This is a genomic window from Paraburkholderia domus (assembly GCF_905220705.1).
Taxonomy (GTDB): Bacteria; Pseudomonadota; Gammaproteobacteria; order Burkholderiales; family Burkholderiaceae; genus Paraburkholderia; species Paraburkholderia domus.
On the sequence record NZ_CAJNAT010000031.1, the window covers coordinates 1 to 84449 of the forward strand.

General features: G+C 62.4%; 69 protein-coding genes and 1 riboswitch. Of the genes, 32 read left to right on the forward strand and 37 right to left on the reverse strand.

Translation table 11 applies throughout. The annotated features are described in order from the left end of the window. Window positions 1–477 precede the first annotated feature (477 nt). Entirely contained in the window at window positions 478–1845 is a 1368-nt protein-coding gene (ltrA, locus tag KHO31_RS32495) for a group II intron reverse transcriptase/maturase (protein WP_211625208.1), read from the forward strand. A gap of 211 nt (window positions 1846–2056) precedes the next feature. On the opposite strand, the gene KHO31_RS32500 is transcribed toward ltrA, so the two are convergent. After that, entirely contained in the window at window positions 2057–2380 is a 324-nt protein-coding gene (locus KHO31_RS32500) for a hypothetical protein (protein ID WP_201075225.1), read from the reverse strand. 266 nt (window positions 2381–2646) lie between these two features. Between KHO31_RS32500 and KHO31_RS32505 the strand changes: the two genes are divergently transcribed. The 3 genes from KHO31_RS32505 to KHO31_RS32515 all read left to right on the forward strand — a co-directional run bounded on the left by KHO31_RS32505 (window position 2647) and on the right by KHO31_RS32515 (window position 4321). Further along, window positions 2647–3366 carry a YdcF family protein gene (locus KHO31_RS32505; RefSeq protein WP_236061233.1) on the forward strand — a complete coding sequence of 240 codons (720 nt, stop codon included), beginning with the start codon at window positions 2647–2649 and terminating at the stop codon, window positions 3364–3366. A 245-nt stretch (window positions 3367–3611) separates the two neighbouring features. After that, entirely contained in the window at window positions 3612–3851 is a 240-nt protein-coding gene (locus tag KHO31_RS32510) for a hypothetical protein (protein WP_201075235.1), read from the forward strand. A gap of 212 nt (window positions 3852–4063) precedes the next feature. Next, a complete protein-coding gene (locus tag KHO31_RS32515; RefSeq protein ID WP_007182306.1) occupies window positions 4064–4321 on the forward strand; it encodes a hypothetical protein in 258 nt (85 codons plus the stop codon). A gap of 100 nt (window positions 4322–4421) precedes the next feature. Here KHO31_RS32515 and KHO31_RS32520 read toward each other — a convergent pair whose 3' ends face one another. Beyond that, the gene (locus tag KHO31_RS32520; RefSeq protein WP_201075237.1) at window positions 4422–4712 is read right to left on the reverse strand and encodes a putative quinol monooxygenase; all 291 of its coding nucleotides are present in this window, start codon (window positions 4710–4712) and stop codon (window positions 4422–4424) included. A 561-nt stretch (window positions 4713–5273) separates the two neighbouring features. Between KHO31_RS32520 and KHO31_RS32525 the strand changes: the two genes are divergently transcribed. Then, window positions 5274–6569 carry an EAL domain-containing protein gene (locus KHO31_RS32525; protein ID WP_201075640.1) on the forward strand — a complete coding sequence of 432 codons (1296 nt, stop codon included), beginning with the start codon at window positions 5274–5276 and terminating at the stop codon, window positions 6567–6569. 16 nt (window positions 6570–6585) lie between these two features. Here the strand turns inward: KHO31_RS32525 and arfB are convergent, their stop codons facing one another. Next, entirely contained in the window at window positions 6586–6990 is a 405-nt protein-coding gene (arfB, locus tag KHO31_RS32530) for an alternative ribosome rescue aminoacyl-tRNA hydrolase ArfB (protein WP_201075239.1), read from the reverse strand. A gap of 151 nt (window positions 6991–7141) precedes the next feature. Here arfB and KHO31_RS32535 point away from each other — a divergent pair, with 151 nt between their 5' ends. After that, window positions 7142–7783: a VC0807 family protein gene (locus tag KHO31_RS32535; protein ID WP_201075241.1), complete on the forward strand. Its 642-nt coding sequence runs from the start codon at window positions 7142–7144 to the stop codon at window positions 7781–7783. Window positions 7784–7810: 27 nt separating this feature from the next. Here the strand turns inward: KHO31_RS32535 and KHO31_RS32540 are convergent, their stop codons facing one another. Genes KHO31_RS32540 through recC form a run of 3 tightly spaced genes read right to left on the reverse strand, consistent with a single transcriptional unit; the run spans window position 7811 to window position 17279 of the window. Continuing rightward, complete coding sequence (locus KHO31_RS32540) at window positions 7811–10192, reverse strand: AAA family ATPase (RefSeq protein WP_201085831.1); 2382 nt, start codon at window positions 10190–10192, stop codon at window positions 7811–7813. Then, window positions 10189–13881 carry an exodeoxyribonuclease V subunit beta gene (gene recB / locus KHO31_RS32545; protein ID WP_201075245.1) on the reverse strand — a complete coding sequence of 1231 codons (3693 nt, stop codon included), beginning with the start codon at window positions 13879–13881 and terminating at the stop codon, window positions 10189–10191. The genes KHO31_RS32540 and recB overlap by 4 nt, the downstream gene beginning before the upstream one ends. Continuing rightward, the gene (gene recC / locus KHO31_RS32550) at window positions 13878–17279 is read right to left on the reverse strand and encodes an exodeoxyribonuclease V subunit gamma (RefSeq protein WP_201075247.1); all 3402 of its coding nucleotides are present in this window, start codon (window positions 17277–17279) and stop codon (window positions 13878–13880) included. Before recC ends, recB begins: the two co-directional genes overlap by 4 nt. A gap of 222 nt (window positions 17280–17501) precedes the next feature. Here recC and KHO31_RS32555 point away from each other — a divergent pair, with 222 nt between their 5' ends. Continuing rightward, window positions 17502–19988 carry an FUSC family protein gene (locus KHO31_RS32555; RefSeq protein WP_201075249.1) on the forward strand — a complete coding sequence of 829 codons (2487 nt, stop codon included), beginning with the start codon at window positions 17502–17504 and terminating at the stop codon, window positions 19986–19988. Window positions 19989–20003: 15 nt separating this feature from the next. Here KHO31_RS32555 and KHO31_RS32560 read toward each other — a convergent pair whose 3' ends face one another. Both KHO31_RS32560 and KHO31_RS32565 read right to left on the reverse strand, forming a co-directional pair. Continuing rightward, on the reverse strand, window positions 20004–20213 hold the full coding sequence (locus KHO31_RS32560; protein WP_201075250.1) for a hypothetical protein: 210 nt from the start codon (window positions 20211–20213) through the stop codon (window positions 20004–20006). A gap of 86 nt (window positions 20214–20299) precedes the next feature. Beyond that, window positions 20300–20782 carry an Lrp/AsnC family transcriptional regulator gene (locus tag KHO31_RS32565; RefSeq protein WP_201075251.1) on the reverse strand — a complete coding sequence of 161 codons (483 nt, stop codon included), beginning with the start codon at window positions 20780–20782 and terminating at the stop codon, window positions 20300–20302. 225 nt (window positions 20783–21007) lie between these two features. On the opposite strand from KHO31_RS32565, the gene KHO31_RS32570 reads away from it, so the two are divergent. After that, the gene (locus tag KHO31_RS32570) at window positions 21008–21565 is read left to right on the forward strand and encodes a cysteine dioxygenase family protein (protein WP_236061241.1); all 558 of its coding nucleotides are present in this window, start codon (window positions 21008–21010) and stop codon (window positions 21563–21565) included. 29 nt (window positions 21566–21594) lie between these two features. On the opposite strand, the gene KHO31_RS32575 is transcribed toward KHO31_RS32570, so the two are convergent. From KHO31_RS32575 to KHO31_RS32590, 4 genes are all read right to left on the reverse strand, one after another. Further along, window positions 21595–24189, reverse strand: a complete 2595-nt coding sequence (locus KHO31_RS32575) for a mechanosensitive ion channel family protein (RefSeq protein ID WP_201075252.1) — start codon at window positions 24187–24189, stop codon at window positions 21595–21597. Between the two features lie 191 nt (window positions 24190–24380). Then, window positions 24381–25028: an NAD(P)-dependent oxidoreductase gene (locus KHO31_RS32580; protein ID WP_201075253.1), complete on the reverse strand. Its 648-nt coding sequence runs from the start codon at window positions 25026–25028 to the stop codon at window positions 24381–24383. A 145-nt stretch (window positions 25029–25173) separates the two neighbouring features. Continuing rightward, window positions 25174–25629: an Rrf2 family transcriptional regulator gene (locus KHO31_RS32585; RefSeq protein WP_201075255.1), complete on the reverse strand. Its 456-nt coding sequence runs from the start codon at window positions 25627–25629 to the stop codon at window positions 25174–25176. A gap of 87 nt (window positions 25630–25716) precedes the next feature. Then, entirely contained in the window at window positions 25717–26190 is a 474-nt protein-coding gene (locus tag KHO31_RS32590; protein WP_201075257.1) for a hypothetical protein, read from the reverse strand. Between the two features lie 301 nt (window positions 26191–26491). On the opposite strand from KHO31_RS32590, the gene KHO31_RS32595 reads away from it, so the two are divergent. Both KHO31_RS32595 and KHO31_RS32600 read left to right on the forward strand, forming a co-directional pair. Then, window positions 26492–27073 carry a DJ-1/PfpI family protein gene (locus tag KHO31_RS32595; RefSeq protein ID WP_074284543.1) on the forward strand — a complete coding sequence of 194 codons (582 nt, stop codon included), beginning with the start codon at window positions 26492–26494 and terminating at the stop codon, window positions 27071–27073. A 128-nt stretch (window positions 27074–27201) separates the two neighbouring features. Beyond that, window positions 27202–27528, forward strand: a complete 327-nt coding sequence (locus tag KHO31_RS32600) for a hypothetical protein (protein WP_201075259.1) — start codon at window positions 27202–27204, stop codon at window positions 27526–27528. Here the strand turns inward: KHO31_RS32600 and KHO31_RS32605 are convergent. Continuing rightward, complete coding sequence (locus tag KHO31_RS32605; RefSeq protein ID WP_201075261.1) at window positions 27515–29269, reverse strand: sensor histidine kinase; 1755 nt, start codon at window positions 29267–29269, stop codon at window positions 27515–27517. The two genes, KHO31_RS32600 and KHO31_RS32605, sit on opposite strands and share 14 nt — an antisense overlap. Before the next feature lie 410 nt (window positions 29270–29679). On the opposite strand from KHO31_RS32605, the gene KHO31_RS32610 reads away from it, so the two are divergent. Continuing rightward, window positions 29680–30882 (forward strand): ammonium transporter, encoded by a 1203-nt coding sequence (locus tag KHO31_RS32610; RefSeq protein WP_201075262.1) that lies wholly within the window; start codon window positions 29680–29682, stop codon window positions 30880–30882. Window positions 30883–30903: 21 nt separating this feature from the next. Here KHO31_RS32610 and KHO31_RS32615 read toward each other — a convergent pair whose 3' ends face one another. After that, complete coding sequence (locus KHO31_RS32615; RefSeq protein ID WP_321207345.1) at window positions 30904–31251, reverse strand: DUF190 domain-containing protein; 348 nt, start codon at window positions 31249–31251, stop codon at window positions 30904–30906. A 145-nt stretch (window positions 31252–31396) separates the two neighbouring features. After that, a riboswitch (Fluoride riboswitch) is annotated at window positions 31397–31458 on the forward strand. A 79-nt stretch (window positions 31459–31537) separates the two neighbouring features. Between KHO31_RS32615 and crcB the strand changes: the two genes are divergently transcribed. After that, a complete protein-coding gene (gene crcB / locus KHO31_RS32620; RefSeq protein WP_201075263.1) occupies window positions 31538–31918 on the forward strand; it encodes a fluoride efflux transporter CrcB in 381 nt (126 codons plus the stop codon). Window positions 31919–31970: 52 nt separating this feature from the next. Here the strand turns inward: crcB and serC are convergent, their stop codons facing one another. The 6 genes from serC to KHO31_RS32650 form a co-directional block, all read right to left on the reverse strand. After that, window positions 31971–33065: a 3-phosphoserine/phosphohydroxythreonine transaminase gene (gene serC, locus KHO31_RS32625; RefSeq protein WP_201075264.1), complete on the reverse strand. Its 1095-nt coding sequence runs from the start codon at window positions 33063–33065 to the stop codon at window positions 31971–31973. A 102-nt stretch (window positions 33066–33167) separates the two neighbouring features. Beyond that, on the reverse strand, window positions 33168–34571 hold the full coding sequence (locus KHO31_RS32630; protein ID WP_201075265.1) for a tetratricopeptide repeat protein: 1404 nt from the start codon (window positions 34569–34571) through the stop codon (window positions 33168–33170). Between the two features lie 256 nt (window positions 34572–34827). Beyond that, on the reverse strand, window positions 34828–35298 hold the full coding sequence (locus KHO31_RS32635; protein WP_201075266.1) for a universal stress protein: 471 nt from the start codon (window positions 35296–35298) through the stop codon (window positions 34828–34830). Between the two features lie 183 nt (window positions 35299–35481). Beyond that, window positions 35482–36987, reverse strand: a complete 1506-nt coding sequence (gene glnA / locus KHO31_RS32640) for a type I glutamate--ammonia ligase (protein ID WP_211625210.1) — start codon at window positions 36985–36987, stop codon at window positions 35482–35484. Window positions 36988–37072: 85 nt separating this feature from the next. Continuing rightward, window positions 37073–37282, reverse strand: a complete 210-nt coding sequence (locus tag KHO31_RS32645; RefSeq protein WP_201075269.1) for a hypothetical protein — start codon at window positions 37280–37282, stop codon at window positions 37073–37075. A gap of 62 nt (window positions 37283–37344) precedes the next feature. After that, complete coding sequence (locus KHO31_RS32650; RefSeq protein WP_201075271.1) at window positions 37345–37638, reverse strand: GYD domain-containing protein; 294 nt, start codon at window positions 37636–37638, stop codon at window positions 37345–37347. A 299-nt stretch (window positions 37639–37937) separates the two neighbouring features. Between KHO31_RS32650 and KHO31_RS32655 the strand changes: the two genes are divergently transcribed. From KHO31_RS32655 to KHO31_RS32710, 12 genes are all read left to right on the forward strand, one after another. Then, on the forward strand, window positions 37938–38462 hold the full coding sequence (locus KHO31_RS32655) for a GlcG/HbpS family heme-binding protein (RefSeq protein ID WP_201085833.1): 525 nt from the start codon (window positions 37938–37940) through the stop codon (window positions 38460–38462). A 163-nt stretch (window positions 38463–38625) separates the two neighbouring features. Then, on the forward strand, window positions 38626–39090 hold the full coding sequence (locus KHO31_RS32660; protein WP_201075273.1) for a cupin domain-containing protein: 465 nt from the start codon (window positions 38626–38628) through the stop codon (window positions 39088–39090). Window positions 39091–39650: 560 nt separating this feature from the next. Further along, the gene (locus tag KHO31_RS32665) at window positions 39651–40430 is read left to right on the forward strand and encodes a GntR family transcriptional regulator (RefSeq protein ID WP_211620905.1); all 780 of its coding nucleotides are present in this window, start codon (window positions 39651–39653) and stop codon (window positions 40428–40430) included. After that, on the forward strand, window positions 40427–42160 hold the full coding sequence (locus KHO31_RS32670) for a fumarate reductase/succinate dehydrogenase flavoprotein subunit (RefSeq protein ID WP_211620902.1): 1734 nt from the start codon (window positions 40427–40429) through the stop codon (window positions 42158–42160). Before KHO31_RS32665 ends, KHO31_RS32670 begins: the two co-directional genes overlap by 4 nt. Before the next feature lie 9 nt (window positions 42161–42169). Continuing rightward, window positions 42170–42415, forward strand: a complete 246-nt coding sequence (locus tag KHO31_RS32675; protein WP_211620900.1) for a 4Fe-4S dicluster domain-containing protein — start codon at window positions 42170–42172, stop codon at window positions 42413–42415. A 53-nt stretch (window positions 42416–42468) separates the two neighbouring features. Then, window positions 42469–43899: an ABC transporter substrate-binding protein gene (locus KHO31_RS32680; RefSeq protein WP_211620897.1), complete on the forward strand. Its 1431-nt coding sequence runs from the start codon at window positions 42469–42471 to the stop codon at window positions 43897–43899. 40 nt (window positions 43900–43939) lie between these two features. Beyond that, window positions 43940–44794: an ABC transporter permease gene (locus KHO31_RS32685; protein ID WP_211620895.1), complete on the forward strand. Its 855-nt coding sequence runs from the start codon at window positions 43940–43942 to the stop codon at window positions 44792–44794. Continuing rightward, window positions 44791–45579: an ABC transporter ATP-binding protein gene (locus KHO31_RS32690; RefSeq protein ID WP_211625212.1), complete on the forward strand. Its 789-nt coding sequence runs from the start codon at window positions 44791–44793 to the stop codon at window positions 45577–45579. The genes KHO31_RS32685 and KHO31_RS32690 overlap by 4 nt, the downstream gene beginning before the upstream one ends. A 64-nt stretch (window positions 45580–45643) precedes the next feature. After that, window positions 45644–46639 (forward strand): HEAT repeat domain-containing protein, encoded by a 996-nt coding sequence (locus KHO31_RS32695; RefSeq protein ID WP_211620889.1) that lies wholly within the window; start codon window positions 45644–45646, stop codon window positions 46637–46639. Continuing rightward, window positions 46639–46917, forward strand: a complete 279-nt coding sequence (locus KHO31_RS32700; RefSeq protein WP_211620886.1) for a DUF971 domain-containing protein — start codon at window positions 46639–46641, stop codon at window positions 46915–46917. The genes KHO31_RS32695 and KHO31_RS32700 overlap by 1 nt, the downstream gene beginning before the upstream one ends. A 40-nt stretch (window positions 46918–46957) precedes the next feature. After that, window positions 46958–47869 (forward strand): GGDEF domain-containing protein, encoded by a 912-nt coding sequence (locus KHO31_RS32705; RefSeq protein WP_236071629.1) that lies wholly within the window; start codon window positions 46958–46960, stop codon window positions 47867–47869. A gap of 132 nt (window positions 47870–48001) precedes the next feature. Next, on the forward strand, window positions 48002–49168 hold the full coding sequence (locus KHO31_RS32710; RefSeq protein ID WP_201075274.1) for a patatin-like phospholipase family protein: 1167 nt from the start codon (window positions 48002–48004) through the stop codon (window positions 49166–49168). A 56-nt stretch (window positions 49169–49224) separates the two neighbouring features. Here the strand turns inward: KHO31_RS32710 and katG are convergent, their stop codons facing one another. Further along, window positions 49225–51477, reverse strand: a complete 2253-nt coding sequence (katG, locus tag KHO31_RS32715; protein ID WP_201122324.1) for a catalase/peroxidase HPI — start codon at window positions 51475–51477, stop codon at window positions 49225–49227. A gap of 344 nt (window positions 51478–51821) precedes the next feature. Beyond that, the gene (locus KHO31_RS32720; RefSeq protein WP_201108761.1) at window positions 51822–52028 is read right to left on the reverse strand and encodes a hypothetical protein; all 207 of its coding nucleotides are present in this window, start codon (window positions 52026–52028) and stop codon (window positions 51822–51824) included. 367 nt (window positions 52029–52395) lie between these two features. On the opposite strand from KHO31_RS32720, the gene KHO31_RS32725 reads away from it, so the two are divergent. From KHO31_RS32725 to KHO31_RS32745, 5 genes are all read left to right on the forward strand, one after another. Next, window positions 52396–52716, forward strand: a complete 321-nt coding sequence (locus KHO31_RS32725) for a DUF4148 domain-containing protein (RefSeq protein WP_201075288.1) — start codon at window positions 52396–52398, stop codon at window positions 52714–52716. Window positions 52717–53257: 541 nt separating this feature from the next. Then, window positions 53258–54094: an IclR family transcriptional regulator gene (locus tag KHO31_RS32730; RefSeq protein ID WP_201075289.1), complete on the forward strand. Its 837-nt coding sequence runs from the start codon at window positions 53258–53260 to the stop codon at window positions 54092–54094. 377 nt (window positions 54095–54471) lie between these two features. Beyond that, on the forward strand, window positions 54472–55878 hold the full coding sequence (locus KHO31_RS32735) for an MdtA/MuxA family multidrug efflux RND transporter periplasmic adaptor subunit (protein WP_201075290.1): 1407 nt from the start codon (window positions 54472–54474) through the stop codon (window positions 55876–55878). 18 nt (window positions 55879–55896) lie between these two features. Next, a complete protein-coding gene (locus tag KHO31_RS32740; protein ID WP_201075291.1) occupies window positions 55897–59019 on the forward strand; it encodes an MdtB/MuxB family multidrug efflux RND transporter permease subunit in 3123 nt (1040 codons plus the stop codon). A gap of 3 nt (window positions 59020–59022) precedes the next feature. Then, on the forward strand, window positions 59023–62343 hold the full coding sequence (locus KHO31_RS32745) for an efflux RND transporter permease subunit (RefSeq protein ID WP_211625217.1): 3321 nt from the start codon (window positions 59023–59025) through the stop codon (window positions 62341–62343). Between the two features lie 808 nt (window positions 62344–63151). Here KHO31_RS32745 and KHO31_RS32750 read toward each other — a convergent pair. From KHO31_RS32750 to KHO31_RS32760, 3 genes are all read right to left on the reverse strand, one after another. Next, window positions 63152–63616, reverse strand: a complete 465-nt coding sequence (locus tag KHO31_RS32750; RefSeq protein WP_201075647.1) for a hypothetical protein — start codon at window positions 63614–63616, stop codon at window positions 63152–63154. A 101-nt stretch (window positions 63617–63717) separates the two neighbouring features. Next, window positions 63718–64281, reverse strand: a complete 564-nt coding sequence (locus tag KHO31_RS32755) for a peroxiredoxin (RefSeq protein WP_201075294.1) — start codon at window positions 64279–64281, stop codon at window positions 63718–63720. A gap of 139 nt (window positions 64282–64420) precedes the next feature. Continuing rightward, entirely contained in the window at window positions 64421–65755 is a 1335-nt protein-coding gene (locus tag KHO31_RS32760; RefSeq protein ID WP_201075296.1) for an EAL and HDOD domain-containing protein, read from the reverse strand. Between the two features lie 297 nt (window positions 65756–66052). On the opposite strand from KHO31_RS32760, the gene KHO31_RS32765 reads away from it, so the two are divergent. Then, window positions 66053–67867 (forward strand): putative bifunctional diguanylate cyclase/phosphodiesterase, encoded by a 1815-nt coding sequence (locus tag KHO31_RS32765; protein WP_201075298.1) that lies wholly within the window; start codon window positions 66053–66055, stop codon window positions 67865–67867. Between the two features lie 91 nt (window positions 67868–67958). Next, entirely contained in the window at window positions 67959–69416 is a 1458-nt protein-coding gene (locus KHO31_RS32770; protein WP_201075300.1) for an HDOD domain-containing protein, read from the forward strand. Between the two features lie 134 nt (window positions 69417–69550). Here the strand turns inward: KHO31_RS32770 and KHO31_RS32775 are convergent, their stop codons facing one another. Next, a complete protein-coding gene (locus KHO31_RS32775; protein WP_201075302.1) occupies window positions 69551–70933 on the reverse strand; it encodes an EAL and HDOD domain-containing protein in 1383 nt (460 codons plus the stop codon). A gap of 268 nt (window positions 70934–71201) precedes the next feature. Between KHO31_RS32775 and KHO31_RS32780 the strand changes: the two genes are divergently transcribed. After that, entirely contained in the window at window positions 71202–71960 is a 759-nt protein-coding gene (locus tag KHO31_RS32780; RefSeq protein ID WP_201075304.1) for an acetoacetate decarboxylase, read from the forward strand. A 153-nt stretch (window positions 71961–72113) separates the two neighbouring features. Here KHO31_RS32780 and KHO31_RS32785 read toward each other — a convergent pair whose 3' ends face one another. The 11 genes from KHO31_RS32785 to KHO31_RS32835 all read right to left on the reverse strand — a co-directional run bounded on the left by KHO31_RS32785 (window position 72114) and on the right by KHO31_RS32835 (window position 83923). Further along, window positions 72114–72908 (reverse strand): ABC transporter substrate-binding protein, encoded by a 795-nt coding sequence (locus tag KHO31_RS32785; RefSeq protein WP_201075306.1) that lies wholly within the window; start codon window positions 72906–72908, stop codon window positions 72114–72116. 272 nt (window positions 72909–73180) lie between these two features. After that, complete coding sequence (gene astE, locus KHO31_RS32790; RefSeq protein WP_201075308.1) at window positions 73181–74239, reverse strand: succinylglutamate desuccinylase; 1059 nt, start codon at window positions 74237–74239, stop codon at window positions 73181–73183. Further along, entirely contained in the window at window positions 74223–75563 is a 1341-nt protein-coding gene (astB, locus tag KHO31_RS32795; RefSeq protein ID WP_211625219.1) for an N-succinylarginine dihydrolase, read from the reverse strand. The genes astE and astB overlap by 17 nt, the downstream gene beginning before the upstream one ends. 9 nt (window positions 75564–75572) lie before the next feature. Next, the gene (gene astD / locus KHO31_RS32800; protein ID WP_201108283.1) at window positions 75573–77036 is read right to left on the reverse strand and encodes a succinylglutamate-semialdehyde dehydrogenase; all 1464 of its coding nucleotides are present in this window, start codon (window positions 77034–77036) and stop codon (window positions 75573–75575) included. 2 nt (window positions 77037–77038) lie between these two features. Continuing rightward, a complete protein-coding gene (gene astA / locus KHO31_RS32805; RefSeq protein WP_201075311.1) occupies window positions 77039–78076 on the reverse strand; it encodes an arginine N-succinyltransferase in 1038 nt (345 codons plus the stop codon). Next, window positions 78073–79131, reverse strand: coding sequence for an arginine/ornithine succinyltransferase subunit alpha (gene aruF / locus KHO31_RS32810; RefSeq protein WP_201085863.1), 1059 nt, complete (start codon window positions 79129–79131; stop codon window positions 78073–78075). Before aruF ends, astA begins: the two co-directional genes overlap by 4 nt. Window positions 79132–79186: 55 nt before the next feature. Then, the gene (locus tag KHO31_RS32815; RefSeq protein WP_201075312.1) at window positions 79187–80422 is read right to left on the reverse strand and encodes an aspartate aminotransferase family protein; all 1236 of its coding nucleotides are present in this window, start codon (window positions 80420–80422) and stop codon (window positions 79187–79189) included. A 144-nt stretch (window positions 80423–80566) separates the two neighbouring features. Next, window positions 80567–81616 (reverse strand): GlxA family transcriptional regulator, encoded by a 1050-nt coding sequence (locus KHO31_RS32820; RefSeq protein WP_201085839.1) that lies wholly within the window; start codon window positions 81614–81616, stop codon window positions 80567–80569. A 28-nt stretch (window positions 81617–81644) separates the two neighbouring features. Beyond that, entirely contained in the window at window positions 81645–82436 is a 792-nt protein-coding gene (locus KHO31_RS32825) for an ABC transporter ATP-binding protein (protein WP_054043063.1), read from the reverse strand. A gap of 79 nt (window positions 82437–82515) precedes the next feature. Further along, entirely contained in the window at window positions 82516–83229 is a 714-nt protein-coding gene (locus tag KHO31_RS32830) for an ABC transporter permease (RefSeq protein ID WP_201075315.1), read from the reverse strand. Window positions 83230–83233: 4 nt separating this feature from the next. Continuing rightward, window positions 83234–83923 (reverse strand): ABC transporter permease, encoded by a 690-nt coding sequence (locus KHO31_RS32835; protein ID WP_201075317.1) that lies wholly within the window; start codon window positions 83921–83923, stop codon window positions 83234–83236. Between the last annotated feature and the right edge of the window lie 526 nt (window positions 83924–84449).

An 84449-nucleotide genomic window follows, 5' to 3' on the forward strand; every position in this document is an offset into this window, starting at 1 on the left:
CACCCGTCGTGAACGTCTGATCCGTGCGCATGATGCTCTCTCCTTTGAACAGGACTCGACACGCTGATTTTACGTATCAGTTCGTCGACGTCCCCTGCTCATAGGATCTGTCCAGCCTGATGGTGGTGAAGGACTAGCGAAACGCAAGGGCGTCGTCGCGAGGCGGGGTCTGAAGGAAGCGCGTAGCAAAGCCACGACCTGACGAACAGAAACCAGATATGAGGCCTACCCGGCCGGACGAGCGAGCCAATGATCGTGAAGTCCACAACCATCAAGGACCGGGGTGGTAGATCTGGCAGGTGTGTGGTGAAGGCGGTTGAGCTTACCTCGGGAGGCCTGCGCGGCGTCCTGGAATCAGGACTGAACGGACCGCAAGGGACGTTGACCACCGTGCAGGAGTCAGCAGCGGGCATAGTAGGGCGGCGACGCCCGAAGGCCCAAACGGAGAGGAGCGGCAAGTAAGCCGGAGAACTCGACATGGGAACGCAGCAGAAAACGCATCGCGTCCTTGATGCCGGAGGTAGGGGTGAAGCCCCGAGGACTGGCGATCGAGGGGCTGAACCTATGGCGGCGAACCCCGAAACTGAAAGCCCGTCGGCTTGTGACCGACTGATGGAAGAAGTCTGCGAACGGGAGAACCTGAAGCAGGCGTTGAAACGTGTGAAAGCAAACAAAGGCGCACCGGGCGTGGACGGCATGACGGTTCAGGCATTACCGGTGTACCTGCGTGAGCACTGGCCGACGATACGGTCCATGATGCTGGAAGGCACGTACAAGCCACAACCTGTCAGACGGGTCGAGATACCCAAGCCGGATGGAGGTGGCGTGCGCAAGCTCGGCATCCCGTGCGCGCTTGATCGATTCATTCAGCAGGCGGTATTGCAGGTGCTGCAAAAGCGGTGGGACCCGACGTTCTCGGATTCCAGTTATGGTTTCCGTCCGGGACGCTCGGCGCATCAGGCCGTGGCAAAGGCGCAAAGCTACATCCAGTCGGGGTATCGATGGGTTGTAGATTTGGACCTCGAGAAATTCTTCGATCGCGTGAGCCACGATATCCTGATGAGCCGGGTGGCAAAGCGTGTCAGCGACAGGCGAGTCCTGAAGCTGATCCGCTCCTTCCTGACGGCGGGCGTGCTGGAAAACGGGCTGGTTGGCGCAACGGACGAAGGGACGCCCCAGGGCGGCCCGCTGTCACCGTTGTTATCCAATCTGATGCTCGATGATCTTGACCGGGAGCTTGAGCGACGCGGACTGCGCTTCGTGAGGTACGCCGACGACTGTAATGTCTACGTACGCAGCGAACGCGCAGGCCAGCGGGTGATGGCGGGGCTGAAAGCCTTCCTCACCGGCAGGTTGAAGCTGAAGGTCAATGAGTCGAAGAGTGCGGTCGCGCGGCCACACACACGCAAATTCCTTGGGTTCACCTTCTCGGGGCAGGTACAGGCCAAACGGCGCATTGCGTCCACGGCCCAGACCCGTTTCAAGGAGCGGATCCGAGAATTGACCCAACGCACGCGAGGGGTCAGCGTCGACCAGATGATCGGCGCGCTGAACCGTTATCTGACTGGATGGCGCGGCTACTTCGGATTCTGCGAAACGCCGAGTGTCCTTCAGCGTCTGGATGAATGGGTGCGCCGCCGGATCCGCTGCTTCTTCTGGAAGCAGTGGCGACGCGGGAGCACCCGCTTCCGGGAGTTGCTGGCGCGCGGAGTCGATCGGAATCTTGCCGCCCAGACGGCTGGGTCCCCGCACAACGCCTGGCGGCTGAGTAACAGCCCTGCGATGCAACGGGCGCTGACCAATCGGTTTCTGCGATCTCTCGGTCTTCCATCGTTGAATGTCTAGCCGGTCAACCGATCCGAACCGCCGTGTACGGACCCGTACGCACGGTGGTGTGGGAGGGGTCGGGCCGTGAGGCCTGCCCCTATCCCGATCATCAACGGGCGGGCGGCACGCACTGTCCCCAGGCGCATAAGCTGAGCAATAAGCAAAGCAATAAAATCACCGCCAGCCGCGTAAAGCGGCCGGAAAAACAGCGCCTGCCTGCCCGCCGTCCCTAAGGCCGGGCTTCGAGAGCGGCTGTGGGCCGCGATTCAGCTGTCGCGACGACGTAGTCGTTCATTCGCTGTACGGTCCAGCTCAACAGGCGTTCGTCGTGCGCGAGCCTCGCGAACTCGGCCCTGCCCCGCTCTGTGAGCACGGCGATATCGACAGGCGCATGAAAACCGGGAGCCGGCGCGACGGTGCGCTGCCGAACAGTGTCCATCAGGCCCAGCGCGCGAAGATATTGGAATACACCCGGTCGTCTGGCCCATGGGACCTGGCGATATTGCGCCCGCCGCAGCGCTTCAAGTACCGCTTCGTTGGAATACGTGGTCATCTCACTTCTTTCTTAAAGTGCAGCTATGACACATCTATGCCCAACACGTCACCGCGCCACCAGTGACGCGCATAGCACCCGCCCTTGGCTGGAAGCTGGCCGCAGATCATGCAGTCAAATTCCGCCAGGTGCTGCCTGGTCTCGTTTTCGGAACCCCCGTCTGAACGGCATGTTAGCGTTCTGTCTACGGGCCGACGATGCAACCGCTGCGGCGCGATAGCAAGCCCATAGATTTGTCCCGAAAGTCATACGTTACCCCATTTAAATTGATTCTATTCACTTTATTAGCGCTTTTTTTTGCAGCAATCGTGCTATGGAAAAGGGCCCGCCGGCCCCTCGCCATTGGCACGATCGCCGTGTTCTGGCTGCTCGCCGCCGGCTGGCTCACCGCTCCATTGCTGGAATTGGTGCAGCCGCACCGGCAAACCGACGTGCCCGCCAGCTTTGCACCGCGCACTGCGATCATCATGCTCGGCGGCGGCACCATCTACGACGACGATAACGTGCTCGTGCCACCGCACGACGTGCTCGCGCGCATTGCAGTGAGCGCGGAAAACTATGCGGCCTGCAAGCGTACGGCGGCCACCTGTCAGGTGATCGTGAGCGGTGGCAATCCGCAGCGGCATAGCGCAACCGAAGCGGACACCTATCTGCCCTACCTGTTGCGCAAACAGGTGCCGCGCGCGGACATCGTGCTGGAAAACAGCAGCCGCACGACTTACGAAAACGCCCGCAACGTCTCCGCTATTCTCGACCGGTCACGTTACGATTCCTTGATACTCGTCACCTCCGCGTACCAGATGCCGCGCGCTTTGCTCGACTTCCATCGATTCGGCCTCGCACCGCAGCCGATGATCTCGAGCGCGCGGCGCGCACATCTCGGTGTACTGCCGCGCTATGACAATCTGGTGAACGCGGAAATTGCGCTGCACGAACTGATTGGAATTGCCCAATTTCACGTCTATCGTGCAATTGGATGGTTCTGAATCTCACACGCCGTGACGAGCCAATTTATTTAGAGATACGAATATTCTTTATGTCGGCAAAGCACTATCGAATTTGACGGGAAATCGTCATCGACAGCAATTGTGGATCGAACGTAACAAGATGTAACGATTTGTCATTGCCGTTACAAAACGTCCGCTGGAGCGGATATTGCTGGCTAGAATGCATTGTCTTTCCGATTGGACAGGCAAATACTCGGGTCCATAACCACTCTGCGGAGGTAACGATGAAGAAAGTGTCCCTGGCGATCCTGGTTTCCCTCAGTGCCGTAACGGGCGCGGCCTATGCGCAGGACAACGGCGTCATGATGAGCACCGATCCGGCCAAGGCCGCCGACGTCGAGCAGCGCGCGCAAGAATTGCAAAGCCGCCAGCAAGCAATGGAAAGCGCACCTATGCCGGAGAAGCATCACAAGATGGCCCCGCATCATAAGAAGGCCGCCAAGCCGATGGCCGCCAGTTCGTAAGCGCAGCGACAGCATCACCCGCGGCCGCGCCGCGAAGGTGAAAAGCCGAAGCCGGCACCGCCGGCTTCGGCTTTTTTGTTGTCTAATGGACTGGCTACAGGCCCGCTGCGCCCGGCTGACGTTATGCTAAAGTCGCGCACCGACCGGCGCCCGGCGACCGTCGCCCGGCCGGAATCCCCCTAACCTGTGCGCACCTTGGTGCGGAGGACAGCATGAGCAACATCCAGCTAGATATCGAATGGACTGAAGCAGCATCTCGCAAAATCGAAAAACTGATGCCGCGCGGCGGTCAGGAAGCGTTCCTCGCGCTGCCCCCCGTCGAGTGCCTGCCGATGGAAGGCGACGTGCTGTTTCTTGGCCCGGACGGCAAGCAGCAACCGTTCATCGTCGCGGAGCGCCAGTATCACCACGATGGCGACGCCGACTGGACCATCATCCTGATCCTCGACGTCCCGCAAGCCACGCACTAAAGACAAACGGCGAGCGCCGCACAGGCCGGATCCGGCCTGGCAGCTCACTCGCCGCTGTTCGACCCTCGCTGTTCGCCCCCGCTGTTCGCCCCCTACGCGCTCACGCGATCTTCGACACGACGCGAATTTCCGCGTGTTCGACCCAGTCCGCCACGGTTTTCTTATAAGCCGCAATGTGTGCGGATCCGGCATGCGCCGCCAACGCTTCCTGGCTTTCCCAACGCTCGACAAACACGAACCGGCGCGGCTCCTGTACGTCGCGATGCAGATCGTATTGAAGCGCACCCTGCTCTTTACGCGTCGGCCCGACGATGCCTTCGAGCGCTTCGCGCAGTTGCTCTTCATGGCCCGGCTTTGCCACCGAAATTGCGACCACCGCGATTTCCGCCATGCTTGTCCTCCGATTGTTCACAAAAAGCAGCAGCATACCCGTCGGCCGCCGAACCTGCAGGCGCTCACGCACACCGGCCAGGCTCACGCGGCGATGGCCTGCTTAGCCTGACAAATGGCCCCGCGTGCAGAAAACGTCTGAGCACCGTCCTTGCCTGGAGTTTGGCGGGCGGCCACTCACCGCCCTGCTACCCTCGGCTTCATACGCGCGATTGATTGCGTTTGAAACGATCGGTTCCGCACGAAGCAAACACGCGCGAAGCCGGCGCCGGACGCCCTCAACACTGGCTCCGGCTACCGTGTCACACCGGTCTGGCGGGTACTCGGCCACGTCCCGCGTCTGTGATAACCCGCACATTCATGCGAAGTGCGAACTGCTAGACTGGTTTTGACTAATCCCGCCGGAGCCCAGCATGGCTGGCATTGCTCTCCGCGTTTCCGGGTTTTGCCCGCCTTCCCCCGCCGGCGCCTGGGCTGGGCATTCGCTGCGCGCTGAATCTGTCTGCGCGCCCCGTCACTCGTTTGCCGCGATGTCACTATGCCCGCACTCATGCCTGCCTTTATGCCGACCGTCAGAGAATTGACCCTCAGCGGCCTGCTCCCGCATCTGGTCCGGGACGAGTCCGGCTGGACCGCGACGTGGCGCGCGCTGACCCTGCACAGCGTCTTCCAGCCGGTGCTGTCCGTCACGCATCAGTCGGTGGTCGGCTATGAGGGCTTGCTGCGCGCATTCGATCCGGTCGGCTTGCCGGTATCGCCGGAAGTGCTTTTCTCCGGCACACGCTCGGCCGCCGACGCACGCGAACTCGACCGCATCGCACGCTGCCTGCATGTAGCGAATTTCATGGAGCAGGGCATCAGTACCGGGTGGCTGTTTCTGAATACGCGCCCGCAGGTGTTCGAAACCGGCTGGCCGCAGCGCGCCTTCATCGACGAGCTCTCGGCGCACTTCGGCCTGTCGCAGGAACGCATCGTCATCGAAGTACTCGAACAACCCGCCGACGATGAATCCGCCGTCGCCAGCATGCTCGCGGCGTCGCAGCCACGCGACTTCCTGATCGCGATCGACGATTTCGGCACCGGTTTTTCGAACTTCGACCGCGTGTGGCGCTTTCGCCCCGACATTGTGAAGCTCGACCGCTCGCTGGTCGCGCGTGCGGGCAAGCGTGAAGGCGACGATTCGATGATCAGCCACCTCATCGCAATGCTCCATCAGTCCGGTACGCTGGTGCTGGCCGAAGGCGTCGAAACTGACGAAGAGTTGATGATCCTGATGCAGGCCGACGTCGATTTCGTGCAGGGTTTCTGGCTCGGCCAGCCGCAGAGTTCGGTGCAGGCTGCTTGCGCCAGGGTGCCGGCGCTGGTCGAGTCGATCTGGACCAAGTTCGCCGCTTATGAACGCGCCCATGCCGGCCACCAGCGGCTCGGCTTCGAAGGGTTTGCCGAAGCCGTGCTCGCCGCCGCCGATACCTTCAAAGCCACCGGCGATCTACGGCAGGCGGCCCAACAGGTGTGGCATTTGCCCGAAGCGCGCCGTGTGTTCATCACCGACGGTCAAGGCGAACAGACTGAAGCGTCGGTCACTGCCGCCGCGGTGCCGCCGCCTCCGTTGCGGCTCGCGCCGCTCTACACCGAGACGCGGAGCAACTGGTCACGGCGTGCATATTTCAAGCATGCGCTTGCCGCGCCAGGGCGCGTCGCCATGATGGGGCCGCACTATTCGCTCGCGGACGGCCAGGACTGCTATACCGCGGCAATCGCATTCGAGCGTGACGGCACACACGTGCTTTGCGTCGACTTTGTGCCAATGACGTCGCCGGCCGATACGCGTTCTGGCGGACGCGGCGGCAAACGCTGAGCCTGACCGCCCCCCTTTAATCGTCCACCCGCCCGCGGCCGGATTTGATCTCACTGCGCTTGGCCTTGCTGTCGAGGCGACGCCGATTCGACGCGCGCGTTGGCCGGGTCGCGACGCGTGGCTTGCGCGTCACGCTGACGCTTTCAATCAGTTCATCGAGCCGCGCCAATGCCGCCGCGCGGTTCATCTCCTGCGTGCGATGCTGCTGCGCCTTGATGATCACCACCCCGTCGCGCGTGAGCCGATGATCGGACAGCGCGAGCAGGCGCATCTTCAGCACTTCCGGTAACGACGAAGCGTGCACGTCGAAACGCAGATGGATGGCGCTCGAAACCTTGTTGACGTTCTGACCGCCCGCCCCTTGCGCGCGCACTGCGGTCAATTCGATTTCGTTCGGCGGGATCGGATAACGGGATGTCATGACTGGATTGAGCTAAGAGACGCAAGTGTACACACGACGCAGCCAATTACGGGCTAAGGACTATCAGGCGGCGCCGCCGATGCGAAAAACTATTTGCATCGACACCTCCGGTTCACCGATACTGCCGTTTTCGCTTACAGCGTAAATTCAAATGAAACTCCGTCCAGGTTTTGTGCTGGAACTGGCCGTCAACTTTCTGCTGCCGTGGCTTGCGTACCGCCTCGCACGGCCGCACATGGGCGAGACTGGCGCGCTAATCGCGTCCGCCGTGCCGCCGATCGTCTGGAGCCTGATCGAGCTGGCACGCTTCCGGCGCGTCGATGCGATCAGCGCGATGGTCGTAGCGGGCATCGCGCTGTCGATTGCGGCGATGGCGCTGGGCGGCAGTCCGCGCATGCTGTTGCTGCGAGAGTCGCTGGTGTCCGGCGCGGTGGGCGTGGTGTTTCTGCTGTCCTTGCCGATGCGCCGTCCGCTGATCTTCTATCTCGCGCGCGCCACCGTCGCCCGTGAAATGGAGGGCGGTGCCGCGCGCTTCGAAACGTTGTGGCGCGAGCGGCCTGCTCTCGTCAGTGCAATGCGGTTCATGACGCTGGTATGGGGCGTCGGCCTGACCGGTGAAACGGCGCTACGCGCATGGATGGCGCTCACCTGGCCGATCGAACGCTTTCTTGTGATCTCGCCGTTCATCGGCTATAGCATTTACGGCGCCCTGATGCTGTGGACGCTGTGGTATCGCAAGGCCATCCGCAGCCGGGCCGAGGCACGCGCACAGCCGGACGGAATCGCGAGCTGAGCACGGCCTGGGCGCCCACGCCGCACACTAAGTGACGCGCCACGCCTCGGCAATTCGCGCGGCCAGGCCCGAGTCACGTTGCGTCGGCGTCGCGATGGCCTGCGCCAGCACGGCGCGCGCGCCGATCACTTCCACCCGCTCACGCGCGCGGGTAATTGCCGTGTACACGAGTTCGCGCGACAACACGCGACTGAACACCGACGGCAGCATCAACACTGCATGCTGGAACTCCGAGCCTTGCGACTTGTGAACCGTGAGCGCGAATGCCGTATCGTGCGGCGGCAGCGCGGCAGGCGACACGGCTCGCAGAGCACCGTCACCCGTACGGAAATACACGCGCAGTGCGCCGCCCGCTCCCGGCAGCGCAATGCCGATGTCGCCGTTGAACAGACCGAGCGCGTAATCGTTGCGCGTGACCATAACGGGGCGTCCGGCGAACCACTGCGCGCCGACTGCCAGCGTCACGCCCGCCGAGCGCCGCACCTGTGCGGCCATCGCGGTATTCACCTGATCGACGCCGCGCGGCCCCGAGCGCGTCGCGCACAGAATTCGAAAACGGTTCAGCGCATCGAAGAGCGGCAATGGGTCCGGCGTATCGGCGGCCAGCGCTTCAGCAAGCGCATCCGCGTACGGTGCAAAACCTGCGGCTAGCCGCACGACGGTGCGATCCGCAAGCGTCGCATGCGTGTCTTCGTGCAGCGCCGCTGCGCAGGGTTCGGCGGGGTCGATCCGCAGGACTTCGAGCGCCGCTCCGGCTGCGCCGTTGCGAATCGCGAGCGATAAGCGGCCGATCGTCGATTCGAGGCCGAATCGATAGTTACGCTCGAGCCAGACGACGCAGTCGGCGAGCGGGTTTTGAGCGGGCGAAAGCGGTGCTGAGCCTGGTCCTGGGCCTGGTCCTGGGCCTGGTCCTGGGCCTGGTCCTAGTGCTGATCCTGACGCCGATCTTGATGCCGGTGCCGCATCTGGAGACGATGGCGACAGTGGCGCTCCGGCAGCCGGCGCGGTAGTGCCCGCGAACAGATCGTCGCCGGGCGGTCCACCGAAGACGCCGCGCGCATCGGCATCGACGAACAAGTCGTCAGGCGGCGCATCGACATCGTCCGGCGCACCCGCATGCGCGAAAAAATCGTCAGGCCCTTGGTCGTTGCCGCCCGGTGCGCCCGGCAATGCCTGCGACAACCGCGCCGCTTCAATGCCAAGCGCTTCAGCGATCCGCTGCAGTCCGTGTTGCGTAAAAGCAGGCCGCGCGCTGAGTTCGGCGAACACCGCACCCGCCTCGACGGCGGCGAGTTGGTCCTTGTCACCGAGCATCACGAGTCGCGTCTGCGGCGCGATGGCATCGAGCAGATGCGCCGCCATCGCCACGTCGATCATCGACGCCTCGTCGATCACGACGACGTCATAAGGCAGCGGATTGTCGCGATGATGCCGGAAGCGCCCGCCCGGCCCGGAACCGAGCAGCCGATGCAAGGTGTACGACGTCTGCGGCAAGCGCGCCGCGAGTTCGGGCGGCAAATCGCCCGCACGTGCGAGCAAGGCTTCCTGCATCCGCTGCGCGGCTTTGCCTGTCGGCGCCGCCAGTGCGATGCGCAGATCGGCTTGCGCATCCAGCAAACAGGCGAGCACGCCGACTACCGTCGTGGTCTTGCCGGTGCCCGGACCACCGCTGACGATGGTCAACCGCCCGGACAGCGCCATGACTGCCGCGACACGTTGCCAGTCGACCTCGTCGTCCTGCGGCGGCCCGAAGTAGCGCAGCAGACGCTCGTGCAGCGTTTGGGCGGTTGTGTCCGCGTATGCACTGGCATCTGCGCTGGCACCCGTGCGTGAAGCCGCGCTGGCGCTAGCCTTTCCACCTTCGCCGGCATCTGTCTGTGTATCTGGAGCGCCACCCGCACCGGAGCCGGCACTCGCGCGAGCATCGGCATCGGCCGCAGCCCGCGCATGCTCACGAGCCCTCACACCCTCCACCTGCCCCCCGCCCGCATGCGCAACCAGCGAGCGTGCGAGACGCCGTTCGTAATCGTAGTAGCGCGCCAGATACAGTCGCCCTTGCCCATCGATTACCAGTGGCCGCAAAGCCGCCGCGCTCGGCGAACCGTCGCTAGCCATGCCACTTGCGAACAGCGCCGCGCGCACGTCCGCGCTCGATGCATCGAAGCGTCGCGCCAGCACCGCAAGTGGCAGGCACACGTGCCCTTCGGCCGTCGCGCGGCTCGCGGCGAAGGCGGCTCGTGCCGCCCACTTCACCGCCTCGCCCGATGCACCGCCGCGCCGCGCCAGCGTGCCGATGCGGCGCGCGAACCCCTCGGCCAGCGCGGTGCTGAAATCGGCTGGCGCCGGTAAATTCACCCCGATGTCATCGAGCTCCGGCGGCGCGGAAGCGTTCCGCTCGAACGTGCTCATGCGACACCTCCGATCATCGCCGCGTCGAGCAACGCCACCAGTTCGAATGCGGGCCGCCGCATGTGCACGCCCGCCGCCCCGTCGGCATCGCGCCACTGCGGACGAACGCCGCGCACGAACAGATAGAGATAGCCGCCGATGTGCGTGTCGTACTCGTAATCGCGCACCCGCGTTTTCAGATAGCGATGCAGCGCCACCGTATAGAGCAGCGCCTGCAGGTGATACGCGTGGCTCGCCATGGCCGCTTCGAGCGGCGCCGCAGCGTAGTCGGCGACGGTGTCGCCCAGATGGTTCGACTTCCAGTCGACGATCCAGAAACGTCCGTCGTGCTCGACGATCATGTCGATAAATCCTTTCACGAAACCGCGCAACACGCCGGATTCCAGCGCCACGTCGGGATAGCCGTGTTCGATCAGCAACTTGCGCAACGCCGGAAAATCGAGCGATGGCGCGGCAAACAGAAATTCGAGTTCGTTCAGACGGCGCTGCGGATCCAGCCTGGCGAGCGCCATGCCGGGCACAAGCTCGGTGGTCACGACGTCCGCAATCAGGTTATGCATCATGTTGGGCAAACGTGCCGCCAGTTCGGGCACAGCCGGCGCTGGGCGCTCGCGCAACGCGCCCCGGATGGCGTCCGGCCACGTATGCGGATCGGTGAAATCCGCGAGTTCGAACATGCGATGCAGACACTCGCCCGCCGCCGCGCCGCGCGGAAACGCGAGAATGTCGTCTTCGCCGTAGGACGGCGCTTGCGGCACCGGCAACGGCATAGGCGCGAGCGCGTCGGCGATTTCATCGTGATCGGGGCGCACTTCTTCCGCTAGCGTATGCGTCTCCTCGGCTTTGCTGCCGGCGGCGATCAAGCCGCTGAAGCTCGCCATGCGCCACTGATCGCGCAACGGCCGCCGATTGGCACGCGCCTGCATCCGCGCGCCGCTGTCCTGAAGACTTTCCAGCGGCACGCGGCGCTCCACTTCCGGCAACGCCTGCAAGACAATCGGGCCGCCCGCCAGCGCGCGCCATCGCTCGGATAAGGCGGATTCGTCGGGTGGATCGGTGAGCCAATCGTCAAAGCTGTGACCACTACCACCCACCAGCCAGTTCAGCACACTGCGGCGTGACTCCTTGGTGGAGCGCGACGAAAGATAGGTACCGGCGACCAGATAGCAGCGATACACCGCGCGCGTCAGCGCCACATAGACGAGCCGTGCGCGCTCCGCCGCCTGTTCGCGTGCCGCATGACGTGACGCGCGTTCGGCCTCTTCGTCATCGCAACCGTAGTGCAGCACCGCGCCGCCCGTGTCGTCGTGATACTCGCGCGCATCGGGCAAACCGGAGGACGGCGGCTCGCGCAGCGCACCGTCGTTCAGAAACGGACAGAAAACGACCGCGTATTCCAGCCCTTTCGATTTGTGGACGGTCACGATCTGCACGAGGTTGCGATCCGACTCGAGCCGCAACTGAGCGTCTTCACCGCCACCTTGCGTGCGTTGCGCGGCGAGCCAGCGCAAAGTCGGCGCGATGCCCGGTTGCGTGGCGGCACGCGCCTGCACGAGTTCGGCCAGATGATTCACGTTCGTCAGACGGCGCTCGCCGTCCGGTCCGGCCACCAACCGTTGTGCGACTCGCAGCTCGCGCATCAGCGTGCGCCACATCAAAGCGAAACCGCGCTCGTGCCATAGCGTGCGATAACGCGAGAAACGTTCGACCCACCCCATCGCATCCGCGGCATGCGCGGGATCGTCGGCCGGTGCCGGCGCGTCGGCGACCTGCTCGAGGCGCCACAGCGCAGTGGCGTCGAGGCCGAGCCAATCGGTGGCGAGCGCAGCGCGCAAACGGCGCAGGTCGCCCGGCGTATCGACCGCGGCCAGCACGCGTTCGATCTGCTCGGCGTCGAGCGTTGCGAACACCGAGGCCTGCGCCAGTTCCACGCTGCCGACGCCCCACGACGCCAGCACACGCTTGATCAGACTGCCCTGCTTATGCGTTTGCACGAGCACAGCGATATTGCCCGGTGCGAGCGGCGCGTCGCCGATCGTCACCGACCCTTCTCGCGCGCCGCGCAGCAGCCGTACGATCTCGGCGGCGCAGGCCTCGCTCGCCGCGCGCTGCGCTTCGCGTTTGGTCAACGCGGCGTCGCCATGCGGCAGAGTCCAGATGCGGAAGTCGCCGGCGCTCGCGTTGGGTTCGGAGAATGGCGGACGACGCCGCTCGCCAGCCCGCACCGGCTGATAGTCGAGACCGTCGAGCACGAAGGCCTGCGGATTGGCTTCGAATAGCCGGTTGCAGGCCTCGACGATCGGCGCGGTCGAACGCTGATTGACCGCGAGCGTGTAGCACGCCGACGCCGCCGCGCGCGCGGCCAGATACGTATGCAGGTCCGCCGCACGGAAACTGTAGATCGCCTGCTTCGGATCGCCGACCAGAAACAACGGGCCGGCCGGCGCGAAGATGCGGCTGAAGATCGCGAACTGCAGCGGATCGGTATCCTGAAACTCGTCGATCAGCGCGGCCGGATAACGCGTACGCAAAGCATCGGCAAGCCAGGGGTTGGCAGCGAGCGCGCGATACAGGTTGGACAGCAGATCGTCGAACGACACCACCCGGCGCGTGCGTTTGCGAGCCACCAGTTCGGCGGGCGCATAGTCGAGCCAGGTTTCTACGAGCGAGAGCCAACGCGCGCGTTGCGCGGCTTCGGCCGCGACCACGGCTGCGGCCAACGCTTCGGCGTGCTCGAAGAACGGGTGCTCAGGCGGTTCGAACTTGACCTTGGTGGCCTTTTTCAACGCCGAAGCCGTCAGCTTCAACGCAGCCTTCGGCGGCGGCGCATGACAATCGCCCTGGGCGAAGTATTCGGTCCACGCGGCGATCGCGGCGCTCACGAGTTCAGGCTTGTGCGAGGTCTTGCTCAGACGGTCCTGCGCGCCTCCAAGCAGACTGACGATCGTGTCGCGCTCCGCCTGCCAGACTGCGAGGGCAGCATCGAAACCCGCCTGCGGATCGGCATTGTTTCCACCTGCATCGACCTTGCCCCAGCGCAGCTGCGCCAACGGCTTCTTCAACCGCCGCGCGAGTTGCTCATCGAGCGACGCGGGACCGGCGCGTTTGGCCACCAGCCATGCAGCGAAAGCAGGATGTGCGTAGGCGACCGGCTCCACTTTCTCGCGCCAGAAATCGGCCGCCATTTCGAAACGTAAGGCAGCGTCGTCGGCTTCCATTTCGAACGCGAACGGCATGGCCGCGGCAAACGGCGCCTCCTGCAAGGCACGTTGACAGAACGCGTGGATGGTGTGAATCGCGGCCTGGTCGAACGTACGCAGCGCGCGGCGCACGACCTTCAACGCGGTCTCACGATCGATGCCACGCTCCGGCGCGAGGGTCGTTTCAAAGAGACGCTGGATGAACGGATCGCCGCCATCGTCGTCTGTATCGATCGCCCGATCCAGTTCCGCGAGCCGCCCGCGAATCCGCTCGTGCAGCTCCGCAGTCGCCGCCTTCGTAAAGGTCACGACAAGAATCTGATCGGCGTTCAGGTTCTTTTCGAGCAGCAGCCGCACGTACAACGCGCAGATGTTCCAGGTCTTGCCGGTTCCCGCCGAGGCCTCGATCTGATTGACGCCCTCGAGCGAACAGGCGAAGACGTCGAGTTCTTCGGCGACCAGCGCGTGATGGTGAACGGCGCCGCTCATGACGCGCTCCGCAGATGCTGCACGAGCGGTTTGAAAACAATCGAGGCAAGACTGCCAAACGGTTCGTCGAGCGTCAGCGGCGTGCCGCGCAGCGCGATGCGCAAGGCGGGGTCGTCGGATTCGCCGCGCACACGATCATTGATCCACACACCCTGCGCCGCGGAATCGCTCTCGCTGACCTTCACCCACGCGCTCTTCGGGAAAAAGCGCAGCGGCAGCATGCGCCCTGCTCTGAACAACGCGGCAAGTGGCGCCAGTTCATCGAGCGGCGCGGCGACCGGCGTGAGCTCGAAGCTCTCGCCGCTGCCATGCCAAACTGTGCGCCGTGGGCCGTTCGGCTGCGCCGCGCAATAGACCAGATGCGCAAGCCACGCCGACAGATAGTCGCGCGCGGTAGGTTTGGCGTAGCGGAAAATCACTTGTCCTGTTTCGGTCAGCAAATTCAAGGTGCCGTGCAATTGCAGCGGTGCTTCGGCCGCTTTGCGTAGCGCTGCGTCGTGAGGGCCGAAAAGCGTATCGGCGATGTCGGCACGATCGGGCCAGCGCGGCACGATATCGAGCACGAACGGCAAACGCGTTACACCCGACGCGACTTCGCGGCGCACGCTGTCGGCGAGCTGGCGCAGCGCGCCGAGTTCGCGCGAGCGCCATACCGCGCCGGTCGCGCCACCCGGCAGTTCGGGACTGGCCGCGGCGACGCGGCGCACGCGCTCGAACATGCTGTCGTCGTCTTCTTCTGTATCGCTATCCAGCAGTACCGGCAGGAGCCGCTCCGCCAAGGCATCGCGGCCGGCCCAATCGAGTTCGAACGGTTCGGTGTCGAGCAATTCGCCCTGTGCATCCGACAACACAATACCCAGGCGATCGCGCAACAATGCACGCGCCGGATGACGCCAGAAGCGCACGAATTCGTCGAATGCAACGGAGTCCGTGTCCTCGGCGGGCAACGGTTGATCGAAGAACGGCGCGGCAGCCGGATGCTGTGGCGCGGCCAGCAAACTGGCCAGTTCCGCGCGGTCCATGTCGTAAGTGAAGAGGCCTCGCTGCGACGAGAAATAGTCCGACGCGAACGCCTGCAGCGGATGATCGACGATGAACGCATGCCGCGCGGCGTCAACTTCCGCGGGACTCGCCCCTTCCCCCGCCGACACCTGCGCGAGGTGATCGAGCAATTCGTCGACCAGTGCGGCCGGCGGCAACGGCGCATTGTCGCGAATGCTGCGGCCCGTATAGGCGATAAACAGCCGGTCGCGCGCAGCCAGCAGCAGATCGAGGAACAGATTGCGTTCGTCGTCGCGGCGCTGCCGGTCACCTGCTTTACCGAACGCGGCCATCAGGTCGAATTCGTCGGCGCGGGCGAGACTCGGCAACACGCCGTCGTCCATGCCGAGCAGGCAGACGATGCGATACGGCAACCCGCGCAAGCTGGTCAGCGAAGAAAACGTCACGCTGCCCCAAGGCACGCCGCCGCGCGCCGGGTCGTCGAGCGCCTCGGTAAGCGCGCCGCGTACCACGGCGGCCGGCAGCACGACGTCCTGAGCGCCCGCTTGCATCGCGTCACCCATCTTGTCGATGGCGTCGCGCACCGCCGCCAGCGAATCCGCAAACTCGACCCCACCGTCGAAACACTGCGCGAGCGTCTCGAGCAGCAGTTGTGTCCATTCGGCAGGTGTCTGCTCGAGCGCACAGCGTTGTGCGAAGGTATCGATATCGTCGACGAAACGCGAGAGACGGCCGAGCAACTCGGCGTCCGAGCCATCGGCGCCTTCGACGGGCAGCCACGCGTCGACTGGCTCGCCGCCGTCCGGCATCGCGTAGCCGAGGTACAGACGGGTCAGCGCATCGGCAAACGTATGACGCGCGACAGGCACGTGTTCGCCCGTCGGTTCAATAGGCACCAGCCCTCGACGCGCACCGGCTGCCGCGAGCCATTCCTGCGCGGCTTCGAGCGCACTGGCATCGATCCCGTAACGCGCGGCGATCGCATCGACCCGCAGCCATTCGATCAGATCCGGCGCACCCACGCTACGCTCAGGCAAGGCCAGCCAATCCAGCAGCAAACGCGCGACCGGGTTAGCCTGCGAGGGCGGCAAGCCGGTGATCCGATACGGAATGCGGCGAGTGTCGCCTGGGGGCGCGGTGCCGAACACCGCATCGATCAATGGCCCGGCGGCTGCAAGATCGGACACGGCAACCAGCACGTCGGACGGCTGCAGATCGTCGAACTCGTCGAACTCGTCGAACCAGCCGAGCAGGCGGTCATGCAGTACTTCGAGCTGCCGCGACAGGCTGTGACACACATGGACTTCAATGCCGTTTTCGATCGGCAATTCGTCTGTGTCCGCGTCTGTTCCTGTTTCAGCCCGCAGATCGAGGATGCCGTTCTGCACGGCGGCGAGCCAGCTCGGTTCCGGATTCTCGGTGAAGTCGCCGGTCTCACCGGATGCGGCGCTCTCGGTCAGCTCATGCAGCATGTGCAGTTGCGCCTGGGTCTGGCGGCCCCACTCTGCGAGAAGCGGATGACCCACTTCCTGATAGTCGAGCTGGCCGGCGGCATCGAGCGCCTCGACTCGGCCCGCACTGACGACGTCGAACCAGAACTCGCGGCACGGGTTCATCACATACAGACGCACATCGACCCAGCGCGAAAGCGCGCGCAGCAAAGCGACGTGCAACGGCGGCATGGTTGGCAGGGCGAACACGCTGACCGCTTCGGGCCACCGCGCGTTCGAGATGGCTTCCAGATCGAGTGTGCCGATTTCTTCGAGAAAGCGATAAGCAGGCGGCAGGGCTGCCGCGGGCGTTCGCGCGTCGCCCGCCACTTCGGCCAGTACGGCGCGCCACAGTGCGGCTTGCCAACGCTCGTCCTCCCGGGCCGCTTCACTTGCGCCGACAAGACGCGGACCGTTGTCGTCCGCGGCGCCGCTCGCGAAGATCGAACCACCCTTCTGCCATTGCAACAACCATTCGGGGCGATAGGTCAGATAGTGGTCGAGCACGGTGGCCACGCGGCGCGCCAGTTCGTAGCGCATCGACGCATCCGCCGCATCGAGATACGTACGCAGACGCGGCGAGGCGTTCCAGGGGAGGCCTTCATCCGCGTCTCCCAGCAGCCGGTAGCAGCGCCAGACGAGCCGGTCCGGCGCGAATGGGGAATGCTTCGGCACTTCGATCACGCCGCCGATTTGCGCCCACAGCCACTGCGCGAGATAACCAAAGTTGACATTCGCGCAGATGCCTTGGCGCGCGGCGATATCGAGCTCGAGCCGGCGCCGCACCGCCGCGCTCGGGACGATCACGGGCTGCGCGGTCCAGGGATCGGACGGCGCTTGCGCCAGGTCGTCGAGCAGCGCGCCGACAAGGGTTTCGTAGCGGTTCGAGTAGAAGAGTTGGAGCATGGATTCCGGGGAAGCATACGGCGCGAGCGGAACGCCCGGGCCGCGACAGACATTGAAGCGACAGCATAACAAACGCGCTCCCAGGGCAGAACCTGGCCGAACGGACGAGGTCAGATCAGGCACAAAATCAGTTAGACTCGACGGCAGTTTGGGTCTGCCCCGGGCCGGCCCGGGTCGACCTTTTCAACCGCGTTTTCTCCGTGAATGGAATCCAGGCAGTCGATGCGCTATTCGGTTGAAATAAAAAAATTCCTCTACAGCCAGTACTTCTATGGCGGCCTGCGCATCGCAGTCGGCGTGTCGTTACCTGCCATATTGTGTCTGATCGTGTTTCACGATCGCGAACTCGGCTTCACGATCGCGACCGGCGCACTCGGCGCATGTGTGGTCGATATGCCGGGCCCGCTCAAGTACAAGCACAACGAGATGCTGGCATGTACGGTGATCGGCTTTCTGTCCGCGCTCGCCACAGGTCTCGCCACTGTCAACTCGGTGGCGCTGTGGTGCACGGTCGTGCCGCTCACGTTCGTGCTCTCATTGATCGTCGTGTATGGCAATCGCTGGCCGCAGATCAGCTTCGCCACGCTGTTCATGATGATCATGACGCTGGAAGAGCATTTCACGCCGATGCAGGCGCTCGTCAATGCGTCGTGGATTCTGGTGGGCGGTCTCTGGTACACGTACTGGTCGACCTTCGTGAGCCGCTGGATGATGCATCGCATCGAACAGCAGGCGCTCGCCGAAAGCGTGTTCGCGTGCGCGGACTATCTGCTCGCGCGCGCCGCCTTCTACGATCTCAATAACGATCTCGACGAGTGCTATCGCAATCTGGTCGACAAACAGATCGCGGCAGTCGATCGTCAGGATGCCGCGCGCGACATCGTGCTGCGCAATCTGCCGAAGCTGAAAACCGGGCGGCTCGAACCGCGCCGGGCGATGCTGTTCAATCTGTTCATCAACACCGTCGATCTGCACGAACTGTTTGTCGGCGCGCATGTCGATTACTCGCTAGTCCGGAGCACGTTCGGCGGCTCCGACCTGCTGGTGTTCTACCGCGATCTGATTCGCAAATCCGCAGCCGATCTCGAAGAGATTGGACTCGCGGTGCTGCAAAACCAGCCGCCGCGTACGCGTGTGAATGTGAAAGCCGAATTGCGCGCCATCGAATTCGAGATCGAACTGATGCGCAAGCAGGACCTGCCTGCCAGGAACCCTGAGGCTTATTCGGCGATATTGTCCACCTTCCGGCGTATCTGGAGCGCCACGCGCCTGATCGACAAGATGCACAAGAGCCTGTCAAGTGATCCGAGCGAAACCGAGACTGAACTGCGCCTCGACAAGGCACTCTCCCGCTTCGTATCGAGCCGCCGCGTGCCGTTCGGGTCGATCTTCTCGAATCTGACCATGGCCTCGCCGAGCTTCCGCCATGCGCTGCGCGTGACGATCGCGGTCGCCGTCGGTTTCTGGCTCGGCCGCCTGCTGCCGCTCACCAACGCATACTGGATCGTGATGACCACCGTCATCATTCTGAAGCCTGGCTATTCGCTGACCAAGCAGCGCAACGGGCAGCGGATCGTCGGTACATTGATCGGCTGTGCGGCGAGCATCGCGCTGATGATCTTCGTCAAGGAACCGCACATCCTGCTGGTCGTGATGTTCGCGTCGATGGTGATGAGCTACAGCCTGTTGCTGTTCAATTACACGGCAAGCGTGGTGTTCACGTCCTCGTATGTGCTGCTCATGTTCCATCTGCTCGCGCCGGGCAGCATGCGCATCATCGGCGAACGCGCGATCGATACCGTGGTGGGCTGCGCGATCGCCATCGCGGCGAGCCACCTGTTCCCCTACTGGGAATACCGGTTGATGGGCAAGCTCGTCAACAACATGATCAATGCGACGCGCCAGTATCTGGAAGCAAGTTGGTGGTGGAGCGGCAAGCCCGCCGCCGCAGTTGTCGCTACGGTGACCGAGGCCGGCGCGTTTGCGCCCGCCGCGGCGATGGCGGATCCGGCCATCGAATTCGGCAACTCGACGCTCGCGGTGGCAGACGCCGGAGCGAATGCGAGCGGCAACGCCGCTCCAAAAGCCGGCGCAAGCGCGGGTGCGGCCTCTGGTGCAAACGCTGGTGCAGGCAGCGCCGGCGCCACCACGGCCGGCAGCGCGAGCGCCAAGCCGGTCAGCGGTGCGTCCCCTGCCGCCGTAGCCGCTGCAACCGCGCTCGATCGCGATTATCGCTACCGGCTCGCGCGCAAGAACGTCCACGTCGCGTTTGCCAATCTGGGCCAGGCATTCCAGCGCATGATGCTCGAGCCGAAGTCCGCGCAGAAGTTCGTGCCCGAATTGAATGACCTGCTGGTCCGCAGCCACGTGCTCGCCTCACAGATCACAGCAGCCGCGCCGTTGCTGCGCACCTCCGCACAGCAGGTCGACGGCGTCTCGCTGCAGCCGTTGCAACGCGCCCTGAGCGTCGTCCGCGACAACCTGACCGAAGCCGAAGCCGGCCGCGCGCCGCCCGCCGATCAGGGCGAGCAGATCAAACTCATGTCGCGTGAGTTGGATGCGATGGTGGTCGAGACGGAGAAATCGCAGGACTACTCGGCAGACGCCGTCCACGACATGAAATTGCTCGCCCATCAGAGTAAGCAGATGCTGGCGGCCTCGGCGCAGATTCGCAAGGATGCGAGCGTCATTCGCCTGCCGGACGAGTGAAACGATCGCGTCGTCTTATTCCGCGGCGCCGCTTGCGGGCTTCGCTGCGGTAGCCGCAGCCGCCGCGTCAGAAGAAATCGTCTGCGCCGGCGCATTCTGGCGGTCGAATTCGCGCTTTTCCGTGATGGCGTTATAGAAGAGCGTGGCGATCACCAGCAGTACCGCGACCACGATAAAAACAGCAATGCCAAAGGTCGGGTTCTTCTTGCGCGGCGGTTTGTTCATGAGGCGGGCTCGGTTCGCGAGACAATCGCGGATAGTGTCTGGGAAGGCGGCATTCTACGCCCACTGAGCTTGCACACGCCTTGCAATCAGCGCCGCTCCACCACCGCCGAAGGCCGCACCGGCAGCGCCGTCGAATACTTGATCTGCTCCATGGCGAAACTCGAACTCACGTCATACAGCGGCACGGCGGCGATCAACAGCTTGTAGACGCGATCGTAATCGTCGATATCGGACACCACCACGCGCAGGAGGTAATCCGTCTCGCCGCTCATGCGGTACACCTCCACCACCTCTGGAATCTCCTGCACCGCGCGCGTAAAGGTCTGCGCCCAGGCCTCGGTGTGCTGATTCGTGCGCACCGCGACGAACACGGTCGTGCCCACGCCGAGCTTGCGCGCATCGCACAGCGCCACCTGGGCGCGAATGACGCCGGTCTCTTTCAAACGCTGCAGCCGCTTCCAGCAAGGCGTTTGCGACAGATTCACGCGTTGCGCCAACTCGGCAATCGGCATGGTTGCGTCTTCCTGCAACAGCTCAAGCAGCTTCCGATCGATGATATCCATTCCCATCGTCACACCCTTATAGGAAATTATTCTACTTTTAAGACCCTAAGGGGAATTATATGGAAACTCTTTCTCCAGGCAAACGGGTATAAATATGTCTATCCAAAAATAGCCGATAAGCAGCCATGCAGCTGCACAGCGATCATGAGCCAAGACCTTCGTTCAACACCCGTAGCCCGTTCCTCCGCCCACGCCACGCAGTTTGCCGGGGCGCATGAAACCCTCGCGCGCATGCACCACAGCGCGCCGCTGGCGCACCTGTGCGATGCGCTCGACGCGATGTTCGAAGCCTGTGCAAAATTCCCCGAACCGTCGGACTCGACCTTCTTCGCGCGCAGCATGCGCGTCGCACTGGCCGAAGCCGCGGCGAATCCCGAGTTACTCACATCGGCGCAACGCGAAGGCTCCACCGAAAAATACCGGCGCCATCTGCTGGCCGCCGATCCGCACGGCCGCTATGCAGTCGCCGCGCTGGTGTGGCTGCCGCAACAGGCAAGCCCGGTGCATGCGCACCACACATGGTGCGGCTATGCGGTGATCGAAGGTACGCTGAGCGAAACCGTTTTTGAATGGAATGGCGCACAGCACTGCGCGAGCGCCACCCGTACACAGGCGCGCAATCCCGGAGCCGTGTCGTTCGTGCGCGGCGGCAGAGGCGGCATTCATCGGCTGGGCAATTGCAGTGACGCGCCCGCCGTCTCGCTGCATATCTATGGTGTCGCGGGCGCGCAGATCGCCACGCATGTCAACGACATCGTGCGCGCGACCGAGGCACCGGCGCTCGTCTGAACCCTGCTCACCACGCATGTAGCGCGTAGTCAGCTTTTGCCGCTTGCCTCGCCTGCCGTCGGAATCTGCGGTGGAATCGGCGCGGTCTGCCCGGTTGGCGGCGGCGCCGGACGCGGTTCGTGCGATACATCGCGCGCCATCGCCACAGCAGCGTGCGCCGCTCGCGTCGAAGCCCCCGTCTCAGCCTGCGCGTGCCCATGCCCATGCGGACCGAGCTCGGGCAGCTCATCGTTCGGCAAAGGCTGCCCTTCGCTATCCTTCGACGACGTGTACACACGCATCTGCGGCACCGGAATCTCGATGCCGGCTTCGTCCATCTTGCGTTTAAGCCTCAAATTGAAAGCGCGCGCCACGCTCCATTGCTGCAACGGCCGCGTCTTGATCTGTCCTTTCACGACCATCCAGTTCGGATCAAAACGGTCGAGCCCCCACACCTCGATCGGGCCCAGCATTTCGCGCCGGTAGCGGAAGTCGGCCATCAGATCAGCACCGACTTCCCGAATCAGATGCGTGATCTGATCGACATCGGTCGAAAACGACATCCGCACTTCGAACACTGCATAAGCGAAGTCGCGCGACAGGTTCTTGACGATCTTGATCTGCGAGAACGGAATCGCGTGAATCGCGCCTTGCCCATCGCGCAAGCGGACGGTGCGGATCGATAGATGCTCGACGGTGCCCGCGTGACCACCGTCCACGTCGATCCAGTCGCCGACCGAAATCGTATCCTCGATGATGATGAACAGGCCGGTGATCAGGTCGGTCACGAGCGACTGCGCGCCGAACCCGATCGCGAGGCCGATTACACCGGCGCCGGCCAGCAGCGGCGTCACATTGATGCCCAGGTTCGCCGCGGTGACGATGCCGGCAATCGTCATGATCGATACCAGCAGCACATTGCGCAACAACGGCAGCATCGTGCGCGCCCGCGTGCTCGGATTACGCGACTTGGTGCGCGGACCGCCTGGATTGAGGGCTTCTGTGATCGCGGTGTCGACCAGAATCCACAGCAGCCATGAAATAAACACCGTCGCGATGATCGCGGTCACCGCGTGCGCTATCCCGCGCGCCGCCACGTTTTCCTCGACCACTTCCGCGAGCGACACCCCCCACAAACGCGCCGCCAGTTCAAAGAAGAACAGCCAGATGAACAGCGTCAGCAGCGTGCCGCAAAAGCGCAGCAAGCGCGACAGATAAGGCGAGCGGCGCCGCGCGCGCGGGCTGCGCGGGCGCGTCATGCGCAGCACCACCGCGGACAGGAAAAATGCGAGCACCAGCAACAGCGCGGTCACCACCGAAATCTGCAGCACGTTCTCGCTGGAGCCTGAACCGCCGAGCGTGGCGACCACTGACGCAGTGGCAAGCACAAGCACCGGCACGTGCCAGAGCGAGGCGAGCACGTCGAACGCATCGGTCGCGGCCCTATGATCGCTGCGCTGTTCGTAAGGCCGGTTGCGAATCAGATGCGCGATCGGCCGACGGAACGCCAGCGCGAAATAGCCGGTGAGCACGGCGGCCGTCATGTTGGCGGCCGTCGAAATCAGCGCGGCGAGATTCGATCCGAGCTGATGCTCGACGTCGTAGTTGACTGCCGCATCGCCGAGCGCCGCGCATATGCCCACGACGAACAGCACGCGCCGCGCGTGCTCGATCAGCAGACGCACCGCAACCCGCCGATGCCCCGAGCCGAACAGCGAAAACATGATCAGACAGATCGCCGAAAATACCGCTCCCGCGACGATTGCATAGGCGACCACCATGCCGAGCGTACGGCCGAGCGCATCGGGCATCGCGCGCACGAACAGCAATGCAGCGAGAAAGGCCACGATCCACGGCCCGACGCGGCGCAGCGCAAAGATCAGCAACTCGCGCGTGGTGGGATTCGGGTTGAGCCCCAGAAGAATACCGAAGCGCCGGTATAGCCGGTGTTGCAGGTAGATCAGCGCCCCAGCGCAAGCGCCCCAGCCGGCCAGCATGGCAATCATCGAAAAGACGACGCGGCCGAAGCTCTCGTGCCCCTGGCCAGAAATGATCGTATAAAGCTCGTTGCCGGCCGCGTTGAAGCGTCCGCCCCAATAGCGCACCGGCGTACGGCCCTGATGCACATCGGATTCGAACGAAGCGATGCCCGACGCGATCGCGCCGAGCAAGCCGGGACTCGGTTGCGCGGGCGCGGCCGGCGCGACGTTTTGCGAGACCTCGCGCAGCTTTTTGAGCTGGGCGACGAGCGCGGTGCGCTGCCGGTCGTTGTCGAGCGTGGCGATCACGCTGTCGAGCGAGCGCGCCAGTTCCGCCTGACTCGCGGGCGACGGCGCGGAGGCCGCTTCCGCAGCCGAAGCGCCCGAAGCGGCAGACGCAGGCGTTGCCGTCGCACTGTTGATCAGGCTCTGCAGTGCCGGGATGACCGGCGTGGTGGCGCCGGCAGCCAGAGCACTCGCGGGCATCCATCCGATACCGAGGATCAGGGCGAGCCAGACCGTGGCCGTCCACGCACTGAGCCACGCCGCGATGTGGGCGCGACATTCGATGTGACCGAAAGAAAAATGAAAGGCGGCGCGAGTCGCCGGTTGCCCGCCGTTAGACGGCGCGGCCCCGGACTCACGCCGCAATGGGCATGACTGCATGGCGATCCGTAAGAAAACGGGAGACGCCAGTTTAGCCGCAGTTTCACCGCCGGCGACCGAACATGCGTAACCGATTGTTAGGACGCTTGCGCAAATTCGAGGATTGGCGGGCCTCCCTCCTCTCCCGAGCGGCCACTACGACGCCTGCAACGGGCCAGGCGAGGCACAAGCCGCGCACGGTCCGGTAAGGCTCAATAAGCCACTGTCGCGATCTGACGGACGAAACGGCCCTGCTCCAATTCGTCGACGAAGGCGATCGCATAGTCTTCCGCGGAAATGCGGCTATTGCCCTCTGCGTCAGCCAGCAGCGTGTTCGCGCCCGTGCGGAACTTGCCGGTGCGCTCGCCCGGGGCAATCAGCGCGGCCGGCGCGAAGAAAGTCCAGTCGAGATCGGTGATACCACGGTAGTAATCGAATGCGTCGCGGTGAGCCAGTGCGATCGCTTTGTAGGCGTCCGGGAAACCGTCGGTGTCGACCAGTTGCTTGCCCGGCGCCACTTCGAGCGAACCCGCGCCGCCCACCACCACGAGGCGCTTGACGCCCGCTGCGCGTACGCCTTCGACGAGCGCATGGGTCGCCGTGGTCAGCGCCGCGAGATTGCCGTGCGGCGGGGCATAGGCGCTCGCCACCACATCGTGACCGCGCACTGCGGCGCCGACGCTCGCAGCGTCGAGCAGATCGGCTTGCTCGGCTTGGAGATTCGCCACATCCGCCGGCACGCGCGCCGGATTGCGCGCCAGCGCCGTCACCTGATGCCCGCGACGGGCCGCTTCCAAGGCGATCCGCGAACCAATCGTGCCGGTGGCGCCGAACAATGCGATTTTCAACTGTTTGCTCATTTCGATACTCCTGTGATTAGCCTATATGTAACTATATTGATTACATATAACGCGGAAAAAAGAGGGGCGTGAGCCCCCGTTCGTTCTCAGGTACGCGCGTCTCGACTACACCACACGCGCCCTCCGATGCTACTTCATTGCCATGTCACCCATGCGGACGCCGCTTGCGTTCACGCGCCCGTTCGGCGCGCACCAGGTCGGAAGTAGCATCAGCCAGCGTGCGTGCGCCGAGCGATGCCTCCATGGCCTGCTGCGCTTCGTCAATGATGCCGCGCAGCACGACCTGGATATTCCGCCCCACCATGCATGCAGGATTTGGCTCCTCGCGATGCATGGCGAACAATTGCGCGTCGTCCACCGCACGATACACCTCAAGCAAGGTGATGTCGTCAGGCGGCCGGGCGAGCAGCGCGCCGCCGCCCGCGCCAAGTTGCGAGGTCGTGAGACCCGCCTCGGCCAGCATGGTCAACAGACGCCGGATCAACGCAGGATTCGTATTCACACTGCCCGCGATCATCTCCGACGAAAGCGGCGCGCCTTCCTGCAACGACAGCAGCGCGAGCACATGCACCGCAAACGCAAACCGGCTACTTGTATTCACAGCAAACCCGCCCTGCCACGACAATGTGTAACTATAGTAATTACATTTAATCCGACTGTCAAACGACCGGAGGCGCAAGTCACCATCTCACTTGTCCATCTGCTTTTGCGCATCGCTGGAATCGCCCGGCGCAGACGAAGATGCCGACACGCTAGCCGACGACGCCGAACTTTGTGCCGACCATTCCTGCAGCTTGCGCCCCGCCGTCTCCAGGCTCTGGCCGGTCAACGCCGCCGCCTTGCCGAGTTGCGCATTCGTCGCGCTCGCCGCGCCTTGCAGGTGGGCTTCCGCGGTCGACGCCAGCGAGGCGGGATCGATCGTGATCGACGGCGCGGAGGCCGATTCGAGGTTCTGCTGCGCGGTGGCCTTGGTCGCATCGACCTGCTGGCCGACGTAGCTGGCTGCCTGGTCGAGCTTCTGACCGGCGGCTTGCGCGGCATCGTTGAGCTTGCCGGCGACCTGTGCCGACGCATCGTTCTTCTGACAGGCCGCGAGCCCGCCGAACACGAGAGCGACAACAGCAACGCGACGCAACAGCGGCGAACGAATAGATAAAGTCATATTTAAGTGTGAGCCGCATCGAGCGGCTTCCGCATGCGAAAACGCGCCAATGATACGCCGTTGCGCCGCACGCTCCCCTGCCCGAGCATCTGGAAGCCCGCGCGCTCGAAGCGCCGGCGCGCGCAGGGGCTGACGTCGGCGCTTGGCGCAGTAGCCCCGCCCTGCTACGCCGCCGCGTCGCCTGCCTGCATCCTGCACCATTGATTACACGCCATCGGTCCTCCTTCGCGGTTCTGTCAAACGCATTGGGGTAGACTGACGTCCCGCTCGATGTGTTCCGTTGATCAATTGGAGGCATGCGATGGCAGCAAAGAAGATCCTGTTCCTGACCGGCGACTTCGCCGAGGATTACGAAACGATGGTGCCGTTTCAGGCGCTGCAGGCGGTCGGCCACGTGGTTGACGCGGTCTGTCCGAACAAGAAAGCGGGCGAGAAGATCAAGACCGCGATCCATGATTTCGAAGGCGACCAGACCTACACCGAAAAGCCTGGCCATCAGTTCACGCTCAATGCAACGTTCGACGACGTCGATTCCCGTCAATATGACGCGCTGGCGATCGCGGGCGGCCGCGCGCCGGAATACCTGCGGCTCAATCACAAAGTCATCGAACTCGTGCGGCAGTTCGCCGAAGCAGGCAAGCCGATCGCCGCGATCTGCCACGCCGCGCAATTGCTGGCCGCCGCCGACGTGATTCGCGGCAAGCGCATTTCCGCCTACCCGGCCTGCGCGCCCGAAGTGAAGCTGGCCGGCGGCGAGTACGCCGACATTCCGGTCGACGCCGCGATCACCGACGCCAATTTCGTCACCGCCCCCGCATGGCCCGCTCATCCTGAGTGGCTGCGTCAATTCCTCGTGCTGCTCGGCACCCGGATCGAACTCTGATCCTGAGGCGAGCGCCTTGCCTTCGCGGCAATGCGCGCTCGCCAAAACGCTCCCACATTTGAGACTAGTCCGATAGTTCTCAGCGAAAGGCTTTCCTATAGTCGCCGGTTGACTTGGGAGCTTTTTCGATGGAACTGACTGATTGGATCGTCATTCTCGCCGTCACCTTGATGGCGATTGCCTTTTTCTGCGCGCGCACACCGGCCAACTGGTCGCGAGAAAACCGCGCGCGACGTCTGGCCGGCACGCGCATGCTGGTGCAAGCCGCCTGTTCGTTGTGGGCCGCCCTGTTGATCCTCGCGCACGGCCTGTTCGCCCTTAACGGCCTGCCCGGCCTGCATCCCGCCCCGCTCGAAGCGCTGACCGGCGTTGCGATCCTGATCGTTTGCGGCTGCTACTGGTCGATTCGCGGCGGCAAACTGCTCAAGCCGCGCCGACTCTTTACCGCGTACTGATGCCGGGCGCGGCATTGGCGGCATGGGCCGTCGCACCGCCGCTCAGTCCAAGGCCATCAGCATCACCGAGGCCAGCGCGCACTTCGCGCACGCCACGGACCACGTGAGCACCATTCACCAGCGAGGCATGCGTTTCGACAGCCTGTTGCGCAGCCCGCACGTCGGCTTCGGGCAGCGACAGATAGAACGTCGTGCCCATGCCCTCTCTCGACTCCGCCCACACGCGTCCGCCATGCCGCTCCACCACGCGTCGCACAAGCGCAAGGCCGATGCCTTCACCCGTCGCCACATTGCCGTGCAGCCGCTGAAAGGCGTTGAAAAGTCGCGGCAGCGCGACCGCCGGAATGCCCAGGCCGTTATCCCGCACGTAGAAAATCCGCAACGAATGCACACCCGGCGGCGCCGGTGTCGTACCAATTTCGATCTGGCCTTCACGCGCCGGGTCCAGATAATTGACCGCATTGCCAATCAGGTTCGCGAACACCTGTTCGAGCGCGGTCGGGTCGCCCCACACCGCCGGCAACTCGTCGACAGCGACATGCGCCCCGCGCGCCCGGATCGACCCCTGCATGGCATCGACCACACGCGGCACGATATCGCGCACTTCGACCTTTTGCTGCCGGTACTCCACGCGGCCGACACGCGACAGCCGCAATAGCGCGTCGATGATATGAGACGCCCGCAGCACAGCCGTCTGCAGGAAGTGCAGTGCTTCGCCGATATCCTCGTCCACCACCCGTTCAATGCGCTGCCGCGGCTCTGGCGCGAGCGACGACTGGCGCAGCACGGCGCGCAGATCGTCACACGCGCGAATCAGTTCTTTGGAAAAGCCTTGCAGATTCACCAGCGGCGCACGCAGGTCGTGCGACACGCTATAGATGAACATTTCGTTTTCCTGGGTCTGTTGCCGCAAGGTCTCGTTGATGCGCGCCAGTTCGCCGGTGCGGCGCGCGAGATCGGACTGGAAACGCGCCTGGATGCGCTCGGCTTCGAGCAGGCGGCGGCTGGTTTCATGCAAGGTCAAATCGAGCCGGGCGATTTCGTCGCGGCCCGGGCCAATCGGCGCCAGCGGCTCGTTGCCCGCGAGGCGCCCGGCGTTATCGGACAGCAGCGCGAGCCGGCCACGCACGCCGCGCGTGAACAACCAGACGGCCAGCGCGACGAACAGCAACGAGCCGAACACGGCCGCGACGACCAGCATCTGTTGCCGCTCACGCGCGGCCTCGGCGGCGTTCGAGCGCAACGAGTCGAGGCGCCGCTCTTCAGCCTGGAAGGCCACCACCTGCTGACGGAAGCGATCGAGCACGTCGGCCGAGGCCAGATCGCGGAAGCGATCAAGCAGATCGCGCCGCCGCCCCGAATGCAGCATGTCCTGAATGCGGTCCGACCATTGACGATACCCCTGCACCGCCTGGCGCACCTGCACCACGCGTTCGACTTGCGCCGGGTTGTCGGCAACCAGCTCGGCCAGTTGGTCGATGCGACGGTCGACGTCCATCCACAAGGTGACCGGCGTCGTAAAGTGGGTATCGCTGGCGAGCACCGCGCCACGGAGCGCCACGGACTCACCCAGCACCGGATCGAGAATCGCGGTGGTTTGACGCAGCACGTCTTCGCTATGGATGGCCCACTGCTCCGCTTGCGTCGCGTCGGACTGCGCCTTGACCAGGCCAGACAGCAGCGCCAGTTCGAAGAGGGCCGGAATTGCGATCAGCAACAGGCCTTTAGTGGTCAGTCTCATGCGAGCGCATTGGAGGTCGGTGGCCGGCAGATCATGCACGGGGACGGCACATTATGTCGGCGTTTGCACTGGAAGACAAAGACGACGCGCCACCAATCAAGCTTCTGCCACCCAATAGCGCCCCGCGCCCGACCAATACGCATAAAACGTCAGGCTTTTGAATTAAACGTAAATCAAATCGAATGTCTTGCCCATATTTGGATCACGACGACCGATATGAAACCGTCACGCACCTAATTTGTGCTTTCGCTGTTGTTCGAGGTGCAAAAGATGGTGCATCGCTCAATCAACAAGGAGCGGCGCAACACCCATTGCGGTGCGGTTTTGCACCTGATCGACGCCTACCGGCACAAGTTTGGCCCGCTTCTTGCATTCAATGCCCGCTTTTTTGGCATAAGCGGGACACATCGATGGAAAGTCTGAAAACCGGCACCGATACCCTCTTCCTTTTGCTGGGTGCCGCAATGGTGCTGGCCATGCATGCGGGATTCGCGTTTCTCGAACTCGGCACGGTACGCAAAAAGAATCAGGTCAATGCACTCGTCAAGATTCTGGTGGATTTTTCGGTCTCGACGATCGCGTATTTCTTCATTGGGTACACGATCGCCTATGGCGTGCAGTTCTTCGGCAGCGCCGAGTCTCTGGCCGCGCACAACGGCTATGCGCTGGTGCGCTTCTTCTTCCTGCTGACCTTCGCCGCGGCAATTCCGGCGATCGTGTCGGGCGGCATCGCCGAGCGCTCGAAATTCAATCCACAGCTGTTCGCCACTTTCGTGCTGGTCGGCTTCGTCTATCCGTTCTTTGAAGGGATCGCGTGGAACGGCCGCTTCGGCATCCAGGGTTGGCTGACCCAGGTGTTCGGCGTGCCGTTTCACGACTTCGCCGGCTCAGTGGTGGTGCATGCGTTCGGCGGCTGGGTCGCGTTGCCGGCGGTGCTGTTGCTCGGCGCGCGCCACGGCCGCTATCACCGTGACGGCGGCATCGCCGCGCATCCGCCGTCGAATATTCCGTTCCTCGCGCTAGGCGCCTGGGTGCTGACGGTGGGCTGGTTCGGCTTTAACGTGATGAGCGCGCAAACCATCGACAAGATCAGCGGCCTCGTGGCGGTCAATTCGTTGATGGCGATGGTCGGCGGCACACTGACCGCGTGGCTCGCAGGCCGCAACGACCCCGGCTTCACCTATAACGGCCCGCTCGCCGGGCTGGTCGCGGTATGCGCCGGCTCCGACGTGATGCATCCGCTCGGCGCGCTGGTGACGGGCGGCATCGCGGGCGTGCTGTTCGTCACTATGTTCACTTGCGTGCAGAACCGCTGGCGCGTCGACGACGTGCTCGGCGTATGGCCGTTGCACGGCTTGTGCGGCGCGTGGGGCGGCCTCGCGGCCGGCATCTTTGGCTTGCATGCGCTAGGCGGCCTGGGCGGCGTGTCGTTCGGCGCGCAACTGATCGGCACGCTGGGCGGCATCGTGGTGGCATCGCTCGGCGGCACGCTCGTGTACGGGGCGATTCGCCTAACGGTGGGGCTGCGGCTCGACCAGGAGGACGAATACAACGGCGCGGATCTGTCGATTCACAAGATTTCCGCAACGCCCGAGCGCGAAACGGTCGGCTGACGCACTGGCCATCCAGCACGGCTAGCGGCGGACAGGATGTTTCGTGTCCGCATGCTCGCCGAGCAGGCCGAATTCGATTGGGCAACGCGTGTAGAACACCGGCACGTTGCCCGCGCGCACCGCCTCGAGCAACGCTTCCGCCTCGCCTTCAGTGACCGCGAAAATCACCTGGAACGGTTGGTCCGCCAGTTCGAAGAAGCGCGCTGCATGCCGCGCGCCCGCGTGGCCGACGCCTTCGGCCGCCGCCACGACGGTCGCGCCATGAATGCCGACGACCTTCGCGATCGACAGCAAACATTCCACGACCGTTTGATGACCGTGGCGCTTGTTCTGCTCCGTATAAAACGTGAGCTGGTAGCCCTTCATCATATCGGCCTCCCGCGCAGCCGCAGTGAACCCACAGCAAACGCCCGCAGGCGCTGTCTCTATTCTAGGTCACGCCTCATGCCATGCCGACCGCACACGCTCGCCGCGGTTGCGCTCACCTGTCCCCAATGCACTGCCGATGCTAGACTTGCGCGCTGGAGATGGCATTCGCCTTAACCGCCCTTGATGGCTGATGGTGCCTGCTTCGCCCGGACAACTGCGGACGCGGCATCACGCCTCCCGCTCAACCCGGTTTGTCGACCTTTTGGCTTCGCCAGAGTACTTTCGCATGTATTTGTCCATTCTCGCGGTCGGCATTGGCGGCGCGCTCGGTTCACTGTTCCGCTGGTTTCTCGGTATCCGTCTGAACGGCCTGTTCACGGGTTTGCCGCTCGGCACCTTCGCCGCCAATGTGATCGCCGGCTACGTCATCGGCGTTGCGGTCGCGGGGTTCGCGCGGGCGCCGCAGATCACGCCCGAATGGCGGCTCTTCGTTATCACGGGCCTGATGGGCGGCCTGTCGACTTTCTCGACGTTCTCGGCGGAAGTCGTGCAGCGCTTGCAGGACGGCCGGCTCGGCTGGGCGGCTGGCGAGATCGTCATTCACGTGGGGGCTTCGCTCGTGATGACTATCCTGGGCATCGCAACCGTTTCGTTGCTGACGCGCTGAAAACCGGGCGCTGGATGCGTCAGTAAATTCTCCGATGCAATGCGGCTGCCGTTCAAACCTGTCGCAGACCGAATTCCATGAGTGCATTCGCCAGAATGTCCACAGCCTGCTCAGTAACGGCGTTGTAAAGAGAAGCCCGCAATCCGCCAATTGAACGGTGCCCCTCCAGTCCAACGATGCCTTGTTCGCTAGCCATTGTCACAAACGCATCGTCGAGCCGCGCATCGCCGAATGTGAACGACACGTTCATCTGCGAGCGCCAGCGACGATCCGCGTGAATGGTCACCGCGCCCTCCAATGCGTCGAGCGTGTCATACAGCCGCCGCGCCTTCCTTTCGTTGATGCCTTGCATCGCCTGCAGACCACCGATATCGAAGCGTAGCCAGCGCGTAATCAACGTCAGCACATAGATCGCGAATACGGGCGGCGTGTTGTAATTCGAGCCGTGCGATACGTGGGTGCGAAAATCGAGGATCGCGGGCAGGCCATCGGGTATCCGTTCAAGAAGCGAACGCTTGATGATCGCAACGGTCACCCCCGCTGGCCCCAGGTTCTTCTGGGCGTGGGCATAGATCATCGAATAGCCGTCTGGCCGGAAAGCCTTCGACAGAAAATCGGACGACATGTCCGCAATCAGCGGGACTTGCGTGGATCCTTGCCAAACAGGAAATTGTAAGCCTTCCACGGTCTCGTTCGAGACGTGGTGCAAATAGGCTGCGGAGCGGGAGATATCCAGCTTGTCGAGGGCGGGCAATTCCCTGTAGCCGGTCGTGTGGCCATCCCACGCAACTTTGCGCTCGCTCACCCTGGCCGCCTCCGCGGTCGCCCGGCCGCTCCAGTAGCCGGAGCTCACATATTCGGGCGGCGCGAATCCATTTCCGGCGAAGTTCATCGGAATCGTCGCGAACTGCAAACTACTGCCGCCCTGCTGGAACGTTACGGCGTAGTCGTCGGAGAGTCCGAGCAGAGCGCGCACATTCTGTTCGGCTTCGTTCAGTATCGAGCGAAACCAGTCCGAGCGATGACTCATGCCGAGCACGGAAATGCCCGTTTCCGGCACAGCGGCAATCGCCTCACGCGTCTGCTCCAGCACCGTTTCGGGAAGCGCGCCGGGACCACCTGAAAAATTCAATGCATTGGACTTCACTGTGCCTCCAAGGCCAGCAGTTGGGTCCAGGGTGCGTCGGCGGCCGCGCCGCGCGCATGGCCACTCACCGTCGCAACGGACCGCTGCTCGTTGATACGTTAGTTAGCTTGCGTGAGACCCGTCAGGCTGACCCGCCAGATTCCGCGCGCGTCGTTCGAGCATGGTGTGAAACGCCTGCTTGATGCGTTCCACCGCTCCCTTCTTGTACGGGAATTGACTGTTATTCCCATGAACAAGCATGCTTGCATTGGCTTCGAACACGACGACCGCGCCCTCACGGTCAAGCGCACAGTCGATGCCGAAGTAGTCCAGTCCCATCGCGTCGCGAATCGACTGCAACCCCGCACGCTGCGCTACGCCGAAGACACGCCACGGATCCTCCAGGAACGCCTGCTCTTCGGCCTGCATCCACGGATGGCTAGCCATATTCGTCGTGACATGGTGGACCTTCCATTTGTCGTCAATGGCGAGGTGGTACGGCAGAATCTCGTCGCCGACACAAACGAAGCGGTACTTGCGGAAATAGCCGTCATCGGACCGGTAGTCGACAAACGGCGTGAGGTAGTAGCTGCTTGCATCGTGCCGGTTCAGGAAGACCAGCAATTGCGCAGGGTCTTCCATCCTCTCGAAGTCGTCGCCGCCGTGCGTGCCCGCCGGCCTCACCAGCAGCGGAAACGACAACGTGGGCTGCGAGGCGCGCGAAAGTAATTCGCGCAACCCGGCTGCCGGATAAAGACGCGTTTGCGGAACGCAACAGTCCGGTACTTCCGCGAGGCGTTGCGCGACCGACTCGCGATTCGTACCTGCAATGGCTTGCGGCGGATTGACGACGGGACTACCGACACGATCTATAAACGCTTGCGCGGGTCCGAGGAAAGCTTGTCCTCGATCGACGTCGGAAATCAGATTGATGACCACGTCCGCGTAGACTCTGAGCCGATCGACGTCGTAGTCCATGTCTGGCAACAGCGTGATCACATTGCTCTCAAAACGCGCCTGCCCGATCAGATACTCGATTGGCGTATTGCCTGCACTGGGCCCGAACACAAACAGCACGCGAAAATCCGGTGGTGCAACGATCGCCGGAACCGTGATGAGCGGCTTCAATTTCAGCGCACGGCGATAGTTAGTGTCCGCCTCGGCATCGAGGCCTACCGCCTGCTGGAAATTTGCAACGATGTGCAAAATCGCGGGATCGTCAGGATCGTGTTCAAGGACACGCTCGAAATAATTGAGCGCGCGTTGCCGCCGCCCCGCGCACGCCTCGGCAAGGCCAAGCTGCCGATACACGGCAACCTGATGACCGGGACGGTTCAGCAGCCCCGTGAGCCAGCCGATTGCTTCGTCGAACCGATCCTGCCGAATCAATACCTGTGCGAGGCCAAAGCGAGCGTCCCAGTGGTCCGGTGCAATGCCGATCGTTTCACGGTAATGGCTTTCGGCCAGGTCGAGACGTCCCGCTTGATGATGCGCGGACGCCAGAGAAAAAAGACGATCGATGGACATGATTGATGACCGCCGCATGCGGACAACCTGACGCAATGCTTGCGGGTCGATGAAGCGAAGGTTAAGACAGCCTCCGTCTCTGCTTGTACAGATGAAGGCTGACCAGACGGGACAAGGGAGGGAAGGAAGCATAGCAGCGCATTCCCGCCTGGTTGATCGAGACCTGAATTCGAAGACTTACCGGTCATTACGAAGACCGCGCGACGTAACCTCTCGTAATACGAAGTCGCGTGACGGTACCGTTTCACCGCCCCGGTTATCGCCCTGGAGGTTCGCCGGCTGACGTCGACTGCCGGACAACGAGGATCGGAATCTGACTGTGCGTCAGGACCTTCTGAGTCTCACTGCCGAGCAGAAACGCCCGCATGCCGCTTCGACCGTGGGACGCCATAACAATGAGATCGCAGTTCTGCTCTGTTGCAACGCTGATAATCGCCTCATAAGGATGGGCGCGATTCATGGAAACCGTATTGCACTCGACACCTGCTTCCGCAGCCGCTCTTCTGATCACCCCGAGATAATCATCCGCGCGCTGCCGCGCGCTCTGAATGATTCGTTCCTCGTTGTCTGCGATCATCTCGGAGCCATATGCAAGGACATGAAACTCCGGGATGACATGAAGTCCCGTAATTCTGGCTCCGTTTTCCACGGCGAGCGTTATCGTCATCTGAATGGCGGCTCCAGAAAGCGCCGAGCCGTCGGTCGGCACCAGCAGATGCTTGAACATACCTTTCTCCCCCGCGACTCGGCCGATTCGCGTTGAAATCCTGCTCGGCGCCGCTACCACCTGAACCCGTTGAGGCTGATTCCGAGGCGACCTCTTTGAGTATAGACACCCTGACGCAGTGCCGGGAAGCAGCCCATATGCGTGCCTCAGGCGACCTCACTATGACAGGTCTGGATGCTATTTTTAAGTATCGAAGTACAGGTAAAACTCCCATGGATGGGGGCGCAGTTTGATCGAATCGATCTCGCGTTTGCGCTTGTATTCGATCCAGGTCTGGATCACGTCTTCAGTGAAAACATCGCCCTTGCGCAAGAACGCGTTATCGGCCTCCAACGCCGCGAGCGCCGCATCGAGCGAGTCTGGAACCTGCCGTATGTTGCGGGCTTCTTCGGGCGAAAGATCGTAGATGTTCCGGTCGAGCGGATCGCCCGGATCGGTCCTGTTTTCAATACCATCGAGGCCGGCCATCAGCATCGCCGCGAACGCAAGGTACGGGTTGGCTGACGGATCCGGGCAACGGAATTCGACACGCCGCGCGCCCGGCGAATTCGAATACATCGGGATGCGCGCGGCGGCCGAACGGTTACGCTGTGACATCGCCAGATTGACGGGTGCCTCGTAGCCCGGGACCAGCCGCTTGTACGAGTTGGTTGTCGGGGCGCAAAAAGCCATCAGCGCAGGTGCGTGTTGCAGCAAGCCGCCGATGTACCAGCGGCACAGGTCGGAAGTCAGCGCCCAACCGCTTGCCTCGTAAAAGAGATTCTCGTCGTCTTTCCACAGGCTCTGGTGGCAATGCATGCCGCTCGCGTTGTCGGCGAACAGCGGCTTCGGCATGAACGTGGCCACCTTCCCATGCCGGCGCGCGACGTTCTTGCAAACGTACTTGTAGATCATCACGTTGTCGGCCATGCGCGTGAGCGTTGCAAACCGCATGTCGATTTCGTTCTGGCCGGCTGTCGCAACCTCATGGTGATGCACTTCAATCTGTACGCCGGCCTGCTGCAGCGTCAACGCGATCTCCGAACGAATTTCCTGCAGCGTGTCGTGAGGCGGTACCGGGAAATAGCCCTCCTTGTAGCGCTGCTTATAGCCAAGATTGCCGCCGCCGTACGCGCCCTCGTCACGACCCGTATTCCAGTCGCCCTCGGACGACTCGACATAGTAGAAGCCGCAGTGCTGATCCTGGCCAAAGCGGATCGAATCGAAGATGAAAAACTCGAGTTCGGGCCCGACATAGCATGTGGTTGCAATACCGGTTTGGCGTAGATAGTTTTCCGCCTTTCTCGCCACGTAGCGCGGATCGCGTGAATACGGCTGCTGCAAAACCGGGTCGACCACGTCACAGATGATCGACAGCGTCGGCGTCTCGCAAACCGGATCGACGAAAGCGGTCGCCGGATCGGGCCTGAGCAGCATGTCCGATTCGTGGATCTCCTGAAAGCCGCGGATCGACGAGCCGTCGAAGCCGATCCCGGCGTCGAAGAGATCCGGGTGAACTTCAGGAAGTGTGATCGAGAAGTGCTGCAAGAGTCCGGGTAAGTCGGTGAACTTCAGATCGACGATCTGGATATATTTTTCTCGCACCAGGTCGATCACATCGTTCGCGCTTCCCGGTCGAGTGACGCGGAAGCGGCCGGCTTCGGCGGACACCGCGAAAGGGGATGCCGAAGCTTGTGGCGTGGTGGACATGGGCTCCCTCCTCTTCCGGCACCCGGCCTCTGGTCCAACTTTAGACTGTCCGCGAGCGAAAAGAAAACAAGGCCCTCGCGCCTCGCTACCGGTCTTCCGCCATCGCCTTCAGATAGGCGTCGCCTGCATCTTGAGCCGCGGCGCGCATGGCGAAAGTGTCGTCCGAGACCATTGACCGTTTGACCTTTTGTGCCCCGAAGTCGACCAGCGTAATGACCCACACATACTCGCCAGCCTGCTCGGCCGTTTGAACGAATGCGCGTATGTCTTCGCTATGGTCTGCCTTTGCGTTCATAGTGACCTCCTGGGAAAGAGTCGCAGAAAGAAACCGGCTCGCATGCCGGATGACTGCCGCTTTTATGGAAGTTTGCCGATAATCGCGCTGCATTCGTCCTTCGTGAATGCACGGAGCGTTTGCGTGCGGACATTGCCTGCTGACCCTAGCGCGTAGCCGAAGGCCGCGAAGCTTTGCTCATCCGGTGCGTCGATGACCGTGACAATGTCGTATTTGCCCACCGTCCAGTAGATCTCTTTCATTTCACAGCCAAAGGTTTTGGCCAACTCCGCCGCTTGACCGGCCCGCTGCGGGCTGTTTTTGACGTTGCGTATGCCTTGATCGGTGAATTGTGCAAGAACCACATAAGTTGCCATGGAGATTCCCCTTACGATTGGTACGAATCGGAATTGATACGCGCAAGCTCGACCGCAAACGCTCCTGCGATCACGTTGCCTGAAAGCGCTCGGCGCGTAACCTGAGTGTAGGCAATGGAAGCGCGCGCCACTGGGTGTTTGGCTTCATGGGCGGTTGAGGAATGCTCGAAACACAGACGATGGGCGGATGGATCTGTGTGGCAAATCCCGTTGCTTTCGTGACCTGCAAATGACCTTGCGTGCCGCCCTTCCTGGGGTTACGTTGGCAATCATCTGGCTAACCTTCAGGAGATGGTGCGATGCAAAACCTCCTCCGGATCGCCTGCGCAGCCTGCCTCGTCGTGGCAACCGTTGCGACAGCGCAAACCCCGGCCTCACAACCCCCCGCAGGTGGGACGTCTGACAAGATGCCTTTCGATATTCCCTATGGCACTACGATTGGTCTGGACACCGCGAAGAGGCTGCTCGCGCTGGCAGAAGCCGAAGCGAGGAAGCACGACTGGAAAATGAACATCGCTGTCGTCGACACGCATGGCGAACTCCTCGCGTTCGAACGAATGGACGGTGCGCAGTATGCGTCGATCGAGATATCGCAGAACAAGGCGCGAACGTCAGCAAGATTTCGTCGCGAAACCCGTGTCTTCTACAACCAGTTTGAGACCGGACATGCATATGTGAACACCTTGGAAGCGGGGCTGGTCGCATCGCCGGGAGGTTTTCCGCTCGTAGAAGGAGGAAAGCTCGTCGGCGCCATCGGTTGTAGTGGTGGCACAGGCGAACAGGACGCATCCGTGTGCAAGGCGGCCGCCGATGCGATCAAATAGTGCGACGCCACTGTCCGCAGCATCCGACGACGAAATTGATGCGGCGTCCTCAGGTGTTCCCCTAGTTTCCAGCTGTCTGCTCAATGGTGCGACAATCAAGCAGGGACAAGCCACTTCAGCGCGCCCTACGCCGGAAGGTCCGCTCTTTCAAAAGGACAAGAACATGCGTCGATACATCTATCTCGCGGCGTTGCCTGGCGCCTTTGTTGCTGGCATGTTCGTATCCCATCTGGGTACTCCGGCGCACGCCCAGGCACCAAATGCGGCGCTGACGGCGCAGATCATTGACCTGGCAGCCCTAACCGATGCCGATCTTGGCGCACAGATTCCGAACATGGGTACCCTGCGTTCGAAGGGTCTGGTCGTCACACCAAGCGGGACCGTCGCCGTGCAGACCGGTAACGTGCCCAAGCATACGCACAGAGGTTCTGACGAGATCCAGTACGTGATTTCGGGAAGCGGCACTTTCTGGCTAGGCGACGAACAGCGTCAGATTCATGCCGGCGACCTGATCATTATCCCGAAGGGAACCGTACATGCGGGGTCCGAGCCGACCAGCGGCGAATTCAAGGTCCTTTCTATCAAGCTGCCGCCGCAAGCGCCAGGCGACATGCAGATGGTTCCCTGACGTGTCGTCGATATCCAGTCGTTGCGGTAGTTCAAGGAACCACCGCAACCTTCGCCGCAAATGAACGGCTTCGAGAAATCGCGGCGCTAAACCTGACTTATCGAGTGGCTCGTACACCGCCGCGAGCCTCACTGGCCCCGCCAAATACTCCACACCAGTTGCCCTGGATCCGCCTCTCGAGCGCGCAGCCCGGTTGGGTTCGATTACCCTCGCGGCTTGCCGAGTCTATCTTTGCAGAATACGCATCGATGGAGATCGAAGCGAAAACTGATCGGGAACCTTGATCAGAAAGAGGCGTTCACTCGGTCCATACGAACGTCCTGCCCGCGCAGTTTCTAATTCGACGATCGACCGACACGAACGGCATAGCAAACGGATATTGCTCGCCGATACGCCGGTCCATTCGAAAACACCCGATCAGGCAGACGGGGCAAACCGCCGACAAGACCTCAAAATCTTCCACAAAGAAATACAAAGCACAAATTCTTCGTTCGTCAGTCGCGGCTCCATCACTAGACTGTGATGCAACTTGTCATAACAAGTACCAACAACCCCAGATCATGCTGAAACCCGACCCTGCCAACGTGCTTCCTCTTTCCGCTCCTCCGCTCTATGAGCAGATAAAGACGGAGCTGCGCTCGCGTATTCTCAATGGCACGTATGCGGCGCATTCCCAGATGCCGTCTGAAAACGACCTCTGTACGATGTTCAACGTCAGTCGCATCACCGTGCGGCAAGCGCTCGGCGACCTGCAAAAAGAAGGCCTTGTCTTCAAACTTCACGGTAAGGGTACCTTCGTCGCCAAGCCGAAAGCCTTCCAGAATGTTAGTGCGTTGCAGGGCTTCGCCGAAGCGATGTCGTCGATGGGATACGAGATCGTCAACCAGCTCAAATACATCCGCTTCATTCCCGCTACCGCCCACATCGCTGGCCGGCTCAAACTGCCCGAGGGCGCGAAAGTCGCCGAAATCAATCGTGTGCGTCTGCTCAATCGCGAGCCCGTGTCCCTCGAAATCACCTGGGTCCCGGAAGCGTTAGGCAAACGTCTTGCCAGCGCCGACCTCGTCACGCGCGACATCTTCCTGATTCTCGAGAACGACTGCGCCGTGCCGCTCGGCCACGCCGACGTCTCTATCGACGCGATTCTCGCCGACGATGAGATCGTCGAAGCCCTGGACGTTGAGGAAGGCAGCCCGGTGCTGCGCATCGAACGTCTTACACATAGCACGGACGGCACGCCGATCGACTACGAATACCTCTATTTCCGGGGCGACGCGTTTCAGTACCGCTTTCGCATCGACCGTCAGAAAGAGAAAAAGACCACAAGGAAGACGAAATGAATACGCACGTGATCGAGTACGACCTGGTCGTGGTAGGTGGCGGCACTGCCGGCCCGATGGCTGCCGTGAAAGCGAAGGAACAGAATCCGAACCTGAAGGTGTTGCTACTGGAAAAAGCTAATGTCAAACGCAGCGGCGCGATTTCGATGGGCATGGATGGTCTGAATAACGCCATCATCCCCGGCCACGCGACGCCCGAGCAGTACACCCGGGAAATCACTATCGCCAACGACGGCATTGTCGATCAGGCAGCCGTTTATGCATACGCCCAGCACAGCTTCAAGACCATCGAAGAACTCGACCGCTGGGGTGTGAAGTTCGAAAAAGACGGCACCGGCGACTATGCAGTCAAGAAAGTGCATCACATGGGCTCCTATGTTCTGCCGATGCCAGAAGGCCACGACATCAAGAAAGTGCTCTACCGGCAACTCAAACGCGCGCGCATTGCGATCACCAATCGCATCGTCGTCACACGCGTTCTGACTGACGCGCAAGGGCGCGCCTGCGGCGTGCTGGGCTTCGATTGCCGTACGGCGGATTTTTATGTGGTGCGCGCCAAGGCGGTGATTCTCTGCTGCGGAGCCGCGGGCCGCCTCGGTTTGCCATCCTCGGGATACCTGATGGGAACCTACGAGAACCCTACCAACGCCGGCGACGGCTACGCGATGGCCTATCACGCCGGCGCTGCACTGGCAAACCTCGAGTGTTTCCAGATCAACCCGCTGATCAAGGACTACAACGGCCCCGCCTGCGCCTACGTTACCGGACCGCTCGGCGGCTTCACCGCGAACGGCAAGGGCGAACGCTTCATCGAATGCGATTACTGGAGCGGCCAGATGATGTGGGAGTTCTATCAGGAACTCCAAAGCGGCAACGGACCGGTGTTTCTGAAGCTCGACCATCTCGCCGAAGAAACCATTCAAACCATCGAGCAGATTTTGCACACGAACGAGCGTCCGAGCCGTGGACGTTTCCATGCGGGACGCGGCACCGATTACCGGCAGCAGATGATCGAAATGCACATCTCCGAGATCGGCTTTTGCAGCGGCCATAGCGCATCGGGCGTCTATGTAAACGAGCGCGCGGAGACCACGGTCGCCGGTCTCTACGCTGCCGGGGACATGGCTGCCGTGCCGCACAACTACATGCTCGGCGCGTTCACCTATGGCTGGTTCGCGGGACAGAACGCGGCACAATACGTCGACGGCCGCGAGCATGTGGCGCTCGATAGCGCGCAAGTGGAAGCGGAGCGCACGCGGATCTACGCGCCGCTCAAACGCGAGACGGGACTTGCTCCGGCGCAAGTCGAATACAAGCTGCGCCGCATGGTGAACGACTATCTTCAGCCGCCGAAGGTCACGCGCAAAATGGAAATCGGCCTGCAACGTTTCGCGGAAATCGCGACCGACATCGACCAGATCAAAGCCGACAATCCGCACGAACTGATGCGCGCCGCGGAAGTGCGGGCGATTCGCGACTGCGCCGAAATGGCGGCACACGCGTCGCTGTATCGCACGGAAAGCCGATGGGGGCTGTACCACCATCGCGTCGATTATCCGCAGCGCGACGACTCGGAATGGTTTTGCCACACGCATCTGAAGAAAGACGCGTCGGGTCGCATGGCCAGCGAAAAACGCGCCGTCGAACCGTATGTGGTGCCGCTCGATGACCACGAAAGTCACGCCTATCAGAACCTGCGCATCGGCGAGCCCGCGCTCGCCGATGCCTGAGGAGCCACCATGTCCACGACACCGCACAACATTTTCCAGCGCAGCGCCGCACCGGTCACGATCGACGAAGACAAATGCATCGCCGACAAAGGCTGCACCGTCTGCGTGGATGTCTGCCCGCTCGACCTGCTCGCGATCGACCTGACCAGGGGCAAGGCCTATATGAAGTTCGACGAATGCTGGTACTGCATGCCATGCGAGAAAGATTGCCCGACCGATGCGGTCAGGGTCGACATTCCGTATCTGCTGCGCTAGTAGCAATTCAATCAGACCAAAACGTTGTTTCCCTATCAACCGGGGCTTAACTCATGAAACTCCGTCAATTGCTTGCCGCAACCCTCCTCGCGAGCGGCCTGTTTTCACTCACAGCTGGCGCGGCGCGCGCCGGGACGATCCGCGTGGCGATCGGCACACAGGACACGACGATCAATTGCGCGACCGGCGGCCTGCTGATCCGCGAGTTGAATCTGCTCGACAAATATCTGCCGCACGACGGCAAATACAAAGACGTCAAATACGACGTGCAATGGAAAGACTTCACGTCCGGTGCGCCGATGACCAACGAAATGGTGGCGGACAAACTCGACTTCGGATCGATGGCGGATTTTCCCGGTTCGTTGAACGGAGCGGCCTTCCAGAAGGCCGGCAAGAAGAGCGTATTCATCACCGTACTCTCGGGCAGTATCGACGGCAGCGGCAACGGCATCGTCGTGCCGGTCGATTCATCCATTCGTTCGATCGCCGACCTGAAAGGCAAGACGATCTCGGTGCCATTCGCCTCGACGTCGCATGGCATGCTGTTGCGGGCGATCAAGGCGCAAGGCTGGAATCCCGACACCGACGTCAACATCATCACGCAATCGCCCGAGGTGGCAGGTAGTGCGTTGAAGGCGCATAAGATCGACGCACACGCCGACTTCGTGCCGTTCGCAGAACTCTTCCCCTTCCGCGGCTTTGCGCGCAAGATTTACGACGGTGCGCAGGCCCACGCGCCGACCTTCCACGGCACGCTCGTTGACGCCGACTATGCGAAACGCTATCCGGAAGTTGTGGTCGCGTACCTGCGCGCGGTGATCGAGGCGAATCAGCTGTTTGCGCAAGATCCCGAGAAGTACAGCCAGTTGATCCAGAAGGTGACCGGCATCGACGCCGAGGTCAATTATCTGTTCCACGGGCCGCTCGGTCTGCAGACGCGCGATCTGACGTGGAAGCCCGAATACCGGCAGGCGACCGTCACGGCCATCGGCACACTCAAACTGCTGAAGAAGACCGACGTCGATCTGGATGTCAACACCTTCATCGACGATCGCTATATCCGCGAAGCGTTCAGGCAATCCGGACTGAACTACGACGCGGCGCTCAAGAACTACGCGAAACAGCCGCTCGTCGCCCATGACGTGCAAACGGGCAAACCCATCACGGATTTTCGCAGCGTGACGCAGGTCTGGCTCGATGGCGAAGACAAGGTGCGCAACTATGCGTCGGCGCAGGAGGCCTTCGCCGCGCTCAACTCGCTGGAGCAAGGCGGCAAGAAAGCGCGCGTCGTCTACGTCCAGGACCGTTCGAGCGGACTGAAACTGTTCGCCAGTCAGGCGTGGTACGTGAAGGACGCCAAGGGCAACATCAGTGCATTCCTGCTGAAAGAAGGCGCGGACAGTTACGCGAAACAGGTCGACGGCAGAGTCGTGGATTTCGCCGCCGCGAAGACCGACGCCACGCAAGCGGTCGCGGCACGCTAACTACCCATTCAGCGGCACTCATCCATCACAGGAGCTCTCGATGTCAGCCATTCTCGAATCCTCGGAAAGCGCAAGCATCCGGCGAATCTCTGCCATCCAGCAGATCTGGAATTCAGTGCGTCTCGCACGCGTGCTGGCCAGATTCGCGTCGGTTCTTGCGTGCGTCGGTATCTGGCAAGTGCTCGCCGAACATCACATGTCGTTCGGTTTTATGACGTTCGCCAACGTGCCTGCGCCAAGCGACGTCGTGCCCGCGGCCTGGGCACTGCTCCACTCGCCGAAACTGCCGATGCATCTGTTGTCCAGCGTCATGCGCGTGTTGGCGGGTTTTGTCGCGGCGAGCGTGGTCGGCATCGGACTGGGACTTGCCATCGGCCGGTATCGCGTACTCGAGGTCGCCGTATTGCCTCCACTCGAGGTGCTGCGGCCGATTCCCGCGGTTGCGTGGATCCCGCTTGCCATCCTGATGTTTCCTTCATCGGAAATGAGCATGATGTTCATCACCTTCATCGGTGCGCTGTTTCCGATTCTGCTCAATACGATTCATGGCGTGGAAGGTGTCGACCCGCGACTTGTGGCAACCGCACGCTCGCTCGGCACACGAGGCGGCGCGCTGTTCAGTGAAGTGATCTTGCCGGGCGCGGCACCCGCCATCGTCACAGGACTGTCGATCGGCATGGGTACTGCGTGGTTCTGTCTCGTCACCGCCGAGATGATCGCCGGCCAATACGGGATCGGCTATTTCACATGGGAGTCGTACACCTTGCAGAACTATGCGGACATCGTTGTCGGCATGCTGCTGATCGGTGCCATGGGTATGGGTAGCAGTCTATTGGTGAGGCGCGTTGGGCTGGCGCTGATACCGTGGTATCGGATGGAGGCGTCGCAGCAATGAGTACCGAATTGCAATTGAAACCGGCCGGCCGCGTCAACGTGCGTGCCTTGAGCGTCGAAGTCGGCTTGCGCGAGCAACGTTTCACTGCGCTTGATCAGCTGGATTTCAGCGTCGAACCGGGCGAGTTCGTCTGCGTACTGGGACCGTCGGGATGCGGGAAATCAACGCTGCTTGCGGCGCTCGCCGGACACGTGGTGGCCAGTGCGGGCGAGATCGTCGTCGACGGCGAGAAGGTTCTGCGCCCACATCCGGAGCGCGGCCTCGTGTTTCAGCAGCACACGCTCTTTCCCTGGAAGCGCGTGATCGACAACGTCGCGTTTGGTCTGAAGATGAAAGGCCTCGCCGCGGACGAGCGGCGCCGGCAAGCGAGTGAACTGCTCGATCTGGTCGGTTTGAACGGCTTCGGTACGCGCTATCCGGCACAGTTGTCCGGCGGCATGCAACAACGCGTGGAGATCGCTCGCGCACTGATCAACCGGCCGCGCGTTCTGCTGATGGACGAACCGTTCGGTGCACTCGACGCACAAACGCGCCGCATGATGCAGGCATTGCTGCTCGATGTGTGGACGCAAGTGCGAACTACGGTGCTGTTCGTCACGCACGACATCGACGAAGCACTGTTTCTCGCCGACCGTATCCTGGTGCTATCGCAGCGGCCCGCACGCATCGCCGCTGATTTACGCATCCCATTCGAGCGCCCTCGCGACGACGAGATCACCACTGAAGCGCAATTCATCGAGATCAAGCGTCATTGCCTTGCGTTGCTACGCGAAGCGGCGGCCTAACGCCCTTAGCGCGCCTGAACGGCGTATCAACCGCATTCGTTTCAATCCAGACACCACCCCACTCATGACCGATATTTCGCTTCCGCTTACGTTCGACCCCGATTCTTTCGATCCGGAAGCCGCCGAATTATTGCCACGTCTGGCATCCGCGGACGCCGCGGTGCGCCGCATCGCACTCCTCGCGCTCGCCGATCTCGAAGACGAAACGGTACTCGGGCCGATCGTCGCCGCCTTGCGCAACGACGTGTCATCGACCGTTCGAACTCAAGCCGCCGAGGTGCTCGGCGCGTGGGAGCGCGCCGACACAGTAGAGGCGCTCTGCGAAGCACTGGCAGATAGTGCAGAAGATGTCCGCGACGCAGCCGCGCAGAGTCTGTCCAATCTGAAAGCCCCGGAATCAGGACCGCTGCTAGCGCCCTGGACCGCGCATTGCGATGCGTTCGTGCGCCAGGCTGCGCTTCGCGGCCTGCGCGAATTACGCTACGAAGGCGCATTGGAACCCGCGCTGGCCGCGCTGGTGGCGAGCGAAGATGTTGTGCGACTCGAAGCCGTGAGCGTGCTCGGCTGGTTGAAGAGCGAGCGCGCGCTTGGCCCCCTTACCGCAATCGCCGCGCGTGATCCGAACGCCGCCGTGCGACGCGCGGCAATCGGAGCGTTGGGCATCGGTGTGGCGGCGGCCGACGAAACCATCGACGTGTTACTGAGTGCATTACGCGATGCCGCGTGGCAGGTCCGTGAAGAAGCGGCGGCCACGCTCGGCAAACTGCGTGTACCTGGCGCGCGGAATGCGCTGGTTTCGGCTCTTGACGATGACTACTGGCAAGTCCGCCTACAGGCGGTCCGTGCCTTGGGCAAACTCCGCGACGCAACTGCGAGCTCGGCGGTTGCCGCATTGCTCACTCATACGATCAGCAATTTACGCAAGGAAGCAGCATTGGCGCTCAGCGAATTGGGCGACGCCGCGTCGTTGCCGGCGTTGCGAACAGCCGCTACCGATCCCGATCCGGAAGTGCGCAAGGCTGCACGTATAGCATTGACGCAAATTGAAAAGGTGCAGTGATGAACGCCCCCGAACAGGTAACGGTTCACGCGGCGAGTGCGCGATTGTCCCTGACATGGAACAACGGACAGACGCAGTGGATTGACAACGCGACGCTCAGGGAACGGTGCCCTTGCTCGACATGCAGCCGCTTGAAGCATTCGGGCCAGGCGGCGCAAATCGAGTCACGCGTCGCGATCGTCGACGTGCAGCCGATGGGCTACGGCGTGCAAATCGTGTTCAGCGATGGGCACGCGCAGGGCATCTATCCGTGGGATTATCTGGCGGGTATTGCCTGAATCGACCATCGGACGCAATGGACTTCGATCCGGGCGCTGGATGTGGGCGTTGATCGGTGTTCCAGGTGCGCTTGCCGCAGCGCTGGGCATCCTCGCCATTCATTCGAATCTGTCGGCGCCCTTTCATACGGCGTCCGAGTCGAATACGCTTTCAGGCGGCCTAACCGGGCTCGTCATCTGTTCATTTGACGTTCTCGCGACCGCGGTGGTCCTGTTCAAAGGGCGACTGCGGACCGTGCTCGATCTGTGGGTCACCATTGCCCTACTGGCGTCCTTTGCGGACGCCAGCCTGAATTTTTTGAGCATGGCTCAGTTCACCCTTGGCTGGTACGTCGCGCGAGTCTTCAGCATGCTGGCTCCCGGCGTCCTGGTGTGCGTGCTGGTCTGGGAAGTGACCGTGCTCTACCGCGAACTATCCGAGGCGCACGCGTCCCTGTTGCACACGTCCACACGCGACGCACTGACGCGCATTTATAACCGTAGCTACTTTAACGACCAGTTTCGCAGGGAGTTCGACCGTGCGACGCGCAGCGGTCAGCCGCTCTCGATCGTCATGGTCGATGTCGACAATTTCAAGGATTACAACGACGCCTTTGGCCATCTTCGGGGCGATGCCTGCCTTAGCGCCATTGCGAAAGCGCTCGCAGGAACGGTACGTCGGTCAAGCGATTTCGTCGCCCGTTACGGCGGTGAAGAGTTCGCCTTGGTGTTGCCCAACACGGGACCGGACGAAGCCTCGGTCATTGCCGAGCAGGCCCGGCTCGCCGTCATGGACTTGGGCCTGATTGCGCCCATACCCGCCGGTCGGGTCACCGTCAGCGCCGGCTGCGCGACGAACCAGCACACTATGCTGAGCACGCCCAACGCACTCGTTCAGGCAGCGGACGCCGCGCTCTACGACGCGAAACGTGCTGGACGCAATCGGGTTCAGTCCGTCACGCCCCGGCAGTAAAAATGGCCCTCCTTCCCATGCGATGCGTTTGCAGATGGCCGCGCCTCTGACCACGAAATCGGCTTTAGCGCCAGGTCAACCTCGCCCGTGGCAAAATCATCGGCACTGCGGCATTCGTCCGGGAGACCTGCAATGAGCAACAAGACGCATGGCGAACGCAACGCTAACGCGGCCGACCGGTCGGAGGCCGCATCTGACATTCCCGGACAGATTGTCCTTGTCTTTCAGGGAGGCGGAGCCCTCGGCGCGTATCAGGCTGGTGTCTATGAGGCGATGCATGACCGCAAGGTCAAACCCGACTGGGTGATCGGCACGTCGATCGGTGCGATAAACGGCGCGATCATTGCCGGCAATCTGCCCGAGAACCGCATTGCGCGATTAAAACAATTCTGGAACGGAGTCGCGCGTCGTGGCGTCGATGCGGCAAGCTGGCTGTTGCCAGGGCTCGCAAACTGGTCGCGCGACCTGTCGATCGTTACGCAAGGCGTGCCGTCGTTCTTCACCCCGCAACTGGGGTCATGGGCGAGTATTCAGACGCGCGTCGGCCCAGAGCGGGCGGCATTCTATTCGACGGCGCCACTGCGTGAAACCCTGTCTACACTGGTCGATTTCGACTACCTGAATCGCAAGACGACGCGACTGACAGTTGGCACGGTCAATGTCCGCAGCGGACGTATGCGGTATTTCACCAATCGCGACGCGCAGATGGACGTCGAGCACGTGATGGCATCCGCCGCTTTTCCACCCGGCTTCCCTTCGGTGAGACTGGAAGGTGAATCGTACTGGGACGGCGGCATCTACTCGAACACGCCGCTGGAAGCTGTGCTCGATGATCGGCCGCGATGCAGCTCAGTGATTTTTTCTGTGCAGTTGTGGCCATCAAGCGGTCCGGAACCCGAATCCATCTTGCAGGTCATGAGCCGGCAACGCGACATTCAGTATTCGAGTCGCGCGGAAAGCCATCTCGATCGACAGAAGCAGATTCACCGATTGCGTCATGTGATTCGCGAACTCAGTCAGCACATCCCCGAGGAGAAACGCGATACGCCGGAGCTCCAGGCGCTCCTCGGCTGGGGTTGTGGCACGACGATGCAGGTATTGGAACTCGACGCGCCGGCATTCGACAACGACGATTTGAACAGGGATATCGATTTTTCGTCGAGCGGCATCGAGCGGCGTTGGGCCGCAGGTTATGAAGACACGATCCGCTTGCTGGAGCGCGCACCCTGGCGTGAAACACTGGACCCGATGGAGGGCATCTCAGTGTTTCGAATGGCCTCTGTGGCCGGCCAAAGATAAGGCATAAGGGCAAAGTCCCGTCAGGGTTGCAACCCTGACGGAACCCCCACACCCGCTCAGGCGAGGTCGAAGCGGTCGAGGTTCATCACCTTGACCCACGCAGCGACAAAGTCGCGGACGAATTTCTCCTGCCCGTCCTCGCTTGCATAGACTTCGGACAGCGCCCGCAACTGAGCGTGCGAACCGAACACCAGATCGACGCGGCTGCCGGTCCACTTCACTTCGCCGGTTTTGCGGTCGCGCCCTTCGAACACGTCACGGGAGACCGGTTTCCATTCCGTACCCATATCGAGCAGGTTGACGAAAAAGTCGTTGGTCAGTGTTTCCGGCCGCTTGGTGAAGACACCATGCGAATCCTGCCCGCTCTGGACCTTCAGGGCGCGCAAGCCGCCGATGAGCGCCGTCATCTCGGGTGCGGTCAGCGTCAGCAATTGCGCCTTGTCGATCAGCAATGCCTCAGCCGGGACACTGTACTTGCCCTTCAGAAAGTTACGGAAACCATCGGCGACGGGTTCAAGCGCTCCGACGGATTCCACGTCGGTCTGATCCTGCGACGCGTCCGCGCGTCCCGGCGCAAACGGCACCGTTACCTGATGGCCTGCGCTTTTTGCGGCCTGCTCGATGCCGGCGCTACCGGCCAGCACGATCAGGTCGGCCAGCGATATCTTCTTGCCGCCGGACTGTGCGCCGTTGAACTCGCTCTGGATCCCTTCGAGGACCTTCAGTACCTTCGCCAGTTGCTCGGGCTGGTTGACCGCCCAGTCTTTCTGCGGAGCGAGGCGAATGCGTGCACCGTTGGCGCCGCCGCGCTTGTCCGAGCCGCGGAAGGTGGATGCCGACGCCCAGGCCGTCGATACCAGTTGCGAAACGGGCAGCCCTGACGCCAGGATCTTCTGCTTGAGCGAGGCGACGTCCTGCTCGTTGACCAGCGCGTGGTCGACCGCCGGAATGGGGTCCTGCCAGATCAGTTCTTCAGCAGGCACTTCCGGCCCAAGATAGCGGGCGCGCGGTCCCATGTCACGGTGAGTCAGCTTGAACCATGCACGGGCGAAGGCGTCGGCGAGCTGGTCGGGATTTGCCAGAAAACGTCGCGAAATCTTCTCGTAGACGGGGTCGAAGCGCAGCGAGAGGTCGGTGGTGAGCATCGTCGGCCGCTGCTTCTTCGCGGCATCGAATGCATGCGGAATCGTTTCGCCGCCATCCTTGGCGACCCACTGGTTGGCGCCGGCGGGGCTCTTGGTCAGTTCCCATTCGTACTTGAACAGGTTCTCGAAGAAGCCGTTGCCCCACTTCGTCGGCGTGGTGGTCCAGGTGACTTCCAGTCCGCTGGAGATCGCGTCGGCGCCCTTGCCGGTGCCGAAGCTGCTCTTCCAACCCAGCCCCTGGTTCTCGAGGTCGGCGGCCTCGGGTACCGGCCCCACATTGTCGGCAGGACCGGCGCCGTGCGTCTTGCCAAAGCTGTGGCCACCGGCGATCAGCGCGACCGTTTCCTCGTCGTTCATGGCCATGCGAGCGAAGGTTTCACGGATGTCATGTGCCGCGGCAAGCGGGTCAGGATTACCGTCGGGACCTTCCGGGTTGACATAGATCAGGCCCATCTGCACGGCGCCCAGCGGGTTTTCCAGGTTGCGTCCGTTGTCGTCGCGGCTGACTTCGCTGCCGTGAAGTGCTGGATCGGCCACGATCACGCCCTCGTCGTCACTGCCGGCGGCACCCTTGCCATAACGGACGTCCCCGCCCAGCCAGGTCTTTTCATTGCCCCAGTAGACGTCGAGATCCGGCTCCCACGTGTCGGCGCGGCCGCCACCGAAGCCGAATGTCTTGAAACCCATGGTCTCGAGCGCGACGTTGCCGGTAAGGATCAGCAGATCGGCCCAGGATATTTTCTGACCGTACTTTTGCTTGATCGGCCACAGCAGGCGGCGAGCTTTATCGAGGCTGACGTTGTCCGGCCAGCTGTTGAGCGGCGCGAAACGCTGCTGGCCGCGCCCGGCGCCGCCGCGACCGTCGCCGATGCGGTACGTGCCGGCACTGTGCCAGGCCATGCGGATGAAAAACGGACCATAGTGGCCGAAGTCTGCCGGCCACCAATCCTGCGAGTCGGTCATCAGCGCCGCAAGGTCCTTCTTCACCGCAGCCAGATCCAGGCTCCTGAACGCCTCGGCGTAGTTGAAACCGTTGTCTAGCGGGTCCGACTTGCTGGAGTGCTGGCTAAGCAGGTCCAGCCGCAGTTGCTTCGGCCACCAGTCACGATTCGTCGTGCCACCGCCGGCGGCATGGTTGAACGGGCACTTTGCTTCGTTTGACATGCGTTATCTCCTTGGGGGATATACCCACTACCTCTTCCACGGCGTCTGGCTTCTACGGTGCATCGCCGATCCCGCGCCGGCTGGGTCGACGGGAAATCACATGGTGGGCTCTTTTTAATGTACTACTTGCTGTCACTCGACGCGCATGATCTTCGTTCGATGACCGACGTCGTTGCGTGAATTGGACCAGGATGGTCCGCGTCGGTGCGCCTACTGCACATAAAAATATATGTGAGAGCGGCCATCAACTGAATGCGATTTTTGCAATGCAATTGATAGCTCACAGCTATAAGGTGGAAGACGCCTGATATTTCTATGCTTACCGGCACTTATTGTCGATGAGCTTACGTGAATATCGCGGCAAGGCCACCGCCTCGATCCTCGGCACCTCGCACATCCCAGCGTGTGTCGTTCGGTCCGTTGACGGCATCGAGCGCGTATTGGGTGCCGCCGCCGGTCTTGCCAGCCACCGGCACATTGCTGACGGCACCGCGGATGTCCGTGTTGTGACAATGCGCAACCGGCTCGACATCAACCGACGTCCTGGTCATTCGTGCGTGGCTCTGTCCGGCTTAACGACGAGGCCGAATGACGGCGATTACCAGCGCCATCGCACATTTATTCCGATCTTGCTCGAACTTATCTGAGGCATTGCAAAGGGTGTCCGCAGTCTCTTCCACGAGCTCGGGAATATCCGTCGACCAAACGCCGTCTACTCAATGCGCATCGCACATGACTCAAGAACACTAAGGAGTATGAAATGGATAGATCCATTGTGATCGTTATCTCTGGCCGTTCTCGCATCATCGAACGCATTGCTCAATGCAGGCCCCGCGCCGAGGTCTGCCACGAGTTGAGATTCTCGGTTCGCCCTGTCTGTCCCGCGAACAAGCACATTGAAACACCAGGAGTATCGTCATGAAATCACTCTCACCAATTCGGTTATTCGACCAGTCGTTGCGCAACCTGGCGGTCGCAGGCGCGATTCTGATGTCGACTTCGGTTGGCGTGTTTGCGCAAACCATGCCTGACCCGGCGATGCACCGAGTCACGCGCGCAGAGGTCATGCATGAACTCTACGAACTGGAGGCGGCGGGTTACAACCCGTCCCAGGGCGATGACGGTTCATATCCCGCCGATATTCAGGCTGCGCAAGAAAAGGTTGCCGCCAAACATCAAGCTGAACGAAATGCGGTTATGAGCGCTGGCCAGACCGGGCAGGCGAAGCCGACGCCTTGAGGTGCAGACGGTTGTTAGTATTCCGGGTACATCGCTACTCACGTACCCGTTCACCGTTGCGGAGTTTTCCGCAGAAATTGTGCGCCCATAGGACGAAAAAAAAGGCGTCACGTTGCCGTGACGCCTTAAAAAGTTCTAGCCATTCCGAGGGCCGTGCTAGAACCTGAGAGACGGTATTCGAAAGTTGGACCGGCGCGCCAAGTTGGACGCGGGATTCGGGATAGACGCTGCGTGGACTGTTACGGGGGACTATTAAAGACACTCGACCAGACACTCCGCGGGCCACGGTTGGTTCGAAACTTCAAAATGCAGAACCTGAAACCGTCTTTCGAAATGAGATTCCATTTTTTATGGTTATGCTGACTAAGTCAAGCAAAATCTAAACGGGCTTCGTTCGTCGCGGAAAAATATTCCGATACAATGAATCTTCAGATGAAAAATGATCTTCATGCCCCATTTTGGGGCTTCCGCCAATCCTTGGCGGAACGTTTGCTGGCACGTACGCGAACAAAAAATTGAAATATAGTTCCAGAAAAACGACATGAACCGACCCACGTCCTCCCGAACTGCGACAGACCCGGCCAAAGACAAAGACGGCTCGGGCGACGAAGTCACCGCGCTGGCACGCGGCTTGACCGTGCTGCGCTCGATCGCAGCGGCCGACGCGCCGCTCAGCAACCGCGAGTTGACCGAACTGACCGGCATTCCGAAACCCACCGTCTCGCGGATTACCGCCACGCTCGTCGGTGCAGGTTTCCTGTTCCGCTTGCCTGACAGCGAGCGATTCGTGCTGACTTCGTCGGTACTGGAGTTGAGCAACGGCTTTCTGCGCAACTTCGACATCCGGGCCCGGGCGCGGCCCTTCCTCATCGAACTCGCCGAACGCACCGCGTTATCCGTGCATCTGGCGGTACGCGACCGTCTCGACATGGTGGTGATCGACGCGATCCGGCCGCGTTCGGCGGTGCTGGTGTCGCGCCTCGAAATCGGCTCGCGCATGAACCTCAGCCGTACCGCTGTCGGCCGTGCCTATCTGTCGGCACTCGCCGAACCAGAGCGGGAGAAATTGCTGATCGGCTTGCAGACCGCCGAAGGCGACGACTGGGGCCACCTCAGCAGCCGCCTGACAAGCGCGTTACGGGAAACCGCGGAGCAAGGCTTCGCGATCGCCACCGGCGAGTGGTACAACGGGCTGAACGCGATCGCGTCGGGTTTCACCGGCCCCTCGGGCGAGCGCTATGCCGTCAATTGCGGCGGCTCCGCGGATCAGTGCCCACGCGATTGGCTGATATCTAACGCGGCGCCGGCCCTGCTCGAATGCATCAGCAAGATCGTTCTCGAGATCGGCGGCACACCTGGGCGCCGTCTGGATAACTGAAATACGCGGGCACTCGACGGTCCGCGGCCACGGCATTTCCGATCCGTTCTCAACTCATCCTGTAACTTTCGTAATCAAAAGAAAAATACGCGGGTGGACTGTTACGGAGCCCGCGACGTAGGATCATGCCTTCCCGTCGCGGGGCGCTCGCCCGGCTTGCCGTTATCCCCCTTCGATAACGTCCCGGCCAAGCTGCCACGATGGCGCATTGGGTTAACATCTTTGTCCCGCGCATCCGGTAGCATCGCGCTGAACATTCGCGGCGCGTCCGCTGTCGAAACCGCCTGCCATGCCGCCTGCGTGCCGGTCCGCCGAACTGTCGAAGCGGCACACTCGCACGAGCGACTCACATCAAAGCCAGCCACCTGACCGAACCGATGGACGAACAACAACAGCATTCGGAAATCTCACGCCCTGCCGCTCCGGCTTCTCAACCCGGTGCGCAACCGTCCTCCACCGGGAAGCCTGCTGGCGGCCCCGGGAGCACACCTGTCGCGGCCAAACGCCATCGTGGCCGCAACATCGCACTGATCGTGGCCGCGCTGGTCGTCCTCGGAGTCGTGTTGTGGCGCTGGCATCCGTGGGGCGAGCCCGGCGGCACGAACGCGGCGGCTGGCGCAAGCAGCGGCCGCGCGGGTCGCGGCGGCGCCGGCGCGCTGGCCAACATGGCGCAGCCTGTTCACGTGGCGTCCGTCACACTGGGTGACATGCCGGTCGTGCTGACCGCGCTCGGCACGGTCACGCCGCTCGCCAACGTCACCGTGCTGCCGCAGTTGAGCGGCGTGCTGCAGGACGTCTATTTCACAGAAGGCCAGATGGTCAAGAAGGGCGACGTGCTCGCCCAGATCGACCCGCGCCCCTATCAGATCTCGCTGGAAAACGCACAAGGCACGCTCGCGCGCGATCAGGCGTTGCTGCAAACCGCCCGCCTCGACCTGAAGCGTTATCAGACGCTGCTTGCGCAAGACTCGATCGCCGGCCAGCAGGTCGATACGCAGGCCTCGCTCGTGCGGCAGTATGAAGGCACGGTGAAGTCCGACCAGGCGAACATCGATACCTTCAAGCTCGACCTCGTCTATGCGCGCATCACCGCGCCGGTGTCGGGGCGCGTCGGTTTGCGCCAGGTCGATCCGGGCAACTACGTGACGCCGAGCCTGACCAACGGCATCGTCGTGATTACGCAGTTGCAGCCGATCAGCGTGATCTTCACGACCTCCGAAGACAATCTGCAACAGATCCTGCAGCAGACTCAAACCGGCGCGAAACTGTCGGTCACCGCATACGACCGCAGCAACACTACGTCGCTCGAAGGCGGCACCCTCGAAACGCTGGATAACCAGATCGACACCACCACCGGCACAGTCAAGCTGCGCGCGATCTTCCAGAACCCGAAGAACCTGTTGTTCCCGAATCAGTTCGTGAATACGCGCCTGCTGGTCGATACGATCAAGGACGCGGTGATCGTGCCGACCACGGCTGTGCTGAACGGCTCGATGGGCCAGTTCGTGTACGTCGTGAAGCCGGACAACACCGTGACGGTGCGCCCAGTCAAGGCCGGCCCGGTCGATGGCGAACGCACCAGCATCAAATCCGGCCTGCAGGCCGGCGAGCGCGTCGTGATCGACGGTTCGGACCGGCTCAAGGAAGGCGCGAAGATCACGATTCCGGCCAACAAGCCGCGCGGCGCTTCGGGCGCGCGTGGTGCAAGCGGCGCGGCGGGCGCATCCGGCGCATCCGGCGCACGCGGGCACCACGGCAAACACGCGGCGCAAGCCTCGCAATAAAGGCACGGCAACTACCGCATGAATCCATCCCGCGCCTTTATTCTGCGCCCCGTCGGCACCGCGCTGCTGATGGCGGCGATCATGCTGGTCGGTCTCGTCGCGCTGCGCTTTCTGCCGCTCTCCGCGTTGCCCGAGGTCGACTATCCGACGATCCAGGTGCAGACCTTCTATCCGGGCGCGAGCCCGGACGTGATGACCTCCTCGGTCACCGCGCCGCTTGAGCGGCAGTTCGGGCAGATGCCGTCGTTGAATCAGATGTCGTCGCAAAGCTCGGCCGGCTCGTCGATCATCACGCTGCAGTTCAGCCTCGATCTGCCGCTCGATATCGCCGAGCAGGAAGTCCAGGCGGCCATCAACGCCGCGGGCAACTTGCTCCCGTCGGACTTGCCTGCGCCGCCGATCTACGCGAAGGTCAACCCGGCCGACGCGCCGATCATCACGCTCGCGATCACCTCGAAGACGATGCCGCTCTCGCAGGTCCAGGATCTGGCCGACACGCGTCTCGCGCAGAAGATTTCGCAGGTGGCCGGTGTGGGTCTCGTGAGCCTGTCAGGCGGCCAACGCCCGGCCGTGCGAATTCAGGCAAACCCGCGCGCGCTCGCCGCATACGGTCTGAATCTGGACGATTTGCGCACCACCATTTCGAACCTGAACGTCAACACACCGAAGGGTAACTTCGACGGCCCGACGCGCAATTACACGATCAACGCGAACGACCAGTTGACCGACGCCGAGGCGTACAAAAGCGCGGTGATCGCCTACAAGAACGGCCGCGCGGTGATGCTGACGGACGTCGCCACCATCGTGCAAGGCGCTGAGAACACCAAGCTCGGCGCGTGGGTGAACAACACGCCGGCCATCATCCTGAACGTGCAGCGCCAGCCAGGCGCGAACGTGATCCAGGTGGTGGAGAGCATCAAGACGCTGCTGCCGCAATTGCAACAGTCGCTGCCTGCGGCGCTCGACGTGCAGATCGTCACCGACCGCACCACCACGATCCGCGCTTCCGTGCGCGACGTGCAGTTCGAATTGCTGATGTCGGTCGTGCTGGTGGTGCTGGTGATGTACCTGTTTCTCGCCAACATCTACGCCACCATCATTCCGAGTCTGTCGGTGCCGCTATCGCTGATCGGCACGCTTGCCGTGATGTATCTGTGCGGCTTCTCGCTGGATAACCTGTCGCTGATGGCGTTGACTATCGCGACCGGCTTCGTGGTCGACGATGCGATCGTGATGATCGAGAACATCGCGCGCTACGTCGAAGAAGGCGAGTCGCCATTAGAAGCCGCGCTGAAAGGTTCGAAACAGATCGGCTTCACGATCATTTCGCTGACGGTCTCGCTGATCGCCGTGCTGATTCCGCTGCTCTTCATGGGCGACGTGGTCGGGCGCCTGTTCCATGAATTCGCGATCACCCTGGCTGTCACGATCGTGATTTCGGCCGTCGTCTCGCTCACGCTCGTGCCGATGATGTGCGCGAAGCTCCTACGCCACACGCCGCCGCATGAGAGCCACCGATTCGAAGCGAAGGCCCACAAGTTCATTGACTGGGTGATCGCCCGTTACGCGGTCGCGCTCACCTGGGTATTGAACCGGCAACGCGCCACGCTGTTCGTCGCAGTGCTGACGCTGGTCCTGACCGGCGTGCTGTACGTGTTCATTCCGAAGGGCTTCTTCCCGGTGCAGGACACCGGCGTGATCCAGGCGATCACGCAGGCGCCGCAGTCGGTGTCGTATGCGTCGATGGCCGAGCGTCAGCAGGCACTCGCCACGCAGATTCTGAAGAACCCGGACGTGGAAAGCCTGACCTCGTTCATCGGCGTGGACGGCAGCAACATCACGCTGAACAGCGGCCGCATGCTGATCAACCTGAAGCCGCGCGACGACCGCAGCAACACCGCGAGCGACGTGATCCGCCAGTTGCAGCAGGACGTCGCGCATATTCCGGGCGCCTCGCTGTACATGCAGCCGGTGCAGGATCTGACGATCGATTCCACCGTCAGCCCGACGCAGTACCAGTTCATGCTGACCGACCCGAACATCGGCGAATTCACCACGTGGGTGCCGAAGCTGGTCGACCGGCTCAAGCAATCGCCGGAACTCGCGGACGTAGCCACCGACCTGCAGGACAACGGCCAGTCGGTCTACATCGAAATCGACCGCGCTACGGCGTCGCGTTACGGCATCACGCCGGCTACCGTCGACAGCGCGCTCTACGACGCATTCGGCCAGCGCATCATCTCGACCATCTTCACGCAGTCGAACCAGTACCGCGTGATTCTGGAAGCGCAGCCGCAGATGCAGCACTACACCGAGTCGTTGAACTCGATCTATCTGCCCTCTTCCACGTCGTCGGGTGGCCAGGTGCCGTTGTCGTCGATCGCGAAGTTCATCGAGAAGCCCGCGCCGCTGCTGGTCACGCATTTGAGCCAGTTCCCGGCCACGACCGTCTCGTTTAACCTCGCCCCCGGCTCATCGCTCGGCGCGGCGGTGAAGGCGATCGATCAGGCGGAGAAGGATATCGGCCTGCCCGCGTCGTTCCAGACGCGCTTCCAGGGCGCGGCGCTGGCGTTTCAGGCGTCGCTGTCGAACGAACTGTTCCTGATTCTGGCGGCGATCGTCACGATGTATATCGTGCTCGGCGTGCTGTACGAGAGCTTCATCCACCCGATCACGATTCTGTCGACGCTGCCGTCGGCGGGCGTCGGCGCCTTGCTGGCGCTGCTGATCACCGGCCATGATCTCGACATCATCGGCATCATTGGTATCGTGCTGCTGATCGGTATCGTGAAGAAGAACGCCATCATGATGATCGACTTCGCGCTTTACGCCGAGCGCGAGGAAGGCAAGCCGCCGCGCGAAGCCATCTATCAGGCGTGTCTGCTGCGCTTCCGGCCGATCCTGATGACCACGCTCGCCGCGCTGCTCGGCGCCCTGCCGCTGATGCTCGGCACCGGTGCCGGTTCGGAGTTGCGCCGCCCGCTCGGTATCGCGATTGCCGGCGGTTTGATCGTGAGTCAGGTGCTCACGCTGTTCACCACGCCGGTGATTTACCTGGCGTTCGATTCGCTGGCCCGCCGTACGCGTGAGCGCTTCAATCGCGGCAAGCCCACCTCGCCCGCCACCGATGCAGGAAACTGAGCGATGAACCTGTCGCGTCCGTTTATCTCCCGCCCGGTCGCCACCACGCTGTTGGCGATCGGCATCGCGCTGGCCGGGATTTTTGCGTTCACCAAGCTGCCGGTCGCGCCGCTGCCACAGGTCGACTTCCCGACCATTTCTGTGCAGGCCACGCTGCCGGGCGCGAGCCCGGACACGGTCGCGACCAGCGTCGCCAGTCCGCTCGAACGGCACCTCGGCTCGATTGCCGACGTCACCGAGATGACCTCGCAAAGCTCGGTCGGGCAGACGCGCATCACGATGCAGTTCGGCCTGAACCGCGACATCGACGGCGCGGCGCGCGATGTGCAGGCCGCCATCAATGCCGCGCGCGCGGATCTTCCGGCGAGCCTGCGCAGCAACCCGACATATCACAAGGTCAATCCGGCCGACGCGCCGATCCTGATTCTGGCGCTCACGTCGAAGACGCTGACCGCCGGCCAGTTGTACGACTCGGCGGCCACGGTGCTGCAGCAGTCGCTGTCGCAGGTGGACGGCGTCGGCGAAGTGGATGTGAGCGGCTCGGCCAATCCGGCCGTGCGTATCGAACTGGAGCCGCAGGCGCTGTTCCACTACGGCATCGGCCTGGAAGACGTGCGCGCGGCGCTCGCCGCCGCCAACGCGAACAGCCCGAAGGGTTCGATCGAGTTCGGCCCGAACCGCGTGCAGATCTATACCAACGACCAGGCGAGCAAGGCGTCGCAATACAAGGATCTGGTCATTGCCTATCGCAACGGCGCGGCGGTGAAGCTCTCCGACGTGGCTGAAGTGGTCGATTCGGTCGAAGACCTGCGCAACCTTGGTCTCTTCAACGGCAAGCGTTCGGTGCTGGTGATTCTGTACCGCCAGCCGGGCGCGAACATCATCGACACGATTGACCGCGTGATGGCGATGCTGCCGCAGTTGCATGCCTCGCTGCCCGCCGACGTCGACATCGCGCCAGCCTCCGACCGCTCCACTACGATCCGCGCGTCGCTGAAAGACACTGAGCGTACGTTGCTGATCGCGGTGGCGCTGGTGGTGATGGTGGTGTTCCTGTTCCTGCGCAACTGGCGCGCCACGCTGATTCCGAGCGTGGCCGTGCCGATCTCGATCATCGGCACGTTCGGCGCGATGTATATGCTGGGCTTTTCGATCGACAACCTGTCGCTGATGGCGTTGACGATCGCGACGGGCTTCGTGGTCGACGATGCGATCGTGGTGCTGGAAAACATCTCACGGCATATAGAAAACGGCGTGCCGCGCATGAAGGCTGCGTTCCTCGGCGCACGCGAAGTCGGCTTCACGGTGCTCTCCATCAGTATTTCGCTGGTCGCCGTGTTCCTGCCGATTCTGCTGATGGGCGGTATTGTCGGCCGGCTGTTCCGCGAATTCGCGCTCACCCTGTCGCTCGCGATCGGCGTGTCGCTCATCGTCTCGCTCACCTTGACGCCGATGATGTGTTCGCGCCTCTTGCGCGAGCCGCACGAGAAGCAGGAAGAAGGACGCTTCGGGCGCTGGCTGGAAGCGGGTTTCGCGCGGATGCATCGCGGCTATGAGCGCACACTCGGCTGGGCGCTGCTGCATCCGCGCCTGATCGTGACGATCCTGCTGCTGACGATCGGACTGAATGTCTGGCTATACATCATCGTACCGAAGGGTTTCTTTCCGCAGCAGGACACCGGGCGGTTGATCGGCGGCATCCAGGCCGATCAGAGCACCTCGTTCCAGGCGATGAAGGGCAAGTTTGCGGAGATGATGGAGATCGTCGGCAAGAATCCGGCGGTGGACAGCGTGGCCGGTTTCACCGGCGGCCGGCAGACCAACTCCGGCTTCATGTTCGTTTCGCTGAAACCGAAGAGCGAGCGCAAGCTATCCGCCGATCAGGTGATCCAGCAACTGCGCGCCCCGCTCGGCGATGTGGCAGGCGTACGGACGTTCCTGCAGGCGGTGCAGGACATTCGCGTCGGCGGCCGGCAGTCGAACGCGCAGTACCAGTTCACGCTGCTGGCCGATTCGACGCCGGACCTGTACCTGTGGGGACCGAAGCTCACTGAGGCGCTGCAGGCCCGCCCCGAACTCGCCGACGTGAATTCCGACCAGCAGCAAGGTGGCCTTGAATCGATGGTGACGATCGACCGCGCGAGCGCGTCGCGTCTTGGCATCCAGCCGGCGCAGATCGACAACACCTTGTACGACGCTTTCGGCCAGCGCCAGGTCTCGACGATTTACAACCCGCTGAACCAGTACCACGTCGTGATGGAAGTGGCGCCGAAGTACTGGCAGAGCCCGGACATGCTGAACCAGATTTACATCAGCACATCGGGCGGCAGCGCGAGCGGCGCGCAGACCACCAATGCGCCCGCGGGCACGGTGACGAAAGAAGCGACGACGGCGGGTTCAACGTCGGCGAGTGCGTCGACGGGCGGCACGGCGGGCACGACCGCCTCGAGCGCGGCGAGCATCGCCGCCGATTCCGCGCGCAATCAGGCGATCAATTCGATCGCCGCGAGCGGCAAGTCGAGTGCTTCGTCGGGTTCGGCGGTGTCGACCTCGAAGGAGACGATGGTGCCGCTGTCGGCGATCGCGAAGTTCGGGCCGGGCAATACGCCTTTGTCGGTGAATCACCAGAGCCAGTTCGTGGCCTCGACGATTTCGTTCAATCTGCCGCCGGGTGTGTCCTTATCGACGGCGACGCAGGCGATCTACGACACGATGGCGGAGATCGGTATGCCGGGCACGATCCACGGCAGTTTCCAGGGGACGGCTCAGGCGTTCCAGCAGTCGATGTCCGACCAGCCGATCCTGATTCTGGCTGCATTGGCGGCGGTGTATATCGTGCTTGGGATGTTGTATGAGAGCTATATTCACCCGCTGACGATTTTGTCCACGCTGCCCTCCGCGGGCGTGGGCGCGTTGCTGGCTTTGCTGCTGTTCAAGACTGAGTTCAGCATCATCGCGCTGATCGGGGTGATCTTGCTGATCGGCATCGTGAAGAAGAACGCGATCATGATGGTGGACTTTGCCATTGAAGCCTCCCGGCAGGGGTTGTCGTCGCGGGATGCGATTTATCAGGCTTGCTTGCTGCGGTTCCGGCCGATCATGATGACGACTTGTGCCGCCCTTCTTGGAGCGTTGCCGCTGGCCTTTGGGCGTGGGGAAGGGGCGGAGTTGCGGGCTCCGCTGGGGATTGCTATTGTGGGTGGGTTGATTGTTAGTCAAATGCTGACGCTGTATACCACTCCCGTGGTGTATCTCTATATGGATCGGATTCGGGTGAGGTGGGCGTCGAGGAAGGCTCGTAGAGGGGGTATGGCGGCTTCTTGATTCTTTTTTGCCTGCGCGGCGCTTTGTTGTCTGTTTGCCTGCGGCGTTGGGCTTTGCCTGGTTTTTTGCCTGCGCGGCGCTTTTTGGTTGTCTGCCTAGGGCGTTGGCCTTTCCTTGCATTCTTTTTGGTCTATTAGCGTTGCCCCTGTGCGGGGCGGCACCTACTTCTCTTTGCTGCTGCAAAGAGAAGTAGGCAAGAGAAAGCAGCTCACACCGCCAATTTTTAAGCGGGTCCCCCGCGCAGTCACGGTAGTGGTGCATCTGGAATCCGTGCCTTCGCACATTCAGCCCTGGTGACAAGGCATTCATACTTCCGGCGGCGCTGCGCGCACCGAAACGTACTTCACTAAACCACCCGCTACGGTTTCGCACTCGCGCGTCATTCGGCGCTTCGCCGAGGCAAAGCCGATGGCTCCCACCACGCGCAACCGAAGCCCCAGGTTTCCCTGGCAGACCCATCCGCGACGCACGCAGTGCGGAGTGGGAACTGATGAGCCCTTGGTCACTAGCGTCAAATGCGCGAGGGCACGGATTCCAGATGCACCACTACCGTAACTGCGCGGGGGGCCCGCTTAAAAATTGGCGGTGTGAGCTGCTTTCTCTTGCCTACTTCTCTTTGCAGCAGCAAAGAGAAGTAGGTGCCGCCCCGCACAGGGGCAACGCTAATAGACCAAAAAGAATGCAAGGAAAGGCCAACGCCGCAGGGCAACCAGACAAAAAGTGCCGCGCCGGCAAAAAAACCAGGCAAAGCCCAACGCCCTAGGCATACAACCCAAAAGCGCCCCGCAGGCAAAAAAACAACCCATCTTCAAAGCCTCTGCTCAACAGCAAGCAAAAAAATCCGCACCCATTGCTTAGCTTGCCGCTCGCCCAGCATGGGCAAAACCCACCCTTGGCGTTTAGCGTCTTTGACCTTCAAAGCGACCTGCCATTGAGCCCCATGGCCTTGCACCTCAGCCCCAAGCAGATCGGCAAAAATATAATCCCCCTGCTCGCCGCCAAGGCGAATCTCACATAGCCGCTTGCCGGCAGCAAGCCGAACCGACCCCCAGGTCCCTTTAACCTCATGAGTCCAATCGCCATCGCGAATATTGGGAGCGACTTCCTTCCGGCGCCGCCACCAATAAACACCCGCAGCAATCAAAAGCAAAACAACAAGAACAGCAACCCCAACAGCAACCGCCAAACCAAAAGCCGCCTGCAAGGCATAAAACGCCCGCACTGCGCCATACACCAGCGCGATCAGCGCAATCAATGCAACAACAATCGGCATCGCAAGCTCGCTAGTGAAAAAAATCAGCCTGGCACGGCGCAGCCCCAAATCTCGCAGCAAAAAACCATTGCGAAAAATGCGCAGCCGCACTTGGCAAAGCGTTACGGCTGCTTATGTGTCGCCACCCAATCCTTCACCGCCTTCAGCGTGTTCTCAACGTGCTTCTCCGGCGACAGGCTCGTGTACTCGTAAATGATTTTGCCGTCCGGCGCAATCACGTATGACACGCGATTGGCCATCGAGCTATGCATCGGCAAACCGGCGTCATAGGCGCCGATCACCTTCGAGTCCGCGTCCGCCGCCACCGGGAATTTGCTGCGGCATTCGCTCACCGAAAACTTCGTCAACGTGTCGATGTCGTCGTGCGACACGCCAATCACCGTCGCACCATATTTCTTGTACTCATCGACCGCGTCGGCAAACTCGTGAGCTTCAATCGTGCAGCCTTTCGTGAAAGCCGCCGGATAGAAATACAGCACCACCGGCCCTTTCTTCAGCTCGTCGGCAAGCGAATACGTGTAGGTCTTGCCGCCCAGCGAAGCCTGCGTGGTGAACGACGGCGCGGCATCGCCCGGCTTGAGCGTGGCCGAGGCCGTCAGCGAATGCATCGCGAAGCCGACCGACAAAACGGCGGCCAGTGCCACCGGTATGAATTTTCTCTTCATCTGCAGTCCCTCGAAGCGTTAATGCACGCGGTTCGCGCAATGAGCGGAAGGTCACGGGGTTCAGCCGAACCCAGCCGACCTCAAAACGCTATTGGACCACGTACAGACTAGATACGTCAGAACCCGCGCAAAGGATGCATCAGGCCGCTTCTTCGATATGCGCGCCAAACCATGCCGCAGCGGACAGATTCAGCTCCGCCAGCACCTCGGGCGTGAGCGCCACGAAGCCGGGCGGCGCATCGGACCCGGCTGCGATCAAGGCGGCATCGGCGCCCTCGCCGGCCGCTTCGGCAATCCGCAACAAGGTGCCGAGCGCCCCACTGCGCGCCACGATCGCATCACGGATCTGCGGCGCAAGGCCGAGTTTCTCGAGGACGGTCGCCGGCGTGCTGCCGACCACCACGTGGACCAGAGAAAAAATACCGGTCATGAAAGCGGCATCGGCAAAATCGTCATCGGACGGACGTAGCCAGCCGGCGGCCAATTCCATGAAGCGCGAGCGCGTGCCGGCCAGTTGCACCAGCGGATCTGCGCGCCACGGCAGATCGCCGCTGTCCGCGTACAGCAGCAGTTGTGCCCAGCGCGCGATCTGCCGCGTGCCGGTGGCGATGATGGCCTCGCGCAGCGACGCGATATTACGTCCCAAACCAAAGGCGCTCGAATTGACGAGGCGCAGCAATTGCACCACGACGCTGGGGTTCAGCTTGAGTTCCGCCTCGAGCTCGGCAATGCCGCCCTCGCGCGACAACAGCGCCAGCAAACGCAGCAGGCCGGGGCGCGGCGAGCGGTTGCGCGGCGCGGCCAGCACTTGCGGCCGCGCGAAGAAGTACCCCTGGAACAGATCGAAGCCGAGGTCGCGAGCCAGCGCAAAATCGTCGCGCGTCTCGATCTTCTCGGCGATCAGCGTCTTGCCATGGCTGCGTACCGTCGACGCCAGTTTGGCAAGCGCGGACCGCTCGGTCTGCAGGAAGTCAATCTTGACAATGTCGGCGTGCGGCAACGCGGCGAGCAGTTCGTCCGACAGTTCGCTTACATCATCGAGCGCCACCTGGAAGCCGGCACGGCGCAACTCGGTCAGCCGGCGGGCCAGATGGGCATCGAACTTGACGGTTTCGAGGATCTCGAGCACGAAGCGCTCGGGCGGCATCAGATGGACGATGTCGTTAAAGAGCAGCGAGCGGTCGATGTTGACGAAGCCGCGGTGCTGGCCCAGCACGGCCGCCACGCCGATCCCGCCGATCGCGCGGGCCACGACCTGTGCCGTGGCCTGGGCGTCATCGCTGACCTCGGCATAGTTATGCGCGCCGGCTCGAAACAATAATTCGTAGGCATGGAGCGCGCCATCGCGATCGAGAATCGGCTGGCGGCCCAGGTAGACGAACTGTGCTCCGGACGCCGGGTCGGCGTCTTCGGCACATTGCTCAAGCACCTCGACGTGCCGGGGGGTGGCCCTGACAAAGTGACGTTCAGACATGGATCATCGGTGCAAGTGTTCGGAAAGCTACGCAGCGACGTCATAGCCGACACTGCACAACGGGTTTGACCTGTTAACGGATGCGAAGCCGTTGCACTTTAACCGAATCGCTCCCGCGACGCCGCCGGGCCACGCAGCCACCTCCTTACCATTTGTTTTTTGCAGCGGGCGCTAAAGATTTCCCCGCGCGGGTCGTTATCTTGTTCTGATGGGGCGGCCTGATACCGCTTAACCGCCCAGACACGGCGGGCAGCAAGCCCCCCGCCTGCAGACGAATACAGGTTGCCAGCGACAAACATGGAAGCGAACAGGATCACCGCGCCCCGCCGGGGCTCCTTGCGCACGGTCATCGACCGGTTTCGCGCGTTCGGCCGCAGCGCCCACGGCAAACCGCAGCCGGGCGCGAGCCGCACGGCGCAACTGGAACAGGTGGTCGGCGCCGTCGACCTGCTGGCGCACGTCGATCAGGAACTGCGCTTCCTTTATGTTTCCGACGCCAGCCTGCGCTTCATCGGCTATCACCGCGAGTATCTCGAGACCATCACGCTGCACGATCTCGTGGCGCCCACCGACGTGCCACGCCTCGACGCGCTGCTGACGCGCGCCACCGCCACGGGCAACGTCGAGAAGGCCACGCTCGGTCTCATCAAGTCGCTGACCTACCCGATCACGGTCGAGCTGCGCGTGGTGCGCAGCAGCCACGACGGCGTCGACGGCTATGCGATCGCCGGCTTCGACGTGTCGGCCTGGCGCGCCACCGAGGAACGCCTGACCCAGGCGCTGCACCTGGACCGCCTGACCAACCTGGCTAACCAGCCGGCGCTGATCCCCGCCCTGCTCGACGCGCAACAGCAAGCCGACGCGCACGGCACGCCGGCCGCCCTGCTGCTGCTCGACCTCGACGACTATCAGCGCGTGAACCGCGCGCTCGGCTACGATGCCGGCGACGAGATGCTGCGCGACACCGCACGGCGCATACTGAACATGACGAGCCCGAGCGAGACGGTTGCGCGCGTCGCCAGCGACGAGTTCGCGATCCTCGTCAAACCTGCCGCGAACCGCACCGACGCGGCCGCCGCGGCCGAAGCGCTGGCCCGCCGCCTGCTGACCGCGATCCAGCAACCGTATGTCTTCAACGGCCAGCAGGTCCATCTGTCGGCAAGCATCGGCATTGCGCTCTACCCTGACGTGCGCCACGCCAACGACGACGCCGCCCACGACACGCACCTGCTGCGCTGGGCCGACCATGCCTTGCTGCAGGCCAAGGCGGCCGGCGGCAACACGCTCGCCTTCTACGTACCGGACGACAATCCCGCCGACGCCGAGCGCCTGAAGCTGGAGGCCGACCTCTACGACGGCGTGCGCAACGGCGAGTTCTCGCTACACTTCCAGCCGATCACGAGCAGCCGCACGCATGGGGTCGTCGGTGTCGAAGCGTTGATCCGCTGGTCGCATCCGGTGCACGGCCTCGTTCCTCCTTCGATGTTCATTCCGCTCGCGGAGTCGATCGGCCTGATCAACTTCCTCGGCAACTGGGTCTTGAAGGTTGCCTGCATGCAGTTGATCCAGTGGGACGCGCAGGGCATCTCATTGCAATACGTCGCCGTCAACGTGTCGCCGCAGCAGTTCCGCGACCCGCGTTTCAAAGACTCCGTGCGCGAAGCGATCGAATTGACGGGCATCGATTCCCGCCGCCTCGTGTTCGAGATCACCGAAAGTCTGCTGATGCACGACCCGGCACACGCTAAGGGTTTGCTCGAAGAATTGACCGCGATGGGCATCCGTTTTGCCGTCGACGACTTCGGCACCGGCTATTCGAGCCTGGCTTACCTGCAACGATTCCCCTTGGCCAAGCTCAAGATCGACAGGAGTTTTGTCGAGAATCTGCTAACCTCCCGGAACGATCAGGCAATCGTTAGCGCGGTCGTCGGACTCGCACAAACACTCGATCTCGAACTGGTTGCCGAGGGCGTCGAAACGGAAGCACAACGCGCCCTGCTCACCGAGATGGGATGCGACCATATTCAGGGGTGGCTCGTCTGCAAGGCGTTGCCCTCCGACGAACTCGCACAGCGTTTCGAAGCGCGCACGCTTCACCTGCACACCGCATAGCGATGCAGGCGAAACTCATGCGCAGCGGAAGATGCCGGCCAGGAGCCGGTGTGGCACTCATTGGAACATGTATGGCTTTGGCGGGACTCACATGGTAAAGGCGGCGGTGCTCGACCGGCTCTGGACGCGAATGAGCGAGCGCGGCGATTTCCCGATGCTGTCGCAGTCGCTGCGCACCACCATGGCGGCGATGAACAACGACGACCTCGACTTCACCGGCCTCGTGCAGGTCGTGCTGTCGGATTTCGCGTTGACGCAAAAAGTGCTGCGGCTTGCCAACTCGGCCATGTACATGGCGTTCGGCGGCAACATCACCACCGTGTCGCGCGCACTGATGGTGCTCGGCATGGATGCGGTCGGCCATCTGGTGGTCGGCCTGAAAATCGTCGATCACTTTCATCACAGCGCGCCGCGCCGCATCGACGCGAAACTCGAATTGAACCGCACGCTGCTGTCGGGCTGCGTCGCGCGCAAGCTGACCGAACGCGGCGATCTGCGCGCCGGCGAAGAAGCCGTGGTCTGCACACTGATGCGGCAGATCGGCAAGCTGCTGGTGGTGTTCTATCTCGACGCCGAGTGGGATCAGATCCGCCGGCACATCGAAGACGGCACAGTCGAAGCCGATGCCTGCGTGCTGGTGCTCGGCGTCACGTTCGACGAAATCGGCGCGGAAGCGGCCGTGCGCTGGCGTCTGCCCGACATGATCCGTTCCGGCATGGGCGAGTTCGATCCGCTGGACGTCGAGCAACCGCGCCAGGTGCAGTGGCTGCGCGCCATCACCAACTATTCGACCGCGGTTGCGGACGTGCTGACCCAGCAGAACATGCCGGACTGGGAGCGCGAAGAGCGCATCGCCGAACTGGCGCAGGAATACAGCCACGCACTGAATACCGACCCGGACGTGCTGCATCAGATGAGCGTCGCGCTCGCCCGCGAAGAAGGCGGCGATGGCGTGATGGCCGAGATCGTCGAGTTGCGCGCCAATGCGGACGCGATCGCGCGCGAGGCGCTCAATCCGGAAGCGCGCATCGCGGCGGGGGTGGGAGATCTACGCGGCCTGCCCGAGGGCAGCGCGCTCGCGCCGGCGCTGGCGCTGGCTGCGGAAACCGTGCTGGCAGCGCTCGGCTTTGCGCGCACGGTGGTGTTCGTCAAGCACAGCAACGGCACGTTCAAGGCGCGCCTCGGACTCGGTCCGAAGATCGATGCGGCGCTGCCGAGGCTCACCTTTAACACCGCGTTCGAGCCCGACGTGTTTCATCTCGCGATTGCGAACTCGGTCGGTATTTTCATCGAGAACGCACGCGACCCGAAGATGGTCGCGCGATTACCGGAATGGTTCCGACGTTCGTTCGACGATGCCCGCGCCTTCGTGCTGCTGCCGGTAGTCGACGAAACCGATCAGACGGTGGCGCTGTTATATGGCGACTGGTCTCATACTCAGGAGCCACGCCGGATATCGCAGAAGGAAATGAGCGCGTTGAATGAACTGGCCAAGGAGTTAGGACGTTTTTTCGGCTTGGGGCAGATGCGGGAAATGGAGACGATGTGAAGACGTGGCGTGATCGTTGATCACGGCGCTTCACGCTCACCGGTTTTGTATTTGCCCTAAGTCACGAATCCCAGATGTAGAGAGGCCGGCATGCACAGCATGCCGGCCTCTGATTCAAACCTCAAACCTGCCCCTCAATCCTCAATCCGCTCCAACCCTTCCGCACTCCGATCCGCAACCCCGGCCCAGGCCCCCGCCGCCAGCCCCAGCAACGCGATCTCCTCCACCGTCAACGGCTGCAAGCGCGCACACAAGGCATCGAGCTCATCCCATGCCCCGCGCTCGAGCGCTTCAACCGCCGTCAGCAGCAACCCCAACACACCCTGTCGATGCAAGATGCCCGCCTGAATCGGCCGCGACAACGTCAGCACATTCAGCGTGCTCTCGAGCGAGCCGCCGAACACCGCATCGACGAACGAGAACACGCCGGTCAGAAACGCCGCATCGGCTTCGTCACGCCCCGCTTCGGGCAAACGCTCAATTGCCAGTTCCATAAAGCGCGCGCGGGTCGCCGCGAGTTGCAGCAACGGATCGTCTTCCAGCGCAACCTTGCGGCCATCCGCATACAACAGCAACTGCGTCCAACGCGCGATCCGATTCGTACCGGTCGCGTTGATCGCTTCGCGCAGCGTCGTGACCTTATGGCCGACTGCCAGGCCACTCGAATTCGCGAGCTTCATCAAGTGCATGACCAGCACCGGATTCAGCTTGAGTTCAGCTTCGAGTTGCGCGACGGTCGGGTCGCCTGACAACAGTTGCAGCAGATTCAGCAAGGCATGCCGCGGCGCACTGACACGCCGCGTCGTCGAGGTCTGCGCACGCGCGAAGAAGTAGCCCTGGAAACGGTCGAAACCGAGTTCATGCGCCGCTTCGAAATCGGTCTGTGCATCGAGACCCAACGCGATCAGCAGCTTGCCCGCGGACTTCAGCACGCTCGTCAATTTGGGCAACAGCGCTTTCGACGCACGCGTGAAATCGATCTTGACGACTTCCGCATAGGGCAACAGCTTCGCAAACGTCTCGTCGGGCTGTGTCACCTCGTCGAGTACGAAGCGATAGCGCCGGCCGTGCAATTGAACGATACGGGCAATCAGCGCATCGTCGATTTCAATCGACGGTGACAGTTCGAGCATGAAACGGTCAGCCGGCAGATGCAGGATCGAGTCGTCGAACAGCATCTCCCGGCTTACGTCGACGTAAGCCGGATGCCCGGTGAGCGCGCCGCGTACATTGCTTTGGATCAGGCCACGAACAATGGCTCGCACCACCTGTTGCGCGGGATCGGGCGCGCGGCCCGGCGCGGCGCCGGCATCCGCAGTCGAATCGTCAGCACGCCCCGCGACCGAGGCCGCGTCAGCTTCGGCGCTCGCGGGCAACGCCGGCGCGCGCACTTTGATCTCATAGCCGCACAGCATGCCGTCCCGATTTAGAATCGGCTGACGCGCGAAGCTGGCATTCAGTTGCGCATCGTCCGCAGCACCCGTCTGGCTCGGATTCTCGATTGCGATGGTGGTCATTCTGCTCCCCCGCTAAGCGCCGCCCCGGCGCTTCCTGCTGTATTTTGGTTTTCGCTGCACCGGCAGCGTGCGCCCAAGCCTCTGAGGCCCGTGGCGCCTGCGGTGCGCTTGGCGATTTTAGCGCAGGCCGTTGCGCGCGGACATGTCAACGCCGCAATATCTCGAAATAATTGGTTGCCCGTCTCGCTGAAGACAAGGAAAGAATCGACGATACTCTTGTGCAGTGCAGAAGCGTTCCACCACCCGCCTTTAACCACTAAGGAAAATCATGGACGTCAAAAGCGTGCTGTCAAATGCCTTCGCGATGCCGATCACGAGCCCGGCGTTTCCGATGGGTCCGTATCGTTTCGTCGATCGGGAATTCCTGATCATCACCTACCGCACCGATCCGGACAAACTGCGTGCCGTGGTGCCTGAGCCGCTCCAGATCGGCGAGCCACTCGTGCACTACGAATTCATTCGCATGCCGGATTCGACCGGATTCGGCGATTACACGGAAAGCGGCCAGGTGATCCCGGTGTCGTACAACGGGGTGGCAGGCGGCTACACGCACGCCATGTATCTGGACGACCATCCGCCGATCGCCGGCGGCCGTGAACTGTGGGGTTTTCCGAAGAAGCTCGCCAACCCGGTGCTCCAGGTGCACACGGATACCCTCGTCGGAACACTCGATTACGGCCCAGTGCGCATTGCTACTGCCACGATGGGCTACAAGCATCGGCAGCTGGATCTCGCGCAGCAGCAGAAACGCATGGAAACGCCGAACTTCCTGCTCAAGGTCATTCCGCACGTGGACGGCACGCCGCGCATTTGCGAACTGGTGCGCTACTACCTGCAGGACATCACCCTCAAGGGCGCATGGACGGGTCCCGCCTCGCTCGAACTGGCACACCACGCGCTGGCGCCGGTCGCCGATTTGCCGGTGCTCGAAATCGTCGAGGCACGCCATCTTGTTGCCGATCTGACGCTGGGACTCGGTGAGGTCGTGTTCGATTATCTCGACCAGCCTGAGGCCAACTCTCGCTAATCGACTGTCGTGGTGCAGCGTGCGCGACGCACATGAAGCAATACGCCAGGCACGCGTCATACAGACGGCGCTTCAAAAGCGCCAAAAATGCAAACGGCCGCATCAGCGGCCGTTTGCATCAAGCAAAACCAATCAGGCGAGACACACAAGGCCTTACTTCAGCACAACCTTCACGTCGAAGTACTTCGCGGCGAAGCGGTCGATCGTGCCGTCGGCCTTCAGTTCCTTGAGCGCCTGGTTCAACGCGTCCTTCAGCGCCTTGTCGCCCTTGCGGATACCGAAGCCCACGCCCGCGCCGAGCAGCTTCTCGTCGGTGACGGCCGGGCCGGCGAATTCGAAGCCTGCGCCTTGCGGCTTCTTCAGGAAGCCCTTCGAAGCCGCTTCCGCGTCCTGGAACGCGGCGTCCAGACGGCCCGACGCGAGGTCGGCGTAAATCTGGTCCTGCGTCTGATACGGCACGACGTCGACGCCGGCCGGGGCCCAGTGCGCCTTCGCATAGGTTTCCTGGATCGTGCCTTGCAGCACGCCGACGTGCTTACCCTTGAGCGAGGCCGGCGTAGGCAGCAGGCCGCTACCCTTCTTGGCGATCATCTGATTCGGGATCGTGTAGATCGGATCGGTGAAGTCAATGGCCGCGCGGCGCTGTTCCGTGATCGTCATGTCCGAGTTGATCGCGTTGAACTTGCGCGCCTGCAACGCCGGAATCAGGCCGTCGAACGAATTCTCGACCCACACGCATTTCGTCTTCAGCTTCGCGCACACAGCATTGCCGACGTCGATATCGAAACCTTGCAGCTCGCCCGACGGCGACTTCGATTCGAACGGCGCATACGACGCCTCGACTCCGAAGCGCACTTCCTTGATATCCGCAGCCGACGCGGAGCCAGCCGTTACCGTTGCCGTCGCGAACAGCGCGAGCGCGGCCATGTTTCGCCAATTCATCTTCATTACGGGTGTTCCTCTACGGTATTGAATAAGACGGAGCCGAATCCGGGTCAGCATGATTGCCGCGCCAAAATTGCGATTCAAACTCGTGCGGCCGGTGTGGTGCAGCGCAACAGCCGCGAGGGCGCGATTGTACAGGCTTCGAAACGCACGCCTGGCGGGCGCGGGCAAGCGGCTCGTTCACGCGGCATCGAATCGATGCCCAGCGAAGGTGCAAATTCGCGTCGCGTTCAGGCAACACGGAGGATGAATCAATGAGGTGAAGCGGTGTGGCACTAGACGAGTCGTGCCAGCGTATCCTCGGTGGTCTCGACCACCAGCAAACCCGCGCGCAAGCCTGGCTTGACCGTTGCGTTCGGAAACACGAGGCGTTCCTCATCGTGACGCACGGCGTAGCGATAGTCGCCGTCGCGTGCGAGCACAGTGTCCTTCACGAAGGGCGTGAAATTCGGCACATCGGCCGCGACCAGTAATTCGAATGCGTCGCTTTGCTTGGTGAGCTGGTCGATCACGGTGAACACGCGCGGCATCGCCGCGGGCACGTTGCCGTTCTTTGTGCCGGCCAGCAGATGGCGCAGCGCTTCGTCCGCGCCGGCGAAACGCGTCAGATCGTTCTGACCGAACGGGCGCACCTTGCCGAGTTCGAGCGTACAGGCTTCGGCGCCACATGCCTGCGCGGTGAAGTGCGAGTACGTGTTGCCCTTGGTCGTATGAAGCAGCACCGCGCTGATGTGCGCTTCGCCGAGCCATTCGAACATTCCGCGCGAAAGCGGCTTGCCGGTATGCGGCAACAAGGCGAATTGCTCGAACGCCGAAGGGCGGATCGCGGTATGCATGTCGACGTGCCAACGGGCGCCGGGCTCGTCCGACGCAGCGGCGAAGAAGCGCATCGCCGCCTGTTCCAATGCCGCGGCACGTGGTGCTTCGTGGCTGTGTGGCAGCTGCGTATGACGTCCGCTAAAGAGGCGGTTCAGATCGTCATCGCGATACCGGCACGCGTCGCGCATGGCGTCGACGTTGCCGAGAATCACCAGTAAGCGGCAGGTCAGCGCGGCGCTACCTTGTGCGATATCGCGCACGAGATACGACAGCAGTTCGATCGGCGCGGTTTCGTCGCCATGCACGCCGGCTGAAGCGAGCACGCTGCGAGCGCCCTTCTCCAGCGCCGTGGGCTCGAGTTGCAGAACACCATCGTCGAGCCACGACCAGCGCACGTCACTGTTGGGACGCACGCCCTGCGTTTCCTGCGCGCCAGGCCGCGTGCCTGCCAGCGTGTAGGCAAGAAAATCGTCGAGTAGCGAAACCGGCACGCCGTGCTCAGCGCTGGAAGTCATACAGCGAGCCCAGACCGAGAATCTGCGTCAGTTCATCGAGCGCAGTGCGCGACTCGGCGAGCAATTGCGGATCGGTCAGATCGGACGGTGCGAGACGATCGCGATAGTGCTTTTCGATCCACGTGTCGAGGCGGCCGAACAGGTTGTCGTTGATCCACACACCAGGCGTCACCGCCGCACGCTCCGCGTCGTTCAACACCACACGCAGACGCAGACATGCTGGACCACCGCCGTTCTTCATGCTTTCGCGCAGATCGAAGACCAATACGTCGTCGATCGGGCCGGTGTGCGAGGTCAGATCGTCCAGATAGGCGCCCACGCGCGCGTTCTCGCGACATTCCTGCGGCACCACCAGTACCTGCTTGCCGTCCGGGCGCGTCAGCAACTGGCTGTTGAACAGGTACGACGTGACCGCGTCGGACACGCTCACCTGAGCGTCGGGCACTTCGATCACGTTGAACTCGGCCTTCAGCCCCGAAAGCTTCGTGCGCAGTTCGTCGTAGACCCCGTTCTGTTCGACAAACGCGAGTTGATGGCAGAACAGCGTATTGCGATTGCCGACCGCGATTACGTCGTTGTGGAACACGCCCGCGTCGATCACGTCGGGGTTCTGCAGTGCGTACACCGTAGCCGCTTCTTTCAGACCGTGACGATGCGCGACCGCGCGGCTCGCCTCGAACGTCTGACGCGCGGGAAAACGCTTCGGCTCCGGTCCGCGGCGATATTCGCTGCGACCATAGACGAAGAATTCGACGCCATGTGTGCCGTATTCCGAGCAAAAACGCGTGTGGTTCGCCGCACCTTCGTCGCCGAGTGCCGGCGTGCCGGGCAGTGCTTCATGCACCGCGAAACGATCGGCGTCGCTGAAAATGGCGCGCAGCGTGCGGCGCGTCGATTCATGCTCGATCGCGCGATGCAGCTTGCTGCACAGATTGGCCGGCGTGAAATGCACACGGCCGTCGTGCGTGTCGGCCGACGGACTCACCGTGGCCGCATTCGCGGTCCACATCGCCGAAGCCGAACTCGCCGCGGCCAGCAACTCGGGCGCGTCTTTGGCAACGCGTGCGATCACCGTCGCGTCGTCGCCCGAAAAGCCGAGTTCACGCAAGAGACGCATCGAAGGACGCTCCTGCGGCGGCAGCACGCCTTGATGAAAGCCGAGATCGGCCAACTGCTTCATCTTGCGCAGGCCCTGCTTCGCGGCTGCTTTGGGATTCGCAACCGACTTCTCGTTGTTCTGCGACGCGACGTTGCCGAACGAGAGCCCCGCGTAATTGTGGGTCGGGCCGACGAGACCGTCGAAATTGGCTTCAGTGGCTTGCATCGTCGATCCTTAGAATTGAAGGCCCGGCGAGACGCTCGCGGGCATTTGCAGTTGCGCGCTTTCGACGGACGCCATCGGATACGCGCAGTAGTCGGCCGCGTAGAACGCGCTCGGCCGGTGGTTGCCCGAGCGCCCCGGGCCACCGAACGGCGCGCCCGACGATGCGCCGTTAGTCGGCCGGTTCCAGTTGACGATGCCCGCGCGAATGGTGCGCTGGAAATGCGTCCACAGTGCTTCGTCGTCGGCGAGCAGGCCGGCTGAAAGGCCGAATTCGGTATCGTTGGCTTTGTCCAGCGCTTCGTCGAATGTGCTGTAGCGAATGATCTGCGCCAGCGGTCCGAAATGCTCTTCGTCCGGCAGGTCCTTCACGGCGGTTACATCGAGAATCGCGGGCGTGACGAAGCCGAGTTCCGGATCGCGCTGCTCCATTTTCAGCAGCGCTTTCGCGCCGTCGGCCAGCAGACGCTCTTGCGCCGCGACCAGACGCGAAGCCGCACGCGCGGAAATCACCGCGCCCATGAACGGCTGCGGATCGGCGTTGTATTCGCCCACGCTGATACGCGAAGTCACTTCGGTCAGGCGTTCCACGAAGCGGTCGCCAAACGCGTCGTTCGGCACCAAAATGCGGCGCGCACAGGTGCAACGCTGCCCTGCCGACAGAAACGCCGACTGAATCGTGTGATGCACGGCGGCGTCGACATCCGCCACGGGTCCGATCACGAGCGGATTGTTGCCGCCCATCTCCAACGCGAGGACGATCTCCGGGCGGCCGCCGAACTGCTTGTGCAGCAATGTTCCGGTATCCGAACTACCCGTGAAGAACAGGCCGTCGATCTGCCGGTGGTTGGCGAGCGCAATACCCGTCTCTTTCTCGCCTTGCACGAGGTTCAGCACGCCAGCGGGCAAGCCTGCATCGTGCCAGATCTGCACAGTAAGCTTAGCCACGCCCGGCGCGAGTTCGGACGGTTTGAACACCACCGCATTGCCCGCGATCAGCGCCGGCACGATATGCCCGTTCGGCAGATGCCCCGGGAAGTTATACGGCCCGAACACCGCGACCACGCCATGCGGACGATGCCGAAGCACGGCAGTGCCGTCAGCCATCGGCGAACGCTTTTCACCAGTGCGCTCGTTGTAGGCCTGAATCGAAATCTCGACTTTCGCCGCCATCGAAGCCGCTTCAGTGCGCGCTTCCCACAGCGGCTTACCCGTCTCGCGGCCGATCGCTTCGGCAAGCGCTTCCTTGCGTTCCGTCACGAGCGCGGCGAAGCGGCGTACCACGCCGCAACGTTCGTCGAGACTCAGCGCCGACCATGCGGAGAATGCACGGCGTGCGCTGCGCACCGCCTGGTCGACGTCGGCCGCCGAAGCGCTGTTGCCTTCCCAAACCGTCGCGCCCGTACCCGGGTTGCGCGACGCGAATGCGGGTCCTGTGCCGGCGGCCCATTCGCCGTCGATGAAAAGCTCGCTCATGATCATCCTTGTTTGTGTTTCAGCGGCAGCACCCGCACCGGGTCGCCTGCCTTGACGTCGAGCGCGGCCGCTTCGGCTGCGCTCATGCGGAACACGCCGTCTCGCGGCACGCCCGCGGCCACGCCCACGCGAAAATCGCCCAACGACGTATTCGATACCATCGAACGCGGTGCATCCTGCGGGGCGCCCACAGGCACATCGGCGATTTCCACCCGCGCCAGCACGCTCTCGCGCACGGTGCGCAAGTCGGCGATATGGCATTCGAGCACCGGGCCCGCGTCGAAGATATCGACGTGATTCTCGTAGCGCAGCCCCTCGGATTCGAGCATGCGGCGCGCCGGAATCGTGTCGTTATGCGTCAGGCCGACGCATTCCTGCGCTTCTTCCGGCAACAGTTCGACATACACCGGATAACGCGGCATCAGCTCGGCGAGAAACGCCTTGCGGCCGTGCGAGCTCAGATAGTCCGCCGCGTTGAAATCGATCTGGTAGAAATGCGAGCCCACCGCGCGCCAGAACGGCGAGGTGCCTTCCGCGTCGAAATGGCCGCGCAATTCCGCGCACAACCGCTGCGGGAAACGCTCGCGGAATTGCGCAAGAAACATGAAGCGCGAACGCGACAGCAAACCGCCGACGCCGCTCGTGCGATAACGCGGGCTCAGGAACAGCGAGCACACTTCGGCATAACCCGTGAGGTCATGCGAAATGTTCAGCGCGCGCATGCGCGTCCAGATGCCGAGGTCCTGGCTCGCGTGCACGACCGTGCTCACGCGGTAGTTGTAGAACGGCTGCTGGAGGCCGACCGACGTTTCGATCCCGCATACGCCGGCCACGTCGCCGGTGTCGGTATCTTCCATCACGAAGAAGTAGCCGGCTTCGTGCGGCTCGGCCTTGTCTTCCATTGTGCGGCGCGCACGTTCAACGCGCGCCGCGAGTGCATCGCGATCCGGCTTGAACGTGGTGAGACCGGGACCGGTCTCCTGCGCGAGCCGCATGAGCGCATCCACATCGCCTCGTTGCACAACGCGAACGACGATCATTGTGCGTCTCCCGAAAATTCTTCCTGATGCGGCTGGTGCAAGGGCACGCAGCGTACCGTGTCGCCCTCCGTCACGCCGAGCGCGGCACGCGCCGCATGCGACAACGACGCGCCAGTTGTTTTACCGCCGACCAAGGTCCCGAGCACGCAGCGAAACTCGCCGTCCGCACCGTTATGCGCGATCAGATAGGTCGAGCCGTCGGCAGCCGTGCCGGCCTCGCGCACCACACGTGTTTCATTGCGCGTCACACAGGCGCTGCGATCGACCTGCGCGGTCAACACCGGGCCCGCGTCGAAAATATCGATGAAGCGATCCGTCTCGAAGCCTTCTTCGAGGTGAATCTCATACGCGAGCAGCGCCTTCGAATCCGGCTCGCCGAGCACGCGCTGAGCCGCTTCCGGCAGCAACGGCACATAGATCGGATAGGTCGGCATCACTTCGGCGATAAAGGTGCGGCTGCGGCCACCCGATTCGATTTCGATGTCGGCGAAATTGCGGCCGAAAAACTTGCGCCCCACCGCTTCCCAGAACGGCGACACGCCCGAGTCGTCGGTGACGCCAAGCAGCAGCGAGAACACCTCAGGCGTGAAGCGCTTGCGATTCGCGGCGATATACATCATCCGCGCCCGCGACATCAGATGCGCGGCCGCATCGCCACGCAGCGACGGGTCGATGTAAAAGCCCGCAAGCCGGCTCTTGCCAGTCAGTTCATGCGACATGGTCAGCGCGTGAATCTTGCGGTTCACGTGCAACTCACGCGACGCATGAATCAGCGCGTCATTGCGAAACGCGTAGAACGGGTCCGAATAACCGGCGGCGGCGACGATGCTCGCCGTGCCCATCAGCTTGCCGCTCTGCGCATCCTCGAGCACGAACAGATAGAACTCCTCGCCCGGAAAATCGACATCCGCGCGAAACGAGTCTTCCGACAACGCGACGCGCGCTTCGAGCGCACGCCGGTCGTGCGGCAGCGAATGCAGCACCGGTTGCGCTGTGCGCGCCATATGTTCGAGCGCATCGAGATCGGCGAGGCGGCCGGGGCGTACGAAGAGCATCATCGTTCCTGTTGAATGTGACGCATGATCCAGTGCTTTAGCTCAGTGTCGTGATTCACTTCGACGCGGCTTCAGTCTTTGCGCCGACGATCTCTTCGATAGCCTTCGCCAGACGCGCGAAACCTTCGTACATATCGTCGAGCGGCATGACCAGCGACGGCACGAAACGCAGCACGTCCGGGCCGGCCATCAACATGATCACGCCGTGCTGACCCGCGGCCGTGACGAAATCCTTCGCGCGGCCCTTGAACGCATCGGTCAATTCCGCACCGATCAACAGACCCTTGCCACGCACTTCCGTGAACAGACCAAAGCGTTCGTTGAGCTTCGCGAGTTGGCCCTTCAATGCGTCGCTGCGAGTACGCACGCCTTCGAGCACCTTCGGATCGCTGACCAGCTCGACCACCTTCTCGGCGATCGCCGCGCCCAACGGATTGCCGCCGTAGGTCGTGCCATGCACGCCGACCTTGAAGTGCGCGGCCAGTTCGTTGGTGGTCAGCATCGCGCCGATCGGGAAACCGTTGCCGAGCGCCTTCGCGGTGGTCAGGATGTCCGGCGTCACGCCGGTATCCTGGTACGCGTAGAAGTGACCGCTGCGGCCCACGCCCGTTTGTACCTCGTCGAAAATCAGCAGTGCGCCGTGCTGATCGCAGGCTTCGCGCAGTGCCTTCAGAAACGCCGGATCGGCCGGGATCACGCCGCCCTCGCCCTGGATCGGCTCGACGATCACCGCGCAGGTCTGCGCGCCGATCGCTTTCTTTGCGGCTTCGATGTCGTTGTACGGCAGATGGGTGATGCCGGCCGGCACCGGGCCAAAACCTTCCGAATATTTCGGCTGGCCGCCGACGCTCACGGTAAAGAACGTGCGGCCGTGGAACGACTGGGTGAACGAGATGATTTCGACCTTATCGGCGCCATGGCGCTCGAACGCGACGCGGCGTGCCAGCTTCAAAGCCGCTTCGTTCGCTTCCGCGCCCGAGTTGGCGAAGAATGCACGGTCGGCGAAAGTCAGGTCTTCGAGGCGTTTGGCGAGACGCAGCACCGGCTCGTTGGTGTAGCCGTTACCGATGTGCCACAGCTTGCCGCCCTGCTCGTGCAGAACTTTCAACAGTTCAGGATGCGCATGACCGAGTGCGGTGACGGCGATACCGCCGGCGAAGTCGATATAGTCGCGGCCTTCCGTATCCCAGACGCGTGAGCCGAGACCGCGATCCGGCACGAAGGCGGCGGGCGAAAACACCGGCACCATCACTTCGTCGAAGGTCTGGCGTGTCACAGTCAGGTCGTTCATGGCAAATCCTCGTTACAGGTGAGAGGTAATACACGTAGTGTAGGAAACCGCACGCGATACGTCTTGCGCATACGCGACGCTTTCTATGAGCTTCCGGGCGGAAATGTCGCGTGCGGGTCGCAAAACGTGCGCTTCCCGGCCTGCTTATTCCGCCTGGTCGGGCCGTTCGATCAACGCGGCCGGTCGCGGCTCACTGGCCGCGGTGCCGGTCGCGCCGGTCTGCTTGTCGATCCAGTTACGACGATCCTCGCGTGGTGTGACACCAAAGCGTTCGCGGTACGCGTTGGAAAAGTGCGCCGCCGACGAAAAACCGCACGCGAGACTGATCTGCACCACCGATTTGCTGGTGCGCTGCAATTGCGTGCGCGCTTTCGAGAGCCGCAGGCCGAGATAGTATTTGGACGGCATCGAGCCGAGATACTGACGGAACAGGCGCTCCAACTGACGCCGCGAGACACCGACAAGACCCGCAATTTCGTCGGTCGTGAGCGGGTCTTCGATATTCGCTTCCATCAGCATCAGCGCATCGTTCAGACGCGGATGGCGCTCGCCCGGCGCGGTCACGAACGGAATACGTTGACGCTCTTCGCCCGCGCGCAATACGCCGACGCCAAGCGTATCGGCAATCCGGTCCGCCAACTCCGGCCCGTGATCGCGGCCGATCATCGCCAGCATGAAGTCGACAGTCGCCTGACCGCCCGCGCAGGTTGCACGATCGCGGTCGATTTCGAAGATCTGTTGAGTGACGATCGAGCGCTCGAACTGCTCGGAGAACTGCTGATAGGTTTCCCAGTTGACGCTCACACGATAGCCGGACAACTGCCCTGCCATCGCCAGCCACCAGACGCCGTGATGAATGCCGGTGACGAGCGGCGTACGCTGCCCGACGCGCGAAAGACTCGCGAGAAAGAGGCGATAGTCGGCGAATTGCTGGAACCGTTCGCTGACGATGATCAGCCAGTCGCACGAAATCGCATCACCGAAGGCGGCATCGGCCGGCCATTGCGCGCCGCCCGACAAAGGCACCGCGCGGCCGTCCCACGAACAGACCTGCACGCGGTACAGCGCCCGGCCGTCGATTTCGTTGGCGAGATTGAGCGCGTCGACAATCGGCCCGACGCCCGACATCGACACCGGCGGCAATGCGACGATTGCGACCTGCGTGGTGCGAGCCGGGTTGGACGTGCGAGCCATCACTTAGCGGTAAAACGCGAGCCGCGCGTTACTTCAGGCTGCCGGACAGGAACTGCTTGAGCCGCTCGCTGCGCGGCGTGGTCAACACCTCGGCGGGCAAGCCCTCTTCTTCGGTGCGGCCCTGGTGCAGGAACATCACATGATTCGACACGTTGCGCGCGAAACCCATTTCGTGCGTGACGACGATCATCGTACGGCCTTCTTCGGCGAGCTTCTGCATGACCTTCAGCACTTCGCCGACCAGTTCCGGATCGAGTGCGGAGGTGGGCTCGTCGAACAGCATCACGTCGGGGTTCATCGCCAGCGCGCGCGCAATGGCGACGCGTTGCTGCTGCCCGCCCGACAGGTGCGACGGATACTGTTTTTCCAGACGCGGTGCGAGACCCACCTTCTCGAGATATTCACGCGCACGCTCTTCGGCTTCGCGACGCGACATGCCGAGCACATGAATCGGCGCTTCGACGATGTTTTCGATCACATTCATGTGCGCCCACAAATTGAAGTGCTGGAACACCATCGCGAGTTTCGTGCGGATGCGTTGCAGCTGCTTGTGATCGGCCACTTCCAGATTTCCGGCGCGGTCGGCTTTGGTTTTAACCATTTCGCCGTCGACGACGATCTGCCCCGCGTTCGGCCGCTCCAGAAAATTGATGCAGCGCAGGAAGGTGCTCTTACCCGATCCGCTCGCGCCGATGATGCTGATCACGTCACCCTTGTTCGCGTTGAGCGACACGCCCTTGAGCACTTCATTGTCGCCGTAGCGCTTGTGGATGTCCTGAACGGCGAGCTTGCAAGCTTCGGTTTGAGTCGTGTGGAGCAAGATGCTCTCCCTTTGAAAATACGGATCAATCTTGGTGACGGCGCGAGCCAGCCGCGCCGCTCTATCGAAACATGCCTGCTCAGTGCGTGCGCACCGCCAGGTAACCCAGCCAGTGACGCTCGGCGCGGCGGAACAGGGCCACCAGCGCGAACGACACCACCAGGTAAATCAGCGCCGCGAGGCCGAACGCATCGAACGACTGATACGTGGCGGAATTCGCATCGCGCGCTACCTTCAGGATGTCCGGCACCGTGGCTGTGAACGCGACCGTGGTGGCGTGCAGCATCAGGATCACTTCGTTACTGTACAACGGCAGCGCCCGGCGCAGCGCGGACGGTATCACAATGCGGCGGTACATCGTGAACCAGCTCATGCCGTAGGCGCGGGCCGCTTCCACTTCACCATGCGAAGTCGAACGGATCGCGCCGGCGAAAATCTCGGTGGTGTACGCGCAGGTGTTCAGTGCGAAGGCGAGAATCGCGCAGTGAAAACCGCTGCGGAAAAACGCGTCGAGCAACTGATGCGAGCGCACGAATTCCAGGCTGTACATGCCGGTGTAGATCAGCAGCAGTTGCACGTACAACGGCGTGCCGCGAAACACGTAGGTGTAAAGACGCACCGGCGTCGACAGCCAGCGTTTCTTCGAGACGCGCGCCACGGCGAGCGGAATCGACACGAAAAAGCCGATCCCGATCGACGCTACCAGCAGCCACAGCGTGACTGCCAGACCGGACATGCGCTGACCGTCCCAGTAGAGGAATGCGCGCCAGAATTGATTGAGAATATCGATCATGGTCTTAGAGCTCCGCGTGGCGCACGCCGATCGAATAGCGCTTTTCCAGCCAGATCAGCACGAGGTTCGACGCGGTGGTGATCGCCAGATAGATCAGCGCGGCGACCAGAATGAAGAAGAACATATTGAAGGTGCTCTTGCCGGCGTCCTGCGCGGCTTTGACGACATCGGCGAGGCCGATGATCGACACCAGCGCCGTGGCCTTGACCAGCACCTGCCAGTTATTGCCGATGCCCGGCAGCGCGAAGCGCATCATCTGCGGAAACAGGATGCGCGTGAACACGCGCGCACCGCTCATTCCGTAGGCGCTGCCTGCTTCGAGCTGACCGCGCGGCACGGCGAGAAACGCGCCGCGGAAGGTTTCGGTGAAGTATGCGCCGTAGATGAAGCCGAGCGTCAGCACGCCTGCCACGAACGGATCGATATCGAACTGCGGCAGATTGAGTGCGTCGGTGAGATTGTTGACCGCGATCTGGATGCTGTAGAACAGCAGCAGCATCAGCACGAGGTCGGGCACGGAGCGGATTAGCGTCGTATAGCCGGTTGCGATCATCCGTAGCGGCCGGTTGAATGAGAGTTTCGCCGCTGCGCCCGCGAGGCCGAGCAGCACAGCGGCTGCTAGCGACAGGACGGACAACTCGATCGTCTGGATCGTGCCGGCCAGCAACACCGGACCAAAGCCGTAAAGGAACACGCGTGTCTCCATCCAGGATTTATTGAGGATGTCATGGATGGGGGCGGGTTATGCCTGCCCGACTCATCCGGCATGGCGCGGAGTCTCGCAAGCGGAAATTAATTTCTCAAAGGGACGGCGAATGTATGCTGCGATGCAGCAATGGGGTGTTTGCCGCGGCTCGGCGCTTGTAGGGCTTGGTTTTGTGGGGGGTATGGTTTTGTAAGGTGCAGGGTGCGCTGCGAGCGCTGGGGCGATTTAGCAAGTTTTGAGTCGCTTTTTTGATAGCCTGCGGTGAGGGGTGTTTGGATGTTTGCCTACGGCGGTGGGGTTTGCCTGGGTTTTTTGCCTGCGCGGCGCTTTTTGGTTGTTTGCCTAGGGCGTTGGCCTTTCCTTGATCTGTTTGCCTGCGCGGCGCTTAGTGTCTGTGCTTTTATGGTGTTGGCCTTTCCTTGCATTCTTTTTGGTCTATTAGCGTTGCCCCTGTGCGGGGCGGCACCTACTTCTCTTTGCTGCTGCAAAGAGAAGTAGGCAAGAGAAAGCAGCT

Excerpts from the sequence above, each read along its gene's own strand:
- ltrA (WP_211625208.1), top strand. The coding sequence starts at position 478 with ATGGGAACGCAGCAGAAAACGCATCGCGTCCTTGATGCCGGAGGTAGG.
- KHO31_RS32500 (WP_201075225.1), bottom strand. The coding sequence starts at position 2,380 with ATGACCACGTATTCCAACGAAGCGGTACTTGAAGCGCTGCGGCGGGCG.
- KHO31_RS32510 (WP_201075235.1), top strand. The coding sequence starts at position 3,612 with ATGAAGAAAGTGTCCCTGGCGATCCTGGTTTCCCTCAGTGCCGTAACG.
- KHO31_RS32515 (WP_007182306.1), top strand. The coding sequence starts at position 4,064 with ATGAGCAACATCCAGCTAGATATCGAATGGACTGAAGCAGCATCTCGC.
- KHO31_RS32520 (WP_201075237.1), bottom strand. The coding sequence starts at position 4,712 with ATGGCGGAAATCGCGGTGGTCGCAATTTCGGTGGCAAAGCCGGGCCAT.
- KHO31_RS32525 (WP_201075640.1), top strand. The coding sequence starts at position 5,274 with ATGCCGACCGTCAGAGAATTGACCCTCAGCGGCCTGCTCCCGCATCTG.
- arfB (WP_201075239.1), bottom strand. The coding sequence starts at position 6,990 with ATGACATCCCGTTATCCGATCCCGCCGAACGAAATCGAATTGACCGCA.
- KHO31_RS32535 (WP_201075241.1), top strand. The coding sequence starts at position 7,142 with ATGAAACTCCGTCCAGGTTTTGTGCTGGAACTGGCCGTCAACTTTCTG.
- KHO31_RS32540 (WP_201085831.1), bottom strand. The coding sequence starts at position 10,192 with ATGAGCACGTTCGAGCGGAACGCTTCCGCGCCGCCGGAGCTCGATGAC.
- recB (WP_201075245.1), bottom strand. The coding sequence starts at position 13,881 with ATGAGCGGCGCCGTTCACCATCACGCGCTGGTCGCCGAAGAACTCGAC.
- recC (WP_201075247.1), bottom strand. The coding sequence starts at position 17,279 with ATGCTCCAACTCTTCTACTCGAACCGCTACGAAACCCTTGTCGGCGCG.
- KHO31_RS32555 (WP_201075249.1), top strand. The coding sequence starts at position 17,502 with ATGCGCTATTCGGTTGAAATAAAAAAATTCCTCTACAGCCAGTACTTC.
- KHO31_RS32560 (WP_201075250.1), bottom strand. The coding sequence starts at position 20,213 with ATGAACAAACCGCCGCGCAAGAAGAACCCGACCTTTGGCATTGCTGTT.
- KHO31_RS32565 (WP_201075251.1), bottom strand. The coding sequence starts at position 20,782 with ATGGGAATGGATATCATCGATCGGAAGCTGCTTGAGCTGTTGCAGGAA.
- KHO31_RS32570 (WP_236061241.1), top strand. The coding sequence starts at position 21,008 with ATGCACCACAGCGCGCCGCTGGCGCACCTGTGCGATGCGCTCGACGCG.
- KHO31_RS32575 (WP_201075252.1), bottom strand. The coding sequence starts at position 24,189 with ATGCAGTCATGCCCATTGCGGCGTGAGTCCGGGGCCGCGCCGTCTAAC.
- KHO31_RS32580 (WP_201075253.1), bottom strand. The coding sequence starts at position 25,028 with ATGAGCAAACAGTTGAAAATCGCATTGTTCGGCGCCACCGGCACGATT.
- KHO31_RS32590 (WP_201075257.1), bottom strand. The coding sequence starts at position 26,190 with ATGACTTTATCTATTCGTTCGCCGCTGTTGCGTCGCGTTGCTGTTGTC.
- KHO31_RS32595 (WP_074284543.1), top strand. The coding sequence starts at position 26,492 with ATGGCAGCAAAGAAGATCCTGTTCCTGACCGGCGACTTCGCCGAGGAT.
- KHO31_RS32600 (WP_201075259.1), top strand. The coding sequence starts at position 27,202 with ATGGAACTGACTGATTGGATCGTCATTCTCGCCGTCACCTTGATGGCG.
- KHO31_RS32605 (WP_201075261.1), bottom strand. The coding sequence starts at position 29,269 with ATGAGACTGACCACTAAAGGCCTGTTGCTGATCGCAATTCCGGCCCTC.
- KHO31_RS32610 (WP_201075262.1), top strand. The coding sequence starts at position 29,680 with ATGGAAAGTCTGAAAACCGGCACCGATACCCTCTTCCTTTTGCTGGGT.
- KHO31_RS32615 (WP_321207345.1), bottom strand. The coding sequence starts at position 31,251 with ATGATGAAGGGCTACCAGCTCACGTTTTATACGGAGCAGAACAAGCGC.
- crcB (WP_201075263.1), top strand. The coding sequence starts at position 31,538 with ATGTATTTGTCCATTCTCGCGGTCGGCATTGGCGGCGCGCTCGGTTCA.
- KHO31_RS32630 (WP_201075265.1), bottom strand. The coding sequence starts at position 34,571 with ATGTCCATCGATCGTCTTTTTTCTCTGGCGTCCGCGCATCATCAAGCG.
- KHO31_RS32635 (WP_201075266.1), bottom strand. The coding sequence starts at position 35,298 with ATGTTCAAGCATCTGCTGGTGCCGACCGACGGCTCGGCGCTTTCTGGA.
- glnA (WP_211625210.1), bottom strand. The coding sequence starts at position 36,987 with ATGTCCACCACGCCACAAGCTTCGGCATCCCCTTTCGCGGTGTCCGCC.
- KHO31_RS32645 (WP_201075269.1), bottom strand. The coding sequence starts at position 37,282 with ATGAACGCAAAGGCAGACCATAGCGAAGACATACGCGCATTCGTTCAA.
- KHO31_RS32650 (WP_201075271.1), bottom strand. The coding sequence starts at position 37,638 with ATGGCAACTTATGTGGTTCTTGCACAATTCACCGATCAAGGCATACGC.
- KHO31_RS32655 (WP_201085833.1), top strand. The coding sequence starts at position 37,938 with ATGCAAAACCTCCTCCGGATCGCCTGCGCAGCCTGCCTCGTCGTGGCA.
- KHO31_RS32660 (WP_201075273.1), top strand. The coding sequence starts at position 38,626 with ATGCGTCGATACATCTATCTCGCGGCGTTGCCTGGCGCCTTTGTTGCT.
- KHO31_RS32665 (WP_211620905.1), top strand. The coding sequence starts at position 39,651 with ATGCTGAAACCCGACCCTGCCAACGTGCTTCCTCTTTCCGCTCCTCCG.
- KHO31_RS32670 (WP_211620902.1), top strand. The coding sequence starts at position 40,427 with ATGAATACGCACGTGATCGAGTACGACCTGGTCGTGGTAGGTGGCGGC.
- KHO31_RS32675 (WP_211620900.1), top strand. The coding sequence starts at position 42,170 with ATGTCCACGACACCGCACAACATTTTCCAGCGCAGCGCCGCACCGGTC.
- KHO31_RS32680 (WP_211620897.1), top strand. The coding sequence starts at position 42,469 with ATGAAACTCCGTCAATTGCTTGCCGCAACCCTCCTCGCGAGCGGCCTG.
- KHO31_RS32685 (WP_211620895.1), top strand. The coding sequence starts at position 43,940 with ATGTCAGCCATTCTCGAATCCTCGGAAAGCGCAAGCATCCGGCGAATC.
- KHO31_RS32690 (WP_211625212.1), top strand. The coding sequence starts at position 44,791 with ATGAGTACCGAATTGCAATTGAAACCGGCCGGCCGCGTCAACGTGCGT.
- KHO31_RS32695 (WP_211620889.1), top strand. The coding sequence starts at position 45,644 with ATGACCGATATTTCGCTTCCGCTTACGTTCGACCCCGATTCTTTCGAT.
- KHO31_RS32700 (WP_211620886.1), top strand. The coding sequence starts at position 46,639 with ATGAACGCCCCCGAACAGGTAACGGTTCACGCGGCGAGTGCGCGATTG.
- KHO31_RS32705 (WP_236071629.1), top strand. The coding sequence starts at position 46,958 with ATGTGGGCGTTGATCGGTGTTCCAGGTGCGCTTGCCGCAGCGCTGGGC.
- KHO31_RS32710 (WP_201075274.1), top strand. The coding sequence starts at position 48,002 with ATGAGCAACAAGACGCATGGCGAACGCAACGCTAACGCGGCCGACCGG.
- katG (WP_201122324.1), bottom strand. The coding sequence starts at position 51,477 with ATGTCAAACGAAGCAAAGTGCCCGTTCAACCATGCCGCCGGCGGTGGC.
- KHO31_RS32720 (WP_201108761.1), bottom strand. The coding sequence starts at position 52,028 with ATGACCAGGACGTCGGTTGATGTCGAGCCGGTTGCGCATTGTCACAAC.
- KHO31_RS32725 (WP_201075288.1), top strand. The coding sequence starts at position 52,396 with ATGAAATCACTCTCACCAATTCGGTTATTCGACCAGTCGTTGCGCAAC.
- KHO31_RS32730 (WP_201075289.1), top strand. The coding sequence starts at position 53,258 with ATGAACCGACCCACGTCCTCCCGAACTGCGACAGACCCGGCCAAAGAC.
- KHO31_RS32735 (WP_201075290.1), top strand. The coding sequence starts at position 54,472 with ATGGACGAACAACAACAGCATTCGGAAATCTCACGCCCTGCCGCTCCG.
- KHO31_RS32740 (WP_201075291.1), top strand. The coding sequence starts at position 55,897 with ATGAATCCATCCCGCGCCTTTATTCTGCGCCCCGTCGGCACCGCGCTG.
- KHO31_RS32745 (WP_211625217.1), top strand. The coding sequence starts at position 59,023 with ATGAACCTGTCGCGTCCGTTTATCTCCCGCCCGGTCGCCACCACGCTG.
- KHO31_RS32750 (WP_201075647.1), bottom strand. The coding sequence starts at position 63,616 with ATGCCGATTGTTGTTGCATTGATTGCGCTGATCGCGCTGGTGTATGGC.
- KHO31_RS32755 (WP_201075294.1), bottom strand. The coding sequence starts at position 64,281 with ATGAAGAGAAAATTCATACCGGTGGCACTGGCCGCCGTTTTGTCGGTC.
- KHO31_RS32760 (WP_201075296.1), bottom strand. The coding sequence starts at position 65,755 with ATGTCTGAACGTCACTTTGTCAGGGCCACCCCCCGGCACGTCGAGGTG.
- KHO31_RS32765 (WP_201075298.1), top strand. The coding sequence starts at position 66,053 with ATGGAAGCGAACAGGATCACCGCGCCCCGCCGGGGCTCCTTGCGCACG.
- KHO31_RS32770 (WP_201075300.1), top strand. The coding sequence starts at position 67,959 with ATGGTAAAGGCGGCGGTGCTCGACCGGCTCTGGACGCGAATGAGCGAG.
- KHO31_RS32775 (WP_201075302.1), bottom strand. The coding sequence starts at position 70,933 with ATGACCACCATCGCAATCGAGAATCCGAGCCAGACGGGTGCTGCGGAC.
- KHO31_RS32780 (WP_201075304.1), top strand. The coding sequence starts at position 71,202 with ATGGACGTCAAAAGCGTGCTGTCAAATGCCTTCGCGATGCCGATCACG.
- KHO31_RS32785 (WP_201075306.1), bottom strand. The coding sequence starts at position 72,908 with ATGAAGATGAATTGGCGAAACATGGCCGCGCTCGCGCTGTTCGCGACG.
- astE (WP_201075308.1), bottom strand. The coding sequence starts at position 74,239 with ATGACTTCCAGCGCTGAGCACGGCGTGCCGGTTTCGCTACTCGACGAT.
- astB (WP_211625219.1), bottom strand. The coding sequence starts at position 75,563 with ATGCAAGCCACTGAAGCCAATTTCGACGGTCTCGTCGGCCCGACCCAC.
- astD (WP_201108283.1), bottom strand. The coding sequence starts at position 77,036 with ATGAGCGAGCTTTTCATCGACGGCGAATGGGCCGCCGGCACAGGACCC.
- astA (WP_201075311.1), bottom strand. The coding sequence starts at position 78,076 with ATGATCGTCGTTCGCGTTGTGCAACGAGGCGATGTGGATGCGCTCATG.
- aruF (WP_201085863.1), bottom strand. The coding sequence starts at position 79,131 with ATGCTCTTCGTACGCCCCGGCCGCCTCGCCGATCTCGATGCGCTCGAA.
- KHO31_RS32815 (WP_201075312.1), bottom strand. The coding sequence starts at position 80,422 with ATGAACGACCTGACTGTGACACGCCAGACCTTCGACGAAGTGATGGTG.
- KHO31_RS32820 (WP_201085839.1), bottom strand. The coding sequence starts at position 81,616 with ATGGCTCGCACGTCCAACCCGGCTCGCACCACGCAGGTCGCAATCGTC.
- KHO31_RS32830 (WP_201075315.1), bottom strand. The coding sequence starts at position 83,229 with ATGATCGATATTCTCAATCAATTCTGGCGCGCATTCCTCTACTGGGAC.